103 protein-coding genes and 5 pseudogenes (1 of these 108 running past the window's edge) are annotated in these 115,343 nt (G+C 61.0%); 47 read left to right on the top strand and 61 right to left on the bottom strand.

Annotation, left to right across the window (positions count from 1 at the left end; translation table 11 throughout):
- Positions 1-203, bottom strand: the 5' portion of a protein-coding gene (locus tag LY631_RS10290) for a pirin family protein (protein WP_274425216.1). It extends 733 nt beyond the left edge of the window; the window shows 203 of its 936 coding nt (coding positions 1-203); its start codon is at positions 201-203; its stop codon lies beyond the left edge, outside the window.
- A gap of 415 nt (positions 204-618) precedes the next feature.
- Here LY631_RS10290 and LY631_RS10285 point away from each other — a divergent pair, with 415 nt between their 5' ends.
- The 7 genes and pseudogenes from LY631_RS10285 to LY631_RS10260 all read left to right on the top strand — a co-directional run bounded on the left by LY631_RS10285 (position 619) and on the right by LY631_RS10260 (position 6,573).
- Complete coding sequence (locus LY631_RS10285; RefSeq protein ID WP_274425215.1) at positions 619-1,272, top strand: hydrolase; 654 nt, start codon at positions 619-621, stop codon at positions 1,270-1,272.
- A gap of 85 nt (positions 1,273-1,357) precedes the next feature.
- Positions 1,358-1,561, top strand: coding sequence for a hypothetical protein (locus tag LY631_RS10280; protein ID WP_274425213.1), 204 nt, complete (start codon positions 1,358-1,360; stop codon positions 1,559-1,561).
- Positions 1,562-1,565: 4 nt separating this feature from the next.
- Entirely contained in the window at positions 1,566-2,252 is a 687-nt protein-coding gene (locus LY631_RS10275) for a type 1 glutamine amidotransferase domain-containing protein (protein WP_274425485.1), read from the top strand.
- Positions 2,249-2,386: pseudogene (locus tag LY631_RS20455) on the top strand (hypothetical protein); the annotation flags it as partial. The gene LY631_RS10275 and the pseudogene LY631_RS20455, both read left to right, overlap by 4 nt.
- A gap of 58 nt (positions 2,387-2,444) precedes the next feature.
- Positions 2,445-3,128 carry an NAD(P)H-binding protein gene (locus LY631_RS10270; RefSeq protein WP_274425212.1) on the top strand — a complete coding sequence of 228 codons (684 nt, stop codon included), beginning with the start codon at positions 2,445-2,447 and terminating at the stop codon, positions 3,126-3,128.
- Between the two features lie 363 nt (positions 3,129-3,491).
- The gene (locus LY631_RS10265; RefSeq protein WP_274425210.1) at positions 3,492-5,147 is read left to right on the top strand and encodes an acetolactate synthase large subunit; all 1,656 of its coding nucleotides are present in this window, start codon (positions 3,492-3,494) and stop codon (positions 5,145-5,147) included.
- A 43-nt stretch (positions 5,148-5,190) separates the two neighbouring features.
- On the top strand, positions 5,191-6,573 hold the full coding sequence (locus LY631_RS10260; protein ID WP_274425209.1) for an aldehyde dehydrogenase family protein: 1,383 nt from the start codon (positions 5,191-5,193) through the stop codon (positions 6,571-6,573).
- Between the two features lie 110 nt (positions 6,574-6,683).
- Here the strand turns inward: LY631_RS10260 and LY631_RS10255 are convergent, their stop codons facing one another.
- From LY631_RS10255 to LY631_RS10245, 3 genes are all read right to left on the bottom strand, one after another.
- Positions 6,684-8,213, bottom strand: a complete 1,530-nt coding sequence (locus tag LY631_RS10255; protein ID WP_274425208.1) for a VOC family protein — start codon at positions 8,211-8,213, stop codon at positions 6,684-6,686.
- 78 nt (positions 8,214-8,291) lie between these two features.
- A complete protein-coding gene (locus LY631_RS10250; RefSeq protein ID WP_274425484.1) occupies positions 8,292-9,755 on the bottom strand; it encodes a catalase in 1,464 nt (487 codons plus the stop codon).
- A gap of 207 nt (positions 9,756-9,962) precedes the next feature.
- Positions 9,963-10,574 (bottom strand): TetR/AcrR family transcriptional regulator, encoded by a 612-nt coding sequence (locus tag LY631_RS10245; protein ID WP_274425207.1) that lies wholly within the window; start codon positions 10,572-10,574, stop codon positions 9,963-9,965.
- Positions 10,575-10,800: 226 nt separating this feature from the next.
- Between LY631_RS10245 and LY631_RS10240 the strand changes: the two genes are divergently transcribed.
- A complete protein-coding gene (locus tag LY631_RS10240) occupies positions 10,801-11,712 on the top strand; it encodes an AraC family transcriptional regulator (RefSeq protein ID WP_274425206.1) in 912 nt (303 codons plus the stop codon).
- A 43-nt stretch (positions 11,713-11,755) separates the two neighbouring features.
- Here the strand turns inward: LY631_RS10240 and LY631_RS10235 are convergent, their stop codons facing one another.
- The 10 genes from LY631_RS10235 to LY631_RS10190 all read right to left on the bottom strand — a co-directional run bounded on the left by LY631_RS10235 (position 11,756) and on the right by LY631_RS10190 (position 22,454).
- On the bottom strand, positions 11,756-12,460 hold the full coding sequence (locus tag LY631_RS10235; protein ID WP_274425205.1) for a glutamine amidotransferase: 705 nt from the start codon (positions 12,458-12,460) through the stop codon (positions 11,756-11,758).
- Positions 12,457-13,485 carry a homoserine dehydrogenase gene (locus LY631_RS10230; RefSeq protein WP_274425204.1) on the bottom strand — a complete coding sequence of 343 codons (1,029 nt, stop codon included), beginning with the start codon at positions 13,483-13,485 and terminating at the stop codon, positions 12,457-12,459. The genes LY631_RS10235 and LY631_RS10230 overlap by 4 nt, the downstream gene beginning before the upstream one ends.
- 195 nt (positions 13,486-13,680) lie before the next feature.
- Positions 13,681-14,511, bottom strand: a complete 831-nt coding sequence (locus LY631_RS10225) for an alpha/beta fold hydrolase (RefSeq protein WP_274425203.1) — start codon at positions 14,509-14,511, stop codon at positions 13,681-13,683.
- Positions 14,512-14,815: 304 nt separating this feature from the next.
- Positions 14,816-16,408 carry an MFS transporter gene (locus tag LY631_RS10220; RefSeq protein ID WP_274425202.1) on the bottom strand — a complete coding sequence of 531 codons (1,593 nt, stop codon included), beginning with the start codon at positions 16,406-16,408 and terminating at the stop codon, positions 14,816-14,818.
- Positions 16,409-16,517: 109 nt separating this feature from the next.
- Positions 16,518-18,368, bottom strand: coding sequence for an amidohydrolase (locus tag LY631_RS10215; RefSeq protein WP_274425201.1), 1,851 nt, complete (start codon positions 18,366-18,368; stop codon positions 16,518-16,520).
- Positions 18,369-18,509: 141 nt separating this feature from the next.
- Positions 18,510-19,199, bottom strand: coding sequence for a hydrolase (locus LY631_RS10210; RefSeq protein WP_274425199.1), 690 nt, complete (start codon positions 19,197-19,199; stop codon positions 18,510-18,512).
- Positions 19,200-19,241: 42 nt separating this feature from the next.
- The gene (locus LY631_RS10205; protein ID WP_274425198.1) at positions 19,242-19,493 is read right to left on the bottom strand and encodes a DUF1427 family protein; all 252 of its coding nucleotides are present in this window, start codon (positions 19,491-19,493) and stop codon (positions 19,242-19,244) included.
- Positions 19,494-19,767: 274 nt separating this feature from the next.
- Positions 19,768-20,169, bottom strand: a complete 402-nt coding sequence (locus tag LY631_RS10200; RefSeq protein WP_274425197.1) for a RidA family protein — start codon at positions 20,167-20,169, stop codon at positions 19,768-19,770.
- A 1-nt stretch (position 20,170) separates the two neighbouring features.
- A complete protein-coding gene (locus tag LY631_RS10195; protein WP_274425196.1) occupies positions 20,171-20,617 on the bottom strand; it encodes a DUF4260 domain-containing protein in 447 nt (148 codons plus the stop codon).
- A 934-nt stretch (positions 20,618-21,551) separates the two neighbouring features.
- A complete protein-coding gene (locus tag LY631_RS10190; RefSeq protein WP_274425195.1) occupies positions 21,552-22,454 on the bottom strand; it encodes a LysR family transcriptional regulator in 903 nt (300 codons plus the stop codon).
- Positions 22,455-22,656: 202 nt separating this feature from the next.
- Here LY631_RS10190 and LY631_RS10185 point away from each other — a divergent pair, with 202 nt between their 5' ends.
- The 8 genes from LY631_RS10185 (at position 22,657) to LY631_RS10150 (ending at position 30,061) form a co-directional block, all read left to right on the top strand.
- Positions 22,657-23,121 carry a VOC family protein gene (locus tag LY631_RS10185; RefSeq protein ID WP_274425194.1) on the top strand — a complete coding sequence of 155 codons (465 nt, stop codon included), beginning with the start codon at positions 22,657-22,659 and terminating at the stop codon, positions 23,119-23,121.
- Positions 23,122-23,304: 183 nt separating this feature from the next.
- A complete protein-coding gene (locus LY631_RS10180) occupies positions 23,305-24,147 on the top strand; it encodes an SDR family oxidoreductase (RefSeq protein WP_274425193.1) in 843 nt (280 codons plus the stop codon).
- Positions 24,147-24,629, top strand: a complete 483-nt coding sequence (locus LY631_RS10175) for an anthrone oxygenase family protein (RefSeq protein ID WP_274425192.1) — start codon at positions 24,147-24,149, stop codon at positions 24,627-24,629. Before LY631_RS10180 ends, LY631_RS10175 begins: the two co-directional genes overlap by 1 nt.
- Before the next feature lie 205 nt (positions 24,630-24,834).
- Complete coding sequence (locus LY631_RS10170) at positions 24,835-26,646, top strand: FAD-dependent oxidoreductase (protein ID WP_274425191.1); 1,812 nt, start codon at positions 24,835-24,837, stop codon at positions 26,644-26,646.
- 231 nt (positions 26,647-26,877) lie between these two features.
- Positions 26,878-27,537: a GNAT family N-acetyltransferase gene (locus LY631_RS10165; protein ID WP_274425190.1), complete on the top strand. Its 660-nt coding sequence runs from the start codon at positions 26,878-26,880 to the stop codon at positions 27,535-27,537.
- A 119-nt stretch (positions 27,538-27,656) separates the two neighbouring features.
- A complete protein-coding gene (locus tag LY631_RS10160) occupies positions 27,657-28,754 on the top strand; it encodes a zinc-dependent alcohol dehydrogenase (RefSeq protein ID WP_274425189.1) in 1,098 nt (365 codons plus the stop codon).
- A gap of 12 nt (positions 28,755-28,766) precedes the next feature.
- Complete coding sequence (locus LY631_RS10155; protein ID WP_274425187.1) at positions 28,767-29,276, top strand: hypothetical protein; 510 nt, start codon at positions 28,767-28,769, stop codon at positions 29,274-29,276.
- A 125-nt stretch (positions 29,277-29,401) separates the two neighbouring features.
- On the top strand, positions 29,402-30,061 hold the full coding sequence (locus tag LY631_RS10150) for a YciE/YciF ferroxidase family protein (protein ID WP_274425186.1): 660 nt from the start codon (positions 29,402-29,404) through the stop codon (positions 30,059-30,061).
- Between the two features lie 524 nt (positions 30,062-30,585).
- Here LY631_RS10150 and LY631_RS10145 read toward each other — a convergent pair.
- Both LY631_RS10145 and LY631_RS10140 read right to left on the bottom strand, forming a co-directional pair.
- Positions 30,586-31,122: a DUF4142 domain-containing protein gene (locus LY631_RS10145; RefSeq protein WP_274425185.1), complete on the bottom strand. Its 537-nt coding sequence runs from the start codon at positions 31,120-31,122 to the stop codon at positions 30,586-30,588.
- A gap of 156 nt (positions 31,123-31,278) precedes the next feature.
- Complete coding sequence (locus tag LY631_RS10140) at positions 31,279-31,569, bottom strand: DUF2934 domain-containing protein (RefSeq protein WP_274425483.1); 291 nt, start codon at positions 31,567-31,569, stop codon at positions 31,279-31,281.
- Between the two features lie 211 nt (positions 31,570-31,780).
- Between LY631_RS10140 and LY631_RS10135 the strand changes: the two genes are divergently transcribed.
- Both LY631_RS10135 and LY631_RS10130 read left to right on the top strand, forming a co-directional pair.
- Positions 31,781-32,833 carry a type III polyketide synthase gene (locus LY631_RS10135; RefSeq protein WP_274425184.1) on the top strand — a complete coding sequence of 351 codons (1,053 nt, stop codon included), beginning with the start codon at positions 31,781-31,783 and terminating at the stop codon, positions 32,831-32,833.
- Positions 32,830-33,366, top strand: coding sequence for an isoprenylcysteine carboxyl methyltransferase family protein (locus tag LY631_RS10130; protein ID WP_274425183.1), 537 nt, complete (start codon positions 32,830-32,832; stop codon positions 33,364-33,366). The genes LY631_RS10135 and LY631_RS10130 overlap by 4 nt, the downstream gene beginning before the upstream one ends.
- A gap of 33 nt (positions 33,367-33,399) precedes the next feature.
- Here LY631_RS10130 and LY631_RS10125 read toward each other — a convergent pair whose 3' ends face one another.
- The 3 genes from LY631_RS10125 to sdhD form a co-directional block, all read right to left on the bottom strand.
- The gene (locus LY631_RS10125; protein WP_274425182.1) at positions 33,400-34,347 is read right to left on the bottom strand and encodes an alpha/beta fold hydrolase; all 948 of its coding nucleotides are present in this window, start codon (positions 34,345-34,347) and stop codon (positions 33,400-33,402) included.
- Positions 34,348-34,400: 53 nt separating this feature from the next.
- A complete protein-coding gene (locus LY631_RS10120) occupies positions 34,401-34,544 on the bottom strand; it encodes a hypothetical protein (RefSeq protein ID WP_274425181.1) in 144 nt (47 codons plus the stop codon).
- Positions 34,545-34,937: 393 nt separating this feature from the next.
- Positions 34,938-35,303, bottom strand: a complete 366-nt coding sequence (gene sdhD / locus LY631_RS10115) for a succinate dehydrogenase, hydrophobic membrane anchor protein (protein ID WP_274425180.1) — start codon at positions 35,301-35,303, stop codon at positions 34,938-34,940.
- Positions 35,304-35,897: 594 nt separating this feature from the next.
- Here sdhD and LY631_RS10110 point away from each other — a divergent pair.
- The 3 genes and pseudogenes from LY631_RS10110 to LY631_RS10100 form a co-directional block, all read left to right on the top strand.
- Positions 35,898-36,533 (top strand): annotated as a pseudogene (locus LY631_RS10110) (manganese catalase family protein); the annotation flags it as partial.
- On the top strand, positions 36,527-36,820 hold the full coding sequence (locus tag LY631_RS10105) for a manganese catalase family protein (protein ID WP_338000427.1): 294 nt from the start codon (positions 36,527-36,529) through the stop codon (positions 36,818-36,820). The pseudogene LY631_RS10110 and the gene LY631_RS10105, both read left to right, overlap by 7 nt.
- A 94-nt stretch (positions 36,821-36,914) precedes the next feature.
- A pseudogene (locus LY631_RS10100) lies at positions 36,915-37,207 on the top strand (MarR family winged helix-turn-helix transcriptional regulator); the annotation flags it as partial.
- A gap of 339 nt (positions 37,208-37,546) precedes the next feature.
- On the opposite strand, the gene LY631_RS10095 reads toward LY631_RS10100, so the two are convergent.
- The 14 genes from LY631_RS10095 to LY631_RS10030 form a co-directional block, all read right to left on the bottom strand.
- The gene (locus tag LY631_RS10095) at positions 37,547-38,554 is read right to left on the bottom strand and encodes a D-2-hydroxyacid dehydrogenase (protein WP_274425177.1); all 1,008 of its coding nucleotides are present in this window, start codon (positions 38,552-38,554) and stop codon (positions 37,547-37,549) included.
- A gap of 20 nt (positions 38,555-38,574) precedes the next feature.
- Positions 38,575-39,561: an MDR family oxidoreductase gene (locus LY631_RS10090; RefSeq protein ID WP_274425176.1), complete on the bottom strand. Its 987-nt coding sequence runs from the start codon at positions 39,559-39,561 to the stop codon at positions 38,575-38,577.
- Positions 39,562-39,611: 50 nt separating this feature from the next.
- Entirely contained in the window at positions 39,612-40,940 is a 1,329-nt protein-coding gene (gene hisD, locus LY631_RS10085; RefSeq protein WP_274425175.1) for a histidinol dehydrogenase, read from the bottom strand.
- A gap of 62 nt (positions 40,941-41,002) precedes the next feature.
- Positions 41,003-41,998 (bottom strand): ABC transporter ATP-binding protein, encoded by a 996-nt coding sequence (locus LY631_RS10080; RefSeq protein ID WP_274425174.1) that lies wholly within the window; start codon positions 41,996-41,998, stop codon positions 41,003-41,005.
- Positions 41,995-43,005, bottom strand: coding sequence for an ABC transporter ATP-binding protein (locus LY631_RS10075; RefSeq protein WP_274425173.1), 1,011 nt, complete (start codon positions 43,003-43,005; stop codon positions 41,995-41,997). Before LY631_RS10075 ends, LY631_RS10080 begins: the two co-directional genes overlap by 4 nt.
- The gene (locus tag LY631_RS10070) at positions 43,005-43,877 is read right to left on the bottom strand and encodes an ABC transporter permease (protein WP_274425172.1); all 873 of its coding nucleotides are present in this window, start codon (positions 43,875-43,877) and stop codon (positions 43,005-43,007) included. Before LY631_RS10070 ends, LY631_RS10075 begins: the two co-directional genes overlap by 1 nt.
- Positions 43,877-44,812 (bottom strand): ABC transporter permease, encoded by a 936-nt coding sequence (locus LY631_RS10065; RefSeq protein WP_274425171.1) that lies wholly within the window; start codon positions 44,810-44,812, stop codon positions 43,877-43,879. The genes LY631_RS10070 and LY631_RS10065 overlap by 1 nt, the downstream gene beginning before the upstream one ends.
- A 12-nt stretch (positions 44,813-44,824) precedes the next feature.
- Positions 44,825-46,417: an ABC transporter substrate-binding protein gene (locus LY631_RS10060; protein ID WP_274425170.1), complete on the bottom strand. Its 1,593-nt coding sequence runs from the start codon at positions 46,415-46,417 to the stop codon at positions 44,825-44,827.
- A gap of 29 nt (positions 46,418-46,446) precedes the next feature.
- Entirely contained in the window at positions 46,447-47,556 is a 1,110-nt protein-coding gene (locus tag LY631_RS10055) for a mandelate racemase/muconate lactonizing enzyme family protein (RefSeq protein WP_274425169.1), read from the bottom strand.
- Positions 47,553-48,002, bottom strand: coding sequence for an acyl-CoA thioesterase (locus LY631_RS10050; RefSeq protein WP_274425168.1), 450 nt, complete (start codon positions 48,000-48,002; stop codon positions 47,553-47,555). Before LY631_RS10050 ends, LY631_RS10055 begins: the two co-directional genes overlap by 4 nt.
- Positions 48,003-48,103: 101 nt before the next feature.
- Complete coding sequence (locus LY631_RS10045) at positions 48,104-48,532, bottom strand: MaoC/PaaZ C-terminal domain-containing protein (protein WP_274425167.1); 429 nt, start codon at positions 48,530-48,532, stop codon at positions 48,104-48,106.
- A gap of 19 nt (positions 48,533-48,551) precedes the next feature.
- Entirely contained in the window at positions 48,552-49,358 is an 807-nt protein-coding gene (locus LY631_RS10040) for a MaoC family dehydratase (RefSeq protein WP_274425166.1), read from the bottom strand.
- A gap of 2 nt (positions 49,359-49,360) precedes the next feature.
- The gene (locus LY631_RS10035; protein ID WP_274425165.1) at positions 49,361-50,617 is read right to left on the bottom strand and encodes a CaiB/BaiF CoA transferase family protein; all 1,257 of its coding nucleotides are present in this window, start codon (positions 50,615-50,617) and stop codon (positions 49,361-49,363) included.
- A gap of 3 nt (positions 50,618-50,620) precedes the next feature.
- Complete coding sequence (locus tag LY631_RS10030) at positions 50,621-51,661, bottom strand: CoA transferase (protein ID WP_274425163.1); 1,041 nt, start codon at positions 51,659-51,661, stop codon at positions 50,621-50,623.
- A gap of 114 nt (positions 51,662-51,775) precedes the next feature.
- Here LY631_RS10030 and LY631_RS10025 point away from each other — a divergent pair, with 114 nt between their 5' ends.
- Positions 51,776-52,819 carry a LacI family DNA-binding transcriptional regulator gene (locus LY631_RS10025; RefSeq protein ID WP_274425162.1) on the top strand — a complete coding sequence of 348 codons (1,044 nt, stop codon included), beginning with the start codon at positions 51,776-51,778 and terminating at the stop codon, positions 52,817-52,819.
- A 22-nt stretch (positions 52,820-52,841) separates the two neighbouring features.
- Here the strand turns inward: LY631_RS10025 and mce are convergent, their stop codons facing one another.
- From mce to LY631_RS10010, 3 genes and pseudogenes are all read right to left on the bottom strand, one after another.
- On the bottom strand, positions 52,842-53,279 hold the full coding sequence (gene mce / locus LY631_RS10020; RefSeq protein WP_274425161.1) for a methylmalonyl-CoA epimerase: 438 nt from the start codon (positions 53,277-53,279) through the stop codon (positions 52,842-52,844).
- Positions 53,276-53,605, bottom strand: coding sequence for a cobalamin-dependent protein (locus tag LY631_RS10015; RefSeq protein ID WP_274425160.1), 330 nt, complete (start codon positions 53,603-53,605; stop codon positions 53,276-53,278). The genes mce and LY631_RS10015 overlap by 4 nt, the downstream gene beginning before the upstream one ends.
- A 397-nt stretch (positions 53,606-54,002) precedes the next feature.
- Positions 54,003-54,441: pseudogene (locus tag LY631_RS10010) on the bottom strand (DUF1772 domain-containing protein).
- Positions 54,442-55,194: 753 nt separating this feature from the next.
- Here LY631_RS10010 and LY631_RS10005 point away from each other — a divergent pair.
- The 9 genes from LY631_RS10005 to LY631_RS09970 all read left to right on the top strand — a co-directional run bounded on the left by LY631_RS10005 (position 55,195) and on the right by LY631_RS09970 (position 68,116).
- A complete protein-coding gene (locus tag LY631_RS10005) occupies positions 55,195-55,629 on the top strand; it encodes a hypothetical protein (protein ID WP_274425159.1) in 435 nt (144 codons plus the stop codon).
- On the top strand, positions 55,626-63,023 hold the full coding sequence (locus LY631_RS10000; RefSeq protein ID WP_274425158.1) for a YadA-like family protein: 7,398 nt from the start codon (positions 55,626-55,628) through the stop codon (positions 63,021-63,023). The genes LY631_RS10005 and LY631_RS10000 overlap by 4 nt, the downstream gene beginning before the upstream one ends.
- 7 nt (positions 63,024-63,030) lie before the next feature.
- Entirely contained in the window at positions 63,031-63,606 is a 576-nt protein-coding gene (locus LY631_RS09995; protein ID WP_274425157.1) for an invasion associated locus B family protein, read from the top strand.
- 10 nt (positions 63,607-63,616) lie between these two features.
- Positions 63,617-64,297 (top strand): hypothetical protein, encoded by a 681-nt coding sequence (locus LY631_RS09990; protein ID WP_274425156.1) that lies wholly within the window; start codon positions 63,617-63,619, stop codon positions 64,295-64,297.
- A 25-nt stretch (positions 64,298-64,322) separates the two neighbouring features.
- On the top strand, positions 64,323-64,835 hold the full coding sequence (locus LY631_RS09985) for a DUF4189 domain-containing protein (protein WP_274425155.1): 513 nt from the start codon (positions 64,323-64,325) through the stop codon (positions 64,833-64,835).
- A 159-nt stretch (positions 64,836-64,994) separates the two neighbouring features.
- Entirely contained in the window at positions 64,995-65,495 is a 501-nt protein-coding gene (locus LY631_RS09980; protein WP_274425482.1) for an invasion associated locus B family protein, read from the top strand.
- 25 nt (positions 65,496-65,520) lie between these two features.
- Entirely contained in the window at positions 65,521-66,654 is a 1,134-nt protein-coding gene (locus LY631_RS09975) for a class I SAM-dependent methyltransferase (RefSeq protein WP_274425154.1), read from the top strand.
- Positions 66,655-66,725: 71 nt separating this feature from the next.
- Positions 66,726-67,238, top strand: coding sequence for a hypothetical protein (locus LY631_RS20450; RefSeq protein WP_445082872.1), 513 nt, complete (start codon positions 66,726-66,728; stop codon positions 67,236-67,238).
- Between the two features lie 722 nt (positions 67,239-67,960).
- Positions 67,961-68,116, top strand: coding sequence for a hypothetical protein (locus tag LY631_RS09970; RefSeq protein WP_274425152.1), 156 nt, complete (start codon positions 67,961-67,963; stop codon positions 68,114-68,116).
- Positions 68,117-68,518: 402 nt separating this feature from the next.
- Here LY631_RS09970 and LY631_RS09965 read toward each other — a convergent pair whose 3' ends face one another.
- Both LY631_RS09965 and LY631_RS20445 read right to left on the bottom strand, forming a co-directional pair.
- A complete protein-coding gene (locus LY631_RS09965; RefSeq protein ID WP_274425151.1) occupies positions 68,519-69,976 on the bottom strand; it encodes a DNA cytosine methyltransferase in 1,458 nt (485 codons plus the stop codon).
- A gap of 512 nt (positions 69,977-70,488) precedes the next feature.
- Positions 70,489-71,020, bottom strand: a pseudogene (locus LY631_RS20445) (transposase); the annotation flags it as partial.
- Between the two features lie 666 nt (positions 71,021-71,686).
- On the opposite strand from LY631_RS20445, the gene LY631_RS09960 reads away from it, so the two are divergent.
- Positions 71,687-71,992: a DUF1236 domain-containing protein gene (locus LY631_RS09960; RefSeq protein ID WP_274425150.1), complete on the top strand. Its 306-nt coding sequence runs from the start codon at positions 71,687-71,689 to the stop codon at positions 71,990-71,992.
- A 108-nt stretch (positions 71,993-72,100) separates the two neighbouring features.
- Here LY631_RS09960 and LY631_RS09955 read toward each other — a convergent pair whose 3' ends face one another.
- The 18 genes from LY631_RS09955 to LY631_RS09870 form a co-directional block, all read right to left on the bottom strand.
- Entirely contained in the window at positions 72,101-73,381 is a 1,281-nt protein-coding gene (locus tag LY631_RS09955; protein WP_274425149.1) for a TRAP transporter large permease, read from the bottom strand.
- Positions 73,378-73,935 (bottom strand): TRAP transporter small permease subunit, encoded by a 558-nt coding sequence (locus tag LY631_RS09950; RefSeq protein WP_274425148.1) that lies wholly within the window; start codon positions 73,933-73,935, stop codon positions 73,378-73,380. The genes LY631_RS09955 and LY631_RS09950 overlap by 4 nt, the downstream gene beginning before the upstream one ends.
- A 30-nt stretch (positions 73,936-73,965) precedes the next feature.
- Positions 73,966-75,012: a TRAP transporter substrate-binding protein gene (locus LY631_RS09945; protein ID WP_274425147.1), complete on the bottom strand. Its 1,047-nt coding sequence runs from the start codon at positions 75,010-75,012 to the stop codon at positions 73,966-73,968.
- Positions 75,013-75,050: 38 nt separating this feature from the next.
- Positions 75,051-75,872, bottom strand: coding sequence for a putative hydro-lyase (locus tag LY631_RS09940; protein WP_274425481.1), 822 nt, complete (start codon positions 75,870-75,872; stop codon positions 75,051-75,053).
- 109 nt (positions 75,873-75,981) lie between these two features.
- Positions 75,982-76,896, bottom strand: coding sequence for a LysR family transcriptional regulator (locus LY631_RS09935; RefSeq protein ID WP_274425145.1), 915 nt, complete (start codon positions 76,894-76,896; stop codon positions 75,982-75,984).
- Positions 76,897-76,951: 55 nt separating this feature from the next.
- A complete protein-coding gene (locus tag LY631_RS09930; protein ID WP_274425143.1) occupies positions 76,952-77,785 on the bottom strand; it encodes a D-glutamate cyclase family protein in 834 nt (277 codons plus the stop codon).
- A gap of 142 nt (positions 77,786-77,927) precedes the next feature.
- Complete coding sequence (gene sctT, locus LY631_RS09925) at positions 77,928-78,746, bottom strand: type III secretion system export apparatus subunit SctT (protein ID WP_274425142.1); 819 nt, start codon at positions 78,744-78,746, stop codon at positions 77,928-77,930.
- A 2-nt stretch (positions 78,747-78,748) separates the two neighbouring features.
- The gene (locus LY631_RS09920) at positions 78,749-79,018 is read right to left on the bottom strand and encodes a flagellar biosynthetic protein FliQ (protein WP_274425140.1); all 270 of its coding nucleotides are present in this window, start codon (positions 79,016-79,018) and stop codon (positions 78,749-78,751) included.
- 11 nt (positions 79,019-79,029) lie between these two features.
- A complete protein-coding gene (sctR, locus tag LY631_RS09915; RefSeq protein ID WP_274425139.1) occupies positions 79,030-79,683 on the bottom strand; it encodes a type III secretion system export apparatus subunit SctR in 654 nt (217 codons plus the stop codon).
- On the bottom strand, positions 79,676-80,767 hold the full coding sequence (sctQ, locus tag LY631_RS09910) for a type III secretion system cytoplasmic ring protein SctQ (protein ID WP_274425138.1): 1,092 nt from the start codon (positions 80,765-80,767) through the stop codon (positions 79,676-79,678). The genes sctR and sctQ overlap by 8 nt, the downstream gene beginning before the upstream one ends.
- A 2-nt stretch (positions 80,768-80,769) precedes the next feature.
- On the bottom strand, positions 80,770-81,258 hold the full coding sequence (locus tag LY631_RS09905) for a hypothetical protein (RefSeq protein WP_274425137.1): 489 nt from the start codon (positions 81,256-81,258) through the stop codon (positions 80,770-80,772).
- Positions 81,251-82,603, bottom strand: a complete 1,353-nt coding sequence (locus tag LY631_RS09900; protein WP_274425136.1) for a FliI/YscN family ATPase — start codon at positions 82,601-82,603, stop codon at positions 81,251-81,253. The genes LY631_RS09905 and LY631_RS09900 overlap by 8 nt, the downstream gene beginning before the upstream one ends.
- Entirely contained in the window at positions 82,600-83,229 is a 630-nt protein-coding gene (gene sctL / locus LY631_RS09895; protein ID WP_274425135.1) for a type III secretion system stator protein SctL, read from the bottom strand. Before sctL ends, LY631_RS09900 begins: the two co-directional genes overlap by 4 nt.
- 22 nt (positions 83,230-83,251) lie before the next feature.
- Entirely contained in the window at positions 83,252-83,884 is a 633-nt protein-coding gene (locus tag LY631_RS09890) for a SctK family type III secretion system sorting platform protein (RefSeq protein WP_274425133.1), read from the bottom strand.
- Positions 83,881-84,696 (bottom strand): type III secretion system inner membrane ring lipoprotein SctJ, encoded by an 816-nt coding sequence (gene sctJ / locus LY631_RS09885; RefSeq protein WP_274425132.1) that lies wholly within the window; start codon positions 84,694-84,696, stop codon positions 83,881-83,883. Before sctJ ends, LY631_RS09890 begins: the two co-directional genes overlap by 4 nt.
- An 8-nt stretch (positions 84,697-84,704) precedes the next feature.
- Positions 84,705-85,142: a hypothetical protein gene (locus LY631_RS09880; protein ID WP_274425131.1), complete on the bottom strand. Its 438-nt coding sequence runs from the start codon at positions 85,140-85,142 to the stop codon at positions 84,705-84,707.
- 33 nt (positions 85,143-85,175) lie between these two features.
- Positions 85,176-85,367 carry a hypothetical protein gene (locus LY631_RS09875; RefSeq protein WP_274425130.1) on the bottom strand — a complete coding sequence of 64 codons (192 nt, stop codon included), beginning with the start codon at positions 85,365-85,367 and terminating at the stop codon, positions 85,176-85,178.
- 18 nt (positions 85,368-85,385) lie between these two features.
- A complete protein-coding gene (locus LY631_RS09870) occupies positions 85,386-85,988 on the bottom strand; it encodes a type III secretion protein (RefSeq protein WP_274425129.1) in 603 nt (200 codons plus the stop codon).
- 199 nt (positions 85,989-86,187) lie between these two features.
- Between LY631_RS09870 and LY631_RS09865 the strand changes: the two genes are divergently transcribed.
- Positions 86,188-86,889 carry a L,D-transpeptidase gene (locus LY631_RS09865; protein ID WP_274425128.1) on the top strand — a complete coding sequence of 234 codons (702 nt, stop codon included), beginning with the start codon at positions 86,188-86,190 and terminating at the stop codon, positions 86,887-86,889.
- A gap of 68 nt (positions 86,890-86,957) precedes the next feature.
- A complete protein-coding gene (locus LY631_RS09860) occupies positions 86,958-87,917 on the top strand; it encodes a LysR family transcriptional regulator (protein WP_338000426.1) in 960 nt (319 codons plus the stop codon).
- Between the two features lie 35 nt (positions 87,918-87,952).
- Here LY631_RS09860 and LY631_RS09855 read toward each other — a convergent pair whose 3' ends face one another.
- Positions 87,953-94,687 carry a LysM peptidoglycan-binding domain-containing protein gene (locus tag LY631_RS09855; protein WP_274425126.1) on the bottom strand — a complete coding sequence of 2,245 codons (6,735 nt, stop codon included), beginning with the start codon at positions 94,685-94,687 and terminating at the stop codon, positions 87,953-87,955.
- A gap of 70 nt (positions 94,688-94,757) precedes the next feature.
- On the bottom strand, positions 94,758-95,624 hold the full coding sequence (locus LY631_RS09850) for a MurR/RpiR family transcriptional regulator (RefSeq protein ID WP_274425125.1): 867 nt from the start codon (positions 95,622-95,624) through the stop codon (positions 94,758-94,760).
- Positions 95,625-95,823: 199 nt separating this feature from the next.
- Between LY631_RS09850 and LY631_RS09845 the strand changes: the two genes are divergently transcribed.
- From LY631_RS09845 to LY631_RS09815, 7 genes are all read left to right on the top strand, one after another.
- Complete coding sequence (locus tag LY631_RS09845) at positions 95,824-96,006, top strand: hypothetical protein (protein WP_274425124.1); 183 nt, start codon at positions 95,824-95,826, stop codon at positions 96,004-96,006.
- 129 nt (positions 96,007-96,135) lie between these two features.
- Positions 96,136-97,128, top strand: coding sequence for a SctD/MshK family protein (locus LY631_RS09840; RefSeq protein WP_274425123.1), 993 nt, complete (start codon positions 96,136-96,138; stop codon positions 97,126-97,128).
- Positions 97,125-97,562, top strand: coding sequence for a hypothetical protein (locus LY631_RS09835; RefSeq protein WP_274425122.1), 438 nt, complete (start codon positions 97,125-97,127; stop codon positions 97,560-97,562). The genes LY631_RS09840 and LY631_RS09835 overlap by 4 nt, the downstream gene beginning before the upstream one ends.
- A gap of 1 nt (position 97,563) precedes the next feature.
- A complete protein-coding gene (locus LY631_RS09830) occupies positions 97,564-97,899 on the top strand; it encodes a tetratricopeptide repeat protein (protein ID WP_274425121.1) in 336 nt (111 codons plus the stop codon).
- On the top strand, positions 97,892-100,039 hold the full coding sequence (sctV, locus tag LY631_RS09825) for a type III secretion system export apparatus subunit SctV (RefSeq protein WP_274425120.1): 2,148 nt from the start codon (positions 97,892-97,894) through the stop codon (positions 100,037-100,039). The genes LY631_RS09830 and sctV overlap by 8 nt, the downstream gene beginning before the upstream one ends.
- A 267-nt stretch (positions 100,040-100,306) precedes the next feature.
- A complete protein-coding gene (locus LY631_RS09820) occupies positions 100,307-101,638 on the top strand; it encodes a type II and III secretion system protein family protein (RefSeq protein ID WP_274425119.1) in 1,332 nt (443 codons plus the stop codon).
- Between the two features lie 13 nt (positions 101,639-101,651).
- Positions 101,652-102,092 (top strand): hypothetical protein, encoded by a 441-nt coding sequence (locus LY631_RS09815; protein WP_274425118.1) that lies wholly within the window; start codon positions 101,652-101,654, stop codon positions 102,090-102,092.
- Positions 102,093-102,243: 151 nt separating this feature from the next.
- Here LY631_RS09815 and LY631_RS09810 read toward each other — a convergent pair whose 3' ends face one another.
- The gene (locus tag LY631_RS09810; RefSeq protein ID WP_274425117.1) at positions 102,244-103,287 is read right to left on the bottom strand and encodes an EscU/YscU/HrcU family type III secretion system export apparatus switch protein; all 1,044 of its coding nucleotides are present in this window, start codon (positions 103,285-103,287) and stop codon (positions 102,244-102,246) included.
- Between the two features lie 88 nt (positions 103,288-103,375).
- Between LY631_RS09810 and LY631_RS09805 the strand changes: the two genes are divergently transcribed.
- From LY631_RS09805 to LY631_RS09780, 6 genes are all read left to right on the top strand, one after another.
- On the top strand, positions 103,376-104,176 hold the full coding sequence (locus tag LY631_RS09805; protein ID WP_274425116.1) for a tetratricopeptide repeat protein: 801 nt from the start codon (positions 103,376-103,378) through the stop codon (positions 104,174-104,176).
- A gap of 286 nt (positions 104,177-104,462) precedes the next feature.
- Positions 104,463-106,076, top strand: a complete 1,614-nt coding sequence (locus tag LY631_RS09800; protein ID WP_274425115.1) for an ABC transporter substrate-binding protein — start codon at positions 104,463-104,465, stop codon at positions 106,074-106,076.
- Between the two features lie 68 nt (positions 106,077-106,144).
- On the top strand, positions 106,145-107,125 hold the full coding sequence (locus LY631_RS09795; RefSeq protein WP_274425114.1) for an ABC transporter permease: 981 nt from the start codon (positions 106,145-106,147) through the stop codon (positions 107,123-107,125).
- The gene (locus LY631_RS09790; RefSeq protein WP_274425113.1) at positions 107,122-108,072 is read left to right on the top strand and encodes an ABC transporter permease; all 951 of its coding nucleotides are present in this window, start codon (positions 107,122-107,124) and stop codon (positions 108,070-108,072) included. The genes LY631_RS09795 and LY631_RS09790 overlap by 4 nt, the downstream gene beginning before the upstream one ends.
- Complete coding sequence (locus tag LY631_RS09785) at positions 108,069-109,124, top strand: ABC transporter ATP-binding protein (protein ID WP_274425111.1); 1,056 nt, start codon at positions 108,069-108,071, stop codon at positions 109,122-109,124. The genes LY631_RS09790 and LY631_RS09785 overlap by 4 nt, the downstream gene beginning before the upstream one ends.
- A complete protein-coding gene (locus LY631_RS09780) occupies positions 109,121-110,155 on the top strand; it encodes an ABC transporter ATP-binding protein (RefSeq protein ID WP_274425110.1) in 1,035 nt (344 codons plus the stop codon). Before LY631_RS09785 ends, LY631_RS09780 begins: the two co-directional genes overlap by 4 nt.
- Before the next feature lie 59 nt (positions 110,156-110,214).
- Here LY631_RS09780 and LY631_RS09775 read toward each other — a convergent pair whose 3' ends face one another.
- A complete protein-coding gene (locus tag LY631_RS09775) occupies positions 110,215-111,381 on the bottom strand; it encodes a M20 aminoacylase family protein (RefSeq protein ID WP_274425109.1) in 1,167 nt (388 codons plus the stop codon).
- Between the two features lie 179 nt (positions 111,382-111,560).
- Positions 111,561-115,304: a TonB-dependent receptor gene (locus LY631_RS09770; RefSeq protein WP_274425108.1), complete on the bottom strand. Its 3,744-nt coding sequence runs from the start codon at positions 115,302-115,304 to the stop codon at positions 111,561-111,563.
- Between the last annotated feature and the right edge of the window lie 39 nt (positions 115,305-115,343).

Here is a 115,343-nt window from a genome sequence, read left to right as displayed (position 1 = left end):
ACGCCCTGCCCGGTCAGCAACTCTGCCGGCCCTGCCTGGTCGAAGAAGATGAACGGCCCGACCATTTGCCGCTTCGGTGCCGGCAGGGCGCGCCGGACCTGGAAATCGCCGAGGTCGCGGGAACGCGGGACGATCAGGGTCTCGATTGCGTGTATGCCGACCTCGTCGGGACAACCGGGTTCGAGTGCTGGGTTCCAACTCATGTGCATCATCCTCTGTCGTCGGATCGCCTGATCCTGCCGAGCGATCGTCGTAGCCGGCGGCCGAAACGCCCCCCGCATCGGCAACTTCCACGAACGTCCAAAAGTATTCAGTGTCTATTCGGCTCCCCGTTTCGCAACACAGCTTGGCAGGATCAGGCCGTACCGTATCACCGATGGAGATGTCAGTTTCCGCACTCGCCGGGCAGCCCGGCACTCACTCGTTTCCGGCAGCAGATAGGCGAATGCCGTCGTACCCTTTCCAAGAAACCTAACGAACTCAAGTCTTCGCGCAGCGACGAGCCTGATTCGGAGCAAGAACGGCACCAGAGTGGCACGACCTGCACCGCAGTGCCCGAGAGCCTTTGGTAGTTTCAAGCACCCAATGAGCGCTTCCCTCAAGACCTAGGAGATTGGAATGACTTTTCGCAACGGCCTTGCCTCGCTTCTTCGCCCCGAGGATTCGGTCCTCGTTCTGATTGACCACCAGCCCTACCAGCTCGCGAACCTGAACAGCCACGACCCGCAGGCGGTGGTGAACAACACGACCGCGCTCGCCAAGGTCGCCAAGGTGTTCGGCGTGCCCACGATCCTGACCAGCGTAGTTGCCGCCCGGGGCGGTGACATCTTTCCGCATGTCACCGAGGTGTTCCCCGACCAGGAGGTGATCGACCGCACGACGATCAACACCTGGGAGGATCCGAAGGTTGTGGATGCGGTCAAGGCGGCGGGGCGCAAGCAACTGATCATCGCCGGTCTGTGGACCGAGATCTGCGTGGCGATGCCGGCAATCCAGGCGGCGGGCGAAGGCTGGGACGTGACCGTGATCACCGACGCGTCCGGCGGCACGTCGGTCGAGGCCCACGAGGTCGCGATCCAGCGCATGATCGCGGGCGGCATCAACATGATGACGTGGCTGGCCCTCGCTTCCGAATGGCAACGCGATTGGGCCCGGGCCGAGACCGCGACCGAATTGAACGACGCCCTCAAGTACCACATCGGCGGCAGCGCCATCGCCTATCTGTGGGAACAGCAACTGCTCAACACGCCGGTGCCGAGCTCGGCGGGTTGATTCGAGCAGGGATAGCGAGGCGGCCCAGAAAGGTCCAAGCCTCGTCATCCATGTCGCCGCCCAGAACTACACAATGGAGGCACGGATGGATTTCGAGAAGCTCATGCAGGCCAATCTCGACCTGGTGTTCGGCGAGCGCGACCCTACATGGCGCATCGCGGCGATCCGGACCATCTACCATGAGGACGCGGAGCTTCACGAACCCCAGCATTCGGTGCGTGGGTACCTCCGCGCCCGCGATTATTCTTGCCGCTGCGGCGGCCCGTACCAACATCCTATTGGAGAATAAAGTCATGAAAGTTGTAATGATTCTGACGTCGCATGACCAGCTCGGCGACACCGGCCGCAAGACCGGTTTCTGGCTCGAAGAGCTGGCCGCGCCTTATTATGTGTTCAAGGAAGCTGGCTACGAGATCACGCTCGCGTCGCCGGACGGCGGCCAGCCGCCGCTTGATCCCAAAAGCAACGAGCCCGACTTCCAGACCGAGGACACGCGCCGCTTCGAGGCCGACGCCGAGGCGCGAGAAGCGCTGGCGAATACCGTGAAGCTCGCCGACATATCCCAGGCTGATTTTGATACGGTCTTTTATCCAGGCGGCCACGGCCCGATGTGGGATCTCGCCGAAAGCCCGGTCTCGGCGGCGCTGATCGAAAGCTTCCTTGCCGCGGACAAGCCGGTCGCGCTGGTGTGCCACGCGCCGGGCGTGCTCCGTCACGTTAAGACGCCGAACGGCCGTCCGCTCGTCGAAGGAAAGAAGGTCACCGGCTTCACCAACAGCGAGGAGGCCGCCGTCGGCCTGACGGAAGTCGTGCCGTTCCTCGTCGAGGACGAGTTGCAGGCCAAGGGCGGCATCTATTCGAAGGGTCCTGACTGGGGTCCGTACTTCGTACAGGATGGCCTGCTGATCACCGGCCAGAACCCGGCCTCGTCCGCCGGCGCCGCCCGGCGCCTGGTCGAGGAACTCGGAGCGTCGGCATGAGCGCCTACGTGGTCTTCGTCCGTGACACGGTTTCCGACGAGCAGGCGCTCGATCGCTACCGCGAGCGGACGCCGGCCGCGCGCGACGCGCATCCGCTAGAACCGCTCGCCTTCTACGGCCCTCACGAGGTGCTCGAGGGCGAGCCGGTCGACGGGGTCGCGATCTTGCGCTTCCCCACGATGGAGAAAAAGCATGAAGGTATTCATCGTTGGTATCGGCAGCGGCGTCGGCCGTCTTGTCCGGGAGCAACTCGCCGCGGCGGGCGACGAACCCACCGGTCTTGTACGTCAGCAGCGTCAGGTCGAGGCGCTGGCGTCCCTCGGCATCAAGGCCAAGTTCGGCGACCTCGTCGCGATGTCGGTCGATGAGCTCGCCGACGCGGTGCGCGGCGCCGACGCGGTCGTCTTCAGCGCCGGCGCCGGCGGCAAGGACGGCGACGATGCGACGACCCGCATCGATGGCGATGGACCGGGCAAGCTCGCAGAGGCGGCAGCGCTCGCCGGCGTGCGACGGTTCATACTCGTCTCCGTCTTCCCCGAAGCTTGGCGCGAGCGGCGCATGGACGCTTCGTTCGAGCACTACATGGTTCAGAAGAAGCGGGCGGAAATCGCGCTCGTTCAGACAGATCTCGACTGGCTGATCGTGCGCCCCTCTGCGCTTCTCAACGGTCCGGGGACGGGTCGGGTCGATCTCGGTCTCGCCAAGGTCCACGAGGAGATCACGCGCGACGACGTCGCAACCACGGTCGTCGCGCTGCTCAAATCGCCCGACCTGAGCCGCCTGATCCTGGAGGTGACCGGCGGCGACGTACCCATCGCCGAGGCGGTAGCGGCTGTCCGAGAAGCCACTGCGCCGTCCGGCTCCGAGCAAGCGTGACACGTCAATGCGCGCTCACCACACAGGGCACTCCCGTCGATCGGTGATCGCGATGCTGGCAGGAACGGCGATGATCGCCGTTATGGCGGGGCCTTGATATGGCGCAGGTGAGAGCTCCGCGGCCGAGGCTTGAACCTGTAGAGGTGTTGGTGAAGGTCACTGCAGCGCTATAGAGCAGACGGGATCGCGGACCGCTCGTCTATGGTCGGATGGGCTCAACCGCATGTGCCTGAGAAAACCCGTGCGGGGACCTGATTCCAAGAGTCCGCAGCCTCCAGCGCAATATACGTGATCGGAAGGTTCGTCTGACCGTTCATGATCACCGCACGTTCCGTCGAAACCAACAACTAGAGAGTTCAGGCTGTGCCGAAAGGATCGGACCTTATTGTCGCCGCGCTGGAGAACGAGGGCGTGGACCGCGTCTTCGGTGTGCCGGGCGAGGAGAACCTCGACCTGCTGGAGTCGCTGCGGACCTCCAGCATCGAACTGGTCCTGACGCGTCACGAACAGGCCGCGGCCTTCATGGCCGCCACGCATGGGCGGCTAACGGGCAAGCCCGGCGTCTGCCTCGCCACGCTCGGACCGGGCGCGCTGAACTTCTCGACCGGCGCGGCCTACGCTCACCTCGGCGCCATGCCGATGATCCTCATTACCGGCCAGAAGCCGGTGATGAGCGCCAAACAGGCCCGCTTCCAGATCGTCGACATCGTCGCCTCGATGAAACCGCTGACCAAGATGACGCGTCAGATCGTCAGCGCCGGCGCCATCCCCGCGACGGTGCGGGACGCGTTTCGCGTCGCGATGGAGGAGCGGCCGGGACCGGTGCATCTGGAGTTGCCGGAGGACGTCGCGGCCGAGGAGATCGAGAATGCCTCGGTCATTCCGCGCCACTCGTTGGAGCGCTCCGTTCCCCATGCCACCGCGCTCGACAGGGGCGCGGAGATGATCCTCGGCGCCAAGCGGCCGCTCGTGATGATCGGCGCGGCAGGCAACCGGCCTGCGCTGGTCGAGGCGCTTTCGAGCTTCGTGAGGCGCACGAGGCTGCCGTTCTTCAATACCCAGTTGGGCAAGGGCGCGGTCACCGGCGGCTCGAATCTCTATATGGGAACCGCAGCGCTCTCGGAGGGCGACTACGTCCACGAGGCCGTCGAGCGCGCCGACCTGATCATCGCCATCGGCCACGACACGGTCGAGAAGCCGCCCTTCCTGATGAAGAGCGCCGGTGGCCCAAGGGTCATCCATGTCGGCTACCAGTCGGCCACTGTCGAGCAGGTCTACCACCCGGATATCGAGGTGATCGGTGACATCGGTGCCGCCGTCGAGGCGCTTGCCGCACGGCTCGAAGGAAGGCTGACGCCCGACGAGGGAATGCTCGATCTGCGCCAGCGTATCCTCGCCCGCATCAACGATCGCGCCGAAGAAGAGCGTTTCCCGGTCACACCCCAGCGCATTGTCCACGATGTCCGCAAGGTGATGCCGGAAGACGGCATCGTCTGCCTCGACAACGGCATGTACAAGATCTGGTTCGCCCGCAACTACCGCACCCATGTCGCCAACACGCTGCTGCTCGACAATGCGCTCGCGACGATGGGCGCCGGCCTGCCCTCGGCGATGATGGCGGCAATGCTCCATCCGGAACGCCGCGTCATGGCGGTCTGCGGCGATGGGGGCTTCATGATGAACTCGCAGGAGATGGAGACCGCCGTGCGGCTCGGGCTGAACCTCGTCGTGGTCATCCTGAACGACAGCGCGTATGGCATGATCCGTTGGAAGCAGGCGGTCGACGGTTTTCCGGATTTCGGCATGAGCTTCGGTAATCCCGACTTCGTGCGCTATGCCGAGGCGTATGGCGCGACGGGTTCCCGGGTGAGCGCGGTCGAGGATTTCGTGCCGACGCTCGAGGCGGCGTTCGCCGGCGGCGGTGTCCATCTGGTCGATGTGCCGATCGACTATTCCGAGAATACCCGTGTGCTCGTCGAAGAGTTGCGCAACCGCACGCCCGACGTGGATTGCACGTGAGCACCTGTCGCGGCAAGCGCCCGAAAACGCAAGGAGACCGACAATGCTAAAGGTCGTGCAAGCCTTCGATCGCGTGGCTATCGCAGAGATCGAGACCGACGACGCCGCGGCGCTGGAGCGCAAGCTGCAGGCGGCCGAGCAGGTCTTCAGGGATCGCGACGGCTGGCTGAAGCCTCACCGGCGCATCGCCATCCTGCGCAGGCTGGCCACGCTGATGGAAGGCAGGCGCGATCATCTCGCCATGCAGATCGCGCGCGAGGGCGGCAAGCCGCTGCCCGATGCCATCGTCGAGACCAATCGCGCCATCGATGGGGTCCACAACGCTGCCGACGAACTGCGCAATTTCGCCGGCCGCGAGATCCCGATGGGACTGTCGACCGCAGCCGAGAACCGCTGGGCGTTCACCACGAAGGAACCCATCGGCGTCATCGCGGCGATCTCCGCCTTCAACCATCCTTTGAACCTGATCGTCCATCAGATCGCGCCGGCCATCGCGGTGGGCTGCCCGGTCATCATCAAGCCGGCAGCCACGACACCGCTGTCATGTCTTGAATTCGTGGCGCTGGTCCGCGAGGCGGGTCTGCTCGAGCCGTGGTGCCAGACCTTCGTCACGGACGACAACGCTCTGGCCGAAAAGCTGGCGACCGACGGCCGCGTCGCCTTCCTCAGCTTCATCGGGTCGGCCAAGGTCGGCTGGTCGCTGCACGCCAAGCTCGCCCCCGGCACGCGTTCGGCACTGGAACATGGCGGGGCCGCACCGGCCATCGTCGACCGCAGCGCCGATCTGGGCAAGGTCATCGAGCCCATCGTCAAGGGCGGCTACTACCATGCCGGGCAGGTCTGCGTGTCGACGCAGCGCATCTTCGTCCATGCCGACATCGCCGAGGATTTCACGCAGAGGCTCGTCGCCCGCGTGGAAAGACTGCGCACCGCCGATCCCACTCTGAAGGACACCGAAGTCGGACCGCTGATCCTGCCGCGCGAGGCCGACCGGGTTGGACAGTGGATTGCGGATGCGGTCGAGGGCGGGGCCACGCTGGCCACCGGCGGCAAGCGCCTCTCCGAGACGACCCTTGAGCCGGCGGTTCTGCTCGACCCCGCTGCCGATGCGAAACTATCGACGCTGGAGGTGTTCGGCCCCGTGGTCGCGGTCTACCGCTACCGCGATCTGGACGGGACGATCGCCCAGGCCAACGCGCTGCCGACGGCCTTCCAGGCGAGCATCTTCGCACAGGACATAGACGTCGCGCTATGCGCTGCCGAACGCCTCGATGCCTCGGCCGTGATGATCAACGATCCCACCGCCTTCCGAACCGACTGGATGCCCTTCGCCGGCCGCAGGGAATCCGGCTACGGCACCGGCGGCATCCCCTACACGATGCGCGACATGACGCAGGAGAAGATGATCCTGATGCGCAGGAGCTGATCGTCAGCGGCCGTCGGTCGAGGCGATCGCCAAGCCTGCCCGCGGTCGCGGAAACCCTTGGAAGCAGGTTAGTCCAATTCGGCCCCAACAGGACTGCTCGTGCAAAGGGACTACCTATTCATAGAGAGTCTTCGCTGAATCCATTCAGCTGATTCAGTGACGTCTGCAGCAACCAGTTCATGATCGGCTGAGAGCTCCAGACTGTCGACGCGCGCTCCTTGAACCATAAGCGCGTACGCCAGCGCCGGCGCATTGCGAGCAAAGGCATCATCACGTCCGGTTAGCGCCAGTACGCTCGTGTCCGAGAGATCCACGACCGGTGGTTTCTCCAGGGTCTGGATGCCGCGCAGCAGAATCGCGCGGCGCACGACGCCAGAATGAAGTTGGATGACCGCCGCCAGCATGTTGGCGCCGTTGGAATAGCCGAGGAAGACAAGTTTGTCGGGGTCGAGGCCATAGCCGGTTACGGCGCCTTCGGCAAACGCCGCGAAGGCTTCGGCTTCGCCACGGATATCCTGCTGATCGAACGTCGTTGCATCGACGCGGCGGAACCAGCGATTGGCTCCTTCCTCGGTCGCTCGGCCACGCACGCCGAGCAGCATCGAATGCGGGGCTATGCGTCGTGCGATCGGCATCAGATCGGCTTCGTTGCCGCCGGTGCCATGCAGCAGCACCAAGGTCGTGCCGTCCGGATTCTGCGGCCGGTTGAAACGATGAATGAAAGGGAGGTCGCGGGCCGGAAATCTCTCTTCGCCGGGAAGGGCGAATTGCGGAAGTATTGCCCTCAGATCCTCTGCGCGATCGGCATCATGCGGCGGCAGAAACAGTGTCTGGCCAAGCTCGGCAGGCGCTTCGTCAATGGTCATGCCCGGCCCATCGGTCGCGTATTCCATCAGTATGCCGGCGGGATCGCGAACGTAGAGCGACACGAAGTACTTTCGATCATGAACCTCGGTTGACCCGTGGCCCTTCAGCGAAAGCCGCATGGAGCGGAGCTCATCGATGTCGCGCGCCCGAAAAGCGACATGGTCGGGCACCCCGCCGCCGGACACGGAAGGCACGAAACCAGACACCTCCCTGACATCGACGATGTCGGTTTCGGAACCCATGCGCTGTGTCACGCCTGACCGCCGGTATTCCGTGTACCCGAAACGTACCAGAAAGCTTGCGGTCTCTACCGCCTTGTCTGTCAGGAGCGTGACGCCCCGCAGCCTGGTGGGCGCGTTCGGAAGTGGGGCCGGCGTTGCCATCTCCACTCCGACCAGCTTCACGATCAGCCCGTCCGGATCCTTCAGCCGGAGGACCGGCTCCCCGAACTCGCGAGATGGACCCTCGAGCGGAATGTTGGCGGCGAGCGCCTTGGTAATCCAATCACCGAGCGAAGCTGGTGGCACCGCCAACGCCACTTCCGATACCTGGCCGATGCCCGTACGGCCGCGGCCCGCCGCCTCCCAGACAAGGAACGTCAGCAACGAACCGGGACTGCCGAGGCCGTCTCCATAGACAAGATGCAACTGCTCGGCGTCCGCGTAGCCTCCGGTGCGCTTCACAAGCCTTAGCCCGAGAAAGCCGACGTAGAAGTCGACGTTGGCCTGCACATTGGAGGTGATGCCGGTGACGTGGTGTATGCCGCTGGTCATTCCCGTGATGCCTTCCGCGCCTGGTTTCCCCTTATGCTTATGAACCTTCAGACGGGTTTTCGCATCGGCCCGGCGAGATCAAAATTGCGGGTCCACCGCGTCAAGCGCCGCGCAGACGCCGGCGCCGAAATCCGGATGGACCTGGCGGAAAAGTTCGATCTGGCGTTCGATGATGAATTCGGGAACGCCGCGCATCGCGGCGGCGATGTTGGCGAACAGCCTGGCCTTCTGAGCGTCGTCGAACAGCAGGAACAACGCGCGAGGCTGGCTGTAGTCATCGTTTCCGTCCCGGTGATCGAACCGGGCAGCCGGACCGTCTATCTGGAGCGGTGGTTCGATGAACGATCGGTCCTCCACCGGGCCGCCGAAGCTGTTCGGCTCGTAATAGGCATCGGCATTGGGCATGTGGCCGAAGAAGCGCATCGCCCCGTCCTTGTGATAATGATGCACTGGGCACCGAGGCCGGTTGACCGGCAGCGCCTCGTAGTGCGTGCCCAGCCTGTAGCGGTGGGCATCCGCATAGGCGAAGATCCTCCCCTGCAGCATCCTGTCCGGTGAATGGCCGATGCCGCGCACGACGTTCGACGGGCTGAAGGCCAACTGCTCGATCTCGGCAAAGTAATTGTCCGGATTGCGGTTGAGTTCAAGCACGCCGATCTCGATCGGTGGAAAATCGGCATGGGGCCAGACCTTCGTGACGTCGAACGGGTCGAAGGGCAATTCGCCCGCCTGCGCTTCCGTCATGACCTGAACTTGCACGATCCATCGAGGGTAGCTTCCTTCCTCGATCGCGCCGAACAGTGCCTCCTGATAGCCTTCGCGGGTTCGTCCCACGACCTCTTCCGCCTCGGCGTTCGTGTAGTGGCTATGCCCCTGACACGTCTTGAAGTGGAACTTGACCCAGACCCGCTCGCCCCTGTCGTTCCACAGGCTGTAGGTGTGGCTGCCGTATCCGTTCATATGCATCGGGCTGGCAGGGAGGCCGCGGTCGGAGAAGAGGATCGTCATTTGATGCAGGCTCTCCGGCGACAGGGACCAGAAGTCCCACATCGCGGTCGCCGATCGCAGATTGGTGCGCGGGTGGCGCTTCTGCGTGTGGATGAAATCGGGGAACTTGAGCGGATCACGCACGAAGAAGACCGGCGTGTTGTTGCCCACCAGATCCCAATTGCCTTCTTCCGTATAGAATTTAAGCGCGAAGCCACGAACGTCCCGCTCATGATCGGCCGCCCCCATTTCTCCCGCAACCGTCGAGAAACGCGCAATCATGGGAGTCTCGGCGCCGGGCTGCAGCACCTTGGCGCAGGTCAGATGCGATATGTCGCCCGTTATCCTGAACAGCCCGTGTGCGCCCCAACCCTTGGCGTGGACGACGCGCTCGGGAATCCTCTCGCGATTCTGATGAGCCAGCTTCTCGATCAGCTGCCAGTCCTGCATGAGAACCGGTCCGCGATCGCCCGCGGTGAGGCTGTTCTGGTTGTCGGAAACGGGGGTGCCGGCGGTCGTTGTCAGGCGCAGGTTCTGATCGTCGTGCGGGGGCATGGTCGTCGGTCTCTTCCTCATGGTTCAGTCTTTTCCGGACGATCAGGGGCTGGTCCGTGACCCCGTCGCTCGGCAGCGAGGCGCCGAACGGTGTACAGGAAAGAACCCTAGAGAGAAGCTGCAGCAGCCGCGTCGCGATCCATGCTGTGAAGATGCCGATCTTGCGCTTTGATTTGTGGAGGCCTAACGCAGCAGCCAGCGGGCTGGTCAGCAGGCCTTGATTGCTGCATCCATAGCAATGGCCAGCCTGTCGAGGTCAGAATTCGTGAAGGTTTTCCTCCGGATGATCATGCGCCCATAGAGCGCGGAAAAGAGCAGATCCATCGCGAGTTCCCTGTCGAGGTGCTCGTGGAGTTCATTCCGGGCGATTGCGCGGTCCAGCAGTTGATTTCCGAACTGTCTCCGTGCCACTGCTATGTCATGCAGAATCGCCGACAGTTCATTCGAACGTGAACGTTGTGCAATCAGATCAGGGATTATCCGGCGCACAAGAGGATGTCGCAGAACCGTGCGCGTGGCTCTAAGGTATGCAAGGATATCTGCCTGTAGAGACCCCTGGTCGGCGAAACCCAACCGCATGAACGCGACGCTCTGTATCGCGTCGCACGCGAACTCAAGTTTCGACGGCCATCGCCGATAGATGGCGGCCTTGCCCGCGCCTGCCCGATCCGCCACCCGCTCCAGGCTCATTCCCGTGTAGCCGGTCTGCGCCCACTCCTCGAAAAGCGCCCTGTACAGGGCTGTCGTCAGTTCAGGTCGCATGACAGCCGCCCCGCTCGGTTTCCGTCCTTTTTTGCGGTCGATACTCTTGCGTTCCATCCAAAAATCCTCCACTGTGGATGGAACGGTAGCGTTTCAACCAGTGAGTGAGAAGAGGTTGAAACGGGCTTCAACGGGTATTTGTGATTGGCTGCGGGTGGCTTGAGACGAGGATCGCGGCGGTGCCTTTCGCACGCCACCGGTTTGACACTCGCGCCCGATCGATCTGCGAAGCGCGAAGGGGCCGCCGGCTCAGCCCGATCAGCGATAGCATTGGAGACACAGCATGAGCGTGCCTGCCTATAGCTCTTTTGCCCAATGGTACAGCGACGGTCACCTGGCGAGCTATGTGCGCACGAAGAAGTCGGCAGGTGGTATCATTCATCTGCTTGAAGCTGCGCAGCCGGCCGGGGACATGTCCGACCCCGCCGTCCCGGATATCGTCCTCTATCAAGATTTGCATGGTGGCAGCCGCGTCAGCGGCGATATGGGAGGGGGGCGTTTCGATGCGAGGAGCGAAAAGGGCGGCTTTTTTCTCTCCGCTCCGAGGTTCGCAAATACGGTCATTGTTGACGCCGCTCATGAGCTTCGCAGCTTATCGTTTCCGTTGGCGCAGTGGCAGTCCATTCTGGATGAAGCCGCCGAGGGGCGGTTCCCTGTCGACTACCAGAAACTATGTATGGGGACCTTCGCCTCGCCCTCTATCCGATCGGCAATCCGGAACCTGTGGGTCTTGTGCGATGAGGAGGGCGCGCCGTCGCGGCTGCTGGCGCAGGCTGCGGGTTGCGAGATCCTGGCCGAGCTCTGCCGATTGGGCGGGGCGCCATTCGCGCAGGTCAAGGGCGGCCTCGCCCCTTGGGCAGAGAGGCGCAGCGTGGAACTGCTGAGGGCGCGGTTTTCAGAAGACATAAGCCTCGACGAACTGGCAGCTGAGGCGCGGCTGTCGCCATTCCATTTCGCACGCATGTTCAAGCAGAGCCTCGGCGTGCCGCCCCGGGTCTATCTGACACGACTGAGAGTGGAGAGAGCCTGCGAACTCCTCGAGACGACGGAGCTTCCGGTCACCGAGATCGCCCAGGAGGTGGGATATTCGTCCAACCAGGTGCTGGCCCGTGTTTTCATCAAGCACCAACACATGAGCCCGACCGATTATCGCCGGGCAGTGCGCGATCCGCTACGTGTCATCGCGTTGCAGTGATTGGTCACGGGCGGCGCCCTGCAGGCGAAGGCTTGCCAAGGAACTACCGCGTCAGGCGCGCCAGCCAATCGGTGAGGAGCGCGGCACTGGCTAGTTCAAGCCGGCTGGCATGCCGCCCGGCATCGCGGCGTAGCGTGACGGGGTCGATGCCTGCCGTGGCCAGTTCATTTGCATGCCCCAGAAGCCAGTGCTCGAACCGCGCGCCAAGAACCTCCGGGTGGAACTGGAGGCCGAGCACATTCTGTCCACGCGAGAAGGCCTGGTTTGTGCAGAGCGCGGTGGATGCGAGCAGAGTGCCGCCTTCCGGCAGATCGAACGTGTCGCCATGCCAGTGGAGCACGGGCACATCCTGCAGCACGGCGAGAGGATTGGGCGCGGCCGTATCCGACAGATCGAGTGCCGACCAGCCGATCTCCTTGGCCGGACCCGGATAGACACGCGCGCCGAGGGCCGCCGCCATCAGTTGCGCGCCGAGACATATGCCAAGTGTCGGCCGGTCGGCTGCGAGCCGCGCCCGCAGCAGGTCTATCTCGTCGGTGACGACCGGATAGGCGTCGTGCTCGTACACGCCGATCGGACCGCCCAGGACCACGAGGAGATCGGCGGCGAGAGGGTCGAGCCCTGCCGGATCGCGCTCGGCCACATCGATGTATTCGATGTCGTAGCCGGCCTCCCTCAAAGGGTCCGCAAAGCTTCCCAGGTCCTCAAAGCCTATGTGGCGAATGGCCTGTACGCTTTTCCGTGTCATTCCTTTCCTCCTGAAACACCAGTGGACCGCACCGCTCTTGCCGTCAGGATATGTTCGAGATCCTTCAGCGCGGCGGCCGCGGTGGCGAGAGGCTCGGTTCCGGATCCGATCGCGATCGTCTCGCCCATCGCGTCCGTGGTGATGCGGATCGCCTTGTTCTTTCCCGAGACATGCGCAAGCGGATCGGTCGCCGGGTAGGTCCGGACGCCGACGGCCGCCCGCGTCGCCGCATCCGTCCGGATGAGGCTCCCGACGAGCTTGGGAACGAGACGCTGCTTTCGCCACGTCTCGAGATCGTGCGCCACAACCGACTGAATGCCCTCGACGACCAGCTCGTCCATCGTCAGGTCCGCGTCCAGGCCGAAATTGGCGATGAGGATGAGCTTGCTGGCGGTGTCCCAGCCCTCGGTATCGTTGCGCGGGTCGGCTTCTGCGAAACCGCCCGCCTGGGCGCGCCTCAGCGCCTCGTCGAAGCCGAGGTTCCGGTTCATCATCGCGTCGAGCAGGTAGTTGGTGGTGGCGTTCAGAATGCCCTCGATTTCGAGCACTTCGCAGCCTTTCAGGCTGTGCTCGAGAAGGTCTATGGTCGGCAGCGCGGCGGCGGCGGCGCCGCTGAGTTTCAGCATCGCGCCCGAGGATCGCGCCAGGGCCAGCAACTCCGGTCCGCTGTGGACCAGCGCACCCTTGGATATCACGATCGCGTCGCGCCCCGCCGAGAGGGCGGAACGGATATAGGCGAGGCCGGGGCCGCCGGTGCGAAAGTCGCTCGGCCCCGCCTCGATGAGAATGTCGGCGCCGCTCGCCTCGATGAATGCCGGGCCCGACAGATCCGGCTCGAGCGCATCCAGGCGCTCCGCTTCGAGACCGCTTGCGTCGGCCAGTCCGGATCGCGAACCGCAGACCGCGACGAGGCGAATGTCGGCCCCATAGACCTGCCGGTAGCGCTCACGCCGGGCCAAAAGAAGGTTGGCCGTGGCGCGGCCCACGCCCCCGAAACCGGCAATCGCGATCCTGACGACATTCATAGTTTCAATGCCTTATCTTCGAGTGCCGAGCACGGATTGCCAACACTTCCAACAGCGCCGAACACACTCCCGGTGAAAGCCGACACTATCCGGCAGTGTATCCTCGCGCAGCGACGGCGAGCAGTGCGTGCACGAAGGCGCGCTTGCGGCGGCCGCAGACGGCGCGGCCGCCGGATTGCCTTCGGCGAAGCCGTCTCAGGCGCGGATGAAGGCCAGCATATCCGGGTTTACCACATCCGGATGCGTGGCGAACAAGCCGTGAGAAAGGCCGCGATAGGTCTTCAGCGTTCCGTCCCTGACGAGCTTGATCGCCTTGTGAGCAGAGTTCTCGATCGGCACGATCTGATCGTCCTCGCCGTGGATGATCAGCACGGGAACGGTGAGTGCCTTCAAATCTTCCGTGAAGTCGGTCTCCGAAAACACTTCGATGCAGTCATGGTGCGCCTTTGCGCCGCCACTCATGCCCTGGCGCCACCAATTGTCGATCAGGCCCTGGCTGACCTTCGCGCCCTCCCGGTTGAAGCCATAGAAGGGCCCGCTCGGCAGATCACGGTAAAACTGCGCGCGATTTGTCTCCAGGGCGGAACGCAACCCGTCGAAAACCTCCATGGGAACGCCGTCCGGGTTCGCTTCGGACTGAACCATCACCGGCGGGATCGCGGCGATCAGAATGGCCTTCGCCACCCGGCCACGCTCGGCGCGGGCCGCATAGCGGGCGACTTCGCCGCCGCCGGTCGAATGGCCGATATGGACGGCGTCGCGCAGGTCCAGTGCCTTGGCGAGTTCGGCCACGTCTGCCGCGTATGTGTCCATATCGTTGCCGGTGTCGGTCTGGTCGGACCGGCCATGGCCGCGGCGATCATGCGCGATCACGCGATAGCCATGCGAGAGGAAGAACAGCATCTGGTTGTCCCAGTCGTCGGCGCTGAGCGGCCAGCCATGGTGGAACATGATCGGCTGGGCGTCCTTCGGCCCCCAATTTTTGTAGAACAGGGTGGTGCCGTCTGATATGGTGATGGTTGCCATTGCATTTCTCCTTGGTGGTCGGTGGGGCTCTGCCGCGCGGGAATAGGGCCTCGCGGCGGTGGTATCGCCTCCGGCTTGAGAGGCTCGCGTCTGCTCGCACTCCACCTTGAACGCGAGCGGTTCATTGCTTCACGATTTGAAGCATAGCGAGCGGGCACACATTTCGCGGCGCAGAAGCTGCTTTCCAGGTGCCGATCTTGCGGGCAATCTCCTGCCGCGAAAAACAGGGTGCCAAGCGCAGGGCATGGGGCCCCGTCGGCCAGCGGGCGGCGTGAATAGGTCGTTTGATTGGGCGTTCTGTCGGTCAGGCCGGACGCAGCAGATGACGTACCAGTGGCGGCTGATCACCGACATGGAACGCGTTTATCATTTCCTGATCGAGCTGGTCGGTACGCGTTACCCGGCTGTGCTGGCGCTGATGCTCAATCCAGCTTTCGACGACGAAGCTTTCGACCACGCGCCCTTCCTCGGCCGCATCCTCCCATACATCCCAGCGGATCGCTCCGTCGCGCTGTCTTACAGAATGGAATTTGCGCAATGCAGCGACAAATTCGGCCAGGCGTGCAGGGTCTACGCGATATTCGATCTCGATAAGAACGGGACCGCGATCCCCTGCCGGCTGGACGGAGACGACCGGTTCCGCCCAATGGTTCGAGGGCGCCAGATCGCTGGCCGAATCCTGCGGCAGCCGCCAATAGAGAGCGAGGAGCAGCGCCACCGCTTGTCCGACGGCCGCGACCACCAGCGCCGTGGCGACGCTGGTGCTTGAAGCGAGCGAGCCCCACAGCACACTTCCGCCGGTCATCGCGCCCTGAAAGACCAGCAGGTAGACGGCCAGCGCTCGTGCCTTCACCCATCCCGGAGAGGCCATCTGGGCGGCGACGTTGAGCGATGTCAGCATGCCGATCCAGGCGAGGCCGGCCGCGAACAGGACGACACCGGCAATCCACGGATTGGAGACCAGAGCGAGCCCCAGCATCGCCAGCGCATAAAGCAGTGTGGCCGCGGCGGATATTGTGTTGGCGGAAACCGCTTTGCGCAATCGCTTCAGCAGGATCGCGCCCAGCACCGCCCCCGCGCCCATGCAGCCGAGAAGAACCCCGTAACCGGCCGCATCAAGCCCAAGCCCGCGCCGGGCAATCAACGGCAGCATCGCCCACAGTGCACTGGCGAACAGGAAGAAGGCCACCGCCCGTACCAGCACGAGACGCATCGCCGGTGAATGGCGCGTGTAGCGGTAACCGGCCTTCAATGCCCCGAAAAAATGTTCGGGCGGCAGGTTGTGAACGGCTTGGGGGCGTCGCCAGGTAAACAGGACGAACAGAACGGCCACCACCGACAGTGCATTGAGCGCGAACACGGCCGGCGTGCCCGCGATCGCGACGATGACCCCGCCGAGCGCCGGCCCGATTGCGCGCGAGATGTTGACGCCGAGGCTGTTCAGCGCGATGGCGTCCGGCAGTGCCTGCCTGTCCACCAGTTCAGGCACGATCGCCTGAAACACTGGCGCGCTGAGCGCCGCGGCGATCCCGAGCATGAACGTCCCGGCCAGCAAGACTTCTGGCGTAACGAGACCGTAGTACGTCAGGAGAGCCAGTATCGCCGCCGAAATCAAGCCGAGCATTTGCGCCGCCAGCAGCATCTTGCGCCGGTCGACGATGTCGGCAAGCGCCCCGGCGGGAAGGGCAAGCAGGAACATCGGCAGCGTCGTCGCCGCCTGAACCAAAGCAACCAGCAACGGGCTTGGCGACAGCGAGGTCATCAGCCAGCCAGCGCCGACATCGTGCATCCATGTGCCGACATTGGACACGATGGTCGCTATCCACAGTGCCCGGAAAACCGGGTAACTCAGTGGTCCGGATGTGTCAGCTGCAATCTCCTGCCGCCGTTCGCTCATGACCATTCCCTTCATCCACCCTTGGTGGTAAATCTCATCGGATTGTTCCTGTTCGGCGCGTGGCAGACGGCGCAGATCGCATTGGCGCGCGTCGAAGTGGCTACCGAGGTCAGACGGCCCAGCAACCGCATCCGAGGGCACCCCAGAAAGTGCGGGCGTCGGAGACTGGGAGCTGCGTACCGAGAGCGGCGGCATGGTCATGACCATGCACCGCGCAGAAACTGCTACAACCGCAATTCATCATCAGCTTGGTGCGGGCTTCCTTCGTTTGGTGGTAGCCACCGAACGTGGCGACCGGCGACCAGTCCGGCATGGCAGCGGGAAGATCCGGTGCAAGCCACTCGTATTCGCCGTCTCCATGCACGACCTTGCCGCCGAGAATGGTGAGGACCGATCGCAGGTGGACGATGTCGCTTTCCGGCACGGAAAAGTAATCGCCGGACAGCACGGCGAGGTCGGCGAGCTGTCCGGCCTTGATCTGGCCTTTCCTGCCTTCCTCATTGGAAAACCAGGTGTTCGCCTCGGTCCAGAGGCGCAGTGCTGTCTCGCGATCGAGGCGATTGTGCTGCGGATAGAGTGCGAGGCCTCCAACGGTTTTCGAAGTCACGAGCCACGACAGCGAAACCCACGGATTGTAGCTGGCGACGCGGGTGGCGTCAGTGCCGGCCCCCACCGGAACCCCCGCTTCCATGATCCGGCGGATCGGCGGCGTGCGCTCGGCGGCTTTCGCCCCGTAACGTTCGACGAAATACTCGCCCTGAAAAGCCATCCGGTGCTGTACCGCTATGCCGCCCCCGAGCGCGGCGATGCGGTCGATATTGCGGTCGCTGATCGTCTCGGCGTGGTCGAAGAACCAGTTGATCCCCTGCAGCGGAACGTCGTGGTTGACCTTCTCGAACACGTCGAGCGCACGATCGATCGTTTCGTCGTAAGTGGCGTGCAGCCGCCAGGGCCAACGGTTTTCTGCGAGGAGACGAATGACAGGTTCCAGATCGGCTTCCATATCCGGGGGCATGTCTGGACGCTCGACGCGGAAATCCTCGAAATCGGCTGCGGAATAGACGAGCATCTCGCCGGCGCCGTTGTGGCGGTAGACATCGTCTCCCTGCCCGGGCGAGACTTGGTTCACCCAGGACGAGAAGTCCGCAAGCTCCTCCTTGGGCTTCTGGGTAAACAGGTTGTAGCTGATGCGGACCGTCAGCTGGCCGTCGGCATGCAGCTTCTCTATGATCTCGTAGTCGTCGGGATACTTCTGGAAGCCCCCGCCGGCATCGATCACGCTGGTCACTCCGAGGCTGTTCAACTCGCGCATGAAATGGCGCGACGAATTGATCTGGTAGTCGGGATCCAGCTTCGGTCCCTTGGCCAGCGTCGAATACAGGATCGTTGCATTGGGCTGCGCCAACAGCAGGCCAGTGGGATTGCCGGCCCCATCCCTGACGATCTCGCCGCCGGGAGGATTGGGGGTGTTCTTCGTGTAGCCGACGACACGCAAGGCGGCCGCGTTGAGCAGGGCGCGATCGTACAGGTGCAAAATGAAGACGGGCGTATCGGGCGCGAGCGCATTGATTTCTTCGAGGGTCGGGAGCCGCTTTTCGGCGAACTGGTGTTCGGTGAAGCCGCCCACGACGCGAACCCATTGGGGCGCGGGGGTGCGGTCGACCTGCCGCTTGAGCATCGTCATTGCATCGGAAAGCGAGGGGACGCCGTCCCAGCGAAGCTCCATATTATAGTTCAGCCCGCCGCGGATCACATGGGTGTGGCTGTCGATCAGCCCTGGGATGAGCCGGCGCCCCTTCGCGTCGATCACCTCGGCGATTGGCGCGGAAGCGCGCACGTCGGCTTCGGGGCCAACGGCAATGAACCTGCCGTCTCGGATCGCTATCGCATCGGCCGAGGGGTTCTGCCGATCAAGAGTCGTCACCTTGGCGTTGACGACGATTAGATCTTTGGCGGTCATGGCTTTCTCCTTCGCAGCACATCGAATCCGCGAGCACGAGCCGCAGCCGCATCGCCGAAAAGCGTGACGGCGATGCGACGGCTAGCGTGGGGAACACGGGCTGCTCCCGGCAGGGCGGCTGGTCCAGCCCGATCACATCATTCAGGCCGCCGGCCTGGGCGCGACAACCGGGCCGTGTGCTACTCGTTCGGGAGCCTTGTGCACCATGGTGTAAGCATAGTCGGCGCCCATGCCGTAGGCCCCGGAATGCTCCCGCACGATGGCCATGACGGCGTCGTAGGTTTCGCGCCGAGCCCAGTCGCGTTGCCATTCGAGGAGGACCTGCTGCCAGGTCACCGGGACGATCCCGACCTGTACCATGCGGTCCATGGCGCGGTTGTGAGCGTCGACGGACGTTCCGCCCGAGGCGTCGGCCACCATGTAGATTTCATAGTCGGTGTTGGCGAGACAGGAGAGCGCGAAGGTCAGGTTGCAGACCTCGGTCCAGAGACCTGACACAACGATCTTCTTGCGCCCGTCGGCGGCATTGGCCGCCAAAGACTCACGGACCTTCAGATCATCCCAGGAGTTCATCGATGTACGCTCCAGGATGGGAGCCTCGGGAAACACCGAAAGCAGCTCGGGAAATGTCGGCCCCGAAAAGCTTTCGGTCTCAACCGTCGTGATCGTCGTAGGAATCCCGAAGGCCTTAGCCGCCTTGGCGAGGCCTACGACGTTGTTCTTCAGGGTCTGCCGATCGATGGACTGGACACCGAAGGCCATCTGCGGCTGCTGATCGATGAAGATAAGCTGGCTGTTCTGAGGGGTTAGGACTTCCAGTTTGTAGGACATTGGCTCTCGCTTTTGTGTGATGGGAGAACGGATTGGTGCGCCTCAGGCGACGTCGCCTTTCTTCGCTGCCTCGTCGGTGCCGTGATGAGCGAAGGATTTTTCGTGCAGGACCGCCTGGACGAGGTTCGTATGGCCCTTCAGCCACTGGACGCCGGCCTCGCCTGCGAGCCTTCCCAACAGACCAAGCAAGGCGATAATGGGTGGAGCCGGTGAACGGACCGACACCAGGCCGTAGACCACGCCGATCCCGAGACCGACGACCAGTGAAAGGATGTAAGGGTGAAGCTGGCCCATGGATCGATCTCCGGTGAGATACTTGAGGTCTAAGCTCTAGCCGGCACTGAAGGACTGGCGCGGGTTGCAAGCACCGCTGCCACAGAGGCATCGGGTGGCGCGCGGCTTACAAGCAGGTCGGCGTTAGGAGGTTTACTCTAATGCCCGTGCTTGATTGCTGCGGCGCAGAAACTGCTATGAAGGTGCCAATCTTGCGGGCTCTTGCCGACTTGAAGCGGCGGAGCCGCCCTGACCAGGATTTCCGATTCAGATCGCCGGGTCGACGGAAGCGATCCTAGTCGGTGATGGCGGTCACTCGCATTTCGAAGCGCATCGCGGGGAGCCCCAGCGCCTCGACGCCGAGCTGTGTCCAGATCGGCGCATGGTCCGGCATATGATGTCGGTACAGACGGACGATCGTCTCGTTGACGAGGGGCGGAAAGCCGCCGACATGGTAGGTGTTCACATGGACGACCTGACGCCAGGACGCGCCGGCCTGCGCCAGAACAAGGGCGATATTGTTGAACGCTGTGGCAATCTCGTCCTCGATCGCTTCTGGAATATCCAGATCGTGGTTCCATCCGCCCTGGCCGGATGTCTCCACGCGGTTTCCAATCCGTACGGCGGTCGAGAAGTGCAGGTTGTTGCGAAAGGTCTCGCCAAAACCCGGCGTGACGATGAATTCCGGCTTTTCCATCCTACGTCTCCTTGTTGAGCGAATTCAGCTGTAGCTTGGGGGCAGGCTTGCCGATCGGTCCGAGGTGGGTGTGGCGGAACCCGGCAGCGTATTTCAGCCCGTAGCCCAGGCTCCGATCGAAGGCGGCATGGGATACGAATATCAGGGCGATCTGCCAGAGAATTGCCAGGCCGGTCACAACGCCGGCGACGGCCAGAACGGAATGAAGGGCATAGCTGTGGACAGCGTTGTAGAGAACTGCGCCTACCGTTTTGCCCGCCGCATAGCCGACAAGACTGAGGTCGGGTGCAAAGAACAGGATCGCGAACACCAAGGGTTCTCCGCCAGACAAGAAGAAAAGCGCGGTGCTTGCTGCGAACACTGCCAGCGCTTCCGCACGAAGAAGCCACAGGACCATGCCTGTCGGATAGCCGCGGTCGGATTGTTCGAGTTCAGCTTTGTTGTTCATTCGGCTTCCTGTTGTTTCGGAGAAACGGAAAGAACCGACGGCGCCCGCTTCGTCCGCGTAACCGGAATAGGTCTGCCTTTGATTGTGGTCCGTGAAAACGTATGTTTTTCGTCACGCTAACTGGTTCAGCGCCACCGCGCGTCGCGAAGACTGCTGCAACGGTGCACGGCTTGCTGTTCGCTCAGATGCCGTCTGACGCCGCTGCGTCGAGACGAGATGGCGCTGTCGGTCATCGCGGCACGTTTTGCTGAGCAATGGTGCGTCCCCGAAGATCATGGCGCGCTGGGTCGAGCGCTTTAAGGCCGAGGAGCACGCCCGAAAGCCCACCGAACGTAACCGCCCAGGACGATGCCCGCCATTAACGATCCGACGGCGGCTCCCTGCATTGGGGCCCTGCGCCGCCAGCGCTTCACCGTCGGCCACATCGCGCTCGAGAACCGCGTCTTGCGGCCACCGTCAGCCGCGTGCAACACTGGCGAGTCTGTCGCGGCTGACGGCCCTCGAGCCGGCCAAACCGACCACAGCTTGTTGGAGGCTCTTAGGCCGAGGCAGTCGGCGGATGAGACGGGATTGGAACGCATTTGCCGAAATAATTGGCTTGTCCTCGGATGGGTCGTAGGCATCGTCGGCTTTTGGAGGTCTGCCAACATGGCTTTGACGTCCGAGAGGGGGCGCATAGCTGTCGGTCGTCTCAGCTAACTGGAAAGAGCCGCTTACATCCCATGTTCGCCGAAAAGCGGATAGGCAGGAAACCACCAAAGTTGACCCGTGGGTGGAGAAATGCTGTCGCTGGAAGCGGTCCTTCAGCACTGCTGAAGGACCGCCCTGAGTTGAGATTTCAGTGCGCTCAGCCAGCAAAAGCGTGTCCTCGATATCGACACCTCGAACCAGCGCCCGCAGTGCCCCGGCCGTTTAGTTCGCGACGAGTTTGTGGTCATCCTCCTGAACGCAAGCGGCTCGACAACTCTGGACCTAGGAAGGAGGACAGTTTCCGGAGCCGTGCGATCGTGCGCTTTACTTCCGGATACACAATGCTGACCGGCATCGGTCTCGGTTCATTTTCGCGCAGAATCCGTACGAGCTTGCCCGACGCGACCGCCTCAGTGGCCTGGTATGAGTATGCCGAACAGATTCCGAGTCCAGTCTGTGCAGCCTCTAGGGCAGCCGTTGCGTCGTTGACGACGAGTCGCGGCTTGAGCGGGATGAGGCGCGACCGCTGGCCGGCGGCGGTGCGAAAGCCTGCCGGCACCCGAATGTTCGAATGCTGTATCCAGATATGGTTCCGGAGGTCGTCCGGCCTGAGCGGGATTCCATGACTAGCAAGGTAACCTGGACTGGCCAATGTCCACCAGCTCACGGCTGCTACTCGTCTGACGACTAGCGCCGTCGTACGCACCGGCCCGATACGTACTGCGACGTCAAAGAGGTCGTCCTGCAGGTCGACTACAGCGTCGGACAGTTCGAGAGCAACATCGATAGCAGGATTTTCGAGAAGGAAGCGGCTGATTGCGGGTACTACGTGCAACCGTCCGAAAGTAAGTGGCGCCGTCACCGTGACCAGCCCCCGCGGCTCGTTCCACCGCTTTGCCGTGTCCGCAACGATGTCATCGTACTCGGCAAGCAGGCGCCGTGAACGATTAAGCAGGCTACGGCCCGCCTCAGTGGCCTGGCAGCGACGTGCACTTCTGTCAAAGAGGGTGAGTCCGAGTCGGCTTTCCAGTCCTGCCAGCGTTCGGGAGACGCTTGGCAGCGACGTATTAAGCTTTCGGGCAGCGGCTGCGAGGCTGCCTTCCTCCTCGATCGCAATAGCAGTTCGAAGCTCTCTCAACTGGTCCACGTGCAACACTCATTATGAGCAACTTCATGTTTCATATAACAGCATTGTTCCACTGAATGAAATCATTAAGATTCGCTAGGTGATTGCCGCTCGTCTGCCGATGAGCAGGGCAAAGCGTATGGCTCAGGACTCGGAAGTAGTCTCCGCCTCCCTGGAGGCCATTGCTGGTGGTTTGCTAAAAAGGAAGAGGGGAAATTTATCCATGGCTTCGAAGATCCAGACCTGCTTGTTGTTCTCCGGAAACGGCAAAGAAGCAGCCGAGTGCTACGTGTCTCTGGTCCCGAACAGCAGGATAGAGCGCATCTTCTCTCCGACGGTAGGCGAGCCGCCTCTGACAATCGAATTCACTCTTGGCGGAGTGCCGTATCAGATTCTCAATCGGGGTCCGAAGATGGAGCATACAGGCGCTAGTTCTATTGTTGTTCTGACGAATGACCAGGCAGAGACGGACCGTCTATGGGATGCATTGGCTGCCGACGGCGGCGAGGAAAAGCCCTGCGGCTGGCTCAGAGACCGCTTCGGGATCTGGTGGCAGATCGTCCCTGAAATATTGCCTGATCTCTTGATGAAGGAGGACCAGACGGCAGCAGGCCGCGTCATGGAGGCGCTCCTGACCATGAATAAGATCGATTCCGCAACTCTTGAGGCAGCCTTCCGAGCCGCGTGAGCCACGTGTAGGTCCGCATTCCGGACAAGGAGCCGCCCCAGTGGGCCCTCCTTCTAGATAAAGCCAACCTTCGTACTGCACGGAGACAGGCGGCAGGTCTGAGGTGTCTCCCTGCGCGCATAAACATTGCTGGATCCCGCAGCGCGTAGAGGATTTCTCATCCATGTAAAGGAGAACCGAAAGATGGCCAAGACAACTGGCAACCCTATCCTAGTCATCGGTGGAAATGGAAAGACGGGAAGCCGGGTTACCCGGCGCCTTGAGGCACAGGGCGTCCCTGTCCGCATCGGTTCGCGCTCCGCCATGCCATGCTTTGACTGGAATGACCGCAGTTCCTGGGAGGGTGCCATCGACGGTGTGCGCGCGGCATATGTCACCTACTACCCGGACATAGCCCTGCCGGGTGCGGTCGATGCAATTGCAGCATTCACTTCACTTGCTGTAGGAAATGGCGTGAAGAGGCTGGTGCTGCTGTCAGGCCGCGGCGAGAAGGAGGCCCAGAAGGCCGAGCAGGTGGTGATGACCTCTGGCGCGGAATGGACGATCGTTCGCGCCAGCTGGTTTGCCCAGAATTTCTCCGAAAGCTTTTTCCTAGAAGGTATCCTTGCTGGTGAAGTAGTGTTTCCGCGGGATGACGTTCCTGAGCCCTTCATCGATGCGGACGACATCGCTGACATGGTTGTCGCCGCACTGTCAGAGGAGCGGCATGTCGGACAACTCTACGAGGTAACCGGCCCGCGCATGCTGACCTTCCGAGAGGCTATTGCCGAGATCTCCAGTGCTGCTTGCCGGGATATCCGATATGTGCCCGTCACCGTCGAGGATTATGCGGCCGAGCTTCGGACCTACGACGACATCCCACCGGAGTTCGTCGAACTGCTGGAACTCCTTACGCGCGAGGTGCTGGACGGGCGCAACACCTATATCACCGATGGAGTACAGCGCGCGCTCGGGCGCGAGCCACGGGATTTTTCGGACTATGCGCGCAGGACTGCAGATGCAGGCGTGTGGCAGGCGGCTGTGTGATGGACCGCATATACACGATGACCGTACTACTCGCAGCAGCTGGCGCAGGGGTGATGGCAGGCTTCTTCTACAGCTTTTCCAACGTGGTGATGGGTGCATTGAATCGTGTCGCTCCACAATCCGGCATTGCTGCCATGCAGGCCATCAACAACGTGGTCCTGAATCCCATCTTCTTGCTCCTGTTCTTCGGGACGGCATTTCTGAGCGCCGTGATCATCGGCGCCAGTTTGCTCGGATCAGTCGGATCGGGAGCGGTTCTGGCGGCAGGAGGCGGTGCGGCCTATCTCGTTTGCATCATCGGCGTGACGATCATCTTCAACGTTCCGATGAACAACGCGCTTGCTCTCGTTGTTCCGGCGACGGCGGAAGGCGCCGCTGTCTGGGCCCATTACCTGCAGCGATGGACCTGGTGGAACCATGTGAGGACGTTGGGCGGAATCCTGTCGTTGGGATGCTTCATGATTGCGCTGATCCAAGGATGAGCCAGGCGGAATACAAACCCAAGCGGTAAGCGGAGTACCATTCTGACCCGACGGCAGCGCTACTCAGTTCCGCTGCCGGCGAGCAGAGCGCTGATCGAGTGCCACGATTCCCACTCTTCACCAGATCGAGATCGCCGAGGAATGCACGCGCACATCCGCCAAGCTCGTTTTCTTGATCGCTGCCCAAGGGAAAAAGGGAGATGAAATGAACAGAAGAGATTTCCTGCTGGCTTCGGCGGCTCCGCTCCTTGGGATAGCCGGAACGGGTGCTCCACTCGACGCTCTGGCAAATAGTAATCCTGAGTCCCGGACGCGACCGGGCCATCCAGGATGGCCCTCGCAGGCAGACTGGGCGGCGCTGAAGCGTCGTGTCGGAGGGCGGCTGCTGCCGGTCGAATCTCCAATTGCGAATTGTGCGGGACGACTTGGGGATGACAGCTGTGAAAAACTCTTCGGAAACCTGAGAAATCCCTACTTTCTCGGTGACGAGCCTGGCCTGACACAGACGCTCGGTTGGGTAGACGCGTGGACCTCCCAACCGAGCGTCTATGCTGTGGCGGCGGAGACGACCGGCGATGTGGTCGCCGCCGTCGATTTCGCACGGGAGCACAGGTTACGGATCGTCGTAAAAGGCGGCGGACATAGCTATCAGGGTACCTCCAACGCGACGGATTCTCTCCTGATCTGGACTCGACATATGGATTCAGTGACCTTGCACGACGCCTTCGTCGGGGCCGGGTGCGACGGACAGTCCCAGACGGCAGTCTCGGTTGGTGCAGGCGCACTTTGGGGGCAGGTCTACAACGCAGTAACGACAACGGGCGGGCGCTATGTGCAAGGCGGCGGCTGCCTAACGGTGGGCGTCGCGGGACTGATCCAAAGCGGAGGGTTCGGCAGCTTCTCGAAGGCCTTTGGTTTGGCAGCCGGAAGCCTGCTGGAAGCAGAAATTGTCACCTCGGATGGAAAAGTACTCGTCGCCAATCGCTGCACGCATCCCGACCTGTTCTGGGCAATAAAGGGCGGCGGTGGCGGGACCTTCGGCGTCGTGACCCGAATGACGATCCGGACGCATCCGCTGCCGGAGTTTTTCGGTGGAGTGTTTGCAACCGTGGAAGCGACCTCGGACGAGGCGTTCCGCCAGCTGGTCGGGCGGCTAGTGGACTTCTATGGCGATGCCCTCTTCAACCCGCACTGGGGAGAGCAAGTGCGATTCCGGCCCCGCAACGTGCTGGACATCGGCATGGTCTTTCAAGGCATGGATCAATCGCAAGCCGAAGCAGCTTGGCGGCCGTTCTTCGATGAGATTGCCGCCTCGCCTCATGACTTCCGTATTGCCTCCGATCCTTTGATCATCGCCCTGCCGGCACGCCGCTTCTGGGACCCAGCCTTCCTTAAGCAGATCCCGGGGTTAGTGCTCGCTGATATGCGCGAGGGCGTTTCCCAGGATAACATTTTCTGGGCCGGAAATCTCGAAGAGGCGGGACAGGTTCTCTATGGATACCAATCGGCCTGGCTTCCGGCGGCGCTCCTGGAGCCGCGCCGGAGGGGAGAGCTCGCCGACGCGCTCTATGCGGCCAGCAGGCGCTGGAGCGTGGCACTGCATTTCAACAAGGGACTGGCCGGCGCTCCCGACGGAGCTCTAGAAGCGGCAGCGGCGACGGCAATCAATCCGGCGGCGATTGATGCTTTTGCGCTGCTGATCAGCGCGGCCGAAGGACCGCCCGCGTATCCCGGCATTCCGGGTCGCGAGCCCAATCGCGAAAGCGCGCGGAAAGCCTCGGATAGGATTGAAGGTGCAATGGTCGAAATGCGTAGGCTTCTCTCAAAACCCGCTTCCTATGTGGCGGAGAGTAACTTCTTTGAGGAATCGTGGCAGGAGGCATTCTGGGGGAGCAACTATGCAGACCTTCTCGAGGTCAAGCATCGATACGATCCGGAAGGACTCTTCATCGTTCACCACGGCGTGGGGAGCGAGCGATGGAGCCTCGACGGCTTCACCAGAAGGAGCGGGCAGTGAACTGCTGAATGCCGATGTCGAGGTCGTCGTCAGATCGCGAACATGATCTCCATAATAGCGGTGTCCTCGCCTGTCCTTCTCGGGAGGGTGTCATAGAACCTGCCGAGGCACCGGAGGGACGCGAAGATTTCAAGGGCAAAGCGAACCGTCCAATCTTCGGACGCCGACTTAGTTTGAACCAGCCGCTTGCTGCGGTTACTACACTGACCAAGGACTATTGCGAGACCCCTCATGACACTTACAAAGCCAATCCTGAAGGGCAATAAACTTCTTCTTCGGCCGCTCACCAAAAGCGATGCTACTGCGATGTTCGCCTCCCTGCCCCCCGCGTCGCAGCGTCTTACAGGCACACATACGCGGCACAGCTTCGCGGACGTCCAAGCCCACTGCATTAGGATCGAGGAAGCGACAGACCGGTGGGACTACGGCATCGTCGTCGACGGGCAACTGGTTGGGGAGGTGGTCCTTAACGACATCGACTGGTCGAACAGGAGCTCCTCATTTCGTATCGCGATATGGGACCCTGTTGAGCGGGACAAGGGATACGGTACGGAGGCAACCAGTCTGCTCGTGGCATTCGGCTTTCGGGAGCTCGGACTGAACCGCATAGAACTAGAAGTGTACGCCTTCAATCCGCAAGCTCAGAAAGCCTATGAGAAGGTCGGGTTCAGGCTGGAGGGCATCAAGCGGGAAGCGCTGCTATGGGGTACAGAAAGAGTGGCTGCACATCTTATGGGTCTGCTGCGCAGTGAATATTCCGGAATGGCAGGTCGAGGTACCCGCCTGATTGAAGAAGTGGCCCGGCACCGGCCGGCGAGAGAATTGCGCACGCTCACGCGAGAAAACACGCCTGAGCCAGGCATCCGCATTTGCGTGACCGCCAGCCCATAATAATCGGGCAAGTGGAACAACCACCCACCAGCGTGGTTCCTTGCGACATTGCGAAGGAAACACGGATGCTGGCAGCGGACTACAGGGGACCTTATCGGGTTCGAACGAGACGAAAAGCAATGCCACGGATGGAACATCCGCGGGACGCGATCGTCCGCGTTACGCGTTCCTGCATCTGTGGTTCCGACCTGCACCTCTATCGCGGCCTGGTTCCCGACACGCGGATAGGAACGACGTTCGGTCACGAGTTCTGTGGGATTGTGGAAGAAGTGGGGCCCGGGGTGGAGAAATTGAAGCGGGGCGACCACGTGCTCGTACCTTTCAACATCGCCTGCGGCCAGTGTCACTTCTGCAAGCAAGGACTGTTCGGCAACTGCCATGAGGTGAATCCCGAGGCCACGGCCGTGGGAGGAATCTACGGCTATTCTCACACAGCAGGCGGGTATGAGGGCGGGCAGGCGGAGTACGTACGCGTTCCCTTTGCGGACGTGAGCCCGACGCTGATCCCCGACTGGATGGATCCCGATGACGCCGTGATGCTGACAGACGTGGTGCCGACCGGCTATCAGGCGGCCGAAATGGGCGGCATCCAGAAGGGTGATACGGTGGTCGTCTTCGGCGCCGGCCCTGTAGGCATTATGGCCGCGCGTTGCGCCTGGCTTTTCGGTGCCGGCCGCGTCATCGTCATCGACCACATTCACTATCGGCTCGAATTCGCGCAGCGCTACTGCCCAGCGGAGGTCTTTGACTTCCGCGAGATCGAAGACATGGCGGTCTTCATAAAGAAGCAGACGGATTCGCTTGGAGCGGACGTTTGCATCGACGCCGTGGGCGCCGACGCTGCAGGAAGCGCACTGCATAGCTTGTTCGGCAAGAGGCTGAAGCTCGAGGCGGGTTCGGCCATCGCGCTGCACTGGGCCATCAATTCCGCGAAGAAGGGCGGAATCGTCTCGATCGTAGGCGTCTACGGGCCGACCGGCAACGTGGTTCCCATCGGCAACGTTTTGAACAAGGGGATCACGATCCGCGCCAATCAGACTTCGGTTAAACGCCTTCTACCACGACTCTTCGAGCATGTGCGAGCCGGGCACATCAATCCCAAGGCACTGATCACTCACCGGATGGGGCTTGAGGAGGTGCCGGACGGATATCACATGTTTTCCGCCAAGCTTGATGGTTGCATCAAGCCTGTTCTTTATCCGAATGGCGGACGATAAGGCGGGGCGGCGATGCCATCATTCATCACCAAGCAGCAAAAAGTAAACCCCGCTACCGTCACGGGCTGGGGCGTGGATGCCGATCCGCGCAACGACCCAACCTATCCCTACCGGGACCGGGCCGGCGACGAGGAACGCGCGATGACGTGGGACAGGCCGTCGCTCCAGGAGCCCCGGGTGGAAGTGCTCCGATCCATCGAGCACAATCGCCTGCCTGCCGTCTTCGGCACTTCCGTGCCACCCCGCGGTCTCAGCGGCTCTATCCGCAGGATCGCCTTTGGCTACAGCGAATCGGATTGGCGGCATTGGCTGATGCTGCTTGCGGCCGACCGGATCAACATGGTGGAAGGGGTGTTGGGAGATCTCCTCCAAGGACGAATCCCCAACCTACCCGCCGAAATGGGCCTTCGCGCGGAATGGAAGCACAACAAGACAGGTTTGGTCCGGAAGGCAGCCGTTCTGGCCGCAGCTTCCGCCTTGGCCCTCATGCTTCTCAGTCGCCGCAAAAGGTACAGACGGTAAGCGAGGCGACCGTGACTTCGATTGGATCTTTTCCGAGCAACCGAATTTTGCTCACCCTCAGGAACAGTGAACCCCGGACGCGGTTCGGTGCCATGATATCCAAATACTGAGGAAAGGGACCTGCCATGCCTATCCAAACTGCCCAGGAGCTGCTCGCATACGAGGTCCGGAAAATCGAGGATGCCGAAAGCCAGGCATCAAAGGCGCTGCAGCAAATGAGTCGAGAGGTTCGAAACAAGCAGTTGGCGCAATTGCTGGAGCAGAGACTGAAGCAAGGACAACGCATACTCGAAACCGCAAGGAAAGCTTCGGAGAAGCTCGACGGCAAATCACCGAGAGCGCAGAACGCAGCGGCTCGTGGGCTGATCGAAGAGGCGCAGAGCCTTGTTGGCGAGGTCCAGACAGCGGAAATGAAGGAAGCGGTCGTCATTGCCGGCGCGCAGGGGCTGGAGCACTACTGCATCGCCGCCTGGGGCACCGTAAGAGCACTGGCCAGGGAAGCCGGCGAGCAGGAACTGGCGAAGGCCATGGAGCAGGCCGTAGAGGAAGGATACCGCTGGGACGAGGAAATGAGCAAACTCGCCGAGCGCCGGGTTAATAATGAGGCGCTGCAGGAAAACGGTGAAAGCCAAGCCATCTCGCAGAGCACCTCTCGGGACGGCTCGGATGGCCAAAAGCAGCAACGGTCGAGCAGCGGGGACGATCTCAAGAGCCGAGAGTATCGCGGCGAAGACGGCCAGGTCCACCACCACACGAAGGAATACATGGAGCGTAAGGGAAAATAGCTGGACGTCGCGATTGCGCTAGAGTGCGGAGAGAACCGATCGTTCAACCGGTTTCAATTCCAGCGTCTTGTTGCAATAGCGAAGCCGCCTCTGGGAACCGCCGATCGCCCCGGGGGCGGCGGGCCCCGGACGGCCGGCCTTCCGGCCGACCGTCGACGGAGCCGGGGGTCCTGAAGCCGGTGCGCCCGAATATCCGGTCCCGAGACCGGCTGGGCGTACCCTTGCGATCGATGGCGCTCCTCCACCACGCGGCAGCGTTCGCGTCCCCGCTCGATGATTAGATCACCACTGGAACGAGGCCTGGAATGGCGCCTCCGCGAACGCAGGCGGATCGCCCACGGTTCCGCAAGGAATGTGAGCTTCAGGGAAAAGCTTGTTGCCCGACTTGATCTACGCGAGGCGCCAGAACGTGTAGTAGGAGTACGCGTTCTGCGCGAGAGGCAGGCGGCAATGCAAATGGCCAGCAGTTCTTGCTATTGCATCGCCGGAGCTTCTCTCGCGCAAGACGCCCTTGTTGCTGGACCTTATTGGGCAAGGTCCTGAACCATCGACAGATGCTCTTGCAAGGTCGGAACGGTGGTCTCCGCAAAATCGGCCAGCGCGCCTTCCTGCTGAGCATAGCCTTCGAACAGCGCCACCGCTTCCTGGTGCGCTGCAAGCTGCATCTGTAGGTACTGGCTGTCGAACTGCTCCGGCGCGGCATTCTGCAGCTGCGTAAGCATCTCCTGATGCCGGGCATCCAGCGTCTGCGGCACATCAGTGACAGCGTCGGCCTGAGCCGCCTGCATCATCTGCTGCGAAGCCATGGTGTGATCGTCGACCATGCGCTGTGCAAACTCGCGTACGGCGTCCTGCTGGGCCTTCTCCAGTGCGACGCGGCTCGACTCGATCTCGAACATGTTGGATTGGGCCGCCATCATGGCGAATTCCTGGGGCGTAGACGGAATTTCGATCTGGGCGGCGCCGGACCCGGAAGCCTCCGGCGCCGCTTCCTGCGAAATGGCCGGGCCTGCGAGCACGAACGCCAATGCGGCGGTTACGAGGAGGAAAGAACGCTTCATACAGGAGTCTCCCGAATTGACTTCGTTGCGATGGCGCTCCAACATCGGACGATCCAAAGATGTTCCGCGCAGGCATGAAGGCCGGAAGCAATTTTCGGCCAATCTGAAGGAATCCTCCAATCCCAGTTACATCCGCTTTTCTGACCTGGCACGGAATTACGCGCTACGCCTCCGAACGGAGCCTGACGGCTTTCCCGCCGTGCTTCCCCCTCCTGTGCCGATACTGCCCATGCCCGCGCCCGGCCCGCCGCTCGGAATTGTCCCTCCCGGTTGAAGTCGATCAGCGCCGCCTTGATCCATGTTCTGCTCCGACGGTTGGTGATCCGGCCCTTCTACCTCTGCTTCGATCTCCCGAGTTGCCCGCTCCCAGTGTTCACGATCGCGGCCTGTTGGCCTGCCTTCGCTCTCCCAGATCTCATGAGCGCGTGCTCTGTCGACACAACACAGAAATCGCCCGTGAGGCCCCTGAGACCCTCATCATTCCCAGTTCATTCCGGTTCGTGGCGCTAGCCAACTTTCTGTCCTTCGGAAATGTTCCACTGCGCAAGGTAAGGCCGATTGGGCGCGTCGAAGTGGGTCTCGAGGAACTGCGGGACCGCGAAGTGGTTTCATAGCCTGACTGCCCGGACGGGCATGCCGATACAGGAACCCTGCGCTGATGACGACAACCGCGAAGCTCCTATCGCTCGCTACCACTGTTCCTCCCCATGTGCTGCCGCAAAATGAAGTGGCCAAAGCAGCCCATGCGGTATTCGGCCACCGGCTTCCCGAGTTCGAGCGGCTGGCGCGCGTCTTTGAATCCGCGGGCATAGAAAAGCGCTACGGCGTCCGTCCGATGGACTGGTATCTGGAGCAAAGAGGCTGGCCCGAAAGGACCGCTGTCTATACCGAGGGCGCCATTGATCTTTTCGTCGAAGCCGCCGATGCCGCGCTGAAATCGGCCGGCCTGTCAGGCGTGGATATCGATGCCATTGTCACCGTCTCCTCCACGGGTATTTCCACGCCTAGTCTGGAAGCGCGCGCCTCGGGTGCGCTCGGGTTCCGCCCTGATGTCATGCGCGTGCCGGTGTTCGGCCTCGGCTGCGCGGGCGGAGTGACAGGGCTCGCGATCGCCTCGCGCCTTGCGCTCTCGCTGCCCGGTAAAACGGTGCTGCTGGTGGTCGTCGAAGTCTGCACCCTGGCATTCCGGCTGGACAAGCTGACGAAAGCCAATCTCGTCGCGACGGCACTTTTTGGCGACGGTGCTGCAGCATGCGTCCTGAAGGCGGGTGACGAGGGCTTCGCCGAGATTACGGGCGCCAGCGAGTACACGTGGCCCGATACGCTGGACATCATGGGCTGGCACGTCGACGCGCAGGGCTTCGGCGTCATCTTCGACCGCGCCATACCGCCCTTCGCCGAGGAGAACCTGGGCACGGCCCTTGCCGCCATCCTCGATACCGCCGGCGTCGAACGGCAGGAGATCGACCGCATTCTGTGTCATCCGGGCGGTGCCAAGGTGGTCGCCTCCATCGAGCACGCCTTGGCAATGACCGAAGGCACGCTCGACCACGAGCGCACGGTCCTGCGCGAGTTCGGCAACATGTCTGCGCCAACGGCTCTGTTCGTGCTGGCGCGGGCTGTGGAAACCGGTCTGCCGCAGCGCTCGGCGTTGCTGGCGCTCGGGCCGGGCTTCACGGCAAGCTGCGTCTTCCTGGCAAAAGCAGCATGACACCGGCAAGTCTCATCCTCGCCTTCGTCACGCTGGAACGACTCTTGGAGCTGTGGCTGTCCCGGCGCAACACCGCACGACTGCTCGCCGCCGGCGCCCGTGAGCACGCCCCGGGCCACTATCCCTTTATCGTCCTTCTGCACGCCTTGTGGCTTGCGGGTCTCTGGCTTTTTGCCTGGGACCGCGCGGTAAACCCGTGGTTGCTCGGGGTTTTTGTCGCACTGCAGATCATGAGGATCTGGGTGCTGGCGACGCTCGGCCACAGGTGGACGACGCGCATCATCGTAATGCCTGGCGCGCCGCTCGTCGTGCGCGGGCCCTACCGCTTCTTCTCCCACCCCAATTACCTCGTCGTCATCGGCGAGATTGCGGTTCTGCCGGTCGTATTCTCAATGCCGCTCTACGCGCTGGTCTTCTCCTTTGTGAACGCCGTCCTCCTGTCCGTGCGCATCAGCGCGGAAGATGCGGCGCTCGCATCCGCACGGCCGCTGACGGACGAGCCTTCACCCCATCCCGCATCACCGAGTCGTTGATGTGCTGGATACATTGGCCGATCTGGTCTGCCTTTAGCGCCCGTGGCGAAGCACCGCTTCGATGACATCGAGCACCTCTTGTGGATTTGAGTGATGGATCATATGACCGACGCCGTCCAAGGCCCGGTATTCTGAGTGCGGCAGTTCCGCGTGCAGCCTGCCCGAATGCGCCTCGTGGTCGACGATGTGGTCGCCACGCCCGGCGAGGATAACCAGCGGCACGCCCAATTCGCTGTAGCGGCGGCTCAGCCGGCTGGCGGCAGAGCCGGTCAGCCAAAGTTCGGCCGCGCTCGCGCGCATCTGCGAGGGCCGGAGCACCATCCAGCATGGGAACCGCCAAAAGCGCTGCGGAACCGGCGCTGGCGCGAACAGCAGGGCGGCTACAAGCGGCCAAGCAGCCCGGACAAGCAGCGGCAAAACGCTATGCCGCATCAACGCGCCAAGGCCAGGTGCTGCGGCCAGCGAAAGCACGGTCAGATCCACTCGCCGCTGGGGATATAGAAAACCGGCTTCAAGGACCAGGCCCCGCACGAAGCGGGGGTAGTTAAGCGCCATTGCCATTGCCACGAGCGCGCCCCATGAATGGCCAAGCACCACCGCTTCTCTAACGCCGATGCGACGGAGCGCTGCATGGATTAGGTGCGCCTGCCTTTCCGGAGTACGATCGGCGCCCCTCGGCCGGTCGCTGTAGCCGTAGCCGGGACGATCGAAGACAATCAGCCGGTATTTTTCCTCAGCCACGAGGACGAGTTCGCTGATCAGGAAATCAGCGCCTAGCGAGGAATTGCCGTGCAGCAGAACGACCGCCGGTCCGCGCCCACGCTCAACATAGTGCATCCTGATGCCTTCGACCTTGATGAACTTGCCTGCGGGTGGATTCTCGCGCTCGGTCTTTCGGCTGCGAATTTGAACGGCAACGGCGGCACCGGCCGCGATCGTCAGTCCCGCGAGCCATCCATACCACCTAATCCTGATGCTCAAGGGCCAGCGCTCGCAACCATGAACAGTGGGCCAAAGGCAAGGGTGGTTGGCGGTCACTGATCGGATCCGATCTGTGCTCCACCGCTCATCAAATCGTCGACCATATCCTTCCCGATACCTTCAAGGCGCTCGACCTCTTCCCAACTGGCGAATGGCCGATTATCACAGATGATCTTCGCACGCTCGGGCCCGACCATCGGCAGGTGGGCGATCTCCTCTCAGGAGCCGTGTTGAGGTCGACGATCCGCTTCTCGTGGTGAATCTCGCCATGAGCGCGCGGCTCTCTTTGGCCGGGATGATTGTGCTCGAATCTTGTCGCCATCGGTCCATCTCCTGCGCTTGGCTCCCAGCGCAAACAATGACCGAATGGGAAGGTTCCGGTTCGGAAGGACGAGACCTCCGCAACCGGGGTGGTTTGCCCCTCTCACGCGGGCATACCATCCGAGCTTTGAACCTCCTTGAGTGTCTCGAAAAGTGGCAGGAGTTGGTGCCGTATTACTGGAAACGGTAAGAGCAGGAACCCATTAGCCATTTACAGGACCAGGAACCGATCATTCAATGCCCATCCCCTGATGCGCAAATCGTCTAGATCAAGCTTGCGTGACGAAAATCTTGAGGATGGCGAAGAGGCTGAGCAGCGCGATCGACCAGCAGCATATCCAGTTTGCAACCAATAGAGTTGTCTTCAAGCCGTGGCTATGAACGTAGTCTTCTACGATGGCCTGCATGCCCATGCGCATGTGTACGACACTGGTAATCATGAAGGCCGCTAGGATAGGTGCAAGATAAATGGAGCCTACCCATGCCAGAACGATGTCCCGAGGCTTTCCGATAAGGTACAGAAAGAACCCGAGCACATATGGCGTCAGCAGTGCCAGTACGAGCGAAGTCAGTCGTTCGGCAATGAAAGTTCCTGTGCCCGATTTGGCAGCACCAAGGCCACGCACTCGTGCCATCGGCGTCTTCACGAAATCTCTCCACCCGGCTCATGGCAGGTTCGGCGCACTGACCGTTGCAGTTCTGCCCACATAGCTATTGACTCAATGCCCTGGGTCTCGCTCAACGCGATCGTTGGTGTGCCGGTCGAAGGCAATATTGCCACCGACGGCCACAATTTCCTCGGCTATCATTCTTTCAAGTTCATCATCAAACACGGCGAGCCGCGGGAACGCATAGCGTGCGCGGCGAATCATGTTTGCAGTCGAGATGGGCCGCTCGCTCGCGCGCCGCCGCAGAAACTCTGCAGCGCTCTTCTCAATTCCGAAGGAATTCTGTTGCTGTCCGACGTCACAGTTGCCTCCTTCAATGAAACTATGCCTCGGCATCGGCACGGCGAGTCAAATATAGCTTCCGCTCGACACGTATTCAGCAGGCAAGTTGCGGAGCAACGCGGCGCTGGGGTGCCCACTGGAAGCTTACAATTGACACCGAAATTGGCATCGACTCCAGGCACGCAATGTAGTCGCCTGCAATTTTCGATAAGCGCGACCGACTAATTTTCTCGCGAGCGAATCTGACTGGAACCTCAGAGGTCCCCTTTAGTTGGCGAGTTGCCGTGGCCCGAGCCTCGCGGCCGTCCACCAGAAGGAGAAAGCAACGTTCTTCCGACGAACCAGTTCCAATACAATGCCAAGCCCGACCGGCCCGATCCCGTCTACGCCAAACAGCTCCAGGAGGTCCTTGGAGGCCAGTGGGGCGAAATTAGCGTCATGATGACGTGTCTGTTCCAGGGATGGAACTGCCGCGCACCGGCAAAATACCGCGACATGATACTCGACATCGGCACCGAGGAGATCGCGCATGTCGAAATGCTTGCCACCATGATCGCGCGGCTTCTGGAGACCTCGCCGGTTGAAGCCAGGGAAGACGCAGCCAAGAATTCCGCTGTCGGCGCGGTGCTTGGTGGCTCACGCCTTGAGGACGTCATCGTTTCCGGGATGAACCCGCAGCATGCGATCGTTTCTGGCCAGGGTGCCACCCCGACCGACAGCGTCGGATATCCTTGGAACGCGCGCTACACGATCTCTTCGGGAAACCTGCTCGCCGACTTCCGCTTCAACGTCACGGCCGAGTCGCAGGGACGGCTCAAGGTCTGCCGTCTTTATGAAATGACCGAAGATCCCGGCGTGCGCGACATGCTTTCCTTCTTGATCGCCCGCGACACCATGCACCAAAATCAGTGGCTGGCGGCTATCGCCGAGCTCGAGGCGGAGGGACTGGACAAGACACCCGTTCCCAGACCTTCCCGCAGGAGCGCGAGAAATCTGAGGTGGCGTATCAGTTCTGGAACTGCTCCGACGGTACGGCGAGCGAGCAAGGCAGCTGGGCCAAGGGTCCTTCGCCTGATGGAAAGGGCGAGTTCGAATATCTGCCCGATCCGCAGCCCATGGGCGAGACGGTAGAGGAACTTGCACCGGGCGATCCGCTCCTTCACGGGACGCCGAAAAAGCCGATGCCGCCGGCTGCGTCCTAGATTTTGCCCAGGGCCGATTGCCAGGGTGGACACCTCGCCCCAACGACTGTAACCGTGGGCAGGACGCTGCTACGTCATCGGTCTAACCTAAGCTCGGCCGAAACCACCGAACCTCGGCAGCGTGGCGGCGCCGCTGGCGATGGACAGGACGATCTTGACTGCCAATCTCAAGCCGCTGGATCGCCGTGGCTTGGTCGAGACCGCGCCCGATCCCACGGACAGGCGAGCCCGACCGCTGCGGCTCACGCCAGGCCGGGCGGCCCAGCCGAGGCGGTGCCGATCTGGCGGCATCTCCATGCGGCGACCGAAACGGCGCTGCCCGATCCGACTCATCTGCGCTCCGAATTGAACCTGCTTTCGAGATGTGGCAGTCATGACAGCGCCGCGGGTAATGTCAGGAATGGGGCCGGAAGCGGTCGGTCCGGTTCTGGCAAGGAAACGGAGAAAGCCGACATTCGGATGTCGACGCAACTGCCGTCGTTGGTGTCCTGTATGCGGCATTGCGCACTCGATTCTTGCGTCACCAATCCGGGGCGCAGATCACCAGCATCATGCACAGCGAAGATGCCTAAGAAATGTTCGTCGCCGAGCCTGGTGTGCTTCATCTTTGACCATTTTGATGTGACCTGCTTCGGTGATACCGACCAATGCCCCCAGCAGGTTTCAGACGCGACTGTTCTGGGGAAATTTAATTTGCCTTCGCAGCGCCCATCTTGGTGGAACAGCTCAGCCTCGGTTATCGGGCGTCCAGATGTCTTCGGGTGTCAGCCCATTGATCAGATCCTGGCCGGCCTTGTAGCGCGCCAAATTCTCGATGATGATATCGACCGAACGGTCACGGCGGTCGGCGACCGGGGCGCTGAAGTGGGGGGTTATTAGAACCCCGGGGGTGTCCCAAAGCTGATCGCCGACCGGCAGGGGCTCGGGATCGGTGACGTCCAGGCCCGCACCGGCAATCTGCTTTGTCTCAAGTGCCGCAATCAAGGCGTCTCGGTCTATGACTTCGCCCCGGGCCAGATTGATGATGAAAGCCGATGGTTTCATCCGCGCAAAGGCCTCGGCATTGATGAGGTGGTGGGTAGCGTCCGAAAGGGTGATGGCCAGCACCACACAATCTGACTTCTCCAGCAACTCATAGATGCCCTGCCCTTCATCAGCGCAGAATACCACATCCACCCCCGGCGGCCTCTCCGCCCTGCGTCTGCGATAGCCCAGCACCGTCATGCCAAACGCCTTGGCCCGCTTTGCCAGTTCGCACCCGGTATGGCCGAGCCCGACGATCCCCATGGTCTTGCCGTAGAGGGCCCCAAGTTGGTCGAGTTCGGGCCCGCGGAACCATTCATGGCGGCGTTGAGCATCCTGGAAAAGTGTAAAACCCGAACTGAGCACCAGGCAGAACATCATCGCATGTTCGGCAAGCGCCGGAGCCGAGCGGCCGGCCGCGCCTGTTACGATGAGGCCTTTGGCAAATACTTCGGGACGCGCCGAGCGGTTGAGCCCGGCGTGATCGCAATGAACCCAGCGCAACTTGGGCGCTTCGAGCACATCGTCTTCGAGCGTATCCCCCGCTATGATGGCAATCTCGGCATCCCGAAGTGCCGCACTTCGGCTCCCCCGATCCTTCGGATCAAATGGGATGATAGTATCTGGCTCAATCGCAGCGTACAGCCGGTCCATAAGGGTCTGGCTGAAAGGCATGTCCTGGCTCAGGGCGACGACTCTGGTGCTGTCCATTGCGCACTATCCAATCGTGATCAGGCGTTAACGTCGACGACGACACGGCCCTGAACGTCACCTTTTAGAATGCGGCGTCCCAGATCCGGCAAATCGGCGAGCGTCGCGGTCTGAATTGTCTGCTCGAGTTTTTCGAGCGGCAGGTCCCGTGCCAACCGGGCCCAGGCTTGCTGACGGTTTTCAAACGGCTGGTGCACACTGTCGACGCCTACAAGGCTGACGCCTCGGAGAAGGAAAGGGATCATGGTCGCGGGCAAATCGGCGCCCCCTGCCAGCCCGATTGCTGCGACCGTGCCGCCATATTTCATCTGGCCGAGAACTCGCGCCAGCATCGCGCTGCCGACGGCATCGACGCAACCGTTCCAGCTTTCCTTTTCGAGGGGCTTTTTGATGGTTTCGTTGATTTCCTCGCGCGGAACGATTGTGCTCGCGCCCAGCGCCTTGAGATAATCAGCATTTTCCGGGCGGCCGGTGACTGCGGCCACGGCATAACCCAGATTGGCCAGAATGGAAGTGGCAACCGAGCCGACTCCGCCCGATGCGCCGGTGACCAGAACATCATCGCCCGGTTTGACCCCATTGCGCTCGAGCGCCATGACGGCCAGCATCGCGCTCAGCCCTGCGGTTCCGATGGCCATGGCCTGGCGCGTCGTGAGCCCTTCGGGGAGCGGCACGAGCCAATCGGCATTGAGCCGGGTCTTTTGGGCATAGCCACCCCAATGGGTCTCGCCCACGCGCCAGCCTGTCAGAAGGACTTTGTCGCCCGCCTTGTAGCGATCGCTTTGGGACTCCAGCACCGTGCCGGCAAAGTCGATGCCTGGGACGTGGGGGTACTCGCGCACCAACCCGCCACCCGATCCGACGCACAAGCCGTCCTTGTAGTTGAGCGTGGTGTGTTCGATGGCCACCGTCACATCGCCCTCGGGCAGGCGATCATCGGTAAGCTCTTGGACCGATGCGCTGGTTTTTCCGGCATCATCCTTTTCAACGACGAGAGCCTTGTACATTGAGCGTGTCTCCAAATTCGCGTTTTGATTTCCGCTAGGGCGTCTTTGCTCTAGCTTGGGCTTGCAGGGTCTTGTGCTGGCGCGCCATAGGCCACATTGCCCTTGCCGTAGCGGCGGACCCTGATGTTGCATTGCTCGGCGTGACCGACGAAACCTTCCAGGATGCACAATCGGGACCCATAGGCTCCGATTTCAGCCGCTGCGGTGTCGGTCGTGATTTTTTGGTAGGAGTGAGTCTTGAGGAACTTGCCGACCCACAACCCGCCGGTGTAACGGCCGGCGCGCCGGGTTGGCAGGGTGTGGTTGGTCCCGATGACCTTGTCGCCATTGGCAACATTGGTGCGCGGTCCCAGAAACAGGGCGCCATAGCTGGTCATATTGTCCAGATACCATTCGTCGCGGTCGGTCATGACCTGGACGTGCTCATAGGCCATCTGGTTGGCCAACCCGAGCAACTCCTCATGGGTGTCGCAGACAATGATTTCCCCATAGTCGCGCCAGCTCGCCCCAGCAGTCTCGGCTGTGGGCAGAATTTCCAGCAGCCTGTCGATTTCAGAAAGCGTGGATTGGGCCAGCGCTTCAGAGGTGGTCAGAAGCGCTGCGGGGCTGTTGTAGCCATGCTCGGCCTGGCCCAGCAGGTCTGTGGCGCACAATTCGCCATCCACCGTCTCATCGGCGATCACCATGGTTTCGGTGGGACCTGCGAGCAGGTCGATGCCTACCTCCCCGAACAACTGTCGCTTGGCTTCGGCGACAAATGCATTGCCCGGGCCCACGATCATGTCGACAGCATCGATCGTATCGGTTCCGGTGGCCATGGCCCCGATCGCTTGAATACCGCCGAGCACATAGATTTCATGGGCACCGGCCAAATGCATCGCAGCGACGACTGGCGCGCTGGGCTGGCCATTGAACGGCGGCGTGCAGGCGACAATCCGCGGCACGCCCGCCACGGCGGCGGTGAGCACCGACATATGGGCCGAGGCCACCATGGGAAACTTGCCGCCGGGCACGTAACAGCCCACCGACTGGACAGGGATATTCTTGTGCCCCAGAATAACACCGGGCCGGGTTTCCACTTCCACGTCGCGCAGGGCGTCCTTCTGGGCGAGCGCAAACTGGCGGACCTGGTCCTGGGCGAACTTGATGTCGTCGAGCGCCTGGGCGGGAACCTGGGCAATCAGCGCCTCGATCTGCTCGGCGCTCAGTTTGAAGCTCTCGGGGGTATAGTGATCGAACTTGTCAGCCATCTCCCGGACGGCACCGTCCCCGCGCTCGCGGATATCGGCGATGGCGGTCTGGACGGTCCCGCGGATCGACGCATCGTCTTGCACGCGCTCGGCAAGCGGCTTTCCACGTTTGAGATATCTCACGGTCATTGCAGTGCTCCAAAGGCCTCGGGCAATCTCAATCTGCCCTGTCCGGGATCGGCGATCCAGAATCATCCCACGGGGATGGGGAACGGCTTGGCGAAATGGCAGGCCACGGCCTGGCCATCGCCTTTCGTCTCGAGCGGGGGGCGCTCCTTGCGGCAGATGTCCTGCGCGATGGGGCAGCGGGTATGAAAGCTGCACCCGGGGGGCACTCTGCGCGGGCTGGGAACGTCGCCTTGCAGCACAATCCGGCCATTGCCCCGGCTGACCTTGGCTTCAGGAGCCGCCGAAAGCAGGGCCTGGGTGTAGGGATGCTGGGGCGCGGTATAGATCGAGCGCTTGGTGCCCATCTCCACGATCCGGCCCAGATACATCACGGCAACGCGGTCGGCCATGTGCCGAACGACCGCCAGATCGTGGGCAATGAACAGGAACGAGAACTGCTTTTCGCGCTGGAGGTCCTGCATCAGGTTGATCACCTGCGCCTGGATCGACACATCGAGCGCAGAGACCGGCTCGTCCGCCACGATAAAGCTCGGGTCAACCGAAATGGCACGGGCAATACAGATGCGCTGGCGTTGCCCGCCCGAGAACTGGCGCGGGCGGCGGTCCATCACCGCTGTTGGCAAACCGACCTGGGTGAGCATCTCTGCCACGCGGTCACGCTGCTGGGCGCGGTTCTTGACCAGCCCGAACACTTCGAGGGGCTCGGAGATGATCTGCGCGACGGTGCGCCGGGGGCTGAGCGAGCCATAGGGATCCTGGAAGACCATTTGGGCGCGCTGGCGGAACTTGCGCATTTGGCTGCGCGTCAGCCCTGTAATTTCCTCGCCTTCGAGAAACACCTTGCCGCTCGACGGCTCGATCAGCCGCAGCAGCAGGCGTCCAAGGGTGGACTTGCCGCACCCGGACTCTCCCACCACAGCGAGCGTTTCGCCATGCGCAATCTCGAGGGAAACACCGTCGACCGCACGCACGCCCGTCTCAGACTGGGCCTGGAACAGCCCGGCGCGGTCCGAAAACAGTTTGCCCAAATCGTCTGCGCGAACTACCGGGCCCGTCATACTTTTTCCTTCTCAGTGCTCTGGGCCGAATTTCCGGCCTCCTGGGCAACCCAGCAGGCGACCCTGTGGCGCTCCCGGATGGTCTCCATGGGCGGCATCTGTTCGGCGCAAACCGGTTTGCGCACTTCGCAACGTTCGTAAAAGGGGCAGCCCTTCTTGATGGTGCCGGGCGCCGGGACCGAACCGGGGATCTGGTAAAGCCGCTCGCGTGTGTCTGACAGCGAGGGCACCGCGGCTAGAAGGCCCTTGGTGTAGGGGTGCTGGGGATGGGAGAACAGCGAGGAGATCTCGGCATCCTCCACGATATGGCCCGCATACATGACCACAACCCGGTCGCACACATCGGCGACCACCCCGAGGTCGTGCGAGATCAGCAGCACAGCGGTGTTGAACTTGTTGCGCAACTGGCGCATCAGGTCCAGCACCTGGGCCTGGATGGTCACGTCCAGCGCCGTGGTCGGCTCATCGGCAATCAAGAGCTTGGGGTCGCAGGCCAGAGCCATAGCGATCATCACGCGTTGACGCATGCCGCCGGAGAACTCGTGCGGGTAGGAATTGAGCCGCTCTTCGGGATCGGGAATGCCCACGAGGGTCAACAACTCGACGGCACGGGCTCGACGATCTGCCTTCTTCATGGACGGGTTGTGCAGCATAAGCGCTTCGGAGATCTGCGCTTCGACTTTCATCACCGGATTGAGCGAACTCATCGGCTCCTGGAAGATCATTGCAATGTCGCGCCCCCGGATCGTGGGGAGCTCGGACTTGTGCAACTGGCCCAAGTCGCGATCCTCGAACCAAATCTTTCCGCTGGTGACGCGAGCCGGAGGCTCGGGCAGCAGGCGCAGGATCGAGAGCGAGGTAATCGACTTGCCCGACCCGGACTCCCCGACCAGACCAACTGCCTCGCCTGCACCCAACTCGATATTGACGTGGTTGAGCACATGGATGGCATTGTTGGCAGGCCCGAACTCGACGCACAGGTCTTCGATCTTAAGCAAATTTTTCATCAGTTGATCTCGGGATCGAGAATATCGCGCATGCTGTCGCCAATAATGCTGATCGCCATGACCACGATGGTGATCACCAGGCCGGCAGACAGGATCGGCCACGAGGTCGCGAAAATGTTGGACAGGCCTTCACGGATGATGTTGCCCCAGCTTGCCGCCGGGGGCTGCGTGCCGATGCCCAGAAAGCTGAGCGTGGCTTCAAGCCGGATCGAGGACGCGGTCCAGAGCGTGAGCAGCACGACGACGGGTGCCGCGATATTGGGAACGACGTGGCGGATGATGATCAGCGGCGTGCGCACGCCAGCGGCGACCGCAGCTTCCACGTAAGGTTCCTCCTTGACCGAGAGTGTGGACGCACGGGCCACACGGGCAAAGCCAGGAGTGAAGGCGACGGTGAGCACCACGACCACGTTCCAGAACCCGCCGCCCAGGGCCGCGGCGATCAGGATCGCCAGCAACAGCTCGGGAAAGGCCATGAGCATATCGATAAGCCGGGTGACGACCCGGTCGATGATACCGCCGAAATACCCGGCCAGCACACCCAGGGTCGTCCCGATCAGGGCCGCAAAGACCGGCGAGAGAAAGCCGATGATCAACGAGTTGCGCGAGCCATAGATCAGACGCGAGAGCACATCGCGGCCGAACTGGTCGGTGCCCAGCCAATGGGCTGCGCTGGGCAGGGCGTTTACTGAAAGAAAGCTCTGAGCCAGCGGGTCATAGGGTGCCAGAACTGGCGCGAAAATCGCAATGAACGCAAAGATCAGCACCACGACGGCTGAGATCAGCCCTGCCGGTTTGAGCAGGATCGCCTTGACCAGGTTGCCCACAGCACTTGGTTCTTTGGGCAGCTCGATTTTTTCAACTGCACTCATCACTTCACCTTGATGCGCGGATCAACCACGACGTAAACAATTTCCATAAGCAGATTTACAATGACCACTGCTGCGGCGAACACGATCACCCCAGCTTGAATGACCGGATAGTCGCGCTCGGAAATGGCATCGATCAGCAACCGGCCGATACCCGGGCGGTTGAAGACCAACTCGACGGCCACCGAACCCGAAAGGGTCGTCAGCACCGAGAGGCCTAGGCCAGTCGAAAGCGGCAGAAGGGCATTGCGCAGGCCGTGCCGGTAGATCACCCGAGGCTCGCGGGCCCCTTTTGCGCGTGCCGTGCGGACATAGTCGCGCCCCATGACCTCGAGCAGCGACGTGCGCGAGAGCCGACCGAGAAAGGCGATCTTGAGCATCGCCAGGGTCACCGCCGGCAGGACGATATGATGGAGCCGATCGGTGAATTCCACGCCCGCCCCGGTGATGGGAAACCAGCCCAGGTTCAGCGCGAAAATGATCAGCAGCATGGCGCCGAGATAGAAATCGGGCACGGCATAGCCGATGAGCGAAAAGACACGAAAGCCGTTGTCGGGAGCCTTGTTGCGGTTGATTGCCGCCCAGACGCCGAGCGGAATCCCGCCGGAAATGCCGATGATCATCGCGGCGATCGTGAGTTCGATCGTATAGGGAATATTGCGCAAAATCAGGTCGCCGACCGGCACACCCTTCATCAAGGATGTGCCGAAATCGAGCGTTACCACGTCCCGCAGGAAGTGGAGATACTGAAGCCAGATCGGATCGTTGAGACCGAACCGTTCGCGGAACAGCGCAATGGTTTCCGGCCGTGCGTTCTCACCGAGAACCGCAATGGCCGGATCGCCCGGAAGAATGCGCATGGCGATGAAAACCAACGTAAGAACGAGAAAGATCGTTGGTATCGAGTCCAATGCTCTGACGAAGATATATCTCGCCATGCGACGCTCCTTTTAGGACTTGGTTGCCTTGTGGAAACGCCAGCGAGCGTAGCCACCGTCTACTTCGTATCCGAGATCCACACGGGCGCTGCGCACCGCGGTGAACCCGAGGGTCATCACACCGAGCACGGGCAGGTCGTCCTGCACCTTGCGTTCGATTTCACGGCCGATCGATACGTACTCATCAAAGCTCGTCGCGACTTGCATCTGAGCGAGCTCGTCGTCAACACCGGGAATGGCCACGCCATAGTGGGAATAGTTGCCCCCACCGGTTCCGTCTGCCTTCACTTCGGCCCCGCTCGAGAGATACCGACTCATGTAGTCGAGCGGCACGGGCGGATAGCTGGCAGCATGGAGAGCCAGGGTGTTCTGGTCTTCACGGTTTGCCCCATGATAGGCCGAGTGGTCCATCACATTGAGTTGCATGTCGATACCTGCAGGACGCATGAGTTCCTGCACGATCAGCATTGTCGAGCGATAGTCCTCGCGCTGGCTGACGTTGGCCTCGAAGCTGATGCCGTCGGCAAAGCCGGCGTCTGCCAGCATCTGGCGGGCCGTATCGGGGTTGTAGTCGTAGCGCAGCTCTTCAGGCAGCTCCTCGCGCGCCCAACCTGTCGGGTAGTGCGGCGGGGAGAGCGTGACCGTGGGCATACCCATCGGGGCAAGAGCGTTGGCGACCGCAGCAGAATCGATTGCGGTGGCGATAGCCTTGCGAACCATCGGGTTGTCGAACGGCTCCTGGTTGAGGTTGATATGCAGGGTCATGAACGACCCCGGATTGGTCATATCCACACGCAGATCAGGATCGCGCTGACGGATCTGGTCGATCCAGCCCGGCGCACGGACCGCTTCGATGATGTCGATTTCGCCAGCGATCAGAGCCAGCGTCCGGGCCGTGGTGTCGGCAATATAGGCAACTTCGACGTTGCTGATATTGGCCGGACCATCCCAGTAATCATCGTGACGAGTCAAACGGGTGCCGTTCGAGCTGTCAAAGGAGTCCAGGACATAAGGACCGGTACCGATCGAGTCGGTGTTGAAGCTGTCGCCCTTTTCCTCTTCGGCCTTCTTGGAGACAATCGATGCCCCGTTCTGGAAAATCGTTGATCCCAGAAACAACGGATCCGGCCCCCGCAGCCGGAACGTGACTTCGTATTGACCTGTGGCTTCAACGCTCTCGATGTTGCCGAAAACGGCGGTATTGACGCCATCGAAGCGCGCGCGATCGAAGCTGTGGACGACGTCCTCGGAGGTCATCTCACCATAGCCCTTGTGGAACTGCACGCCTTCGCGGAGCTGGAACGTCCAGGTCAGCCCGTCCTCAGAGGTTTCCCAGCTCGTCGCAAGCGTGGGCACATACTCGTCGTCGGCAGCAGCGAACAGTCCGTCGGGCGGCCGTACCAGTTGCTCGAACATCTGTTCGGTCGTCCAGTTGTCGGCACCTTGTGTCGTCTGGTTGGGATCGGCCGAGCGGGGTCCGCCTGCTGCAACAGCGAGGCGAATAACGTCATCCGCATTCTGTGCACGGACAAGTCCAGGCAGGAACACGGTACTGGCCATGCCGGCAGCACCGGTCTTGAGCAAAGTTCTTCTTGATATCCGCATAAAGGTCTCCTCCCATGTTGCTGGTCTTGCTAGATCAACCGCCGATCGAGCTCGGCAGTATTCACCTCCAACCCGAGACCTGGACGGTCATCGAGCCTGAAACATCCGTTTTTGGGTTTCGGTGGGGCGGTGAAGGCTATGTCCATCCTGCCGGACGGGTCTGCGTACTCGGCAGGCTTGGTAAAGTGCATGATCGTGGCGAGCACATGCAGGTTGGCCATGTGACCCACAATCGGCTGCGTCTGGTGGGGTACCAGCTCGACACCATGCGCCTGGCACAATGCAGCGCATTTCATCAGGCCGGTAATCCCGCCCATCTTGATGATATCGGGCTGAACCATCCGGACCCCGGCCCGGATCAGATCCAGGACCGCCTGAGTGGTGTAGGACTGCTCCCCGGCGGAAACCGTGATGTCGAGCCTTTGCGCGACCTCGCCCATTCCGTGAATGTCATAGTGCTGAACGGGCTCTTCAAACCAGAGGTACCCCAAATCCTCGAGCACCCGACCCACCCGCATGGCGCCACCGACGCTGTAGAGGTTATTGGCATCGAACCCGAGCGGAAAATCGTCTCCGACGAGTTTGCGCACCGCCTTTGCCTTGGCAATATCGCCCGCAAGATCGGCGTCCTGGGTGGTCCGATCCCCATCCCAGCGAATTTTGATGGCCGCAGGCTTTTCAGCCATCAAGCGCTTTTCGACAGCGCGCACGGTCTCATCGACGGTGCGGCCATGATTGCCGCCGATCGATGAATAGAACGGGATCTGCGTCCGCCAAGCTCCGCCCAGCAGCTTGTAGACCGGAAGGCCCAGCGCTTTGCCCTTGATGTCCCAAAGCGCAATATCCACTGCCGCCAGCGCGCCGGTGACCGCACCCTCTGGGCCCAGCTTGACGCATTTGTGGAGCAACTGGTCATAAAGAACGCTGGTATCATGAGCATCCTTGCCCAAAAGCTCAGGAGCGATGTCGCGATCGACGATGCCCAGCGAGTGCTCGCCGCCCAGGATTGGCGACGCTTCGCCGTATCCCACGAGATCACCCGACTTGATCCGGACCAAGGCTGTGTAGCGGCTGGATGGATCGCTTGGGTTCCACCGCAGGCGCAATGTTTCAATGCTGTCGATCGGAAGACGTGTCATTGGCTGGCTTTCTCTGGCATGAGCGTTTCAAAGGCGCTCCGAACGGTCTGGGGAATGGGCACGGGCCGCCGGGTTGCGCGATCTACGAACACATGGGTAAAACCGCCCTCTACCGCCGCTGTGTCGTCCTGGTTTGCAAACACACCCAGCTTGTAGGTGACTGAACTGGTGCCGATCCTGTCAACGGACAGACCGACTTCAACCGTGTCGGTGAACAGGACCGGGGCAAAGAACTGCGCGCCACTTTCGACCACAAGGGCTGCATGGGCGCTGCCCTCTGCTGCCACAGCATCAAGCCGGTGCAGGACGGTCAGCACGGCAGTGTCAAACCAGGCGTAGAATTCGGCATTGTTCACGTGGCCGAAGACATCGATATCGTTCCATCTCGGCGTGATCGTAACGAATGTGTCAAAGGCCGAACGCGAGCTCGGACTACGACGGGCCATGGACCACGCACATGTTTGGCGTCGTCACATTCATTGGCGATCTCCTCCCTCTCCCCTCAGAAACCTAGCGCATGGTGCATCCGGATGTAATGAAAAATAAATCAATCCTTGGGCAACCATTTCATGATGTGTTTGGCCACCGCGACGGTCCGGTCGTGCTGATTTGTGACAGTGATTGCGGCGGTCGAGCGATGCCGCTCGACATCAAGACTTTCAACGGTGTAACGAACGGTGACCGTGTCGCCGAACCGCACAGGTTCGACGAATTTGATGCCGTCGTAGCCCAGCGATACGGGCGTAGACTGGTCGCCGCGCTGACGCACGAGAGCGATCAGCGCCGTGCCGGCGGCCGACATGAACCCCACCAGCAGCGCCCCGTGGGCAATCCGCTCACCGAAGGCCGACTTTTCCATCAAGGCCTGGTTGACATGCGCCTCGTAAAAATCGCCCGACAGTCCCGCGAACTGGTAGACATCGAATTCGCTGACGGTCTTGGCGACAGTGATTGTATCGTCTGGCTTGACTTGCATCAGTTGAGCCCCTTGCTGGTCATCCTGCGATCAGGTTGGTGCGAATGTGACGGGCGACAATCTCGGTGCCATCGGCGACCAGATATTCCTCGCTCTTGAAATAATGCCGGCCATTGCTCTCGAACACGTCCAGGATCTGCGCTGCCGTCTGGATCCGGCGTCCAGCTTTGAGCGGCGCGCAGTTGCGTGTTTCCACTTCGGTGAACACCGGCGCGAGCGGGAATTTGTAGCTGGTCAGGACATCGCGCATGGTCAGCCGGACCATGCATGCCGAATGGGCCAATCCATCATCGTAGATTGCCTCGGTGTTGCCCATGGCGGTGCGGGAGTCCGCTATATCCTGGGCAGTCAGTACGCGGTCTTCTGTGCCGAACTCGAGCCCGTGGGCAAGGTCTTCCACCCGCAGCTCGGGCTTTGGCGTGGCAAAGGGATGGAATGCCAATGCCTCGACAGCGGGTACCGAAGGCGGCGAATCCGCAAGGGCCATCCAGCCCACGAGAACCTGCTCGCCCTCCGCATTGGTGATGGTGACATCGACCTTGGGGCCGCCTTCGAATGTCCCGGCAGGTGTCGCCTTAACGACAAGCTCATCGCCATCATACACCGGGCGACGGAACCGGGCCGCAATGGCACCCCGTGCCAGCCACTCGACGCCCCAGGCGCGGGTCGCCAGCCGTGTTGCATAGTCATAAACGAAGGCCCCCGGGATCAACGCGGCGCGGAAACCTTGGGCGCGCGCGACCGAATCCTCGTGCACGCTGCCCTTGTAGCCGGGGTTGTCGTCCAGAACGGCCGTGACGGCATAGTCGTGTTCGAGCGCAGTCATGCTCAAGCCTCCTTGTTGGGCGCATCGGCAATGGTGCGCGAGCGGACCATGGCGTCGATCCGTTCGGAGTCGAACCCGAGAACTTCGCCCAGAAGGTGGGCATTGTCGGCGCCGAACGCAGGGGCAGAGCGCCGATAGTCCCCCGGCGCGCGCTCGAGATGGAACGGCAAGCCCGGATGGGGATGGGTTCCGGCAACCGGATGGGTGATCTCGGCGTAAAATCCGCGCGCCCTGAGATAGTCCGAATGTGCCAGATCATGAGGCGTGTTCACCGGTGCGGCGATGACGCCTGCCGACTGCAGTTTTGCGGCCAGCTCATGTTTGTCGAACGCGCCCGTCCAATCGGCGATGATGCGCTCGAGTGCGTCCTCATTGGCTTTGCGCGATCCAACGTCCGCAAACCGGGGGTCCCCGGCCAGTTCGGCCTGCCCCATTTCGGCGCAGAGTGCTTGCCACTGCGCGTCGGTTTGTGCGGCAATGACGACCCATTCATCCTCGCCCTGTGCCGGGAAGGCATTGTGTGGCGCTGCATGGGCAACGCGGTTGCCATCAGGCTTTGTATCTTTGCCCTCTACCGCGGCATGGAGAATCTCCGGGCCGATGAACTGCATTGCCGCCTCGACCTGGGAAACCTCGATATGCTGGCCCAGTCCGGTCTTGCGCCGATGATAAAGCGCGGTCGCGATGGCCGCAGCCGCATTGAAGCCGCCGATGGGATCGAGATAGGACGGTCCGGTCACGGTCGGCTTGCCGTCGTGATAGGCGATGGCCGCGGACATCCCGGCTGCCATTTCCATTGTCGGCCCCAGGGCCGCATAGGACGAATGGGGTCCCTCGAGCCCAAAGGCCGGCATTTCGGCGACGATGATTTCGGGCTTGTGCTTGGACAGGCTCTCATAGTCGAGCGCCAGCCGCCGCAACATGCCGGGCCGGAAATTGCAGATCAGCACATCGCTTTGCAGCACCAGGTCCCGAACGGTTTCAACACCACCTTCGGCCTTGAGATCGATGGCGAGCGAGCGCTTGTTCACATTCTGGGAATTGAACAGAAACACCCGGTCCCATCGCCGCTCGCCGGGATCGAAATCAGGGTAATTGACGGGCGATGGGGCGCCCTTGTTCGTGCGCCAGGTGTTGGTGCGTGTGGGCGATTCGATATGGGTTACGTCAGCGCCAAAGTGCGCCAGAATGCGGCCAGCCATGGGACCGGCCCACGCCGTCGTCAGTTCAACGACGCGGATGTTTTCGAAAGGTAGCATTGTTCACTCTGTGACTTCATTGACGCGCGAGCGCGGCATTCGCGAAAGACGAAAGGGCGCCCCCAAACGCGGGAGCCCTTGGGCATCGGGTCCATCCCAATACTGGCGCGCAGCCAGATGCGGATTTTCGAGCAACTCGCTGGGACGATAGGCACACGCGGAAATGACCTGGGCCTCCTGAAGACGCGAGACGACGTCTTCAGCATCTTCGTCGCGTACATGGTCCTGGATGATGTCGAACATTTCCGCCCAGTTCTTCACCCGGTCGGCGACCTGTGCAAAACGCGGATCATCGATCAGCTGAGACAGACCAAGCGCCTTGCACATGGCCGCAAAGCGATGGGGATAGATCCAGATGCACACCCAGGTGCCCTCGCAAAGGACCTGCCCGGCCGGAATATCCTGATCGCCGCGGCGGCGGTTGGTGCCGTTGTAGAAATATTGAAGCACATAGGGAAAGCACATGGCCGCTGCGGTTTCGGCAACATCGACACTCGCCTTCTGGCCCTGCCCGTCGTCTTCCCTGGTGAACAGCCCTACCATCGCGGTGATATAAGCGGCCACCCCGCCCGCATAGGAGGCGCGGTTGCCCACGCCATAGAGCGGCTCCCTGCCCGGCTCGCCATTGTTGGACATCATCCCCGAAAGCGCCTGATGCACCATCTCGTTGGCCTGCCAGCCAGCATAGGGACCATCCGCACCAAAGGCAGATACCTCGACGCAAACGCACCGGTCACCGGCCAGTTTGGCAATCTCGTCCTTGAACCCCTGAGGCACGATGGCGACATCGGCTCCGGCAACCAGATCGGCCAGTTCCGCCTTTGACTTGGGCAGATCAACCACCCGCTTGCCGGTGTTGAGATGATGAAACGCCAAGGAGCGCCTGTCCTTGTCAAAGGGGGGCACATGACGCACGGACGCGCCGTTTTCGGGTTCGGCCAGCGTAACTTGCGCACCAAAATCCAGAAACAAGCGGCTGCAATAATTGCCAGCGATCGATCCGCTCAGGTCGACCACATGCAGCGAACTGAATGGTGAAGACATCTATTCCTCCTGCAGGCAGCCTATTGGCTTATGCATCCGGATGCAATAGGGTGAATTTGGCTTTTCTGGCATAATTTGTTGACAAGGCGGGATCGCGGTGGCTTGAGAATAGGCGTGGCAGTTACCGGAGGGGTCGCCAAGCGTATGGAAAAGAAACCGCTGACTTCGCGTCAGCTGGCCAGGATGATTGGCGTCAGCCAATCGACGATATCGCGCACCTTTTCAAAACAGGACAGCGTATCGCCCGAAACACGCCGCAAAGTCATAGAAGCGGCACAGCAATTGGGCTATCGCCCCAACGCCATCGCCCGTATCCTTTCAAAGCACACCTCTGACATCGTCGGCGTTGTGACGGCCGATATCCACAGCCCCTTGTATCTGGACCTGCTCGACAAGCTATCCTCGCGGATGCAGGCGATCGGACTTCATCCGCTGTTGTTCAACCTGCCCGCCGGGGCCGATGGGTCCGACCAGCTCGATGTGCTGCGCCAGTACAATGTCCGTCACGTGGTGGTGATTTCGGGCCGTATTTCCAATGCCGCGGTCGCCAAATGGGCCGAAGACGGGCGGTCGGTTATCCTGGTGAACAGGGCCAAGACCGAAGGCCAGGTCGCCAATGTCCATTCGGACAATTTCGGCAGCTCCCGAACGGTCGCAGACCATTTTCATTCGCTTGGCCTGAACCGGGTGGCGTTTGTCGGCGGCCCCACGGGCACGCCGACGAGCATGGAGCGCGAGGCGGCCTATACGCAAAGGTTGGCGGAACTGGGCATGACGCTGACGGCTGTGGGCGGCGGGCTGGAATATTCCCACGAGGCCGGTGTGCTGTCCGCTAAACAGGTCATGGACAGCGCGCCCGAGGCCATTTTCTTTGCCAATGACCGACTCGCAATCGGCGGCCTTTTCGCGCTGCGGTACGAGCTTGGACTCAAAGTGCCGGGCGATGTTTCGGTCGTGGGCTTTGACGATATCGATATGGCCGCATGGACGGGCGTGGAACTGACGACGGTTCGTCAGGACGTGCCCAAGATGGTCAATGCGACCATGGCGATTCTCGAGTCGGCCATGAACCGGGACGAGGGCGCTTACGACCACGTTCAGGTCAAATGCCAGCTTGTGATTCGCAAAACCACCGGTCCTGCAATCCCCTCGAAATAATCTCGCCTTGCCTCCCGACTTTTCAGCCACACGTGCCCCCTGCCCGCTCAACGCCGGCGCGCTGTTCGAGTTCGATCAGCGTGCCCAAAAAATCCTTGGGGTGCACGAACAGGACCGGCTGGCCGTGAGCACCAGTCTTCGGTTTGCCATCGCCCAGAACGCGCGCGCCCGTGGCGGCAAGCTGGGCTGCCGCTGCAGTGATGTCATCAACCTCAAAGCACATGTGATGCATGCCGCCGTCGGGATTGGCGGCAAGGAATTTGGTAATCGGTGAGGTCTCCCCCAAGGGCTCGAGCAATTCGATTTTGGTGTTGCCCGTATCGATGAACACCACGGTCACACCGTGTTCGGGAAATGCCTGGGGGGCGCTAACCAGTACACCCAGACGGTCGCGATATTGCGCTGCGGCTTGGACGAGATCGGGCACGGCGATGGCGATGTGATTGAGCTTGCCGATCATCGGTTGGTCCGCTTTTTTTCGATGCGGTCGAGCGCGGCGAACGCGGCGTCGAGCACATTGGTGCCCGGGCCGAAGATTTCGGCAACGCCCAGGGCAAACAGCTCGTCATAGTCAGACGCGGAATTCACCCCGCCTACGAACACGGCCACCTGATCGAGCCCACGCGCTTTGAGCGCATCGATCAACTCGGGCACCAGCGTCTTGTGCCCCGCGGCGAGCGAAGAGACCCCGACCGCATCGACCTTGAGGTTCTCGGCATGGGCGGCGACCTCGTGGGGGGGTGTCGAACAGCGCGCCCATATGGAATTCGAACCCGATATCGGCAAAGGCCGTAGCGATCACTTTGGCCCCCCGGTCGTGCCCATCCTGGCCCATCTTGGCGGTAAAGATCGCGGGCGGGCGTTTGTGGGCATCCGTAAACCGGGCGATCCTGTCCTGCATGGCGGAGTATTGGGGATCATCGGCATAATGGGCGCCATAAACGCCCGAGAGCACACGGGTAAAGGCTGCGTGGCGGCCGAACACATCTTCCATGGCCTGAGAAATCTCGCCCAGGTCGCCCGCGCGCGTGCCGCTTCGATGGCCGCCTCGAGCAGATTGCCTTCGTTCATCGCCGCATATTCGCGCAGCCCTGTGAGCGCAGCCTGGCATTTCCCAGCTCCGCCCCCAAAAGCAGTCGGGCAGGAATCCACCAAGCCTCAACCTCGGCGAACCGTCCGATTCCTAAAGCGACACAGACGAGCAAGCGATGAGGAAGGCAAAGGTGGCAGCCAGTCCGAGGGCGGAACGAACCGCATGCAAGCCGCCCCACTCTTCCACCAACATTCGGGACGCCGGACCTGCATCCTCGAGGTCGGTTTCGTGTAGCTTGTTGTTGATCGACATCATGGCGACAAGCGTCCATGGCCAATTGGCAATCATCAAGCTCCCACCCACCAGGAACGCAATCACCCCGGTTTGCCACCAGGCGAATCAGACCAAGAAGAAAGCCGATCACCGCGAGAGATGCCTGCATTGCAAAGCCGCGCTTATACGAGGGTTTCCATTCCGCGAGCTGCGACCTGTCATCAAGCATGAGCCGCGCAGGCTGCTCAGCGACATTGATGTAGATTGCAGCGCCCGAGAAGAACGCGGCTGTTATCAGAGCGAGAAGGCCAAAAATCATACTGTGCTCCGTTGCGCCGTCGTTGTCCGCTTTTGATCTTATCGCTCGAAAACCGACCGGCGGCAAACCACCCCATTCTGGACATCAGCAGCGGCATCGCGGACCGGCAGCTTCCAGGAGCTCGAGCGGGATGTCTGAACGAATGAAAGCCCTCGCCTGCTGCCGGGAAGCATGACGGTGAGGTGAACAAAATTTAGCGTGGCGTTCGACAACCTTTTGAAGATGGCGATCCCAGATGGATTCAACCTGAGGCTTCTGCTTCATAAGCCACAAACGCAAGTATCTTGTATCAGATTCATAGCTTCTCCCATTGTCCTGGCCCATCCTGCCAAGTCCTGTTCTGAACTCGTCCGGACTGCTGTTGTATTATTGCATCACGGGGAAAGAACATTACTGGAGCATGATTTCTCTATAAAAGTTCGTAGCTTTGTCTATAGAAATGGCTGCAGATCTATGCCTTCCTCGTCGCATCAAGTGTTAATGGGGGATATAGTGTCGAATGCGGCGTTCGACCAACGATCGTTAATACAACTGACGATATATGCGGGCTCACTGGTCCTAGGATTGCCCGCGGCCGGTATCTCTCTAGGCTACCGGGTAATATCCGTATTCAGCACAGCTTGCACGCTTCCGCGACGGGCGCGGTTCTTACGGTCGTCAGTACCAAGCAGAAAGCGACCGGCTTTAACCAGACCTTGCGACAGAGCAGGACGTCTTCGGCGCCATTTACCAGACAGCTTGGCAAAACCAATGACAGAATCACATTGTTCAAACCGGAATCCGGAAATCGATGTCTTCGCTCCGAAGGCCGAGGCCGCGTGGAAGGCCCTGAGAGGCCGCTTCGCTTCCAAAATATCCGACGCGGAGATCGATCATTTTTATGCAGTTTTCATATACGGCTTAACGGCTCCCTCGTTCGACGACGACGAACCCTCAGCGCATTTGGATATTTGCCGAGCCCTGCTCGAACTGAATGTGCCGCCTGAACGCGCCCACGATGCCCTGCATGCAATTCCGGTTTCCAAAGAGCCATGGGTGGCATCAGCGTACAAGACCATGGAGCATCGCGGCACCGAAATGGGGCGCGAAATAGCAGAACAGATACGCACTGGAGAGGTCCGCGCAAGCAACGGCGCAGAGGTGCGCCAGGCGACCCCCGCGGAATTCAAGGAGAACTTGCCATGACTGAACCGAGCAATCGGCGCCTGCAGGGTGATTCGCATCGCGGGTTCGTGAGCAACTGGATTTCGGGTGCTGCCGAAAGCCGCTCGCTCCGGCGCCGGCTTATGGCGGTGCTGCGCAAGGCGCACTCGGTCCTTGGTATGGGGCGCAGCCGGCTGGGGCTCGGCTCGCTCGGTATCGGCGGCTCGATTGCGGCAGTCGCCCTGGGCATGTCCGCGACCTCCGCCCTGGCGGGTTACGCCGCCGGCAACGGCCAGCTCACCGGCACTGGTCAGGGCGCGGTGTCAATCGGCACGGGTCCGCTTTGCCATACTTTCGTGGCCGATTACAGCACCGGCATCGGCTGCACCGTCACGGTAAGCGGGCTTTCTGGGGTCGGTATGGGAATGAACACCGTCGTCAGCGGGGATCACGCCGTTGGCATCGGCCGAAACGTCACTGCCAGTGGCAATCATGCTATCGGAATGGGCATCGCGGCAAAATCCGAGGGCGTTGCCTCCATCGCGTTTGGATCGGCTTCCGTCGCGAATGCCGATTCCGCGGTCGCAGTCGGGCGCCTGGCGGAGTCCCAGGGCCTCAATGGCGTGGCGCTTGGTTGGTCAGCGACGGTCACTGACAAATATGGGGTTGCTATCGGCTCATCATCAAGTGCGGCCCTGACTGGAACGGCAGTCGGTGTGGGTTCCACCGCAACCGGCAATGCTTCTACTGCTGTCGGGCAGAACTCCGTCGCCTCGGGAATCTTGGCTTCGGCGTTTGGGCGCAGCGCGACAGCTTCGGCTGAGGGGGCCACCGCCCTCGGCGTGAATTCAGCGGCTTCGGGAAAGAGCTCGATCGCGCTGGGCGATGGCGCGGCCGCGTCGGCCGGCACCAGCACGGCGATCGGCTTTGGCGCCAAGGCGGCCGCCTCCAATTCCATCGCGATCGGCCAAAACGCCGCAACCGATGCGGCGGCCGGATCCTCGCTCGCCATCGGCTACAACACGTCCGTCACCGACATCAATTCGGTCGCCATAGGAAACGGTGCCCAGAGCACCGGGCAGAGCAACGTCGCGCTCGGCATCTTCGCCGAGGCCTCTGGCTCCGCCTCCGCATTGGCGCTCGGCCGGCGCGCGACCGCGAGCGCCGATCATGCGACGGCCCTCGGCCGCGGCGCCACGGCGAGCGCGCTGGACGCCATTGCCATGGGCACCGATGCAACGGCGGACGCTGCCGACGCCGTCGCCATCGGCAACGGCTCCAAAGCCACCGCCGGCAAGGCGGTCGCGATCGGCTCCGGCAACCTCGCCAGCGGCGACGGCGCGGTGGCAATTGGCGATCCCAACACCGCCACCGGCGACGGCGCGGTCGCTCAGGGCATGGACAACACCGCGACCGGCAACGGCTCCGTGGCGATGGGCAACACCAACATGGTGGGCGGCGGCGGCCAGGCGGTGAGCACCCCCGGCACGCCCGCGCAGGGCGCCGTGGGCATCGGCTATCAGAACGAGGTCATCGGCCAGGGCTCGGTCGCGCTCGGCAACACCAGCCAAGCGCTTGCGGCCGGCTCGCTCGCTTTCGGCGATGCGGCGATTGCCGACAATGCCGGGGACGTGGCGCTCGGCTCGGGCTCGGTGACGGCAGCGGCCGTGGCCACGAAGAGCACGACGATTCGGGGCACAACCTACAACTTTGCCGGCACAAATCCGACCTCGACGGTCAGCGTCGGTGCCGGCGGTTCCGAGCGGACCATCACCAATGTTGCGGCAGGCCGGATCAGCAGCACCTCCACGGACGCGGTCAACGGATCGCAGCTCTATGCCGTGCAGGACTCCCTGCAATCGGCGGTCGCTGGCGCGGCGCCGCACTATGTGAGCATCAACGACTTCAACACAGTTCGAGGCAACTACAACAACGATAGTGCGCAAGCATCGCAATCCATCGCCATCGGCACCGATACAACGTCCAAAGGCCTCTATTCCATCGCTATAGGCTCAGAGGCGGTGGCTGAAGGCGCTTCCGGCGTCGCGATCGGGCGCGTGGCGGAGTCCGGGTTTCACGGCACCGCCATTGGCTGGACGGCCGAAGCCACTTCCGCTTATTCCTCGGCGATTGGCTCGAACTCGATCGCATCGGCAGAACTCGCTACGGCTTTCGGACGCTCGGCGGAGGGGACAGGGGAAGGCGCGACGGCCATCGGCAGTGGCAGTCTAGGGGTAAACGATAGAACCACGGCTCTTGGCTGGGCGGCACATGCCGTCGGCACAGGCGCGGTAGCTGTCGGACACGGCGCGGGTAGCCAGTCAACCGGAAACACCAATTCACTTGCCATGGGCATCGCTGCGGGCCAATTCGTCAGCGGTTCGCAGAATGTTGCCGTCGGCGGAGGTGGCACCGATGCCACCCTCATGAGAGGTGCCGGTTCGGGCGTAACAGGCACGCGGAACATCGCCTTGGGCTCCGGCGATGGCACCGTGGACTATGACCCCACGATCCCAGCATCTGCGGGCTCCAATGTAACCGGCGACGACAACATCGCGATCGGCACTAATGCGGGCATTGGCGTTGCCAGCAACGCGACGACGTCGATCGGATTCAATGCGATGGCCAGCGCAGCCAACGCCGTCGCCATGGGTACAAACACCACCGCCGATTCAAAGGATGCCGTTGCCATCGGCAACGGCTCGACCGCCACCGGCGGCCGGGCGGTTGCGGTGGGCGCCGGCAACCTGGCCAGCGGCAACGGCGCGGTCGCCATTGGCGATCCCAACACAGCGACCGGCGACGGCGCGGTGGCGCAGGGCATGGACAACACCGCGACCGGCAATGGCTCGGTGGCAATGGGCAACACCAACATGGTCGGTGGCGGCGGACAGGCGGTGGGCACCCCCGGCACGGCGGCACAGGGCGCGGTCGGCATCGGCTATCAGAACACCGTCGTCGGTCAGGGCAGCGTGGCCCTGGGCAACAACAATGTTGCGGCTGCAGCCGGAACCATCGCTATCGGCGATACGGCAACGACCGCCCTGGGCGGTGACATCGCCATGGGCGCCAATGCGGTCGCCGACAGTACGAATGCCCCAGGGGCTGGCGCTGCGACCGCGATCGGCAACGGGGCCCAGGCAGTTGCTTCGGGCACCACCGCACTCGGTGAATCGGCGATTGCCCGCGGGCAATATGCGGCGGCGCTCGGCAGGGGGGCCGATGCGGTGGGGCTCGCCACCGCTGTCGGCCCCGAGGCAACCGCCTCCGGTTTTGCCGGGACGGCTCTCGGCGTCAACACGAAAGCGGGCGTATACGCCTTGGCAGCCGGATCGGCCGCCAATGCAAGCGGCGGCAACGCGGTCGCGCTGGGCGCCAATGCAACGGCGGGCAATGCCAATGCGGTCGCGCTCGGCACGGGCTCGGTGACCGCCGCGGCCGTGGCCACGCCAAGCATCGTTATCGGCGGAACCACATATAACTTCGCCGGCACGTCGCCGGGCTCCACGGTCAGTGTTGGCGACGCAGGGGCAGAACGCACGATCACCAACGTCGCCGCAGGCCGGATCAGTAGCACCTCCACGGACGCTATTAACGGCTCGCAGCTTTATGCGACCAACCAGGCGCTGCAGTCGACGATCGCGGGAGCGGCAACGCATTATTACAGCGTGAATGACGGCGGCACGGTCGGTGGAAACTATAACAATGACGGCGCCACCGGCCTCAAATCGCTGGCGGGCGGTGTGGCCGCTTCGGCAAGTGGAAACAGTTCGACGGCGCTCGGACTCAACACCGAAGCATCGGGGGCAATCAGCACGGCGATCGGCGCGTTGGCGAAGGCGACTGGTACGAACGCCACGGCGGTCGGACGCGAAGCCAGGGCCCTCGACAGCGCGGCCTCGGCGTTCGGCTTCAATTCCGAGGCTTCGGGCGACGTTTCGACCGCTCTCGGTTCGGCCGCCAGGGCGGCGGCGAGTGGCGCGGTCGCCATCGGCCGAATCGCGCTGGCGGACGGGGTTAACGCGACGGCAGTGGGTCGTTCGTCCGTCGCCTCGGGGGCCAGTTCGCTGGCGCTGGGCGCCGCGGCGAACGCGACAGGCGAGAACTCAATTGCCATGGGCAACCAGGCCGGTGCAGCCGGACTGTTTGCGACAGGGATAGGCTTCAAGGCTGTAGCAGGAGGCCAGGCGTCAGTCGCCATGGGCAACCTGGCCAGCGCTAATGGCGCCAATACTGTCGCGATCGGCCTTGAAGCGAGTGCAAGCGGAATCAGCGGCGCGACCGCGATCGGCGCACGTGCGGATGCGAGTTCGAACAATACGACGGCAATCGGTGTGGACGCGAACGCCTCGGCGGTCAATTCAATGGCGATGGGCACCGGTGCAAAGGCGGATGCCGATGAAGCGGTCGCGATCGGCACCGTCGCGGTGGCAACCGGCGGCAGGGCCGTGTCTATCGGTTCGCGCAACACCGCCTTCGGCGATGGCGCGGTCGCGATCGGCGATCCGAGCTATGCCAGCGGCGCCGGCGCCTTTGTCGGCGGCGCGAACAACATCGCCAACGCCGACGGAACGGCGAGCGCCACCGCCGCCAATACGGCCAATGGCGCGGTCGCCATCGGCAACTCCAACAAGGCCGTCGGCCAGGGCTCGGTCGCGCTCGGCAACACCTCGAGCGCGCTGCAAGCCGGCTCGCTCGCTTTCGGCGATACGGCGGTTGCCAACAATGCCGGCGACGTGGCGCTTGGTTCCGGCTCCACGACCGCTGCCGCCGTCGGAACGGGTAGCGCGACCATAGCCGGCACGACCTATACCTTCGCAGGCACCACGCCGGGCTCCACGGTCAGTGTTGGTGACTCAGGGGCGGAACGCACGATCACCAATGTCGCGGCGGGCCGCATCAGCGCCACCTCGACCGACGGCATCAACGGATCGCAGCTTTTTGCGACCAATCAGGCAGTAGACAGCCTGTCGACCACGGTTAACAACATCAATACCGGCGGCGGCATCAAGTATTTCCGTGCCAACTCGACGCTGCCGGACTCACAGGCGATCGGAACGGATTCCGTTGCCATCGGCCCGAACGCGGTGGCCAACAATGCGGGCGATGTGGCGATCGGTCTGGATGCTGAATCGAGCGCGACGACGGCCGTCGCCAGTGCGACGATCGGCGGCAACAATTATACGTTTGCCGGAGATACGCCGAGCGGTGCGTTCTCGGTGGGCTCGGCAGGAGCAGAACGGCAGATCCAGAACGTTGCGGCCGGCCGGCTGAGCGCCACCTCGACTGATGGCGTCAACGGCTCACAGCTCTATGCGACAAACCAGCAGGTCACCCAGAACACGACGGACATCGCCAATCTTGACAACAACTTCATCAATATCGCCGGCGACACGACCAAGAACTACACCGACGCCAATGGCATGGGTATCCGGTATGTCAGGACAAACGAACGCACTCTGACGAAAAGCGACTCCTTCGCGCAAGGGATTGGCTCCAGCGCGGTCGGTTACAATGCGACCGCCGCAGCAGACAGTTCCCTCGCGCTTGGCCGTGAGAGCAAAGTCACAATTGACGGCGGCGTCGCTCTCGGGTCGGGATCGATCTCCGATCGTGCCCTGGCTCCGGCCTCGGGAGATCTTGGTGGGGGCGTCCCGTACAACACCACCGATGACACGTTGCTCGGCGCCGTCTCGGTCGGATCGGCCTTGTCATACCGGCAGATCACAAATGTAGCGGACGGCACCGACGAACACGATGCGGTTACAGTTCGGCAGCTCCAGGGGGCCTTGGCCTCGTTCGCCGTAACTCCGACCAAATACTTCCACGCCAACTCGGCGGCAAATGACTCCCTGGCCGTCGGAGCCGAGTCGATCGCGGTCGGTCCGGAAACCGTCGTCAACGCTGACAATGGAATCGGTGTCGGCAATGGTGCAATCGTCGATCAGATTGCACCGGGAGGCACGGCAATAGGGCAGAACGCCCATGTCATGCGGGCCGATGGTGTGGCGCTGGGCACGCAGGCCAAAGCCGGAGGGGTTCAGTCGCTTGCTCTCGGTGCAGGTGCCGAAAGCCTTCACGGTAACAGCGTCGCGATCGGCGGATCGTCAATCACAACGGTGGGCGCGCAAATCGGCTACACGGCATTCGGGCTCGCAGCACCACAGACATCGGTCGGCGAAGTGTCCGTCGGTTCGGCCGGATCGGAACGCAAGCTGACCAATGTCGCCGCCGGTTCGGCAGAAACGGACGCCGTGAATGTGAGCCAGTTGAGGGCCGTGGCCAGCGAGTTTACCGACCATCTCGGCGGTGGCTCGAAGGTTCATAAGGACGGCACGATCATCCACCCGACTTACAATATCCAAGGAGACAACTACACGACCGTTCATGAAAGCTTTGAGGCGATCGACAACGTCATAACCAACATCAACAATGGCGGCGGCATCAAATACTTCCACGCCAATTCAACATTGGCCGATTCCTCGGCCACCGGTACGGACAGCGTCGCGATCGGTCCCGAGAGCGTTGCAAGCGGCACCGACAGCCTGGCCGCAGGCCATGGTGCGGCAGCGGCTGGGCAGAGCTCCGTCGCTCTCGGCGAAGGTGCGCAAGCCAACAATGCCAATGATGTCGCCCTGGGCTCGGGTTCCGTGACAGACAAGGCCGTCGGCACTTTCGGCACCACCATCAATGGCGAGAGGTACGAATTTGCCGGCAAGTCCCCGACCGGCACCGTCAGCGTCGGCGACGACGGAGCGGAACGGACGGTCACCAACGTGGCCGCCGGAAGAATTTCGGAGGACAGCACGGATGCCGTGAACGGGTCGCAGCTTCATGCCACCAATACGGCGATCGAGGATCTGCAGACCGGTGTTGGAGAACTCGACAAGAATGCGGTCCAGTATGGCGTCGATGAGAATGGCGACAAGACGAACAGTGTCACCCTGGTCGGTGGCGACGTGAATGCGCCGGTTGTCATCTCGAATGTCGGCAAGGGCGTCGAGGATAACGACGCCGTCAACGTCTCGCAATTGAATGAGGGCATTACCGAGTCCAAATCCTACACGGACGAGCGCGTCGACTACGCTATCGAGACCTCCAACGAATATACGGATAAAGTCGCCGCGACGACGCTGGACGAGGCCAACGATTACACGGACCAGAAGTTCGGGCAGCTGAACCAGCAGTTCGGCGAGGTCAGGGAAGAAGCGCGACAGGCAGCGGCGATTGGCCTAGCCGCGGCATCGCTTCGTTACGACGATCGGCCCGGCAAGTTGAGCGTTGCGGCGGGCGGAGGTTATTGGCAAGGCGAGGGGGCACTGGCCTTCGGTGCCGGCTACACGAGCGAAAACGGACGTGTTCGCGCCAATGTCTCGGGTACGACCGCCGGCGGAAACTGGGGTGTTGGTGCCGGCCTCAGCTTTACCTTGAACTGAGGCCGGTATGCTGAGGCAAGTCAAATACAGACCCCCACTGTTGCTGGCTTGCCTGCTCCTGCCCGGCTCACTCGCAGCCGGGCAGGAGCAGGCCCCTCCCGACTACCGGATCAAGCCGTCGGAAGTGGCTGTGCCGGCGAACGTGAAGCTTGGGGATTACCAGCGGATCACTCGCCCGTTCGAAAACTGGACCCTGATTTGCGACGAAAATCTGGAAGCGCGCCGGAAGGTCTGTAACGTGACTCAAATCATCGAGGATCAGTCGGGACAGATGGCGTTCAGTTGGTCGCTGGCCGCCACGGAGGAGGGGAAACCTTACATGATTTTGCGCACGGCCCCTCATGCGAACAGCGACGGGCTCATTTCTTTGAAATTCGCAGGACGCAAGGAGCCGGTCAACGTCCAGTTTGATGGGTGCAACGAGGTGGTCTGTGTCGGCATGGTCCCGGTCGGCCCGATCATGCGCGAGCAGATATCGAAAGGTGCAGCCCCGCAGATCTCCTATACGACCACAGACGAAAGCACGATTACCGTGACCGCAACGCTGAAGGGCCTTTCGACGGCCGTCGAGGCCATCAACTGATAGGAATTCAATGAGCCAGAAATCGATTCACGATCGGATAATGTCTCGCAATCAGCCAGATCCTCTGGAAAATGCCGGAGACGTCACGCTGGGCAAGTTCGACAGAAAATGGCTGAAAGCAGCCGCCCTCTCTCTGCTCGGCGTTGTCGTCATTGCGGCGGCCGGTTATGGGGCCATGCGCTCTGATGCGGTCAGGGGCTTCTTCTCACAGGAGGCAGTCGCTGAAACGAAAGAAGCTGTGCCCGAACTGGCCGATACCCCGTTCCTGCAGCACGCTGAACAGGCCGGCCTGGAGACATGCTCCACGGTCTTTCCAGCACTTGGAGAACTGCTGACAAACGGATCGCAATATCAGGTTCAATCAACCTGGAACTCCGAAAAGCCGGACGAGCATGCGGTGCAATCTTTGGTAGGCATGACTTACCAGGCCGAAAGCTACACGGGAACGGCTGCAGGTTTCGTATTTGCCGCTCCAACGGGTTCAGTCTGCGAAGGCTCCATGGTCCGGGTGGCACCGTTCTCAAGACCGTGTAACGACATCTCGGCGCTTCTGCCCGCTGGAAGCAAGCTCGCCAACAATCTTGGAAACGTGGCCGTCTATTCGCTTGCCAACAATGGCGGCGATGCACTCCTTCTACCCGCAGGCGAAACGTGCATAGTTGTTTCAATAGCATCAGCAGTTCAGGGCTGATGCAGCAGCCGAGGGGGAGGTCACAATGAAGATTAGTCCTGCTATCGCCGCTCTCGTCGCAGCCGCAATTCTCTTGATTCAAACCGGACACATTGCTGCGGCCGATCTCCCGAGCGCCATGATTGAAGCGCCGGTTCCGTCATCTCAAGAAGCAACAATTCCACCGCCACAGGAAGAACGCGGTATCTGGGCTGCGATCGCCTATTCCGAAATTGACCGGAAACACGGCTTCTTCTGGGGCGCCGACAAGCGCCAGGAGGCAATGGATATCGCTTTTGAACATTGCGTGAATGCTGGCGGGGAGGCATGCAAGGTCGTTGAGGTCTTCCGCAATCACCGGCACTGGAATGATGACGACCAGACCGGCTTTCCGTACTATCCTTGCGGTGCCCTGGCGATCAGCGAGGAGCAGCCGGGCCAGATCACGCCTTGGGGCGCGAGATCGGCGCCAACCCGCCGCGAGGCTGAGGACCAAGCTCTTCGTGCATGTAAAGCCGGCGAAGGCAAATGCGAAATTCGTGAATGGGTTTGCACATAATGCTGAACCAGCGGCATCGCGTCCTTGAGGAGTTGGACTCAAAACAGAAGGGCGCGTCACTTGCCTGTCTCGACATTCATGCCACCTGATTTCAATCAGAAACGTACTGTGCCAAGCGCGGCCTGGAAGGGGCGCTGGGCACTGCTGCGTTTGCAGCCGATGTTATGCGCCGCGATGCTAACTTTATCGATGCCGGCGTTGGCCCAGCAAGCCACGCTTCCGAACGGTGCGAACTCACTGCAGGAGACATATCAGGATTGGCAGCTAAGCTGCGCTGTTCGTGAGAATACGCGAGCGTGTGCCGTATCGCAGGACCAGACACAGGAGAATGGTCAAAGACTGCTGGCTGTCGAGATCGGTGTGGGTTCGGATGGAGCTGTCGCAACGTTACTCCTTCCCTTCGGTATCCTTTTCGAACCCGGCGTAACCCCACAAATTGATGACCAGGCGCCATTGCCACCTGTACGGTTCCGGACCTGCCTGCCGAGGGGCTGCATCGCTGTGATGCCCACCGATCAAGCAACGCTCGATAGAATGCGAACCGGCTCGACGCTGAAGCTGATCGTTACAACCGCGGCAAACACGTCGATGACTTTCCCTGTATCACTCAGTGGTCTTACCGCTGCGCTCGACCGCCTCAGCGCCATCAATGGCAGCTAAAACTTCTAAATAAGGTGCTTTGCCCATGAGTATCGCGGTCGGCCAACTCAAGAGTGCGTATGACGAGGTTCCATATGCTTCGCACCCATTTCCCCACTCGGCTCCGGAGAACTTAGCGGCGGTCGCACACCTGTTCGGGCTGGACACACCGCCTGCCGCTACCGCTCGCGTCCTGGAACTCGGATGCTCCTCCGGTGGAAATCTCATCCCTTTTGCCGCTCGCGCGCCTGAAGCACAGACCCTTGGCATCGACCTTTCCGGCGTGCAGATCGACATGGGCAGAAAGCGCATCGAGGCCCTCGGCGTTTCCAATATCAAGCTCATGGAAGGCGATCTTTCAGCCTTGGATTCCAAGGAGCTCGGCAGCTTCGACTACATCATCTGCCACGGCGTCTATAGCTGGGTTCCACCGCATGTGCAGGACGCGATCCTGCGCATCTGCAAGGAAAACCTCACGGCAAATGGCGTCGCTTATGTCAGCTACAATGTGTACCCAGGCTGGAAAGCCAAGGAAATCGTTCGCGATGCCATGATGCTGCGTGGCGGCTCACGCGCCACATCGGCCGAGCAATTGAGCTACGCCAAGGGGATGCTCGACTTTCTCGAGCAAGTCGCGCCGAAGGACAGCGTCCTTTCCAAGACCATGGAACTGACCCTGCCGGAGTTGCGGCATCAGCAAGACTATTACCTTGCCCACGAATACCTGGAGCCGTTCAACGCCCCCTGCTACTTCCAGCAATTCGTTGAACGCGCCAACGGCCACGGACTCGCCTATCTGGCAGAAGCCCACCCATCGACAATGTTTGCCGACAACTATGGTGAACAGGTCGCGGCCCCTTTGCTGAAGGAGTGTGGCCATAGCCAGGTGCTGGTCGAGCAATATCTCGATTTCATCGTAAATCGAACCTTCAGGCAAACCCTTCTGGTTAACGGCGACAGAGGCAGCGAAATCCGGTATCGGCTCGACGGTGAGAGGCTGCGCAAATTCCACTATGCGGCCCATCTGCCTTGCCTCGACGGTGAAAGCCACCTAGACGACTCTCCCCAAACTTTCGGAGCCACAGGATCCAGCATCACGACACAGCGGGTCGAAATGAAGGCCGCACTTGAAATCCTCTCGGCAAGCTGGCCGAAACCGTTTCCTACGACGACTTGGTGAAGCGCACGTCCAAGAAATGCGCGTCGGCATGGCGTCAGGCTGTCCAAGCCATCGTGGATGAGCTGCTGGAAATGCTCATTATAAAGGGCTGGGCAAGGATCCGCTTGTCTCCGGTTTCAATTGCCCCCGCAGGCGAGCCTCTCAACATAGACAGGACGATCCGGCGGACCGCGGAGATCTTACGCAACGAAGGCTCCGCGACGACATTTAACGCCTGGCACGAACCAGTACATCTTGGCGTCGTTGATGCGTGGTTACTGCCCGAACTGGATGGGACCAAAGACCAATTGACGTTGCTTGCTGCCTTGGACAGGTGCGTTCATGAAGGCAAAGTCGCCTTCGAGCGCCAAGGCGCGCCGGTCGTGGAGCCATCAACAATTAGAGAATGCGTGGCTGAACACGTTGGCGCGTTGACCGCAAGATTGGCGGCTCAGTCGAAGTTCAGAGAACTGAGGGCAAGTATCAGGGTGCCCCCGAGCCCAATCGCCACTTCGGCGCCGGACGCAGGCGACACGGTCGCCCCCTCTGCGCGGGCACTGGTGTCAATGATCATGGGCGAAAAACCAGGGGTCCCGTTTCCATGATCATTGACAGAATTCCATGTCTCATCCGAGCCGTGCCGACACTGACCGGCTTCTGCACAACAGAAGGGGCCCGCTACGAGGAAAGCTTGAGGGCGTCTAAACCGCCCAGCCGCTAATCTCGTCAGCTCCCAACGGATGAGCTCGCTCTTTCCTCAGATCTAGGCCGGGTTCAGCGCTCCGAGGCGGTCGAGAGCGGGCGCAATGAAGCCAAAAAATGCGACCGGAAAGGACGTGAACGCGCATTTCGGACGGAAGGGACGACCGTACGACCTGACCCTCGATCCGCCACCGGAGGAAAGGCACGAACCACCGGTGCTTGAAGAGATCCTTCGACAAAGCCGCATCGAAGGGCAACCCAAGACTTCCGGCCGGGCAGATAAACGTCGAAAGTGATCGCGTGCCAGCCGAAAGGCAGTTGAATAAGTCCCTTGGAATCCGCCTGATCGCCGGAGAAGTGCCACGCCTGACGTTACGTGACCGGCACCGACGACACACAAGCGCTGCCGCGTTCCGGACGGCTGAGTCAAACTGAAAAAACAGCCTGCATGCAAATCATCGCGACATGCGGGTAAGTCGAAATGATTTGTGCTGTTTCGATTCAAAACGCCTGGAAACCGATTCAGCGCTCTGGAAAGACGATTCCGTTAACCCGTTTGCCGTTACATTTGCAAACGGCGTTTGCGCGGCAGGCGGACGGGCGGAGACAAGGAAGGGAGACGGCCATGGCACAGTCCCGGAGCGAGAGGCTGGCTCGGCAAAGGGAACGGCAGCGGGCTTTGCGCGCGGCCACCAGGGCACGGCGCAGGCCGACGCGCGACGACATCGCCCGGGCGCTGCTGCACTTCGCCATCACCGAAAACGTCCGGCATGGCCGCTAGGAGGTACTCGGACGTCTTCTGGACCGGATCGTCGCCAGTCTTCAGGAACAGGGTTTCGACAAAAAGGAAACCGAAACCGTGCTTGAAGATCTCGTCGACAAGTACCGCTCCGGCTGGAGCTTTCAACGCAAGCGGCATCTTATCGAGGACAGAGACACCGAGCCGAATGAGGACGATGCCGAAGCCTGACCCTGTTCGGTCCCGTCTGCGCTGCCTCGGCTTCGAGTCTCGCTGCGGATTCGAACATCCTGGTGGCGATCTCCTAACAAACGCCGTTTACCTTGCCCTGTGTTCTCCCCCCATTACTTCACCAAACGGCGTTTACAGCTGAATCGCCAGCCCAAAGGGTATCCGGTTCAATAACACCTCTTTTCCGGACGGCGTTTGGACAATGGTCATCGTTCATGCCGCCTCCCGCCTTACATCGTTCAGGATTTGTTCTTTATGGAATTGGAGGAGACGGCGGCCAATGAAGGACATGCACGGTACCGCCATGCTATTGCCGATCGCTTTGTAACGGGGGCCGTCAGATGCGGTCTTCCCGCGGAATACTACGTCGGTCCATCCGTCGGGGAAGCCTTGTAGCCGCTCGCATTCAACAGGAAGCAGGCGGCGCACGATCCAGCGAATGGCGTCGCCAGGATGAACGATATCGACGTCAGATGCCATTCCAGCGGGGCGAGTGAGTTCCGCTCCGCTGGCGAAATGAGTTCCTGCAAATGTCGGATGGACAACCGAAGGAACCATATTGGTGCCGCTTTCCGAAGCTTTGAGCGTCGGAGCGACCTTGTCCGATGCTCCTATGCCTCCGGCTTTCGCGCCCTGCCCTGCGGAGAAGGCGATGCAAGGAAAAGAATGCGCTACCATTTGATGCCGGCCGCCGCCTGTCGGCGACCCAGACCGCAATGTGTAAGCGACGCTTTCTGCGGTTTTCGGCTCGCAGTCGTCAGGTAAAGCGTACGCTACGCACTGCGGATTCTGACCGTTTGTGGATTTAAGCGCAAAGGCTTTCTCGAACCCTGTACACAGTTTTGGATCCATGCCGAGGGGGTGTGCTACTATTGTCTCAGGGCCACCTCGACCACCTCTGGCAGCGGTTTCCCCCGTTTCTCCGACCTCCGGAGAATTCCGGATTTCGCTTTTCGACTCAAATAATACGGTTCCAGATGCGTTGGATCGGTCTCTAAAATCGCAGAAAGCGAACACGCGACGGCGACGTTGGGGCACTCCCCAAAATTGTGCGTCGAGTATTCTCCAGCTGACGCTCCCCTCGTGTCCCAACACACAACCTGCGTTCGACCACCGTTTCCCTGGCGCGACCAGCGGCCTGTCCTCTCCGGCAAGAGCTCCCAACAGACTTCCAAATCCGTTTGTCCGGTCGCTAAGAATTCCCGGAACGTTTTCCCACACGACATATCGTAAGTCATTATATCTCCTCATCCTTTGAGCAACTTTTACAAACTGTAAAAGCAGGTTGCTGCGGTCATCTTCGAGACCGCCTCTCAAGCCTGCAAAGCTGAATCCTTGACATGGAGATCCGCCTTCAAGGACATCAACACGGCCCAGTGCCCGGAGATCGTGATCCGTGATCTGGCTGATATCGCCAAAATTGATTACGCCCTCTTCCGGAAGATCGGCGACGGCTTTGATCCGGGAAGCCCTCGTCTTCTTTTCCTTGCCATCGATCCCCAGCTCATCGGGATCGGGCAAATATTTCGGCCTCGAAGCCCCACAGCGGTTGGCGAGGACATGGCACGGAAACGGCTCAATTTCTGCGAATCCGACGAAAGTATATCCGAGCCCTCTCCAGGCAATGCTGGCAGCAGATATTCCTGAGAATGTTGAAAGTACTCTTAGCATGAAGCAATCCCTTTTGTTGATGTATAAACAAAATGATTTGCCGACGGCGAAATAAAAGCAAGTCCTCCGAAATGCAAAATGTGTTTACGAAACCTTTTGGTCTCGTAGCTTGTCAACGAATTTTTCTTGAAAAAATTTCGATTCAGGGCTCAAAAGGGAATCGAAACCCGGTAAAGACTGGATCAGTTAAAGGAGGTTAACGATGCAGGAGCCGCACCCGGGGAATATTCAACTTCCAAACCATCGCCGCAGGCGGTTTCGCCGGCGCAGCTATCGGCGGCACTGTGAAAGCCGCTGCCAACGCGATGCGGGGAGCACGCAGAGCGTGAAGATGCCTCCTATGCGGCGGCCGTCGATGAAGTTGTCGGCCAGGCCAAGGCTCTGGGTGTTTTCGCCAAGAGGATTGTTCAAGATCTCGCCGCAGAGCGTGCAGAGAACGCGAGACTTCCTCGCACTCTCAAGCAGTGGCAGGACTACATCGAACGTATGCGCCGGAAGCGGGGTTCACAGAAGGATCGTTCGATGACCCAGCGTCTGGGCAAGAGCACGAAGCCGCATTTGGCCTCGGACAGCCTAGCGAGCTCCAGCTCGATGCCGTGTGCATTGGCGGCCGCCGCCGGCCTGTCGCCGGTATAGCGCGATCGACGAAGGCGATCTCAACATTATATCGGTGGCGGCCTGGATGGCCTGGCCATGCGGTCGACCTCGGCGCGGTCGTCGGCGGTGGCGGCGTGACATGCAGGGCGAGCAGATGACCGAGCGTGTCAACAGCCAGATGCAGCTTTGAGCGCTTTTGCGCATGGTTCCGTCATACCCGGCATTGCGCCGCTCTCGGGCGTGGAGCGCAGGTGCGGCTGTCGATTATGGCCGCGCTCGGCTGCGCACCTTGCCGGCGGCTAGGCGCAAGAGCTTACGCAAGTCTTCGGCCAAGGGCCTCGAAACAACCAGCCCGCAACCAGCGCTGGGCTTGCTGGTAGACGATCTCCCAGGACGGCAGATTATTGGTTGCATCCAGCGCCAAGGCACGCCCGTCTTGACGATGTACCCGCGCGCCCATACGGCATGTTTTGCATCGCATCACCGGTTGCGGATGATCCGAGCGTGGCGCTCTTTCGGCTTAGCGATCAGCTTCCGACCGGAAATCATATTCCTTTATTGACCGCCGCACCAAACCGGGGCACAAAACTAATACACAGAGGGCCTTGGGCGGCGAACACTCCTTGGATTTCCAAGAGTGCGCGGAGGTATATCGATACTGGCTGCGAATCCTGGTTCCCCAGCCACTTGGTTTCCTCGCTTTCTCCTAAATCACAGACCTGCTGGCTCACTTTTGGGCTCTCCGCTCTCCTCTTGGGTTCTCGCCTCGGTAGGTCTCCCGAAGGACGTGGCTTTATTGGCTTCTCGTCTTTACCGGTGGACATTTGGTGATGCGGGCAAGCGCATCGATGCGCTGTTCAGATGGAGATAAAGTCCGGATGTCAGATACGCATCCTCAGTCGCACTATGTCGTTGCCGATTGCGCGACACTCCGACGCGAGCCAGGCAGTAATCCAGTTAGCAAATAGCGCTGCCCAGAACCGGATGGTGGGACGTCCATCAGTTGTGGTTACATGCGGGCGGGAATTGGCGGTCGGTAATGAATAAACGCCATTGGAACCAGTTCGGCGGGTGAGAGTTCGTTAGCCGGTTCCAACTACAAAGGAGATGTTGATGAAACGCTTCATCCTTGCCGGCCTCGTTTTTCTCGCAAGCGCCAGTATGGCGGCCGCGCAGGAGGTTGTCATTCAACCCGAGCAGGAAACAGTGATTCGGGACTACGTGACGACGCAACAGGTTGCACCGAGCGAAGTTCCGGCGGATGTAACCATAGAAGTCGGCACCACCCTGCCGGACACCGTCGAGCTTCATCCGCTTGAGGCGCCGGAGCTAGACGTCCAGTACCGATACGTTGTGGTCGAAGATCGGACGGTTCTGGTGGACCCCGATACGCGCGAGATAGTCTACATCATCGAGTAATCGGCAGAAGCATCGAATGCGGCGGCCGCCCCGCGGACGCCGCATTCGTCCTGCCGCCGGGCCGAACTGGGCGGAGTAGCCGGCCCCGCGCACGCCAGCTCAAGCAAATCAAATCACCGAGGGCAGATAGAGCGCCAGGCCGGGGATCATGATGAGCAAAGCCACCATGAGCAGCATGATCAGCACGAAAGGCAAGGCGCCTACCATCACTTCGCCCAGGTTCCCCGACCGCCGCGCGCCTTGCACGACGTAGAGGTTGAGGCCCACCGGCGGGGTGATCAGCGCCATTTCCACCAGGACGATCAAGAGCACGCCGAACCAGATCTTGTCATAGCCAAGGCCGGCCATGATCGGCACGATGATGGGGATGGTGGCGACCATGAGCGACAGGGTTTCGATGAAGAAGCCCAGCACCACGTACAAACAGATGACCAGCAAAAGAGTGCCGAACGGCGTCAGCCCGGAGGACTCCAGAAGCTGGGTCAATTCCCGGCCAAGCCCCGCAGAGGTCAGCGTGAAATTCAGGAAGTAGGCACCCATGATCACAAGCATGACCATGGCCGTGATCTTGACCGTACCGAGCAGCGCGTTGCGCAGGACTGAAAAATTCACTCCGCCACTCGCACCGGCGATGGCCAATGCCATGACAACCCCGATTGCGGCGGACTCGGTCGGCGTGGCCAATCCCGCATAGATCGAACCGATCACGACTATGAAAAGCAAGATGATGGGCAAGAGCTGCAGAAGGCTGGCGACACGCTCGGACCAGGAGAAGCTCCGCTTCGGCCCGCCCAGTTCCGGGCGAATGGTGCATAAGAACGCGACCATCACCATGAACATAACCGCCATGAGCGCCCCGGGAAGCAGGCCGGCCATAAACAGGCGAGGAATGGAGGTCTCGGTCAGAAAGCCGTAGATAATCAGATTGATGGACGGCGGTATAAGGATGCCCAGCGTTCCGCCCGCCGCGATCGCGCCGGAAAACAACCGCTGGTCATACCCAAGCTTTTCGGCCTGCGGCATTGCGACTGTCGCCACCGTGGCGGCCGTCGCCACCGACGAGCCGGAGGTAGCAGAGAACATGGTGGCCGTGCCGATATTGGCATGGATCAACCCGCCCGGAAGCCAGGAAAACCATTTGTCGAGCGAAGCATAAGTACGCGCGGCAATCCCGCTGCGGACCAGGATCTCCCCCAGAAGCACAAAGAAGGGAATCGCTATCAGCGTCGAGCTGTTGGAAGACGACCAGACCACCTGGCCGAGCCCCCGCATAAGGGGAAGCGGCGAAAAGAACTGATCAACGCCAATGCCCAGCAGGAACAGGACGATGCCAACGGGAATCGAAACCGTCAGCAGCACAAGCAGGGAGGAACCAACAACCCAGATCATTCCGCCGGCTCCGCTGCCTGATCCGCAACAACACCGAAGCTCTTCTCAAACTGAGCCGTCTGCCTCTGCGCGAGCATTCCGATCGCGCAAATCAGCATTACGGTTGCCGTCAGAGCAAACCAGACCCAACCGGAAAACCAGAGGACCTGAGGGATCCAAAGCGGCGTTTCCAGCGGTGTGTTGGCGCGCGAGCCCTGCTGGATGCTTTTTGCCAGCACCGGCCAGGCATAGAACGCGACAACACAGGCGATTGCCGCCACAGAGAACATCGACAGCACGTCCAGCAGAAAGCGCCCGCTCGATTGCAGGCGCATACGCAATAGATCAATGCGAACATGCGCGAGTTCGAGCAGGGCGTAGGACAATCCCCAACTCGCGACGATTGCCATGACATAGCCCGATACCTCATCGGAGCCGCCGAGCGATCGACTGACTTGGCGCATGGTGATGTCAACGATGATGAAGGCGACGGTCAGCGTCAGAAGTACGCCGACCGCCAGGGCGATACCCGTATTGAGGCGACGCATGACCGCCAGAATGCGCTCGAAAATCATGTCATTGTCTCCGGTACCGCCAGCCCTGTATTACAGCGGGATCTGGGTTCCGACGGTCTCGCCGACGCTCTCGTTCCAGCGCTGGGCCCAGTCGTCGCCGGCACGTTCCGCCCAATCCGGCAGGACGGTTTGCGTGAGGATCTCACGCGCGGTTTCCTCATCCTCTTCCGTCGGCTCTACCAGCACCATCCCCGCCGGCTCGCCTCGGGTGCATTCGCCATTGCCGGTCAAGCAGGCCACGTCCTCCGTCAATGCGCCCTGAGCATTCGCCCAGACGGGCTCCTCAAACTCGGTCTTGATCTGGGACTGGATCAGTTCCTGATGTTCTTCCGACAGGCTGTTCCATTTGTCGAGATTCATCGCGGTGGGTACGGAATCCCAACCGCCAAGTGGCAGCGTCATGAGATAATCGGTGACTTCCCACCAGCCGGCGCTATAGCCCGAGCCGGCACCGGTGACCGCACAATCGATTACACCGCGCTCGAGCGCGCCCGGCACCTCCGAAAACGCCACATTAATGCCCTCGGCACCCAATGCCTCGATGAAGTTCGTCGTCATACGGCCGGAGCCGCGGATCTGCCGGCCTTCCAGGTCCGCCAGGGACTTGACCTCATCGCGACAGAAGACCACCTGCGGCGGATAAGGCGCGATTGCCAGGAGCTTGGAATTGAAGCGGCTTTCCATGATGTCTTCGACCATGGGGCGCGCAGCATCCACCATGGCCTGAGCCTCGTCGGCGGTCGTCGCGACCAGAGGCACGTCCAGTCCTTCAAGCTCCGGCGCGTCACCAACGGTGTAATCAGCCACCGTCATTCCGACATCGAAAACGCCATCGCCGAGAAGCCGGAAAACATCAGCTCCTGCAATGCCCATCTGATCGAAGGTGGTCATGTTGACGTTGATTTCGCCGTCGGAGGCGGCGGGTAGCGTCTCACGCCAGAATTTCTCTTCATAATTTTGGTAAAGGGGAAGATTGCTCCAGCTCCCCACGACGTTCAGATCCACTGCCCACGCAGAAGCAGGCGCGGCCAAGATGATGGCGGTGCCGGCAAGGCATGCATTTCGAAAGAATTTCATTGCTCGGTCCTCTCTGTTGGTCGTTTGACGTGTTTTTGTTATGGCGCGACCACGCCGGACAAATACGTCTCGGCGGCAGCCACGGGAACATCGGTGATGAGCATATGACCCGGATCGTGCGTGATAATGATATCCGCCCCGGACGAAAGCAACGCCAGTTGCGGAGTCACCCCACACGCCCAGAAGACCGGGATATCGCCTTCATCCATGATGGGTTTGTCGCCGAAATCGGGCTCTTGCAGGTTCGCGATCCCGATCCGTGCCGGATCACCGATATGAATTGGCGCGCCATGAGCTAGCGGAAAGCGCGCCGACAAAAGAATCGCCTGAATTGCGTCTGCCGGGCGAAAAGCCCGCATGGAGACAACGAGAGGACCCGCAAACGGCCCCGCCGGCACGGCCTCTATCGATGTGCGATACATCGCGACGTTGCGGCCGGCATCAATGTGCCGCAACGGGATCTGCGCCGCGCACAAGGCCTCTTCGAACGAGAACGAACACCCCAGCACGAACGCGACGAGATCGTCACGCCAGATGTCCGTCAAATCGCGCACATTCTCCTCAAACCGGCCATTTCGAAAGACGCGGTAGGCGGGGAGATCCGTGCGGATATCGAGATCCGCCCCCAATTTCGGGATAACCGGGGAGCCAGGCTCGGAAATCCCCACAATGGGGCACGGCTTCGGATTGCGCTGACAAAACAGAAGAAAATCCGCGGCGAGCGCTTTCGGCACAATGGCCAGATTGCCCTGGAGATAGCCCGGGGCTCGACCCGCGGTCTGCCCGTTATGCTCCTGTGCACGGATGGCCCGCCGCAAAGTCACCGGCGTATCGCCTCCGACGTCTGAAACTATACCCATCTCGCGACCGGTGGTGCCGGCTTTATTCGCTGTATCGTTCAATTTCACGTTCTCCCAAACTGAACATTTCAGAATGGAATGATCTTGTCAATGTATCGGATAGATATTTTTACGATCTCTTTTTAAGATCAATTTGATCAGCTTCAACTGCCGCAGCTGTAATGACCTCGCCGGCCTTATGGTTCCTCTCATGGAAGTAGGCGGCGACGAACTGGAGGTTCTGGATATGCGCTTCAGGCCGCGTCGGCAGCCGTCGGATGCGCTCCCCCAGGCCGAGTGGGTCGGCGGCCTCCACCATACGGGTCGGGACCACGCCGATCCCGAATCCGTCAGCCACAAGGTGCATTACGGTGGACAGGGAGGCCGATCCGTGTAGGACGGGAGGCGCGCCGTCAGCCTGGGAAAGCAGTCTTTCAATCTGCTCGAAGGGCGTCGTGCCTTTGGAGAAGGTAACGACGGGATGGCCCGCCAACTCGGCTATCGTCAGAGGCTCAGGCGGAAGGGGAATGGCGCTGCTGGCGTACCAGCCAAGTTCGATCGGCTGGAGAGGCGTCGATACCGCCCCCTTCGGCAGAGATTCACGCAGGAGAATGCCAACGTCGATCTCGTCCTCCACAAGCTTGCGTGAGAGCTGCTCCGAAGTGTCGACGGAAAGCTCGAAGCGGACGGTCTCGTGGCCGACACGCAAAAGGTTGAGCATGGTGGTCAAGAAGGTGTGGACAATCGTCTCGGCAACGCCGATGCGCACGGTTCCATTCAGCCCCCCTTTTCGGGTCAGCTCCTGAATGATGCGGTCGCGGGTCTGGATCAACCGGTCCGCTTCTTCCAGAAATCGCCGGCCGCAACTCGAAAGACGCACCTGGCGGCCGACGCGGTCGAACAGCACAATGCCAAGCCGCTTCTCCAATGCCGCGATGCGGGTGGAAATAGCCGACTGGGCGAGGCCGGAGCGCTGGGCGGCAGCACGGAAACCACCAGCGCGTACAATCTCACGCACAATCTCGATGTCGCGAAAGCCGAACATGCATTTCTCCTGCCGCCGCATTTATATGTTTTCGCGGGAGGAGCGGCCGCTTGGTTCAATACACCTTAAAGGGGCCGATATCCGCCCGACCGTCAATATCGGTCAGCAACATATGACCAGGCGACTGCATGATGCAAATATCCAGTTGGGCGCGCCGCAAGGCGTCGTGGGCCGTTGCACCGCAAGCCCAGAAAGCCGGGACCTCATCCGGCTCCAAGTCAATCGGCTCACCCCACGCCGGCGTGTCCAGATCTGAAATGCCGATAATCCCCGGCTCGCCGATGTGAACCGGCGCGCCATGGGCCTGGGGAAACCGGGCTGTCACGGCCCGAACCTTGTCTATATCCGCCTTGCGGATGGCTCGCATGGACACCACGCAATTCCCACCAAAGCGCCCCGCAGGCGCGACGGGAATTATGGTGCGATACATCGGCAAGGCCTTGTATCCGCCCATCGGGCGCAACCGAATGCTCCGCGCCGCAAGGGCGTGGTCGAATGTATGGCTGGATCCGATAACGAAGGCCGAGAAGTCATCTCGCCAGAGAGCACTTATATTCGTCGGCTGGCCGACAAGCGCTCCAAACCGATAGACATCGTAGCGCGGCACATCCGTGCGCAGATCCAGATCGCCGAGCTGGGGGATGGCCGGTACGCCACTGCGGCTGACGCCAACCAGCGGCAGCGGCTTGGGGTTGCGCTTGCAGAATCGCAGAAAATCGTCCGCGAACCGACGGGGAAGAATGACCAGATTGGCCTGCAGTTTCCCCGGCGCGAGCCCCGAGGTTTGTCCCCCGTAAGCACCCTGCCGGATGATCTTCCGCAGTCCTCCGGCATCTTTGGCGCTTAGCGCTTCGTGAAACGATAACGCTCGACAACGATGGATAAACACCACAACGCCGCCCCTCTCGGCTTTGTTCGCGTGGTGTCGAACATCTTCACAGCGACGATTACTGTCAAATTTTTAGTTTTTTTCCATCGCAATAGATTTTTTCTTTACCTGGATGCCTTCAGGCCAAGAAATGCCTGATTGTTCAAGGGCAAGACGGGCAGGCGATCATCTCGAAATAGCGTGATGCATCACGCATAAAGCTGATGTTGGCATCCATGTAATGAACAAGGAAGGATGAATACAGAACGAGCATGACGCTGAAGACCAGCGCTTTGACGACCAGGGAAAGCGCAAAGATGTTCAGATGCGGTGATGCGCGCGTAAGAAAGCCCAGGACAACATCGGAAAGCAGAAGACCGACGATCAGAGGAAACATCAAAAGCACGGCCATTCCAAGAATTCGATCGAGCAGTTCGAGGAGGATTTCCGCTGCCTCGGGACTGAACTGCGGAACGAGTTTATCCATCGGCCAGAATTCGTAGCTGCGGTAATGCAGCGTGAGAATCAGTTCGAGACCTCCGGCGGACAGAAAAATCATCAGCATGACGATGCCCAGCAGAGTTCCCGTAGGGCTGGTCTGTTGCGTCATCATGGGATCCAGCAGCCCGGCCATAGTCGAACCGCGCTGCAGGTCGACGATATCACCCGCCGCCTCCGCCGCCCAGAACGGAACGCCGAGGACCAGGCCAAGAACCAGCCCGATCAGAACCTCCTTGAACATGAAAAGTATGATGAGCGGCGCCGACGCTTCCATTTGCGGCAACGACGCCGCGATCATCGGAATGACCGGAATGGCAAAAGCAAGTGCAGCACCGTTGCGCAACACGCCCGTCAGCCGTGTTCGCGTGAATAGCGGCATAATCGACATAAGGCCGATCATGCGCGCCAGCGCAAACGTGGCGGCGACGACATAGTATTCGAACCCCTGTATCCCCTCCAGGAATGGTCCCAAATCCGGCATGCCTATCGAGTCACGCGCGGAAACTGCTCAAGGGCGAGCGAGGCTTGATCGGCAACCTGATAAGCCATGAAAGGACCGAAAAACAGGATCACCAACAGCACCGCCACCAGCTTGACGATCTGCGGCAGGCTCTGGTCCTGGATCTGGGTGAGAGCTTGCGCCAGGCCGATGAGCAGACCGACAGCAAGCGCAGTAATGATGACGGGAGCCGAGACAAGGAGTATGACCACCAGGGAGGTTTGGACCTTGGCGAGAACCAGATCACCGCTCATGATAGCCCACCCTAGACATAGCTCAGGATAAGTCCCTGCATCAGCCGTGACCAGCCATCGACGGCGACGAACAAAAACAGCTTCAGTGGGACGGAAATGAGCACCGGTGGAACCATGATCATGCCGAGCGTCATCAGGACGCTGGCGACCACCACATCAACGACGAGGAATGGCAGGTAGATCAAAAATCCGATCTCGAACGCCCGGCTCAACTCCGAAGCCACGAAAGCAGGGACCAGGATCGAAAGATCATCACCTTGAATGTCCTCGCGTGCGCCTTCCGGCCAGAGCCGATTGGTCGCCTGGAGAAAAAACGACCGTTCGTCCGAGCGCGTAAAATTCATTAGATGCTGCGTTAGAGGCTGACGGATAAGTTCGGCCGCCCTCTGCATATCCTGGCTGGATTGGAAGGTGATGTTGTTCTCTTCCAGACGCCCCGAAATTTCGCTGACCAGGGGTGCCGTGACGTAAACGGTCAAGACGAGCGCTATTCCATAGAGCACCAGATTGGGCGGCGTATTCTGGATGCCGAGCGCATTTCGGATCAGAAACAGCACCACCGAAATCTTTAGGAAGCCTGTCATCGTTACCACCGCCAGCGGGAATATCCCGATGGCGCCGATGGCGACCAGAATGCCCAGGAAATTAGGCGAGCTCTCAAGCATCGCCGAAAATCCGAGTGACCTGCACGCCCAGCCCCTCCCCGACCCGCACGATCTCGCCGCGCCCAATGCGCTTGCCATTGGCCAGCAGGTCCACCGTCTGATCAGGCACATCGGTAACCCTGACAACGGCCCCGGGAGTAAGCTGGGAAATCTCCTTCAAGGACATTCCCACGCGCCCGATCTCAAACGCCACCGTCAGCGGCAGTTCCTCGAGTTCGGAATCCTCGATCGCGGCTGCGTCCGATCTTTTCGACTGATCCATGATCCACTCCCATTTCGTGGCCGCAACGGAGCTGGGCCGCGCCGTTAAAAGCCAACCGTCCTCGGTCGCCCGGACGGGTGCGGCAAAGCGATTTGCAAAGATGGCTACCGCAACGTCCTCGGCCGGGTTGATTTCGTCCGGAACAATCACGTCCCCCGGCTGAAGGCCTCGCAATTCCGCAAATGGCAGGCTGATCGCGCCGCGCCAGATGCTGGCACTGACGGGGATATCCAGGCGCGGTGAACGTGTCTTCCGCTGCATTTCGTTCAGAGCGCGCCCAAGGCGAATGGCCCAGCCGTCCTCAAGGTCGAGAAGACACTCGCTTTCCTCTGTGCCACGTACAAACTTGAATGCATAAGGATACTCGCGGGCCGTCGCTGGTGCGCGGTCGACGGACAGCAGCGCGATCCGGCAATCGAAGTATTGTTCGAGCTGGCCTATTTCGTCTTCCAGCAGGCATTCCAGCAGGAGTGCGGCATGGTCCGGCGCGAGCCGCGCGAGATCGGCATCAGGATCAAACTTCGCGATCCATTCATCGATTGCGGTCAGCGGGACAGCGAGGCGGCCGCGCGATTTATCAATGGCAAAGGTGACCGTCCCGCGCGCCACGCCGTCATCGGAAGGCGGCCAGACGGCGGAAACCAAAACCCGCTCTCCGAAAATCGTCAGTTTTGAAGGCGCCCGCCAGCGATATAGCTGGTTGAACGCACGCATCCTCGGGAGAGCGATCTCGCGAAGCTTGACGGGCGAAGCCGACTCTCGCACCCTTTTTGCACTCGACGCGCGGCGCTTTTTCGGTTTTTCAGCCGTACCTTGGGCCATGCTCATTTCTTGTTGAAGGTCCCGTGTTCGGCTGTGCTTTCCTCCTCCCCGAGCTCTTCGCGAGCCGTCTTGCCATAAACGGGATCGGACGAAAGCTTCTCCAGAACCAGGTCCAGCTTTGACACCGCCCGGGTACGCGTCCGGTGCTCCGTGCGAGCATCGGCCAAATCCCTCTCACGCCGCCGTGCGGAGGCAGCCGCGTTGTCTTCGGCCTCGCGCAACCGGGCAAGTTCATCTGCGCGCTGGTGGAACAGCCCCTGGAGTTGATGAATGCTGTTTACATCGACTTGTTGCCCAACCAGGGAACCCAGCTTCGCCGTTTCCTCCGATGCGGCTTGCTGAAGGTGCAAAGCCGTAGCCTCGGAGGCCTCCCGCATGGCTATCTCCGCATCGACCGCCGCGGCACTCCGGCGGATAACGGTTTCCCTTGCGCGCTGCTCGCGCAGGCGGCGCAAGTCACGGAGCCGGGCGATGATCTCAGCCTCACGCATCGGCTATCTCCTGCAGGCGTTCGCGCGTCGTCTTCATGGTTTCACGCGTGTTCGACGGCTGACGCAAAAAATCGTGGATGCGGTCGATCTTCTGCACTGCTTCGTCGGTCAGCGGATCCGCGCCTTCCTTGTATTCACCAACACGGAGCAGAAGTTCCACCTCCTGATAGCGCGCCAGGAGAGAACGCAACTTACCCGCGGCGGCCCTGTGCTCCTGGGGCACGACGTTGTCCATGAGTCGGCTCCGGCTGCGAAGAACATCAATTGCCGGAAAGTGGTCGCGCCGGGCGAGATCGTTGGACAAGAACACGTGGCCATCCAGCAGCGCCTGAAGCTCTTCCGCGACAGGGTCGAGCGTGCCGTCGCCCTCTGTCAGAACGCTGTACAGTCCGGTGATCGAACCGCGTTCTCCCGGCCCGGAACGCTCCAGTAATCTTGGCAAAGCCGCAAAAAGCGACGAAGGAAATCCGCGCCGCGTCGGCGGCTCTCCCGAAGCCAGTCCGATCTCGCGCTGGGCGCGGGCAAAACGGGTGATATTGTCCATGGCCAGAAGCACATGCTTGCCCTGATCGCGGAAATATTCGGCAATGGTGGTGGCCACGTAGGCGGCTTTGACCCGCTCGATGGCCGGTCGGTCCGACGTCGCGGCAACGATGACGGTCCGGGCTCTCCCTTCCGAGCTGAGCTGGCGTTCCACGAATTCGCGCACTTCCCGGCCGCGTTCGCCGACCAACGCCACCACCGCGATATCGGCATCCGTCCCGCGCACGATATCGGCAGTGAGCATGGACTTTCCAACACCGGGTTCACCGAAGACGCCCAGACGCTGACCGCGCGCGCAGCTCAAAAGGCCGTCCAGGGCCCGAATGCCAAACTGGATCGGCTCTGAAATCAGAACGCGCGAAAGCGGAGGCGGCGGGTAGGCGTGGACAGGATAAGTGCCTTCAACTTCGCCAGGCGGCCAGGGTCCGTCGTCCAGCGGATCGCCCAGCGCACTGATCACACGTCCGAGGAGCCCTCTTCCCACCGGGACCTGCAAATCCTTTCCCGTCGGTACCACCTCGGTCAGACTGGAAAGCCCAGTCACATCGCCCAATGGTACGAGCACGGCCTCCTCATCCGCGAACCCGACGACTTCCGCTTTGGCCCGACGTCCGGTCTTCGGATCCACGAGCTCGCAGATCTCACCCAGCCTTACCTCGTCGACCGCAGCATGAATGACAACGCCGATCACCCGCCGCACACGGCCGTTTCGCGGACGGGCCGCATCATCACGCAGCCGCTCGCGCAGTCGCGGTACAATTCCGGTGAGCCGGGCGTCGACGGCAGGCGTTGTTTGGCTCATCGCCCGCTCGCTCCTTCAACGCCGATAGCGTTCGCCAGCGCTTCGAGCTGGGCTTCGATGCTGGCGTCGAACACTGAAACGTCCGTGGCAACAATGCACGCCTGCATCGTCAGGGAACTGTCGCCATCGACCTCCACCGTGCAACCGAGCGTGTCTTCGTCCACCAATACCGCCAGTTCGCTCTCGACATCGGCCACCATGTCTGGATGAACAGTGATACGGATGTACTTCGCCCGCCGGATATCGGCGATGGCCTGTTTGGCCGCCTGAACCACGCGTTGCTTGATATCGAGGTCGCCCAGGACACGCCTTACGATGTCGAGTGCAAGCCCCACGACCTCGTTCTCAATGCCGTGCAAATAGTCGTCAACCTTGGCAACCGTGTCATTGATGAGACGGGCTGCCTCCGCTTCACCTGCTGCCTTTCCGTCCTGGTACCCTTGCGCGTACTCGCTGGCATATCCCTGGCGGGCCCGCTCCCGCATTTGACTGGCTTCGTGCTTCGCCGTTTCGAAGAAGTCGAAGCCGCTCCGCCATGCCTGCGCTTCCGCCGGCTTGAGCACGCGCCCGGACGGTTTTGCAGGCAGCAGATCGTGAAGCGCTTCGCTTTCTCCTATCTTGACCATCTCGCCTCCCCAAAAGAATGGCTCAAAGCGCTGTCCGGCGAATGATCGCCGGTCCTGTCTCGTTAAAACTCTCCGCCGGCGCTTCCTGGAGCGGAGAGGATCGCGGGGCCTTCAAGCGAAATCGCGTACTGATGGCAGGATCGACGACCTCGCACCAAGCCGCCAAACACCGCCATCCGTCCGCTTCTATACGCTCGCGCAGGGTCTCCAGCGGTTCAAGCGGCTGCATGGGGCCGGCCAGATCCTTGTTCGCTACCGCGAAGGTGCTCAGTTCCGTGTTCAATACCTCCCGCAGGGCAGCTGCATTTCGCCCCAAAATGGTGCCGGCAAGAACATTCCCCCAATAGACCGCGCCGGCACGCAGCACGATTTCATCAAGGCGCTCCCGGCTTGTCGATGCGACCCGGCGATCCGCCTCGTCGACATCGCTTTCGGGTGTGGCGGAAGGAGCGGGCAACTCGAAGTGATCGTTAAGCAATTCCGACAGGCGTTCGTGCAACCGCTCGCTTTGCAGGAGACGCTTACATCCCGCCGGACTGACTGCATGGTTAAATGACCGCGCGAGATGCTCCGGGTCCGCATATGCAGCAGGCTCCTGCAAAAAGGACCGCCACACGTGCGGTTCGTCTGTTCCTGCCTCGCTGGATCGTGTCATGTCTTCTTCGCGGGTACCGGAAGCGTGTAGACATTGCGGCGCTGCCGCCAATATTCGAAACCGAGGCCGCCCGCCAGGCCGAGGACAAGCAAACCGAGGCCGTAGAACAGCCACCGTGCGCGAGCAACGCTGTCCGGATGCAGCCACATCCCGAGAAAGGTGGTGAACCCCGCATTGCCGGAAGCCGAAACCGGGGCACCCCGGGCGGGCACCAGAACCACGGAAACATTATCGTAGGTCAGGCCGGCGACCCCGTTTGCAACGAGCATCTTCACCTGGGGAACATAGTCGCCCATCTCCACCGAAGCGCGGTGGCGGATAAAAACCGAAGCGGATGAAGGCACAAGTTCCCGGCGAAGAGGATCATTGTCGGGCAGGACCAAGTGCACACGGGCTGACAGAACACCGTCGATATCCGCTATCGTCCGGGAAAGCTCCTGGCTGAGCCCGTAAACCATGGCCGCGCGTTCCTCGACCGGAGACGACACAAGGCCGTCCCGCTTGAATACATCCCCCAAGGTCTCGTATTCGGTCTTGGGAAGTCCTGCGTCGTCCAGGACGGCCATAGCGTCGGCAAAACGCCCCTTCTCGACCGTAACCGTCATGGCGCCATCGTTATCCGCACGCCGTTGAGCGGGAATTCCATGGCGCACCAGCGTAGCCACGATCTCATTCGCCTGACGCTGGTCCAGGCCGGTGTAGAGTTCGACGGAGCAGGCCTGCAACAGCAGCATCGCCGCGACAACGAATACGCCGCGGCGCTGGCCCAGCCACCTGGCAAATGAAGGCCGTTGCAGAAAGGCTGTGTTCACGAGACGAGCTACTGCTGCTTGATCAATGTGTTTGCGGACGAAGAGGCTGCCGTCATCCCATTGACTGCCATAGATGCGTTTGCGGCCGCCCACATGACCGAAATCGCCCGATCGAGTGTCGCTGCAAGATCGGTGCTGGTTTCACTCGCACTTGAGCCACCCTGCGGCGCGATCTCAGTTGCCGAATTGTAAGCCTGCGCATTCTCGGATTGAGGCGCCGCTTTTTCGAATGCGTCCTTGAGCTGTTGCGCTACCCCGTCGACCGTCTCCAGCGCGGAGCCGAGAAAAGCCGACGGATCGTTGAACCCGCCGACGACGCCCGTCCCCTTTTCGACCTCGATCATGTAGTCGAAAAGGTTCTGCTCCATGGAAACGGGGGCCTGAGCTGGCTGAACCTCCGACGGCAAGAATGCCTGCGAGGGAGCAATTCCCGATGTCGCTTCCATAATTCCCTCTCCTAAACCGCCTTGCAGGACCAGCTATCCTTCGTCGGACTCGCCCTGCTGCGCTTCCTTGATCGCCTCATTGGCGGAGTTGTTGACCTGAGTACCCTTATTCAGGGGCTGCTCGGCCATCGCGTTGCTTATCTGCGCCTCCAGGGCATGCTCTTTGGACTTCACTTTCTGATTTGCCTGGAGTTGCAGATCCGTCCCAGAAGCATCTACTCGCATGATCATCTCTCCCTATTACTAATTCCCACCGGGTTCGACTTCGGCCACGCTCCGTCCGCGAAAGACACGAACGGGGCCGGAACGCTCCGTTTCTCTCGCGATATGAGAGGTCGCCGGCCCTGACAGCAAACCCAGTGCTTCTCTTACGGCTCCGATGTAGGCCGGCGGACCGGAAACCGAGAGAATGTTCTCGTCGCGAAGGCGGATTGGGTAGCGCGGATCACTGACACCGAGGCCGTCCAGGCGCAGGCGAACATCCTGCATATCCTCCGCGGCCAACTTCACCATTTCGGTGCGCACCTCCCCTTCCGCGGCCACGTGCAGGATCGTACCGTCATAGTACCAGACAAGACCGTACCGGTCGCAGATCCACTCCAAAAACTCCTGCGCGGTGCCCCGCGGCATGCCGTGATTAAGCGTGCCCCGCACCTGTTCGCTCACTTGCACCGGCATGCCCACATTGCGTCCAAACTCACGCAGAGCGTTCTCCACCGGCTGCTCGATGGTGATGTACTTGTACGTGCCGGAAGGCCACTCCGGCTCCGCGGCCAGGACCGGAGCACTGACGCACACGCATGCAGCAAGCACGAAGCCGTAAAACCTAAGGGACGGTCTCGTCATTTCGCCGAAGCTGAATTCCATGCTCTCGCAGTCCGCATTTGCCGGTCGGCCGACACAAGGAGATCCTGCTTCACCCTATAGCCAGCCGGCCCGAAAGAAAAGTCCAATTGGACCGACATGCGGAAAAAATTCCAAATGTTGCATCACCCAAAGAACCGGGTATGCTGCAGAATCTTATGGATAGTCCAATGGGATTCGAATGAAGTTATGGCTGGACCTGGCGTGCGACTGTTTTTGCCGATTTCTTCCGGCAGCCAACGTCGTATGCCGCCTCACTCGATGGATATATGCGCTGATCGGCATCCTGGCACTGGCCGCTTCCGGTGCGCTTGCGCAGCCGGGCGGCTACGATCCCAGGACCTGGACCTTTGACGAGACGACGCACACCCTCGTCGATCCCGGACAGCCCCAGATGCACGGATATCCCGGTACGCATTCGAATCGGGGCCAGTCTACACGCGTGGTGGTGCCGTTTACGGAACCCGTACCGGCCGGTACGATCGTCATCAGCACGTCACAGAGGCGGCTATATCTGGTGCAGAGCAACGGAAAGGCGTTGCAATACACCGTGGGCGTTGGACGCGAAGGCTTCAGTTGGAGCGGTCGGGACCGCATAACGGAAAAACGCGAATGGCCGGACTGGAGACCGCCGGAGGAAATGCGTCGGCGGGAGGCGGCAAAAGGCAATATCTTGCCCGCGCATGTCGAAGGCGGGCCGAACAATCCGCTCGGCGCGCGCGCGCTCTATATCGGGAATACCCTTTATCGCATTCATGGAACGAACCAGCCCTGGACGGTGGGTCAAGCGACCTCGTCCGGTTGCATTCGACTGACCAATGAGGATGCTATCGATCTTTATGAGAGGGTAGCAACTGGCGCAACGGTCATTGTCCGGGACTGATGGCGGGATCGTAATTTTCGACAGAGACGGGCAGCGATTGTGGACATCGGGGTCTGCATGCAAAGGTTGTGGCTGCAGATTGTGACGCGAGGATCGCCGTGATTCCCTTTAACATCAAGCAGCTTGAGACATTCATCTGGGTGGCCACCCTCGGCAGTTTCCGCAAGGCGGCCAATCAACTGAACACGACACAGCCGGCCGTTTCCGCTCGCATCGCAAGTCTTGAGCGAGCACTGGACGTGCGGCTTTTCGAGCGTTTAAGCAACACCGTTCGCCTTACCTCGATGGGCCAGCAATTACTTCCGCTGGTACAGCGGACCTTGCGCACGGCGGATCGCCTACAAAGGGCGGCCAACACACTGTCGACGGTGAATGGTGTGCTGCGTCTCGGCGTTGCCGAAACCATTGTACACACGTGGTTGTCCGATTTCCTGAAGGAATTCCACGATAACTATCCACGGATCGACGTCGACCTGGTCGTGGACGTCACTCTAAATCTGCGCAACGACCTTATTTCGCACCGGCTCGATACCGCTATTCTCATGGGCCCTGTATCGGAGTACCGGATCGAAAACATCAATGTGCCCTCGGTCCCACTGGTCTGGGTCTGCGCACCGCATCTCAGTCTGCCGCAGACGACAGTGACGCTCTGCGAATTGGTGCGTTTTCCGATCCTCACCTACGCCCGCACGACGCGCCCACACAACGAGCTCTACCACAAGCTGAGTACGGACATGGACGATCCGCCGCGGATGTTCCCGGTCAACTCGCTGGCCGCTGCGCTGCGCATGGTCGTCAATGGAATTGGTATCGGGGCGCTTCCCTACGATGTCGTGGCGGAGCCATTGGAAAGAGGCGAGCTGCGGACCATCAGTTGCGAATGGCACCCCTCGAACCTGGAATTCACAGCGTCTTTTTCGATGGATCCATTCAATCCCATTGCCGAGCACGCTGCCCTTTTGGCCGCCAAGGTTGCAAAGACCTACTCGATGCAGCGGCAGGTGATGCTACAGGCGAAAACCGGCTGACCCTCACCGCGCGCACTCACCTGCCGTGTACTCGTTTACGCGGGAGGCAGATAGATCCGGTCACCCTCGAAGATCATGTTGGGGTCGAAAATATGATCGTTCAGCATGACAGCTTCGGCAGTATCGATTGACCTTTCTCGCGCTATACTGCCAAACGACTGCCCGGATTTCACCTCGATCCATTCATAGCCTTCATTTTCGAGATCCGGATTGATGCGACCATCGCGGGTCTGTTCGCCTTCCTCGTGCGGTTCCACATAGTTGGTGGACACCCAGCCTTCATGCTCATTGCCCGCCCAGTCACGACCGCGCACGGCACCCCATTCCCGACCGGTCTCGTCGGTTTCACGCCTGCCGTTTTCCTCTATCAAGGCGGCCGGCTGGAGCATGGTTTTCCGGTTGTCTCCGATCCCCGGTTCCTCGCGTAATTGCGGCCGTTCGTCCGACTCCTCCCGATCCTCCGGCTGCAGCTCGGACGTCGGAGTGGGCTCGGTCGGCCCATCGGAATCGCCGGGCGCCGACGGCGACGGAGTTTCCTCCGGTTCTTCCTGACCAGGCGGAGAACTCTCCTCCACGGGAGTTGTCACCTCGTTTTCGTCCCCCGCCAATACATTCTCGATCCAATAATGGATACCAAAGCCCGTAACTCCGACTCCGACAGCCCCTCTCGCCAGCCGTTCCTTTGCCGCGTCGGAAAGGCCACTGCTCTTTGGTTCCGTCGATGCTGTGGTATCCCCTGGGCCTCTCCTTGAGGCGCGGAAAGCGTCTATATCGGCGCGCACGCTCTTATACCCCAAATACGCGGACCCGATACCAGAGAGAGCATTCGGTATCCAAGCACTAGGCCCGGCGGGAACCGAGTAGGTGGCCATGAGGAGGGCATTGGCCGCACCCAGAGCCGTCAATCCCGCATACTTTTCAACTTTCGAGGGTTCGTACTCCTTTCCCTTTATTGCCTGATGCCCGTACTGCGCTCCTTCGGTGTGATCCCAGACGGCATAAAGCTGATTATACGGTGTCCCTTCACCAGTGGAGAAAGAGGTAACGTGGTAAGGACCGTTCAAAAAGAAGGAGATCGCGATCGCTCCCCGCAAGCTGCGACCGAGCTTTGTATTGACGTCCGTATGCTTCGGCGCCAGTGCGAGTGGGGTGGTTGCCATGCCCCTGAGGATAAGGCTAGCGCCGTTACCTGCGATCAGGACTTCAGGCGGGAGAGTAGCAGCGAGCGTCACATTCGAGCCGAGATAAGGCCCGTAATGATAGGCCAAATCCTTTGCTCTGCCTGCTACATTCCTCGTTTGATGGTTATTTTCCTGACCATCTGTTCGAAGGAGGTCGATCTGCGCTTGGTCCAGTTTGGCCGTTTGAGCGGGTCGAATGGCAGCCGACTGTTCGCTCCTGAATACAAAAAGTTGATCATCGTTGAAGGCGGCGAAATGATCGGGCGTCAGCTTTGCAACCTGTTCCGGCGTCATTGCCGCGAGTTGTCTCGGGGTGAAGGAAGCCGTCTGCTCTGCACTCAAGTAAGTAAGCCGTCCAGGCTTGATGGCTTCCAGCGAGAACGGCCGGATCGCCCGCAACTGCTCACCGTTCATTGCGCGAAGCTGCTTGGGACGAAGAGCGGCAATCTGGTCGAACCGCATCCAGTTAATTTGCTCGGGTGAAAATGCCGCCATCTGCTCGGCGGAAAGCTGCTCAAACGCCTTTGGCTCGATTGCGCGCAGTTCAATCTTTGACAGGTTCGCGATGTCATCGGCGGAAAAGCCGCGAACCGTTTTTCCATCGAGAGAGAAGGATGGCCATCCAGCCGGATCGGCATGGGAGCGCAATGGCAGATCGATGCTTACGATTTCACCGGTCGAAGCGTCCGGTTCTGAAGAAGAAGCCGCTCGATGATTCTGGGGTCCGCCACGGTCCCAGGGGGGTGCAATGGACGACTCTCCCATATCGGGATCGCGCACCAGAATATGCGTCTTGCCCGCGAGCTCCGGCTCATCCCCGCGCATCTGCGGACCGTCCGCCCGCGGCACATAAACCTGGTCTTCGTCCACCGGCTGACGCCCAGAGACAGCGGCACTGATGCTTTGGCCATTTTCGTCGGTCGCGCGGGTGAACGGCTTCTTGTCGGCCCTAGCATAAGCGGAAATGCTTTTTGCTCCGAGGCCGGTGCCGGCAAGCCCTGTCGCAAAGCCAGTTATCGCATCGGCAATCTGCAGTCCCGACATCTGGTCGTGATGCAGGGCAAGATCCTTTGCCGTGACGTACATCAGCGGAGTACCGACTGCCATCGCGCTCGCATCGAGCGTGTGTGCGGCCATGTTTAATCCGCCTGCTGTCCGGATATAGTCGTCCACCTGTCCGGCGGCATAGGGAGCCTTGTGCCAAAGCTGACTGAGACGCCCGGCATCGGCCGCGGCATTGGCCGTACCCGTCGTGCGCAGTGCGCCCATCCCGGCCAGGAACGCCTGGCCTTTCGTCATATTAAGGCTGCGCGCCATTCCAACCATTCGCAGGCCGCTGCCTGCCATCGGCAGCACGGTCGTGGCGACCATCGCCATGTTCATCCAGGATTCGGTTTCGCCCCATTCACCGCCGTGCCGCAGGTGATTAACCTGATGTATAGCGGCGCGTGTGCCGAGGTAACCTGCTCCGGCAACCGCCAGTGGCGCAGCGACCGGTGCGGCGGGCGTAAATGAGAGGACGGTCGCAACTCCGGTGCCGATACCGACCAGCGGATCAACCACCTTGTCCAATGCCGAGACGTTCCGGGCCTGAACAACATCGAGTTTGATGTGTCCATCGGCATCCGGATTCATCCGGAAATCGGTAGGAACAATCAGATCGCCGTCTTCGGAGTATTGATTGTTGTTGTCCTGAAAGTCCTTGACGCTGTCGAAGGCCTTTCCCGCGACATCGACATAGCGCGTGTCGCCATCATCATTCTTGACGGCGAAGAGTGCGCTCTGCTGCATGCCGATTTCGTTATCGATGTAGAAAATCGGCACAGTGCGGACTTCGGCGTTATCACCGCCGATATCCCGGATCTCCTCGCGAACCTTATCGAGCGCTTCGCTGCCTTCATCGGTCGAGGTATCGAGGTGCAAGGCTTCGATGATGGTCTCATCGGTCACGGAACGGAAGGTTTCATCATATCCGCCATCGTAGAGCGATTGCACTTGGAGTTGGACACGCTCCAGCACGTCGTCCCTGCGCTCGTCGAAATAAGCGAACTCCAGCTCTCTTGCATGCTCGTGAGAGGCGCTGTCGTCCAAAAGCTTCAAGGGCTGCGTTTGCTGGAAAGAGTACCAGTCGGCGGCTGTATCGGCGGTGGCGCGGATCTGGTCGAGCTCGTCACGAAGGTCGCGCGCCAGATCCAGGGCGATCCGACTCTGCGCGATTTCGGGGGCAACCCAGCGCCATTCATCCGCCTCGCCATCTTCATCGGTGTCGATGTGGATGGCCACCGGCGCATCGCCATTCAGCGCCTCGAGGCCCTGTGCCTCATAATCGTCGGCGACGTCGGGGTGCACTTTCACCGGCGTGCCGTTCACATTGATCTCGACCGGGTCGATCCCATCCGGGAGCGCGCCTTCCGGCGGCTCTATGCTGCCCAAACCATGCTCTTCGAGAAGTTCGTTGTACTCCTGTTCGAGTTCCTCGATCTGGCCATTGATATCCTCGATCCGGACGTCCAGTTGCTCCTCGAGGGTGCGATTGACGGTTTCGCCCGCCTGAAGCTCTGCGGCCCTCAAGGCCGCCGGGTGATTCTGCGTACAGACAGGAGCGCCGGAGTCCGGCTCGCCTATCAGCAGCGAATTCCATTCCTCGTTCAGCTCATGAAAGCGGTAGCTTTCATCCCCTTCGACATCCGCCAGATCGTAGGTCAGCTGTTGCCGTGTTTCGCCATCCGAAAAGGTGTTGACGATCCAGAGCTGCCCGTCTTCCTCGATCACTTCCTGGCCTCGCAAAGTGCCAAGATAATCACCGCCTATGGTCGAATGCTTTTTACCCTCCTCGAAGAGATGTTCATTCCCTTCGTTATAAGCCTCCAGCAGTCGTTCCTTGATGTCGTGTGCTTCGAGCTCCATCGCGGCACGATCACTCCTGACCTGATAGAATTCCGCGTAAGCACCTGTTATCTCCAGTTGTTTATCAAATGCGGCCTGTTCCTCCTTGAACTGAAGCCAGGATGCGGCCTCCTCCGCGCTGACCCAATGCCATTCCGCCGCACCGTCACCATCGGCATCAAACCGTATCCTGACGGGCTGCCCGCCGTCAGCAAGCGCCGACAGTCCCTCTTCGTCAAAGGCTTCAGCGACTTCCGGCGCGACTTCGACGCTCTGGTCGCCGACTTCGATTTCCACCCGATCCACATCATCCGGCAACCCCTCGACCGAGGTATCAAAACTGCTTTCAATATTCCTGACCATCAAGTCGGTCAGGATGCTGTCCCCCAGCGCGGATTGGTAATCGGCTTGGTAGACGAGCGATTTGAACTCGGCGAAATCCTCGTCGTACTCTTTAACTTCTTCGTCTATGTCGAAATCGCTGCCCGGCTCGGTGATATTCTCGCCGTCCGGATCAGGACGCATCGAGGGCATATCACCGCGCTTCTCGATAGCCTCTCCCATGAGGCGCTCGGCTTCCTCAGAGGCTTCCAAAGCTTCGCCGGCTTCTTCCACACTGGTTTCGGCATCCGTCAACCGTTCCAGTGCATCCTCAAGATCATCGGCTTGCGGTTCCGGTCTGCGCCAGGAATAGCGATCGCCAAGTGCCTCGCGGAACACCTCGTCGAGCGTGTTGCCCGCTGCGTTCCAGGCATCTTCCGAACCGGGATCAAGGGCCCAGATATCGATCTGCGCCTGTATGCGCTCCATTTCGGTCTGGTGCGCGATCAATTCACCGAGAGCCACCTTTTGAGCCATGATGGCTTCGGCCACCTCGGGGTGTACCCAATGCCAGGTCCCCTCGATCTGGACCGGCACATGATCGACGTCCGGGTCTTGCGGCGGCTCGCCTTGGAAATCGATGATCACCACATTGCCGTTTTCATCGACTTCCGTTACGGGCGTCGCTTCCGGGCCAAGCCCGTGTTCCTCGATCGCTGCGTCAGTAGCGGCGGCTGCTTCTTCAGCGTCGCCTTTAACATCCCCATAGGTTTCGCCAGCGAACATGCCTTCGATGACGGTTTTGACGATCGCATCTTCCTCGGCCTCAGACGCATTGTCACTGTTCGGATTAATGGAGATCAGGGTGCGGGCCAGCGCTTCCTCGATACTCCCCGCTTCGATCTCTATTTCCGTCTCGTTCTCGTGGTTCTCCAGCGCTAGTTCGCCGTCAGGACCGGTTGTCAGCGTATAACCGTTGAATATCTCTTCGACGGTGGTTTCGGTGGCGCCATCGATGATAATTGTCTCACCGGGACGGATGACATCACCACGGCCTTCGAACAGTTCCTCGTTCTGTTCCTTCAACTCCTCGACGGGAACACCGTACTCTTCGGCGATGGAGTGCAGCGATTCACCCTCGTCGACCTCGTGCTCTACGGGGACGCCATCATTGACAGGCGTAGTGGTCGTAAGGGTCTCGCGTCCTTCCGGATCGGTCACCGTTTCGCGTATCGTTCCGTCGTCCTGTTCGACACGCCTAACCCGGTTACCATCCTCATCCACGTATTCCTGGATGATCGTGCCGTTTCGGTAGTGTCGGAAATAGCTGGCCTCGACTTCACCGGATTTGGCATCCCGGATCTCGATCTCGCTGGAAATCGGGACGTCTTGGTCCGGGTCTGAAATGTCGACCTCGTATCCGGCCGCCTCGAGCTGGGCGATAACCTGTTCTCGCGTCAAGCCGCGCTCTTCTGCTATGGTGCCGATGCTCTTGCCCTCGACCACATCATCGAGAATGTTAGCAGTTCCGCCTTTTGTCGTGTCCTGATCCGCGGCGAGTTCCGTCTCCTCTCCGTCCGAGATAACGACCGTGGTTGTCTCACCGTCCTCTGGCGTGGTCTCTCGCACAACCACCCCGCTCGGCAATTCTCGTTCCTCGACAACCGTGCCGGAATCCAGATCATCTTCGTAACGGGTCGTTGTCACGCCGGTTTCGGAATCGTGTTCCTCTTCAACCTTCCACCCGCGCTCATCACGAACGGACGACAGTTCCTCCTCACTGCCCTCCTCCTGGATACCGGTGTGGTACGTTCCATCACTCTGGTCATGGTATTCCGTTACGGTGCGCTCACCGTCCGGATCGGTGATCTCGGTGGTATGTACGCCATCGTCGCCGCTCTCCGGTTCCGCCGTTTCGACCGAATAGCCATCGGATTCAAGCGCTTCGGCCACCTCGTCGCGAGACAAATCCTGGTCCTCGGCTACGGCATCGATGCTGTGACCTGCTTCAATATCCTCCAGGATTGCATCCGCTGTTTCCTGGTCAGCCTCAGAAGGCTTGTTTTGAAGCGATCCGTCTTCGAAGCTGACAGCCGTGAATGTGAATCGCATGTCCGGGTCGTTGCCAGGCACGGGACCACCGGCATTCTGACCATCATTCGAGGGTGTCCAATCGGCGGGCGTGGCACTGGTCGGTTGTGTCCCGTTACTGCCGTTGACAGAGTTATCTCCGCTCGACGGGCGAGTTACCTGCGATGAAGCCGTCGTTGACTGCTTCGTGGCCTCCGCCTGCTGGCGTTGGAGCTCCGCCACGGCAGCCCGGATGGCGGCCATCGCTTCCCACGGCGCTTTCATCAGCGGCGAAATCCGGCGTACGGGCATCAGTATCCTCTCCCTCAAATCAAGCCCGAAGAACGTCGCCGGCCATCTCCTCCCCAGCGGACAAGCGCTCTCAGGGCTTCCAATAAACCTCGAAGGCGGCGAGCTCCTCCTTCGCGCGGCTCAGAGCGCCCTCGACGTCGATCCCACGTTGGTCAGCAATCAGGCCAACCAACAGCTCACCAGCCGCGACGGCTGGCACCACACTGCGGAAACCCGATTGCGAACGAGCCGTAACGATAAGGCTATGGTGCGCCACTCGCGCGAGTGGCGAGACAGGACTATCGGTAACGGCCACAAGAGTGACACCGAGATCGGCCGCCTTCCGTGCGATCTCCACGGACGTACGTGCGTAGGGCTCGAGCCCGACGACGAGGATGGCATCACCCGCGCCGGCGTGCCGGAGAGGTTCGACTCCCGTTCCTCCACCCGAATCCAGCAGGATCACATCTTCCCCGAGAAAGGAAAGCGTATGCGCGAAATGGTGTGCAACAGCATGTTCCGCCTGGCCACCGAGGCAAAACAGACGTCGCGCTCCGGCGAGCGCGTCTCCCGCCGCAAGGAGCTGCTTTGCGCTAACGTATTCGCCCAGGCTCGCGATCTGCGCGGCAAGCGTATCCGACATGCTGCCAATCCGAGAAAAAAGCCCCTGGTCATCGCCCCCGATATCGACCGGCGCGGAAAGCTCGATCTCGGCGTGGGGGTTACGCAGTTCCCTTGCGTAAAGCGCACGGATATCTTCGTAGCTTTTCAGCCCCAGCGTGCGCGCCAGGCGCATCATGGTGCTGTGCGAAACGCCGGCCCGGTTTGCCTGCTCGCGCATGGACATCAGCGCAACATCATCCGGATGGTCGAGTACATAACGGCTCGCCATCTGCAATTGCCGCGGCATCGACTCGTATCGCTCGATCAAAAGCTCTGCCAATGGTCCCTGTTTCATCTCTGTCTCTTTGCCCCTTGCCCGGTTGAAGATTACGGCCACCTTCATAAAAATGCAACATTTGGAACAAGGTTCTAAAAAAATTCCAAATGGACTTTCATTTCGGCTATCGGTATCCTACACTCGCTTGGTGCGCACACCCATTGAATCAAGGGGTACTTGCACATCCATGGTTTGGTTCACATCGAGGGAGTGAATAATGAGCGACTCTTCACCCGGCGCCATCTCCAGCGCGTCGAGCAATGATGCCAATCTCGACAAGATGGTTGAGCACCAGAAGGAGATGTTCAATCTGAGCATCAAGGCCGAGATGGCCAAGTCCGAGCACGACTACAATATGAGCATCTCGCGAAAAATCGGTGAAGCTGGCCAGAAGGCCTAGCGCAGCGTGTACGCGGAACGCGTGTCGCGGGCCTTGACGCGACACGCGCATTCCGGGCCATGGGAATTTGATCCGCGGTGTTCGAGCATATCGCAAGTCCTTGGGAGGTGCGCCTGAATGATGGCCGAGATGACGAAATTTGTTGACCGCGTTAGGGACACGGCCCTCGTACTCCGGATTTCACACAACATTCCCGGCCTGGAAATGGATGCCGATCGCGTGCAGAGCGGTGAGCCCTATATCGATTTCGAAGTGACCGGTGGCCTGCATTCGGGTGCCCGGCTGGATTTTGGCGAAACGACGTTCACCGTCGGATCGAGTGTCGAAGCCGATGTTGTCCTAAGCGATCCCGAAATCGCGGACATCCATGTGCGGCTGCGTATCGTAGACGACCGTGTGGATCTGGAAGCGCTTGGCGGGGCAGTTCGAATTATCGACGGAGACACCGTCCCGGAAGGGTATGGCCGGCGCTGCCGGCTGCCCTTGGAGATTTCCCTCGGCGGTGCGAATTTGCGCCTGCTCGACACACGTCCACCGCGCCCGGCGAAATTGCCATTCTCGAACCGCTCGTTCATGATTGCAGTCGGGTTGGCGGCGGCGATCTTCGCCGTTCCGGTCGCGTCCAACACGCTTTCTCCGGGCAATGCCGAAGATTCGGACAGCGCGCATGTAAACTTGGCGCGCGCAGATGCTTCAGGCGGTGCGACCTCACAAGAACAACCCGCGCCAGAACAGCAAGCGCTTGGTGCGCTGCAGTCGCAAATGAAACAGGCGGGCCTTAGCGGCCTCTCCTTAACGGCCGAGAAAGGCCGTATCGTCGTCTCCGGCAGCGTTCCCGATCACAGAGCCGAGGCGTGGAGATCTGTTCAAGCCTGGTTCGACGAGGTTCACGGCGGGCGACTTCTGTTGATGTCCAATGTCGTGATCGGTAACGCCAGCGAAGTACCGCGGCTTCCGTTGCGGGCGATCTGGTATGGCGAGCGCCCCTATATCATTACTGCCGGCGGCGCACGCTACCACGAAGGGGCGTTCGTCGATGGCGGCTGGATCATCAAGGAAATTGGGGAAGAGCGGCTGCTTCTGGCCAAAGGTGGGACAGAAATGGCCATCGAGTATCGATGACGCGGCGCATCGAAGCACTTCGGGTTGATACGTCCAGCATCCATTCGAACGCGCGCTCGGCGCAGAATCCCGAGGTGCAGCGCGACGAGGCTGTACGGCGTCAGCAGATCGATAAAGTCCGACTCCAGGCGGACCGCGCACAGGAATCGCAAACGCCCGGCGGGGCGGAACTTCAAGACCCGGCCCGTTCGGCGTCCCCCGATCGGAAGCGCTCGCCCGACGAACTCCTTGCCGATTTCGTGGCACCTGGAATTCCGGATGGGGACATTCTTCAGCGTTCTGCATCCATCCTGGAGCAATTCGTAACCGAGCTGGTTCCAGAGCTGAGAGGGGGTGAAGAGCTCCACAAGATGGCTACCACCTTGATAGAGGAGGAAATAGAACGCCATCAGTACCTTCTCGAAAGGATGCAGGAGGGAGTGGAGCCTGATTGACGTGCGTGACACGGTGCATCTGCTGCATGTTCTCGGTCACCTCTACGGCAGTCACGGACAGGTGAAGCGAGGGGTGGCCTATTTGCTGATTGCAGTTCAACTCGCTCCCGAGGATTCCGGCATCCTGCGTACTCTCGCGCATCTTCTTGTTCGTGATGGCGAAGCGGATAAGGCATTGGCTACGATCGAGCGGCTGGAGACCATGGAAGACACTGCCCGACATCCCGCCCTCGCCTTGTTGAGGAGCCGCGCATTGACGCTTGCCGGACGGACGGATGAAGCACGTGCGTCTTTCCGGAAGTTCCTTGCCGGGCAGGAGGACGAAGCACGTGCTTGAACGGATTCTGCCGTTCCTGTCGAAGCTTTCCCGGCGCAGCGATCTGGTTGTCGCCGTCCTTATGCTCGTCGCAGTGACGATGATGCTGATTCCGCTGCCGACGTGGCTTGTGGACATTCTCATTACGGCCAACATCGCATTCAGTGTGTTGATCCTGCTTGCGGCGCTTTACGTCACGCATCCCCTGCAATTTTCGTCGCTGCCGTCGGTGATCCTGTTGGCGACGCTCTTTCGCCTTGCCATTACCATCACCACGACGCGGCTCATCCTCCTTCAGGCCGACGCGGGCGAGATCGTGACGGCCTTCGGCGCCTTCGTCGTCGGCGGCAGTATCGCGGTCGGGCTCGTCATCTTCCTCATCATTACGGTCGCGCAGTTCGTGGTGATTGCCAAGGGCGCGGAACGAGTCGCCGAAGTGGCTGCGCGTTTCATGCTCGACGCTTTGCCGGGCAAACAGATGAGCATTGATGCCGAACTGCGCAATGGCGATATCGACCAGGCCGAGGCTCGGCGCCTGCGCAAGCAACTCGAGCATGAAAGCCAACTCTATGGCGCGATGGATGGCGCCATGAAGTTCGTCAAAGGCGATGTGATCGCCGGCATTCTCATAATCCTGGTCAATCTGATCGGCGGTTTTGCCGTCGGAACGCTGCAGCGGGGTATGTCGCTCGGTGACGCCATGCAGACCTACTCCCTTTTGACGGTGGGAGACGGCCTTGTTGCACAAATCCCGGCGCTGCTGATTTCCGTGGCTTCGGGTACGATGATTACACGGGTCACGGGAGCGGAAGATCAGGGCGACCTTGGCCGGCAAATCACCGGACAATTGCTGCGTGACGCCAGAACCCTCACCTTCGGTGCCGTTATTCTCGTAGCCTTGAGCCTGGTGCCAGGCTTCCCCTCGCTGGTATTTCTCATCCTGGGCGCAATCCTGGGGGCTGGCGCCTATGGAATTTACCGGCGCCCAGGCGAGACCAAACCGGTCAACGTTACCCCGTCAACCGAGGATCAGGATCAAACACCGGCAGACGCCGAACCCCGACCATTGGAATACGAGAAAGCGCCCAGCCTGCCCGCACCGGACCGCATTGTTGTGTGGCTTGGAAACGATCTCGGCAACTTGGTGCCAAAGGCAGAGCTCAGCGCGCGATGTGAACAGGTCCGGGCGGCCCTCAAGGCCGACCTCGGCATCGAAGTGCCGTCCATCGGTACCTATGTCGACGACGGAATTGAATCCAATCGCATGCGGGTCGATCTTGAAGGCGCCCCCATTCTCTCCGTGGAGGCTCCACGCGATCAGGTGCTTGTCACCGCAAATCCAACGGACCTGGAGCTCCTGGAAGTGCCTTATACGACGGGGTCACCGGTAGCAGGCCGGCAGAAGCCGATATGGGTTGAAAGCCGCCACGTGGCTAACCTGGCGAAGGCGAATTTGGGGCATCTTCAGCATGCGGAATTTCTTGGACAGGTCATCGAGCACGCATTGCGCGGCTACGCCGACCATTTCATCGGCATTCAGGAAACGCGCAAACTGTTGTCTTCGCAGGAAGATGAATACGCCGATCTCGTTCGCGAGGCACAGGAGATCGTACCGCTTCAAAAGCTCTCGGAAATCCTGCGCCGGCTCGTCGCTGAGGACATTCCAATCAACAATCTGCGCATCATACTGGAAGCACTTATCGAATGGGGCCAACGAGAGAAAGATGCGGCACTTTTGTGTGAGTATGTGCGCATCGCGCTGAGGCGTCAGATCAGCTTTCGTATGGCCGACCGCGACGGGATCATTGCCGCCTACATCCTGCAGCCTTCGGCGGAAGAAGCATTGCGAAAGGCGGTCCAAAACACATCCGCCGGTGGATTCGTCAATATCGGCGACGACGAGGCGCGGTTCATCGCCCAGCAGATAGAAGAGGCGCTTTCAAAGGCGACGGCCGGAACCGCCCCGGTGGTTCTGACGGGAATGGATGTGCGGCGTCACGTGCGCAGTCTGCTAACGCGCCAGAAGGTGAAACTCCCGGTGCTTTCGTATCAGGAACTCGCGCCGGAACTCAACGTCCAGCCACTGGCCACCATAACCAGCCGGCAACAGCGGGTGGAGGCACGAGAGCGACCAAAATCGCTCCCGGCTGCGCAAACGTGAACATGCCCGAGCCGTCGAATTACATGAGGAGCAGTGGTGGCCATTTGTCTGCGCCTCGGGGCAAATCCTGTCGGCTCTTAGAGCGAGAAGCAAGGACATGCCGAGCACATTCGGCGACAGCGACGCCAACCGGCAAGTTTGTGCGCGGGCCCTTCAGGGCCGGGCCAAAGTCGCCCTTAAATGTGTCGAAGATGCTCGAAAGTGATCCAAGGAGCCAACTTAGACCAACCGTTTAAATAGCCTACTGCTTGAGAGGGGAACTTTAGAATGAGTTTTTCTGCCACCGAGCCCCGCGCCTGCGGCGGGGTCTGGCTCGACCGACAACAGGAAGTGTCCTGGCTTGTAATAGCACTCGTCAGCCTTTTCATGGTGCTGCAGGGGGGTGGCACTCCAGCGAATGCGCAACAGCCCGGCGTGCAACTGGTTGATTTGTATGTAGGCCAAGGCAAGGTTTTGCGTTTTGATCAGCCCGTAGAGTCCGTTCTTATCGCTGATACAACGATTGCCGACCTCCAGATCGTGTCATCTGATCTTATCTACGTTTTTGGATTGAAGCCCGGTGTGACCAATCTCATTGCGGTCACTGCCAGCCAGCAGATCGAAGCTTCGATGGAATTTCGCGTCGGCGTGGATAACAGCTCCGCGACGGAAGCCCGCAACCGGCTCCAACCGACATCAATGACTGATCTGACATTCTTCGGCGATCGAATTGTTGCAACGGGAAGGGTGCGTAACATGGATGAAGCTGTCGATATCGACAGCGTGGCACGCACATATTCACCACCGGATCATCCGCCGCTGAACAACACCAGAATCGAAGGCTCCCAGCAGGTCAACATCCGTGTTCGATTCGCGGAAGTCTCGCGTTCGGAGCTTCTTTCCTACGGCCTGGACTGGAACACCACCATCAGCGATGGCGGCTTCAGCTTTGGGATGTTCAAGCAAGGCGGTACCGCGGACCCCAATCTCGGATTTAGCATCGGCACGAGTGATGTGAACATCGAGGTGTTTCTGGAGGCTTTGCAGCGTAACGGGATCGTCAAGATCCTTGCAGAACCAAATCTCACCGCCGTCAGCGGCCAGACAGCAAGTTTCCTGGCTGGTGGCGAGGTGCCCGTTCCCATGCCGCAGGGCAACGATTCCATAACCGTCAGCTATAAAACGTTCGGCGTCTCGCTTGGTTTCACGCCGACGCTTCTGGGGGGAAATCGGATTGCGCTCAACGTCCAACCGGAGGTCAGTTCGCTGTCGGAGAGCGGGAGCGTTTCCGTCGAGGGCCTGACCTTGCCCAGCTTTGTGGTGCGTCGTGCGGATACGACTGTGGAAGTTGCGAGCGGCCAAACCTTTGCTCTTGCCGGTCTGTTCCAGCAAAGATTGACACGCAATCTTCAGAAATTCCCGGTTCTAGGCGATGTACCTGTTCTTGGCGCGCTCTTCCAATCCCAGCGTTATCAGCGGGAAGAGACCGAGCTCGTCATCCTCATCACGCCCTTTCTGGTCGAGCCCGTCAGCCATGACAAGCTTGCAACGCCCATGGATAGACCGGCGCCAAAACCGCGCAAGAAAAGCGCATCCGACGTCGGAATGATCGTAAAGTAACGGGAGAACACCGATGCCTACAGTAAACCAATTTCGCGCCGCTGCGGTGTTGTCCCTTTTTGTCATGGCCGGCTGCACGAACACGCCGAGGGATGTATCATCGAATTTCGCCTACATGCCTTCGAACAATTATATGAGCACCGGAAAGGGCGTCGGCCAATCGGTTCTGGTACCGGAGGCCTGTCTCGGCGCACCTGCGGATCAGTCACCGGAACCGGCGGAAACCCATATGACGGTTGTTCCGCAACTGGGACCGCACCTGCCGCCCGGCTGTGCCAACGCTTACAACTTGCAGCTTATGGCAGAGCAGAAACGTGATCTCATCGAGGGGCGCGCGCTTGGAGCCGCGCCAGCAGCACCCTCGGCCAGAGCCGCCCGCCGCTACATTTATGAAGAAGGCGACGCGCTCGGCGGGGCTCATGAACGCGCGGCCACGACAGACATGGCGCTGTAACTTTACAGCCACAGCCACGCCCATTCGCGCCCATCTGTCCTGCAGGACAGCGGGGGCGCGAATGGGCGCTGACTATCATGACTGCCAGTTCACAACAGTAATGCTAACGGGGGCTCGGGCGACACCGGGGCCGCACCTGGTCTTCCTGCACTCACACGAGGCCAAACCGCACGAGATATCGCGCAATTAGTGGGAAGAGATCTTCACGCAAGTCATTTCCGACCCGCGCGTTCGGGAACAACGCCTCGATGAGTGCCGCATCCTCGACCACAGGACATCCGCGGCTGCGCGCACGAGAAAGCGACAGAGCGACGGCGGGTCCCTCATCCTTGGCGACAATGACCGGAATCGGCGTCTCTCCCGCAACGTATCTCAGCGCTACCGAACGGTCCCCGTGGTAAACAACCAGAGATGCGTTCTCCAAACCCCGCTTGACTGGCCGCGTAACTGCGTCGCGGCGCTGACGCCGCAACTCCTGCCTAATCTGCGGGTCGCCCTCGATGTCCTTTCGTTCGCGCTTGTACTCCGTGCGCGTCATGCGCATGTCGCGCCGGAACAGCCAACTTTGAATCGGTATGTCGAGAAAGCCGATAACGACGAAGGCGAGTGCGGCCGCTATTCCAAGCGGGGTGAGGATACCCACGACCGTTCCTGCCAGGCAGGACGTGCCACACCCGGGTGCCTCGAAAAGCGGCTGCAGCCAATTCAGCAGGATCAAGGTCAAAAGTCCGGTGAGGAATACGACCTTGAGCAGGTTCTTTCCGAACTCGACCAGGTTGCGGAGCGAAAACAGCCGCTTGAAGCCCTGAACCGGACTTACCTTTTCAAACTGCGGCTTGAGAGGCTCGAAAGAGAAGACCGGGCCGCCCGTCGCAAAAATGCCGAAAATAATCACGGTCGCAGCCGTGATGGCCACCAGCGGCGTGATTATCGCCAGCACCGTCATCAGCGTCTGATGCACGGCAAAGGCGCTTGCCTCGGCAAAATCATCGTTCTGCCGGCTGGCGATCGTGTCCATCAGTTCGACAAGCCTGTCGGACATAACGGGCCACGCAAAGAAAAGGTATGTCAGGGCCGCGAAGATAGACAAACCCGACGGCAGATCGCGGCTTTGCGGCACTTGTCCCTTGCGCCGCGCTTCCCTGAGTTTCTTTTCAGTGGGAGGAAGTTGTTTTTCCTCACTTTCCTGCGTCATGGGTTTCGCCTATGACCTGCTCATGATAGGCGAAATGGGCATTCTGCGGAGGGGCTGTCAAGCCGCGCGCGATGGGTGGGAGATGAATATGCGACGACGCATGGCGGTTGTGCTTGTGATGAGTGCGATCGCGCTTACCGGTTGCGCTACAACGCAAGGCGGAAGCGAAGACACGAGCGCGGAGCCGGCAAGCCAATCCTCTCGCCTCATGAGTCTCGCGGCGGATCTCGAGCAGCGCGGCGAATGGGAAACCGCTATCACACTTTACGAACAGGCTGCTGCGCTACCGGGTGCTCCAGCCAGCACGTTTGTCGGTCTGGGAGACGTCTACATGCGTTCGGGCTATCCGGACGAAGCAATGGAGGCCTACCGCGCCGCCCTATCGCGTTCACCAAAGTATGGCCCGGCCCTCGTCGGACTGGGCTGGGCGATGATCGATCAGGGCGATGCAGAAGCGGGTATAAGAACGCTTTCCGAGGGTGCTCAGAGCGTCAACACCAGCCAAGCCTACAACCGCCTCGGCGTGGCGCAAACCTTTGCAGGCCAGACCCAGCCGGCAATGAACACGTTCGCTCGTGCGCTTTCGCTCGCGCCCGACGATCTGGATGTCCAGATCAACATGGCGCTCGCGGCAGCGCTGGCCAACGATGATGCCCAGGCGCTGCCGATCGTCCAAAGGGTCGCGTCCAATCCCGACGCCAACCTTCAGCACAAGCGCAATGTCATACTCATTTACGGCTTACTGGATCGGGACAACGAGGCGCGTGCGCTCGGGCTTACCGGGCTAGCCACCGAGGAAGTCAACACGCTGCTTTCGCAGGCCGGCACCATACGCGCGCAATCTTCGCTGCAGGCTCGCGCTGAAGCGCTCGGCTCTATCGGGGTATAATCTGCTGGTTCCGGTTCTTCGGGTTAGAGGCTATCAGGAACGTGTATATTCAAGAGGGCAATCGTCGCCTAATCGCCCGTCCGATTTCCCGCGAATTCGCCAGCGATCGCAACGACCCCGCTTCGCTCGATGAAGCGTGGCGCAAAACATAGCTGCGGAAGCCAAGCCTCAACTGGCGCTATATTGATCGCGGGTTGCTCGCATGTTGTGTACACGGCATCGTTTCGGTAGACATTATCCAGATAAAATAAAAACAATCACTCATCGAAGAGAAGGGGAAGACCGTATGGGAAGGAAAATTGCAGGAGCCCGATCGCTCCGGGCGGCGATCATTGCCGCAACGGCAATGACGGCATCCGTGACCGGGGCAACGGCCCAGGAGGAGAATACGTTGCGTTTCGCGTTTCAAGGAACGCTGAACGCTCTCGATCCGTACTCGCTCAACGAGACCTTCACGCTGGGTATGCTCGGCAACGTGTATGAAGGTCTGACCAAGCGCGACGAGGATCTGGAGATCATTCCCGGCCTTGCCGAAAGCTGGGAAATGCTCGAGCCGCTGCATTGGCGCTTCCATCTTCGCGAGGATGTGACCTTCGCAAACGGCAATCCGTTCACGGCGGACGACGTCATCTTCTCCGCCGAGCGCGTGCGGGCTGAGAATTCCGATATGAAAACCCGCATTCCGGCGGATTCGGAATGGGTCAAGGTCGATGACCACACGGTGGATGTCAAACTTCAGACGCCCAACCCCATTCTCATTGCCGAATGGGACACCTGGTACATCATGGACAAGGAGTGGTCCGAGGAAAACGGGTTGACCAACCCGATCTCCGCGCGGGACACGAATCCGGGTGAAGCGGCCTACATGGCAAACGGCACGGGGCCTTTCCAGATTGATAGCCACGAGCCGGGCGTGAAGACCATCTACACAGTCAACGAAGACTGGTGGGGTGAGGTCGAACACAATCTGGATCAGGTCGTGTTCACGCCGATCGCGTCCGACGCCACTCGCGTTGCAGCGCTGCTGTCGGGCGATGTCGATCTGATCGAACCAGTGCCGGTCCAGGATATCAGTCGTGTGGATTCCAACCCAGATACCGACGTTTTGACAGGACCGGAACTGCGCGTCATCCATCTCGGCTTCAACCAGATCCGGGATGAACTGCCGACCTCCGACGTCGAGGGTGAGAATCCGTTTCGAGACGCGCGAGTCCGCAAAGCCTTCTACCAGGCCATCAACATCGATGCGATCAAGACACGCGTAATGCGCGACCTTGCTACGCCGGTGCCGCTGCTCATCGCCAACGAACTCTTCGCCGATTCGGGCGAGTTCGAGCGTTGGCCCTACGATCCGGACGCAGCCAAGGAGCTTCTGGCCGAGGCCGGATATCCGGACGGCTTTACGGTCGGGATGGACTGCCCCAACGACCGCTACGTCAATGACGAGGCTATCTGCCAGGCAGTTGTGTCCATGCTCGCGGGTATCGGCGTGAACATCGATCTGAATGCGCAACCTAAGGCGCAGTACTTTGCGAAAGTGCTGGCGCCCGGCGGCTATGACACGGACTTCTTTCTCTTGGGCTGGACGCCGAGTTCGTTCGATTCGTGGAATGTTCTGACCAACCTGGCGACCTGCCGCGATGAGTCCGGCGCTGGCGGACCGTTCAACCTCGGCGGCTACTGCAACGAAGAGGTCGACGCGCTGGCAAAGGATATCGTGGTCGAAACGGACATCGAAAAACGCGACGCGATGATCAAGCAGGCCTATGAGATCCTGACCAGCGAGACGTCGCATATCCCGCTGCACCAGCAGTCCCTAGCATGGGGTAAGCGGTCGAACGTCGATATCGTTCAGCGTTCGGACAACCAGGTCCTGTTCTACTGGGCCCAGGTTCACTGAAACCCCACATGATCGACCGTCTCCCGGCCGGGTAATCCCCGGTTGGGAGCGGTCTTAGGGCCGGTTAAATGCTCGCATTCACCATTCGGCGTCTTTTTCAGGCTGCGGGCGTGCTTCTCGTGGTCGCACTTTTTTCCTTCGTTATGTTCCGCTTCGTCGGCGACCCCATCAACCAGATGGTTGGTGTGGACACGAGCCCGGCCGAACGTGCGCAACTGCGCCAGGATCTCGGGCTGAACGACCAGATCATTGTTCAGTTCGCACGCTTCGTCGGCAACGCCGTGCAGTTCAACTTTGGAATCTCCTATCAGATGAAGCAGCCGGTAGCGCAACTGATCGCAAGCCGCTTTCCGGCGACAGCGGAACTGTCGCTTGTCTCGGCGTTATTCGCCCTTCTCATCGGTGTTCCGATGGGCGTCTATACGGGCCTTTACCGCGACACGCTTCTTTCGCGCCTCTTCATGGCCATAAGCTTAGCGGGCATATCCCTGCCAACCTTTCTCATCGGCATTCTGCTGATTTTCGTCTTTTCGGTTCATCTGGGCTGGCTGCCTTCCTTCGGCCGCGGCGACACCGTTCAGATCGGCGGCTTCTGGACAACCGGATTCCTGACCAAGTCCGGACTTCTATCGCTCATCCTGCCTTCGATCACGCTCGGCCTTTTCCAGATGACCCTGATCATGCGCCTCGTTCGCGGTGAGATGCTGGAGGTGCTGCGCACCGACTTCATCAAATTCGCCCGCGCGCGGGGGCTTTCCAGGCGCGCGATCAATTTCGGTCATGCGCTGAAGAACACGCTCATCCCGGTCATCACCATCACGGGCCTGCAGCTCGGCTCGATTATCGCTTTCGCGATCATCACCGAAACTGTCTTCCAGTGGCCGGGGATGGGGCTTCTGTTCCTGCAGGCAGTTCAGAACGTGGATATTCCGATCATGGCGGCTTATCTGCTCCTGATCGCCTTCCTTTTCACGGTGATCAATTTCATCGTCGATCTGCTTTACGTTGCCGTCGATCCCCGGATCCGGCTTGGAGGGAGCCCGGCATGAGCGAACAAACCCTCACACAGGTCCCTGCGCGCAGATCCAGCCGCCTGAAGAACGCTCTCGACAGCGACCTCATCTATTCACTTCGCAAATCGCCGCTGACCATGGTGGCTGCGGTCGTGACCCTGGTGCTGGTCCTGTCAGCGGTCTTTGCGCCCTGGATTGCACCACAAAATCCATATGACCCCTCCTCGCTCTCCATTATGGACAGTTTTTATCCACCTGCCTGGGAAGCCGACGGTGATCCCCGGTTTCTGCTCGGCACCGACGACCAGGGCCGAGGGCTGCTTTCCACGATCCTTTACGGTATGCGCACTTCGCTCGCTGTCGGCTTTGCCAGCGTGATCTTCGCCATGGTTCTCGGCGTGACCCTGGGGCTCGTAGCGGGCTATTTCGGCGGAAAAACCGACAGCATCATCATGCGCATCGCCGATGTGCAACTTACCTTCCCAGCCATTCTCATCGCGCTTCTGATCGACGGGGTGGCGCGAGGGCTCGCCGGTTCGCACGCTTATGATGAGATCGTCTTCGGTGTGCTGATCCTTTCCATCGGATTGAGTTTCTGGGTTCAGTACGCGCGTACGGTTCGCGGCTCCGTGATCGTGGAAGCCAATAAGGAATATGTTCTGGCGGCGCGGCTCATCGGCTTGGGGCCGATCACCATCATGTTCCGCCATGTCCTGCCAAACGTGCTGGGGCCGGTTCTGGTCATTGCGACGATCAATCTGGCGCTCGCCATCATCACCGAGGCCACGCTCTCCTTTCTGGGCGTCGGCGCTCCCCTGACGCAACCCTCGCTTGGCACCCTGATCCGGGTCGGCAACGACTTCCTGTTTTCCGGCGAATGGTGGATCACGATCTTCCCGGGCGTTACACTGGCAGTGCTCGCCCTCGCCGTTAACCTGCTCGGAGACTGGCTGCGCGACGCATTGAATCCGAAGCTGCGATGACACCTACTCTTTCCGTCAAGAATCTCAGGGTCGAGATCCCCACACGCCGCGGCACGCTGGTGGCGATCGACGATCTATCCTTCGACATCGCCCCTGGGGAAGTCCTGGGGATGGTGGGGGAGTCGGGCGCCGGCAAGTCGATCACGGGCTCGGCAATTATCGGTCTGCTGGAACCGCCCGGTCATGTTGCCGCCGGTGAAATCAGCCTTCAGGGTGAGCGTATCGACGGGCTTCCGCCGGACGCCATGCGCCGCATTCGAGGCCGGCGCATCGGCATGATCTTTCAGGATCCGCTAACGAGCCTTAACCCGCTCTACCGCATCGGCGACCAGCTCATCGAGACAATCCTGACCCATGAGAACATGTCGCACGCAGCCGCGCGCGCCAAGGCGCGACAACTGCTGGAAGAAGTCGGAATTCCGGCTGCGGGGGAGCGCCTGTCCTCCTATCCGCATCAGTTTTCCGGCGGCATGCGCCAGAGGGTGGTGATCGCGTTGGCACTTGCAGCCGATCCGGACCTGGTCATCGCCGATGAGCCCACGACCGCGCTTGATGTTTCGGTCCAGGCGCAGATCATCGCGCTATTGAAGCGATTGTGTGAGGATCGCGGCACGTCGGTCCTGCTGATTACGCATGACATGGGCGTGATCGCAGAGACTGCCGACCGGGTTTGCGTGCTCTATGCCGGTCGGATGGCCGAGATTGGCTCGGTTCAGGATGTGGTGAAGAGGCCGCAGCATCCTTACACGGTTGGCCTGATGGCAGCCATTCCCTCGCTGACGATGGATCCCCACGAGAGCCTTGCGCAGATCCCCGGCTCCATGCCACGTCTCGGCGCCATCCCCTCCGGCTGCGCTTTCAACCCGCGTTGCCAGTTCGCTTTCGAGCGCTGCAGTGCGGAGCGTCCAGAGCCTTATCCCACGACATCGGGACGGGCCGCCTGTTTCCTGCACGACACGGGTGGATCCAAACTCCCTCCGGTCGAAAATGCCCGGCGCGCGGAGAAGGCGGGAATCGCCGTGAAAGGCCGAACCGAGGATACAGTCTCATGAATGTCGCGGAGATCAAGCAGCCTGCTTCGGGCACTGTCCCCAGCCAGGAAACGCTGGTGGAAGCGCGCGATCTGCGCCGTGTTTTCGACCTGTCCCGCCCCTGGCTCAACCGTCTGATCGAGCGCGAGGGACGCGTTACCCTGACTGCCGTAGACGGCGTGGATTTCTCCATCAGGAGGGGGGAGACCTACGCACTCGTTGGAGAGTCAGGCTCGGGCAAATCGACCATCGCCAGAATGGTGGTCGGGCTCCTGAAACCCACGGCCGGTTCCGTCAGCATCGCGGGTACGGATGTCTGGGCCAAAGCGCAAGCCGCTGAGCAGCGGGCGATGCGACGGCGCATCCAGATGATCTTTCAGGATCCGTTCGCCAGTCTGAACCAGCGCTGGCGCGTTCAATCGATCATCGCCGAACCCATCAAAGCCTTCGGGCTCATTACCAACCCGGCCGACCGGGCGGAGCGTGTCGCAGAGCTTCTGTCGCTGGTGGGCCTCGATCCGCGTGACGGACAGAAGTTCCCGCACGAGTTCTCAGGCGGCCAGCGCCAACGCATCGCCATCGCCCGGGCGCTTGCATCCGAGCCGGAGTTCATCGTCTGCGACGAGCCGACCTCGGCGCTGGACGTGTCCGTGCAGGCTCAGGTCCTCAACCTGCTGCGCGATCTCCAGCAGCGCCTCGGCCTCACCTATCTCTTCATCAGCCACAATCTGGCGGTCGTCCGTCACATGGCATCGCAAGTCGGCGTCCTTTATCTCGGCCGCCTAGTGGAGGAAGCTTCCGCACAGGAGCTTTTTTCGGAGCCGAAACATCCTTATACCCGCATGCTTCTCGATGCGGTGCCAGATATCGCCATGGAAGGCATTGAGCGCCGCTCCATCGCGGGCGAGATTCCCAACCCGATCACACCACCTCCCGGATGTCATTTTCATCCCCGCTGCCCGCGCGTTATGGCGCACTGCAAGACGGTTATACCTCCGGTGGAACATGCCGGGAACACGAGCGTCCGCTGTCTCCTTTACGGAAGCACGTGATATCAGCCCAGTTGACCGAATTCTGATATATCTCTGATATATCAGGTCCGTTACTGTGCCTACATGACAGGCAGCGCCGTTTCCACGAGCCTTGCCCAATAGGAGCAGCCGATCGGGATGATCTCGTCGTTGAAGTCGTATTCGGGATGATGGACATACTGAGTGTCCCCCTGCCCGAGATAAATGAAGGCGCCAGGGCGGGCCTCCAGCATGAAGGCAAAATCCTCACCGCCCATCACCGGCGGCGTTTCCGGATCGACTTTGTCTCCGGCCACCTGCCGCGCCACTTCGGCGGCGAATTCCGTCTGCGCGGGATGGTTTGAGAGAACCGGATAATGACGCTGGTAATCCAGCGTCGCCTTTGCGCCGAAGGCGGCGGCCGTATTCTCCACGACCTTTGCCATGCGCTCTTCGAGCAGGTCACGCACCGTCGGCGAGAGAGTGCGCGCAGTGCCGGTCAGGCGCGCGGTTTGCGGGATCACATTGAACGCGTCACCTGCCTTGAAGGTGGTCACCGAAATGACACCGGATTCGACCGGATCGACGTTGCGCGAGACCACGGATTGAAGCGCGGTCATGATGTGCGCGCCCACGAGCGTGGTGTCGATACAGCGCTGCGGCCGTGCCGCATGGCCACCGACGCCTTCGATGTCGATGATGAACATGTCGGCCGCTGCCATCATCGACCCCGGACGCAGTGCGAACTGACCGAACGGAATGCTCGGCGCGTTGTGCATGCCGTACACCTCGTCGATGGAGAAGCGCTCCATCATGCCGTCGTCAACCATCTCGCGCCCACCGCCGCCGCCCTCTTCCGCGGGCTGAAAGATCACCACTGCCGTGCCATCGAAATTGCGCGTCTCGGCCAGGTAGCGTGCCGCGCCCAAGAGCATGGCCGTATGCCCGTCATGGCCGCACGCGTGCATTATGCCGGGCGTCCTGGACTTGTGGGGTACGTCTGTGGCCTCCTCGATCGGCAGCGCATCCATGTCCGCGCGCAGACCGATAGTCCTGCCGCTTTCCGCCTTTCGCCCCTTGATCACGCCAACCACGCCGGTGCGCCCGATCCCGGTCACCACCTCGTCGACGCCGAACTCCCGCAGCTTCTCGGCAACAAGTGCTGCCGTACGGTGCACCTCGAATTGCAGCTCCGGATGGGCGTGGATGTCGCGCCGCCACTCCGTGATGTCGTCGTGAAACTCTGCAATCCGATTGATGACCGGCATCATCCGCTCCTCAAATGCGCTACTCTCGATTTAGCGCACTTTGTCCGCTCGATCTGGACAATGCAAGGAGGATGATTTGGGCCAGCTTTACAGTTGTTTTCCGCCGCACCCCTCTGTTCCGCCGGTTTACAACTGTAGTCCCAGTCTCCGCCCGCCTGGGCGGAGACTCCATGCCTTCCTCACAACTTCCCGATGATGTTGAGGAAGACGCCCTGGTCGTCCATTGTCAGGTCTCTAAGGTCGTCGGAGAAGTGTCCGAAGTTGTATCCGAGGCCGACCTTGAAGTTGTCGCCGACGTGGCGGTAGACGGCGGCGAGGGCGCCGTATTCGGTGGTGTCGGCCTCGGGCATGTGCATGACGCGGCCTTCGAGCAGCAGGTCCCAGTTCTTCACGAAGTGCAGGTCGGTGCGCAGGATGCCGAGATGGGCGGAGGATTTCTGCCATTCGTTCTCGAAGCCGGTGCCCGTGCCGTCGTCGACGCGGTAGCGCACCTCGCCATAGCGGAAGCCGTACTTGCCGCCCACCGACAGCCACGGCTTGACGTCATAAACGACGTCGGCGGAGACGATGTGGCTGCGCTGGGCCGGGGCAAACCGGTCGCCCGTGGCGCCGCTGATCACCTGGTTGTTGCCCGGCAGGTCGTAGAGCCAGGTGTATTTGAACAGCGCGTTGAGCTTGTCGTGCTCGACCGGCCGGTAGGCATAGCCGAGCGAGGCCTCGACATAGTCCGTGTCGGTGAAGGCGGTCTGGTTGGAGCCGCTGTCGGAGATCACGGCATCGACGCTGGTCAACAGCCGCCAGTCCGGATTGGTCTTCCAGTTCAGCCCGGCGGCGAACAGGTAGGTGTTCTGGTCGCGGGTCTCGTCATCGGAGCGCTCGATGCGCACCTCGCCGCGCACGCGTGCCTTGATGCCCGCCTCCTCGTCCTCATAGCCGATGGCAAGCGAAGGAGCATAACGGTCGAAGTCCTCGCGCAGGTTGCCGTTGTCGTCCACCGTGTCGTCGCGCACACGGCCGACTTCCAGCCCGCCATCGACGGTCCATTGAGCGTCCGGCGTATAGAGCACGCCATAGGTCTGGGTGAGCGAGCGGCGGTCGCCATACAGGTCGTAGTTGCTTTCCGTGTAGGACGACAGGGTATCGCCCATGCGCCGGCGCATGCCGGCCACGATGGTGCCCTTGTCGCGCCCGGAAAGCGTCCGGTTCCGGGTCAGGCTGAAGGCCCGGTCCGGATCGAGCTTGTAGCCGAGATAATAGTGCTCGTCGGCCGTCGGATCGTAGGTCACCCCGGCCAGCCCGCCGACCCCTTGCGTGCCGTAGGAGACCTCGCCGGTCACGCCGATCGTGTCGGTGAACTGAACCTCCGCACCGACGCCGACCCGGTCGTTGCGGTCGATGTCGCGGGTGTGGTCCAGCGTGCCCTGGCCGAACGCATAGACCAGACGGTCGTCGTCGATGCGGTAGTCCACCCGCACGCCGGCGTCGAGGCGCGAGCCGTCGCGGGCGTGCTTGTCGCCGCGGTGGTCGAAGCGCGACATGATCTCGGAATAGGTGACCCCGAAGGAGATCTTCCAGTGCTGGTCGTATTGCCAGCTGACCGCCGCCGCGCCATCGCGCTTGCGCTGCCCGTCATCGTCGCTCAGATCGTCATAGGACAGCGCAAGTGCCGCGTCCTCGCTCAGCGCCAGATCGGCATGGGCGCCCCACACGCGCCGGTTGGCGCGGGCCTGGTCGTGGAGCGTGGAAAAACCCCGCTCCTTCTCCTCGTAATAGCCGCCCACGGTGCCGTCGACACCGGCGCCGATCTCGTCGAGCGCCACCTGGCCTTCCACCCGCCAGGCCGTCGCCGCGCGGTCGATCGGATCATCGGCGTCGTCCAGGTCGTTGCCCCAGCTCAGCCCGCCATCGGTCGAGACCGAGCGGTTGAAGCCCGGCCCCTTCGAGTGGGCGATCTCGGCCTCCAGAAAGGTGCGCTCGGAATGGCGTATGCGGATATCGGCGCCATAGGCGCGCTGGTCGGCCATCCCGGTGTCCTCGTCCATGCCGGTCACGCCGACGCGTACATGGTCGTTCAGCCAGTGCTGGGCGCGGCCGCCATAGACATAGCCGTCCACCTCGCCGGCCACCGGCTCGTACTCGTAATCGGCCACCAGATAGAGATCGTCGCCGCCGATGGCGCCGTTGCGCACCGGTCCGTCCGTGCCCGTCATCGAGTGGAGCGGCCGGCGCAGGATGATCACGCCCTGCATGTAGTCGAAGGAATAGTCCTCACCATAGGTGAGCACCGTGCGCTCGATCACACGGCCGGTCACCGCGTCGCGCCGCTGAACCGTCAGCGTCTCCGAGCCCTCGACGATGTCCTGTCGCTTCAGGAAGTAGGCCGAGCCGCCGGTGCCGAGGAACTCCTCGCGCTGCGGCAGCGTGTCGGGCTGGGCGGCATAGGCCGTGGCCTCCGTGCGCCGCTCGCCGAACGACGTCGTCTCCTGCGAACGGTAGGTGGCGCTGGCGCCGTAAAGCGCCCGGTCGGAGCGCAAGAACTCCGTGCCGGAAATGCGCGTCTTGTAGTTGCCCCACATCACATGGCTGTCGCCGCGCTCCAGCCGGACATAGAACTTGCCGTTGGTTGGCGCGTCCTCGACCATGGTCGAATCGTCGCCATAGACGGGATAGTAGTCGTCCGGGTCGAGCCGGCGCAGGATGCGGCGCGGATCCTGCTTGTCGAGATTGCGCCACAGGCTGTCCAGATCGTCCTCGCCCGTGTCGGCGGCGGCCGTCAGCAGATACTCGCCCTTGATCTTGCCCTTGAGATAAAAGGCAAGCCGGCCCTTGGAATAGACCTCGTCATACTCGCCCGGCCGCACCGCCTCGATGCCGTCGTCGCCGGTGCGCTTGCCGATCGTCAGGTCGGCCAGGCCGACATAGAACCAGTCGTCGTCGGGGATGTTGATGTCGCGGGAGAAGGACAGCCCGCCCGTCTTCGACGCCCCCTTCACCCCGACATCCACCGCGTGGTCGCCGGGCGGCAGGATGCGGCTCACGACGAACGCCTGGTCAGGGTCGACGGGAATGGTCTCGCCGAGCGCCTCGACCCGGTAGCCCGGCGGCACGTTGCGGCCATAGACCGTCACCGCCCCGCCATTGAGCGGAATGTTCCTGAACGCCGTGCGGTCCTCGCCCCAGCCCGGCGCGACCGCCTCGGCGCGATGGCGCTCCAGCTCGCGCTCGGAGCGGGCGATCGTCAGCGGCACCGTCTCGTCATAGCGCTCGCGCTCGCCGTAGACGCGCAGCACATAGGCGAAGTCGCCATCGCCGGCCGCCGGCATCTGCCAGTCCGCCGTGCCGTTGATGGCCACCGGGACAACGGCCACCGGCCGGCCCTCGGCCACCCGGTCCGCCTGATAGATGCGGATCTCGGCGCGCTCGATGAAGGCGGGATAGTTGCTGGTGGCAAAGAAGGTGACCGTCTCGCCGGCGCGATAGGTGCGCTCCACCGGCATGGTGGACACGTTGAGCAGCGGCTCCACCTCCAGCCCGTCGAACTTCACCTGGATGTCGACGGCCGAAAGCCCCACATCCGTCTGCCGCTGCCGGTCAACCGGGCGTTCCTGAGCCTGCCGAAGGGGCGGCTTTGCCTCTCCCGGTGCCAGATCGGCTGCGGCTTCGCCAGCCGCGGCGCTCTCGTCCACCGTCTCGCCATCGACGCTGATACGGAAGGGAATGGACGGTTCGTCTCCCGCACGCGCCCGTTCCGTGTTCGCCCCCACCGGCGTGGTGCCGCTGGCGCTGTCGTTGAGCGCCTTGCCGGTGACAGCCGGCAGGCAGGCACCGTCCGTGCAGGCCTCCTGCGCCCCCGCCGCGGGCATCAGCAGCGCCAGAACCGACGCGCTGGCGGTCAGAAGAAACGCACCATGACCGAACCGCATCCGCAAGGTTCCCCTTCTCATCGCCCTCATTGTCCCGCC

This window comes from Chelativorans sp. YIM 93263, from assembly GCF_028767125.1.
In the GTDB taxonomy this organism is placed as follows: domain Bacteria; phylum Pseudomonadota; class Alphaproteobacteria; order Rhizobiales; family Rhizobiaceae; genus Chelativorans.
Note: the sequence above shows the minus strand (reverse complement) of the source record. Positions and strands in the feature narration are given on the sequence as shown.

Excerpts from the sequence above, each read along its gene's own strand:
- LY631_RS10285 (WP_274425215.1), top strand. The coding sequence starts at position 619 with ATGACTTTTCGCAACGGCCTTGCCTCGCTTCTTCGCCCCGAGGATTCG.
- LY631_RS10280 (WP_274425213.1), top strand. The coding sequence starts at position 1,358 with ATGGATTTCGAGAAGCTCATGCAGGCCAATCTCGACCTGGTGTTCGGC.
- LY631_RS10275 (WP_274425485.1), top strand. The coding sequence starts at position 1,566 with ATGAAAGTTGTAATGATTCTGACGTCGCATGACCAGCTCGGCGACACC.
- LY631_RS10270 (WP_274425212.1), top strand. The coding sequence starts at position 2,445 with ATGAAGGTATTCATCGTTGGTATCGGCAGCGGCGTCGGCCGTCTTGTC.
- LY631_RS10260 (WP_274425209.1), top strand. The coding sequence starts at position 5,191 with ATGCTAAAGGTCGTGCAAGCCTTCGATCGCGTGGCTATCGCAGAGATC.
- LY631_RS10255 (WP_274425208.1), bottom strand. The coding sequence starts at position 8,213 with ATGACCAGCGGCATACACCACGTCACCGGCATCACCTCCAATGTGCAG.
- LY631_RS10250 (WP_274425484.1), bottom strand. The coding sequence starts at position 9,755 with ATGCCCCCGCACGACGATCAGAACCTGCGCCTGACAACGACCGCCGGC.
- LY631_RS10245 (WP_274425207.1), bottom strand. The coding sequence starts at position 10,574 with ATGGAACGCAAGAGTATCGACCGCAAAAAAGGACGGAAACCGAGCGGG.
- LY631_RS10240 (WP_274425206.1), top strand. The coding sequence starts at position 10,801 with ATGAGCGTGCCTGCCTATAGCTCTTTTGCCCAATGGTACAGCGACGGT.
- LY631_RS10235 (WP_274425205.1), bottom strand. The coding sequence starts at position 12,460 with ATGACACGGAAAAGCGTACAGGCCATTCGCCACATAGGCTTTGAGGAC.
- LY631_RS10230 (WP_274425204.1), bottom strand. The coding sequence starts at position 13,485 with ATGAATGTCGTCAGGATCGCGATTGCCGGTTTCGGGGGCGTGGGCCGC.
- LY631_RS10225 (WP_274425203.1), bottom strand. The coding sequence starts at position 14,511 with ATGGCAACCATCACCATATCAGACGGCACCACCCTGTTCTACAAAAAT.
- LY631_RS10220 (WP_274425202.1), bottom strand. The coding sequence starts at position 16,408 with ATGAGCGAACGGCGGCAGGAGATTGCAGCTGACACATCCGGACCACTG.
- LY631_RS10215 (WP_274425201.1), bottom strand. The coding sequence starts at position 18,368 with ATGACCGCCAAAGATCTAATCGTCGTCAACGCCAAGGTGACGACTCTT.
- LY631_RS10210 (WP_274425199.1), bottom strand. The coding sequence starts at position 19,199 with ATGTCCTACAAACTGGAAGTCCTAACCCCTCAGAACAGCCAGCTTATC.
- LY631_RS10205 (WP_274425198.1), bottom strand. The coding sequence starts at position 19,493 with ATGGGCCAGCTTCACCCTTACATCCTTTCACTGGTCGTCGGTCTCGGG.
- LY631_RS10200 (WP_274425197.1), bottom strand. The coding sequence starts at position 20,169 with ATGGAAAAGCCGGAATTCATCGTCACGCCGGGTTTTGGCGAGACCTTT.
- LY631_RS10195 (WP_274425196.1), bottom strand. The coding sequence starts at position 20,617 with ATGAACAACAAAGCTGAACTCGAACAATCCGACCGCGGCTATCCGACA.
- LY631_RS10185 (WP_274425194.1), top strand. The coding sequence starts at position 22,657 with ATGGCTTCGAAGATCCAGACCTGCTTGTTGTTCTCCGGAAACGGCAAA.
- LY631_RS10180 (WP_274425193.1), top strand. The coding sequence starts at position 23,305 with ATGGCCAAGACAACTGGCAACCCTATCCTAGTCATCGGTGGAAATGGA.
- LY631_RS10175 (WP_274425192.1), top strand. The coding sequence starts at position 24,147 with ATGGACCGCATATACACGATGACCGTACTACTCGCAGCAGCTGGCGCA.
- LY631_RS10170 (WP_274425191.1), top strand. The coding sequence starts at position 24,835 with ATGAACAGAAGAGATTTCCTGCTGGCTTCGGCGGCTCCGCTCCTTGGG.
- LY631_RS10165 (WP_274425190.1), top strand. The coding sequence starts at position 26,878 with ATGACACTTACAAAGCCAATCCTGAAGGGCAATAAACTTCTTCTTCGG.
- LY631_RS10160 (WP_274425189.1), top strand. The coding sequence starts at position 27,657 with ATGCCACGGATGGAACATCCGCGGGACGCGATCGTCCGCGTTACGCGT.
- LY631_RS10155 (WP_274425187.1), top strand. The coding sequence starts at position 28,767 with ATGCCATCATTCATCACCAAGCAGCAAAAAGTAAACCCCGCTACCGTC.
- LY631_RS10150 (WP_274425186.1), top strand. The coding sequence starts at position 29,402 with ATGCCTATCCAAACTGCCCAGGAGCTGCTCGCATACGAGGTCCGGAAA.
- LY631_RS10145 (WP_274425185.1), bottom strand. The coding sequence starts at position 31,122 with ATGAAGCGTTCTTTCCTCCTCGTAACCGCCGCATTGGCGTTCGTGCTC.
- LY631_RS10135 (WP_274425184.1), top strand. The coding sequence starts at position 31,781 with ATGACGACAACCGCGAAGCTCCTATCGCTCGCTACCACTGTTCCTCCC.
- LY631_RS10130 (WP_274425183.1), top strand. The coding sequence starts at position 32,830 with ATGACACCGGCAAGTCTCATCCTCGCCTTCGTCACGCTGGAACGACTC.
- LY631_RS10120 (WP_274425181.1), bottom strand. The coding sequence starts at position 34,544 with ATGGTCGGGCCCGAGCGTGCGAAGATCATCTGTGATAATCGGCCATTC.
- sdhD (WP_274425180.1), bottom strand. The coding sequence starts at position 35,303 with ATGGCACGAGTGCGTGGCCTTGGTGCTGCCAAATCGGGCACAGGAACT.
- LY631_RS10095 (WP_274425177.1), bottom strand. The coding sequence starts at position 38,554 with ATGGACAGCACCAGAGTCGTCGCCCTGAGCCAGGACATGCCTTTCAGC.
- LY631_RS10090 (WP_274425176.1), bottom strand. The coding sequence starts at position 39,561 with ATGTACAAGGCTCTCGTCGTTGAAAAGGATGATGCCGGAAAAACCAGC.
- hisD (WP_274425175.1), bottom strand. The coding sequence starts at position 40,940 with ATGACCGTGAGATATCTCAAACGTGGAAAGCCGCTTGCCGAGCGCGTG.
- LY631_RS10080 (WP_274425174.1), bottom strand. The coding sequence starts at position 41,998 with ATGACGGGCCCGGTAGTTCGCGCAGACGATTTGGGCAAACTGTTTTCG.
- LY631_RS10075 (WP_274425173.1), bottom strand. The coding sequence starts at position 43,005 with ATGAAAAATTTGCTTAAGATCGAAGACCTGTGCGTCGAGTTCGGGCCT.
- LY631_RS10070 (WP_274425172.1), bottom strand. The coding sequence starts at position 43,877 with ATGAGTGCAGTTGAAAAAATCGAGCTGCCCAAAGAACCAAGTGCTGTG.
- LY631_RS10065 (WP_274425171.1), bottom strand. The coding sequence starts at position 44,812 with ATGGCGAGATATATCTTCGTCAGAGCATTGGACTCGATACCAACGATC.
- LY631_RS10060 (WP_274425170.1), bottom strand. The coding sequence starts at position 46,417 with ATGCGGATATCAAGAAGAACTTTGCTCAAGACCGGTGCTGCCGGCATG.
- LY631_RS10055 (WP_274425169.1), bottom strand. The coding sequence starts at position 47,556 with ATGACACGTCTTCCGATCGACAGCATTGAAACATTGCGCCTGCGGTGG.
- LY631_RS10050 (WP_274425168.1), bottom strand. The coding sequence starts at position 48,002 with ATGGCCCGTCGTAGTCCGAGCTCGCGTTCGGCCTTTGACACATTCGTT.
- LY631_RS10045 (WP_274425167.1), bottom strand. The coding sequence starts at position 48,532 with ATGCAAGTCAAGCCAGACGATACAATCACTGTCGCCAAGACCGTCAGC.
- LY631_RS10040 (WP_274425166.1), bottom strand. The coding sequence starts at position 49,358 with ATGACTGCGCTCGAACACGACTATGCCGTCACGGCCGTTCTGGACGAC.
- LY631_RS10035 (WP_274425165.1), bottom strand. The coding sequence starts at position 50,617 with ATGCTACCTTTCGAAAACATCCGCGTCGTTGAACTGACGACGGCGTGG.
- LY631_RS10030 (WP_274425163.1), bottom strand. The coding sequence starts at position 51,661 with ATGTCTTCACCATTCAGTTCGCTGCATGTGGTCGACCTGAGCGGATCG.
- mce (WP_274425161.1), bottom strand. The coding sequence starts at position 53,279 with ATGATCGGCAAGCTCAATCACATCGCCATCGCCGTGCCCGATCTCGTC.
- LY631_RS10005 (WP_274425159.1), top strand. The coding sequence starts at position 55,195 with ATGACAGAATCACATTGTTCAAACCGGAATCCGGAAATCGATGTCTTC.
- LY631_RS10000 (WP_274425158.1), top strand. The coding sequence starts at position 55,626 with ATGACTGAACCGAGCAATCGGCGCCTGCAGGGTGATTCGCATCGCGGG.
- LY631_RS09995 (WP_274425157.1), top strand. The coding sequence starts at position 63,031 with ATGCTGAGGCAAGTCAAATACAGACCCCCACTGTTGCTGGCTTGCCTG.
- LY631_RS09990 (WP_274425156.1), top strand. The coding sequence starts at position 63,617 with ATGAGCCAGAAATCGATTCACGATCGGATAATGTCTCGCAATCAGCCA.
- LY631_RS09985 (WP_274425155.1), top strand. The coding sequence starts at position 64,323 with ATGAAGATTAGTCCTGCTATCGCCGCTCTCGTCGCAGCCGCAATTCTC.
- LY631_RS09980 (WP_274425482.1), top strand. The coding sequence starts at position 64,995 with ATGTTATGCGCCGCGATGCTAACTTTATCGATGCCGGCGTTGGCCCAG.
- LY631_RS09975 (WP_274425154.1), top strand. The coding sequence starts at position 65,521 with ATGAGTATCGCGGTCGGCCAACTCAAGAGTGCGTATGACGAGGTTCCA.
- LY631_RS20450 (WP_445082872.1), top strand. The coding sequence starts at position 66,726 with ATGCTCATTATAAAGGGCTGGGCAAGGATCCGCTTGTCTCCGGTTTCA.
- LY631_RS09970 (WP_274425152.1), top strand. The coding sequence starts at position 67,961 with ATGGCACAGTCCCGGAGCGAGAGGCTGGCTCGGCAAAGGGAACGGCAG.
- LY631_RS09965 (WP_274425151.1), bottom strand. The coding sequence starts at position 69,976 with ATGCTAAGAGTACTTTCAACATTCTCAGGAATATCTGCTGCCAGCATT.
- LY631_RS09960 (WP_274425150.1), top strand. The coding sequence starts at position 71,687 with ATGAAACGCTTCATCCTTGCCGGCCTCGTTTTTCTCGCAAGCGCCAGT.
- LY631_RS09955 (WP_274425149.1), bottom strand. The coding sequence starts at position 73,381 with ATGATCTGGGTTGTTGGTTCCTCCCTGCTTGTGCTGCTGACGGTTTCG.
- LY631_RS09950 (WP_274425148.1), bottom strand. The coding sequence starts at position 73,935 with ATGATTTTCGAGCGCATTCTGGCGGTCATGCGTCGCCTCAATACGGGT.
- LY631_RS09945 (WP_274425147.1), bottom strand. The coding sequence starts at position 75,012 with ATGAAATTCTTTCGAAATGCATGCCTTGCCGGCACCGCCATCATCTTG.
- LY631_RS09940 (WP_274425481.1), bottom strand. The coding sequence starts at position 75,872 with ATGGGTATAGTTTCAGACGTCGGAGGCGATACGCCGGTGACTTTGCGG.
- LY631_RS09935 (WP_274425145.1), bottom strand. The coding sequence starts at position 76,896 with ATGTTCGGCTTTCGCGACATCGAGATTGTGCGTGAGATTGTACGCGCT.
- sctT (WP_274425142.1), bottom strand. The coding sequence starts at position 78,746 with ATGCCGGATTTGGGACCATTCCTGGAGGGGATACAGGGGTTCGAATAC.
- LY631_RS09920 (WP_274425140.1), bottom strand. The coding sequence starts at position 79,018 with ATGAGCGGTGATCTGGTTCTCGCCAAGGTCCAAACCTCCCTGGTGGTC.
- sctR (WP_274425139.1), bottom strand. The coding sequence starts at position 79,683 with ATGCTTGAGAGCTCGCCTAATTTCCTGGGCATTCTGGTCGCCATCGGC.
- sctQ (WP_274425138.1), bottom strand. The coding sequence starts at position 80,767 with ATGGCCCAAGGTACGGCTGAAAAACCGAAAAAGCGCCGCGCGTCGAGT.
- LY631_RS09905 (WP_274425137.1), bottom strand. The coding sequence starts at position 81,258 with ATGCGTGAGGCTGAGATCATCGCCCGGCTCCGTGACTTGCGCCGCCTG.
- LY631_RS09900 (WP_274425136.1), bottom strand. The coding sequence starts at position 82,603 with ATGAGCCAAACAACGCCTGCCGTCGACGCCCGGCTCACCGGAATTGTA.
- sctL (WP_274425135.1), bottom strand. The coding sequence starts at position 83,229 with ATGGTCAAGATAGGAGAAAGCGAAGCGCTTCACGATCTGCTGCCTGCA.
- LY631_RS09890 (WP_274425133.1), bottom strand. The coding sequence starts at position 83,884 with ATGACACGATCCAGCGAGGCAGGAACAGACGAACCGCACGTGTGGCGG.
- LY631_RS09880 (WP_274425131.1), bottom strand. The coding sequence starts at position 85,142 with ATGGAAGCGACATCGGGAATTGCTCCCTCGCAGGCATTCTTGCCGTCG.
- LY631_RS09875 (WP_274425130.1), bottom strand. The coding sequence starts at position 85,367 with ATGCGAGTAGATGCTTCTGGGACGGATCTGCAACTCCAGGCAAATCAG.
- LY631_RS09870 (WP_274425129.1), bottom strand. The coding sequence starts at position 85,988 with ATGACGAGACCGTCCCTTAGGTTTTACGGCTTCGTGCTTGCTGCATGC.
- LY631_RS09865 (WP_274425128.1), top strand. The coding sequence starts at position 86,188 with ATGAAGTTATGGCTGGACCTGGCGTGCGACTGTTTTTGCCGATTTCTT.
- LY631_RS09855 (WP_274425126.1), bottom strand. The coding sequence starts at position 94,687 with ATGCCCGTACGCCGGATTTCGCCGCTGATGAAAGCGCCGTGGGAAGCG.
- LY631_RS09850 (WP_274425125.1), bottom strand. The coding sequence starts at position 95,624 with ATGAAACAGGGACCATTGGCAGAGCTTTTGATCGAGCGATACGAGTCG.
- LY631_RS09845 (WP_274425124.1), top strand. The coding sequence starts at position 95,824 with ATGAGCGACTCTTCACCCGGCGCCATCTCCAGCGCGTCGAGCAATGAT.
- LY631_RS09840 (WP_274425123.1), top strand. The coding sequence starts at position 96,136 with ATGACGAAATTTGTTGACCGCGTTAGGGACACGGCCCTCGTACTCCGG.
- LY631_RS09835 (WP_274425122.1), top strand. The coding sequence starts at position 97,125 with ATGACGCGGCGCATCGAAGCACTTCGGGTTGATACGTCCAGCATCCAT.
- LY631_RS09820 (WP_274425119.1), top strand. The coding sequence starts at position 100,307 with ATGAGTTTTTCTGCCACCGAGCCCCGCGCCTGCGGCGGGGTCTGGCTC.
- LY631_RS09815 (WP_274425118.1), top strand. The coding sequence starts at position 101,652 with ATGCCTACAGTAAACCAATTTCGCGCCGCTGCGGTGTTGTCCCTTTTT.
- LY631_RS09810 (WP_274425117.1), bottom strand. The coding sequence starts at position 103,287 with ATGACGCAGGAAAGTGAGGAAAAACAACTTCCTCCCACTGAAAAGAAA.
- LY631_RS09805 (WP_274425116.1), top strand. The coding sequence starts at position 103,376 with ATGCGACGACGCATGGCGGTTGTGCTTGTGATGAGTGCGATCGCGCTT.
- LY631_RS09800 (WP_274425115.1), top strand. The coding sequence starts at position 104,463 with ATGGGAAGGAAAATTGCAGGAGCCCGATCGCTCCGGGCGGCGATCATT.
- LY631_RS09795 (WP_274425114.1), top strand. The coding sequence starts at position 106,145 with ATGCTCGCATTCACCATTCGGCGTCTTTTTCAGGCTGCGGGCGTGCTT.
- LY631_RS09790 (WP_274425113.1), top strand. The coding sequence starts at position 107,122 with ATGAGCGAACAAACCCTCACACAGGTCCCTGCGCGCAGATCCAGCCGC.
- LY631_RS09785 (WP_274425111.1), top strand. The coding sequence starts at position 108,069 with ATGACACCTACTCTTTCCGTCAAGAATCTCAGGGTCGAGATCCCCACA.
- LY631_RS09780 (WP_274425110.1), top strand. The coding sequence starts at position 109,121 with ATGAATGTCGCGGAGATCAAGCAGCCTGCTTCGGGCACTGTCCCCAGC.
- LY631_RS09775 (WP_274425109.1), bottom strand. The coding sequence starts at position 111,381 with ATGCCGGTCATCAATCGGATTGCAGAGTTTCACGACGACATCACGGAG.
- LY631_RS09770 (WP_274425108.1), bottom strand. The coding sequence starts at position 115,304 with ATGCGGTTCGGTCATGGTGCGTTTCTTCTGACCGCCAGCGCGTCGGTT.